The sequence below is a fragment of the Histophilus somni 2336 genome (assembly GCF_000019405.1).
Taxonomy (GTDB): Bacteria; Pseudomonadota; Gammaproteobacteria; order Enterobacterales; family Pasteurellaceae; genus Histophilus; species Histophilus somni.
Genome location: NC_010519.1, coordinates 692060 through 806425 on the forward strand (window position 1 = coordinate 692060; position 114366 = coordinate 806425).

At 39.8% G+C, this 114366-nt stretch carries 127 protein-coding genes and 5 pseudogenes (2 of these 132 only partly in view); 106 read left to right on the forward strand and 26 right to left on the reverse strand.

The genetic code is table 11. The annotated features are described in order from the left end of the window. Positions 1–38 carry the 3' end of an MgtC/SapB family protein gene (locus tag HSM_RS03025; RefSeq protein ID WP_011609592.1) on the forward strand. 685 nt of this gene lie to the left of the window's left edge, so the window shows 38 of its 723 coding nt (coding positions 686–723); its start codon lies off the left edge, out of view; its stop codon occupies positions 36–38. Between the two features lie 227 nt (positions 39–265). Here HSM_RS03025 and HSM_RS11120 read toward each other — a convergent pair whose 3' ends face one another. From HSM_RS11120 to HSM_RS03040, 3 genes are all read right to left on the reverse strand, one after another. Then, on the reverse strand, positions 266–583 hold the full coding sequence (locus tag HSM_RS11120) for a hypothetical protein (protein ID WP_228487880.1): 318 nt from the start codon (positions 581–583) through the stop codon (positions 266–268). A gap of 107 nt (positions 584–690) precedes the next feature. After that, a complete protein-coding gene (locus HSM_RS03035) occupies positions 691–1104 on the reverse strand; it encodes a hypothetical protein (protein WP_012341422.1) in 414 nt (137 codons plus the stop codon). A gap of 28 nt (positions 1105–1132) precedes the next feature. Beyond that, on the reverse strand, positions 1133–2194 hold the full coding sequence (locus HSM_RS03040) for an IS1595 family transposase (RefSeq protein WP_012341423.1): 1062 nt from the start codon (positions 2192–2194) through the stop codon (positions 1133–1135). 498 nt (positions 2195–2692) lie between these two features. Here HSM_RS03040 and HSM_RS10935 point away from each other — a divergent pair, with 498 nt between their 5' ends. The 4 genes from HSM_RS10935 to HSM_RS03060 are packed head-to-tail and all read left to right on the forward strand — an operon-like array spanning position 2693 to position 7019. Further along, entirely contained in the window at positions 2693–2902 is a 210-nt protein-coding gene (locus HSM_RS10935; RefSeq protein WP_041605011.1) for a hypothetical protein, read from the forward strand. Between the two features lie 59 nt (positions 2903–2961). Continuing rightward, on the forward strand, positions 2962–4080 hold the full coding sequence (locus HSM_RS03050; protein ID WP_012341425.1) for a DNA cytosine methyltransferase: 1119 nt from the start codon (positions 2962–2964) through the stop codon (positions 4078–4080). Beyond that, positions 4080–5129 (forward strand): restriction endonuclease PLD domain-containing protein, encoded by a 1050-nt coding sequence (locus HSM_RS03055; protein ID WP_012341426.1) that lies wholly within the window; start codon positions 4080–4082, stop codon positions 5127–5129. The genes HSM_RS03050 and HSM_RS03055 overlap by 1 nt, the downstream gene beginning before the upstream one ends. Further along, the gene (locus HSM_RS03060) at positions 5130–7019 is read left to right on the forward strand and encodes a Z1 domain-containing protein (RefSeq protein ID WP_012341427.1); all 1890 of its coding nucleotides are present in this window, start codon (positions 5130–5132) and stop codon (positions 7017–7019) included. Positions 7020–7062: 43 nt separating this feature from the next. On the opposite strand, the pseudogene HSM_RS03065 reads toward HSM_RS03060, so the two are convergent. Then, positions 7063–7402 (reverse strand): annotated as a pseudogene (locus tag HSM_RS03065) (helix-turn-helix domain-containing protein). 108 nt (positions 7403–7510) lie between these two features. On the opposite strand from HSM_RS03065, the pseudogene HSM_RS10550 reads away from it, so the two are divergent. Both HSM_RS10550 and HSM_RS03080 read left to right on the forward strand, forming a co-directional pair. Next, positions 7511–8543: pseudogene (locus HSM_RS10550) on the forward strand (IS1595 family transposase). Then, a complete protein-coding gene (locus tag HSM_RS03080; RefSeq protein WP_012341430.1) occupies positions 8543–8983 on the forward strand; it encodes a hypothetical protein in 441 nt (146 codons plus the stop codon). The pseudogene HSM_RS10550 and the gene HSM_RS03080 overlap by 1 nt, the downstream one beginning before the upstream one ends. A 12-nt stretch (positions 8984–8995) precedes the next feature. On the opposite strand, the gene HSM_RS10970 is transcribed toward HSM_RS03080, so the two are convergent. Then, on the reverse strand, positions 8996–9145 hold the full coding sequence (locus tag HSM_RS10970; protein WP_006251201.1) for a hypothetical protein: 150 nt from the start codon (positions 9143–9145) through the stop codon (positions 8996–8998). Between the two features lie 532 nt (positions 9146–9677). On the opposite strand from HSM_RS10970, the gene rpsF reads away from it, so the two are divergent. The 33 genes from rpsF (at position 9678) to HSM_RS03235 (ending at position 45811) form a co-directional block, all read left to right on the forward strand. Continuing rightward, complete coding sequence (gene rpsF, locus HSM_RS03085) at positions 9678–10055, forward strand: 30S ribosomal protein S6 (protein ID WP_012341431.1); 378 nt, start codon at positions 9678–9680, stop codon at positions 10053–10055. After that, the gene (gene priB, locus HSM_RS03090; RefSeq protein WP_012341432.1) at positions 10042–10368 is read left to right on the forward strand and encodes a primosomal replication protein N; all 327 of its coding nucleotides are present in this window, start codon (positions 10042–10044) and stop codon (positions 10366–10368) included. Before rpsF ends, priB begins: the two co-directional genes overlap by 14 nt. A gap of 12 nt (positions 10369–10380) precedes the next feature. Then, positions 10381–10608 carry a 30S ribosomal protein S18 gene (gene rpsR, locus HSM_RS03095; protein WP_005759927.1) on the forward strand — a complete coding sequence of 76 codons (228 nt, stop codon included), beginning with the start codon at positions 10381–10383 and terminating at the stop codon, positions 10606–10608. An 18-nt stretch (positions 10609–10626) separates the two neighbouring features. Next, complete coding sequence (gene rplI, locus HSM_RS03100) at positions 10627–11076, forward strand: 50S ribosomal protein L9 (protein WP_011609589.1); 450 nt, start codon at positions 10627–10629, stop codon at positions 11074–11076. A 393-nt stretch (positions 11077–11469) separates the two neighbouring features. Beyond that, positions 11470–11598, forward strand: a complete 129-nt coding sequence (locus tag HSM_RS11125) for a hypothetical protein (protein WP_265468973.1) — start codon at positions 11470–11472, stop codon at positions 11596–11598. Between the two features lie 10 nt (positions 11599–11608). After that, positions 11609–12796, forward strand: coding sequence for a M20 metallopeptidase family protein (locus HSM_RS03105; protein WP_012341433.1), 1188 nt, complete (start codon positions 11609–11611; stop codon positions 12794–12796). Between the two features lie 263 nt (positions 12797–13059). Continuing rightward, on the forward strand, positions 13060–13968 hold the full coding sequence (locus HSM_RS03110) for a COG2958 family protein (protein ID WP_012341434.1): 909 nt from the start codon (positions 13060–13062) through the stop codon (positions 13966–13968). Positions 13969–13971: 3 nt separating this feature from the next. After that, positions 13972–17304 carry an N-6 DNA methylase gene (locus HSM_RS03115; protein WP_012341436.1) on the forward strand — a complete coding sequence of 1111 codons (3333 nt, stop codon included), beginning with the start codon at positions 13972–13974 and terminating at the stop codon, positions 17302–17304. A gap of 50 nt (positions 17305–17354) precedes the next feature. Then, entirely contained in the window at positions 17355–17882 is a 528-nt protein-coding gene (locus tag HSM_RS03120; RefSeq protein WP_232451444.1) for a restriction endonuclease subunit S, read from the forward strand. A 568-nt stretch (positions 17883–18450) separates the two neighbouring features. Then, a complete protein-coding gene (locus tag HSM_RS03125; protein ID WP_012341438.1) occupies positions 18451–19608 on the forward strand; it encodes a calcium:proton antiporter in 1158 nt (385 codons plus the stop codon). A gap of 71 nt (positions 19609–19679) precedes the next feature. After that, a complete protein-coding gene (locus HSM_RS03130; protein ID WP_012341439.1) occupies positions 19680–20684 on the forward strand; it encodes a YeiH family putative sulfate export transporter in 1005 nt (334 codons plus the stop codon). Positions 20685–20700: 16 nt separating this feature from the next. Continuing rightward, a complete protein-coding gene (locus tag HSM_RS03135; protein WP_012341440.1) occupies positions 20701–21813 on the forward strand; it encodes a PhoH family protein in 1113 nt (370 codons plus the stop codon). A gap of 21 nt (positions 21814–21834) precedes the next feature. Beyond that, complete coding sequence (gene ybeY, locus HSM_RS03140) at positions 21835–22299, forward strand: rRNA maturation RNase YbeY (RefSeq protein WP_012341441.1); 465 nt, start codon at positions 21835–21837, stop codon at positions 22297–22299. Positions 22300–22309: 10 nt separating this feature from the next. Further along, positions 22310–24241, forward strand: coding sequence for a tRNA(Met) cytidine acetyltransferase TmcA (locus HSM_RS03145; protein WP_012341442.1), 1932 nt, complete (start codon positions 22310–22312; stop codon positions 24239–24241). Between the two features lie 32 nt (positions 24242–24273). Further along, on the forward strand, positions 24274–24447 hold the full coding sequence (locus HSM_RS10770) for a DUF5363 domain-containing protein (protein WP_011608503.1): 174 nt from the start codon (positions 24274–24276) through the stop codon (positions 24445–24447). Between the two features lie 144 nt (positions 24448–24591). Further along, positions 24592–26175, forward strand: coding sequence for a carbon starvation CstA family protein (locus HSM_RS03150; protein ID WP_012341443.1), 1584 nt, complete (start codon positions 24592–24594; stop codon positions 26173–26175). A gap of 222 nt (positions 26176–26397) precedes the next feature. Then, positions 26398–26856, forward strand: a complete 459-nt coding sequence (gene mraZ / locus HSM_RS03155; protein ID WP_012341444.1) for a division/cell wall cluster transcriptional repressor MraZ — start codon at positions 26398–26400, stop codon at positions 26854–26856. Positions 26857–26967: 111 nt separating this feature from the next. Further along, complete coding sequence (gene rsmH, locus HSM_RS03160) at positions 26968–27933, forward strand: 16S rRNA (cytosine(1402)-N(4))-methyltransferase RsmH (protein WP_012341446.1); 966 nt, start codon at positions 26968–26970, stop codon at positions 27931–27933. Continuing rightward, positions 27933–28253, forward strand: coding sequence for a cell division protein FtsL (gene ftsL, locus HSM_RS03165; RefSeq protein WP_012341447.1), 321 nt, complete (start codon positions 27933–27935; stop codon positions 28251–28253). Before rsmH ends, ftsL begins: the two co-directional genes overlap by 1 nt. A 24-nt stretch (positions 28254–28277) precedes the next feature. Next, complete coding sequence (gene ftsI, locus HSM_RS03170) at positions 28278–30077, forward strand: peptidoglycan glycosyltransferase FtsI (RefSeq protein ID WP_012341448.1); 1800 nt, start codon at positions 28278–28280, stop codon at positions 30075–30077. Positions 30078–30092: 15 nt separating this feature from the next. Then, entirely contained in the window at positions 30093–31580 is a 1488-nt protein-coding gene (gene murE / locus HSM_RS03175; RefSeq protein WP_012341449.1) for a UDP-N-acetylmuramoyl-L-alanyl-D-glutamate--2,6-diaminopimelate ligase, read from the forward strand. An 80-nt stretch (positions 31581–31660) separates the two neighbouring features. Beyond that, positions 31661–33052, forward strand: a complete 1392-nt coding sequence (gene murF / locus HSM_RS03180) for a UDP-N-acetylmuramoyl-tripeptide--D-alanyl-D-alanine ligase (protein ID WP_012341450.1) — start codon at positions 31661–31663, stop codon at positions 33050–33052. After that, positions 33046–34131 (forward strand): phospho-N-acetylmuramoyl-pentapeptide-transferase, encoded by a 1086-nt coding sequence (mraY, locus tag HSM_RS03185; RefSeq protein WP_011608511.1) that lies wholly within the window; start codon positions 33046–33048, stop codon positions 34129–34131. Before murF ends, mraY begins: the two co-directional genes overlap by 7 nt. An 8-nt stretch (positions 34132–34139) precedes the next feature. Next, complete coding sequence (murD, locus tag HSM_RS03190; RefSeq protein WP_012341451.1) at positions 34140–35450, forward strand: UDP-N-acetylmuramoyl-L-alanine--D-glutamate ligase; 1311 nt, start codon at positions 34140–34142, stop codon at positions 35448–35450. A 13-nt stretch (positions 35451–35463) separates the two neighbouring features. Next, complete coding sequence (ftsW, locus tag HSM_RS03195) at positions 35464–36648, forward strand: putative lipid II flippase FtsW (RefSeq protein ID WP_012341452.1); 1185 nt, start codon at positions 35464–35466, stop codon at positions 36646–36648. Between the two features lie 15 nt (positions 36649–36663). Next, the gene (gene murG, locus HSM_RS03200) at positions 36664–37737 is read left to right on the forward strand and encodes an undecaprenyldiphospho-muramoylpentapeptide beta-N-acetylglucosaminyltransferase (protein ID WP_012341453.1); all 1074 of its coding nucleotides are present in this window, start codon (positions 36664–36666) and stop codon (positions 37735–37737) included. Positions 37738–37790: 53 nt separating this feature from the next. Then, complete coding sequence (gene murC, locus HSM_RS03205; protein WP_012341454.1) at positions 37791–39221, forward strand: UDP-N-acetylmuramate--L-alanine ligase; 1431 nt, start codon at positions 37791–37793, stop codon at positions 39219–39221. Positions 39222–39265: 44 nt separating this feature from the next. Beyond that, positions 39266–40192: a D-alanine--D-alanine ligase gene (locus HSM_RS03210; RefSeq protein WP_012341455.1), complete on the forward strand. Its 927-nt coding sequence runs from the start codon at positions 39266–39268 to the stop codon at positions 40190–40192. Then, a complete protein-coding gene (locus HSM_RS03215) occupies positions 40193–40966 on the forward strand; it encodes a cell division protein FtsQ/DivIB (RefSeq protein WP_012341456.1) in 774 nt (257 codons plus the stop codon). 30 nt (positions 40967–40996) lie between these two features. After that, positions 40997–42271 (forward strand): cell division protein FtsA, encoded by a 1275-nt coding sequence (gene ftsA, locus HSM_RS03220; protein ID WP_011608518.1) that lies wholly within the window; start codon positions 40997–40999, stop codon positions 42269–42271. A gap of 86 nt (positions 42272–42357) precedes the next feature. Then, positions 42358–43572: a cell division protein FtsZ gene (gene ftsZ / locus HSM_RS03225; protein WP_012341457.1), complete on the forward strand. Its 1215-nt coding sequence runs from the start codon at positions 42358–42360 to the stop codon at positions 43570–43572. Positions 43573–43612: 40 nt separating this feature from the next. Then, complete coding sequence (gene lpxC / locus HSM_RS03230; RefSeq protein WP_012341458.1) at positions 43613–44530, forward strand: UDP-3-O-acyl-N-acetylglucosamine deacetylase; 918 nt, start codon at positions 43613–43615, stop codon at positions 44528–44530. A 123-nt stretch (positions 44531–44653) separates the two neighbouring features. Beyond that, positions 44654–45811: a chorismate mutase gene (locus HSM_RS03235; RefSeq protein ID WP_012341459.1), complete on the forward strand. Its 1158-nt coding sequence runs from the start codon at positions 44654–44656 to the stop codon at positions 45809–45811. Between the two features lie 61 nt (positions 45812–45872). Here HSM_RS03235 and HSM_RS03240 read toward each other — a convergent pair whose 3' ends face one another. Continuing rightward, positions 45873–46661: an outer membrane protein assembly factor BamD gene (locus HSM_RS03240; RefSeq protein ID WP_012341460.1), complete on the reverse strand. Its 789-nt coding sequence runs from the start codon at positions 46659–46661 to the stop codon at positions 45873–45875. A gap of 100 nt (positions 46662–46761) precedes the next feature. Here HSM_RS03240 and rluD point away from each other — a divergent pair, with 100 nt between their 5' ends. After that, positions 46762–47736, forward strand: a complete 975-nt coding sequence (rluD, locus tag HSM_RS03245; RefSeq protein ID WP_012341461.1) for a 23S rRNA pseudouridine(1911/1915/1917) synthase RluD — start codon at positions 46762–46764, stop codon at positions 47734–47736. Position 47737: 1 nt separating this feature from the next. Then, positions 47738–48478 carry a peptidoglycan editing factor PgeF gene (gene pgeF, locus HSM_RS03250; protein WP_012341462.1) on the forward strand — a complete coding sequence of 247 codons (741 nt, stop codon included), beginning with the start codon at positions 47738–47740 and terminating at the stop codon, positions 48476–48478. A gap of 52 nt (positions 48479–48530) precedes the next feature. On the opposite strand, the gene cysK is transcribed toward pgeF, so the two are convergent. After that, positions 48531–49481, reverse strand: a complete 951-nt coding sequence (cysK, locus tag HSM_RS03255; protein WP_012341463.1) for a cysteine synthase A — start codon at positions 49479–49481, stop codon at positions 48531–48533. A gap of 118 nt (positions 49482–49599) precedes the next feature. Beyond that, positions 49600–50373, reverse strand: a complete 774-nt coding sequence (gene cysZ / locus HSM_RS03260; protein WP_012341465.1) for a sulfate transporter CysZ — start codon at positions 50371–50373, stop codon at positions 49600–49602. Between the two features lie 159 nt (positions 50374–50532). Here cysZ and zipA point away from each other — a divergent pair, with 159 nt between their 5' ends. The 3 genes from zipA to HSM_RS03275 all read left to right on the forward strand — a co-directional run bounded on the left by zipA (position 50533) and on the right by HSM_RS03275 (position 54289). After that, positions 50533–51540: a cell division protein ZipA gene (gene zipA, locus HSM_RS03265; protein ID WP_012341466.1), complete on the forward strand. Its 1008-nt coding sequence runs from the start codon at positions 50533–50535 to the stop codon at positions 51538–51540. A gap of 512 nt (positions 51541–52052) precedes the next feature. After that, complete coding sequence (gene ettA / locus HSM_RS03270; protein WP_011608528.1) at positions 52053–53723, forward strand: energy-dependent translational throttle protein EttA; 1671 nt, start codon at positions 52053–52055, stop codon at positions 53721–53723. A gap of 23 nt (positions 53724–53746) precedes the next feature. Further along, positions 53747–54289: a hypothetical protein gene (locus tag HSM_RS03275; protein ID WP_012341467.1), complete on the forward strand. Its 543-nt coding sequence runs from the start codon at positions 53747–53749 to the stop codon at positions 54287–54289. Between the two features lie 5 nt (positions 54290–54294). On the opposite strand, the gene HSM_RS10775 is transcribed toward HSM_RS03275, so the two are convergent. From HSM_RS10775 to HSM_RS03290, 4 genes and pseudogenes are all read right to left on the reverse strand, one after another. Then, positions 54295–54438, reverse strand: a complete 144-nt coding sequence (locus HSM_RS10775) for a hypothetical protein (protein WP_157665524.1) — start codon at positions 54436–54438, stop codon at positions 54295–54297. Positions 54439–54697: 259 nt separating this feature from the next. Further along, a pseudogene (locus HSM_RS03280) lies at positions 54698–55195 on the reverse strand (ATP-binding cassette domain-containing protein); the annotation flags it as partial. Between the two features lie 308 nt (positions 55196–55503). After that, on the reverse strand, positions 55504–55749 hold the full coding sequence (locus HSM_RS03285) for a S24 family peptidase (RefSeq protein WP_012341469.1): 246 nt from the start codon (positions 55747–55749) through the stop codon (positions 55504–55506). A gap of 191 nt (positions 55750–55940) precedes the next feature. Continuing rightward, positions 55941–56468: a helix-turn-helix domain-containing protein gene (locus tag HSM_RS03290; RefSeq protein WP_012341470.1), complete on the reverse strand. Its 528-nt coding sequence runs from the start codon at positions 56466–56468 to the stop codon at positions 55941–55943. Between the two features lie 136 nt (positions 56469–56604). Between HSM_RS03290 and HSM_RS03295 the strand changes: the two genes are divergently transcribed. The 31 genes from HSM_RS03295 (at position 56605) to HSM_RS03420 (ending at position 72630) form a co-directional block, all read left to right on the forward strand. Next, positions 56605–56793, forward strand: coding sequence for a helix-turn-helix domain-containing protein (locus HSM_RS03295; protein ID WP_041605240.1), 189 nt, complete (start codon positions 56605–56607; stop codon positions 56791–56793). 8 nt (positions 56794–56801) lie between these two features. Beyond that, complete coding sequence (locus HSM_RS03300) at positions 56802–58790, forward strand: Mu transposase C-terminal domain-containing protein (RefSeq protein WP_012341471.1); 1989 nt, start codon at positions 56802–56804, stop codon at positions 58788–58790. Between the two features lie 3 nt (positions 58791–58793). After that, a complete protein-coding gene (locus HSM_RS03305) occupies positions 58794–59669 on the forward strand; it encodes an AAA family ATPase (protein ID WP_012341472.1) in 876 nt (291 codons plus the stop codon). Between the two features lie 9 nt (positions 59670–59678). After that, positions 59679–59873, forward strand: coding sequence for a hypothetical protein (locus tag HSM_RS03310; protein ID WP_041605015.1), 195 nt, complete (start codon positions 59679–59681; stop codon positions 59871–59873). 18 nt (positions 59874–59891) lie between these two features. Then, positions 59892–60107: a hypothetical protein gene (locus tag HSM_RS03315; RefSeq protein ID WP_012341473.1), complete on the forward strand. Its 216-nt coding sequence runs from the start codon at positions 59892–59894 to the stop codon at positions 60105–60107. Positions 60108–60115: 8 nt separating this feature from the next. Next, a complete protein-coding gene (locus tag HSM_RS03320) occupies positions 60116–60310 on the forward strand; it encodes a helix-turn-helix domain-containing protein (protein ID WP_012341475.1) in 195 nt (64 codons plus the stop codon). Continuing rightward, positions 60307–60537 carry a hypothetical protein gene (locus tag HSM_RS03325; protein WP_041605016.1) on the forward strand — a complete coding sequence of 77 codons (231 nt, stop codon included), beginning with the start codon at positions 60307–60309 and terminating at the stop codon, positions 60535–60537. Before HSM_RS03320 ends, HSM_RS03325 begins: the two co-directional genes overlap by 4 nt. A gap of 9 nt (positions 60538–60546) precedes the next feature. Next, positions 60547–61164 carry a DUF3164 family protein gene (locus tag HSM_RS03330; RefSeq protein ID WP_012341476.1) on the forward strand — a complete coding sequence of 206 codons (618 nt, stop codon included), beginning with the start codon at positions 60547–60549 and terminating at the stop codon, positions 61162–61164. Between the two features lie 2 nt (positions 61165–61166). Beyond that, positions 61167–61328 (forward strand): hypothetical protein, encoded by a 162-nt coding sequence (locus HSM_RS10975; protein WP_165942799.1) that lies wholly within the window; start codon positions 61167–61169, stop codon positions 61326–61328. Positions 61329–61330: 2 nt separating this feature from the next. After that, positions 61331–61651 (forward strand): hypothetical protein, encoded by a 321-nt coding sequence (locus HSM_RS03335; RefSeq protein ID WP_012341477.1) that lies wholly within the window; start codon positions 61331–61333, stop codon positions 61649–61651. A 196-nt stretch (positions 61652–61847) separates the two neighbouring features. Beyond that, entirely contained in the window at positions 61848–62021 is a 174-nt protein-coding gene (locus HSM_RS10980; RefSeq protein ID WP_165942800.1) for a hypothetical protein, read from the forward strand. After that, positions 62011–62178 carry a hypothetical protein gene (locus HSM_RS10985; protein ID WP_012341478.1) on the forward strand — a complete coding sequence of 56 codons (168 nt, stop codon included), beginning with the start codon at positions 62011–62013 and terminating at the stop codon, positions 62176–62178. Before HSM_RS10980 ends, HSM_RS10985 begins: the two co-directional genes overlap by 11 nt. Beyond that, complete coding sequence (locus HSM_RS10990; RefSeq protein ID WP_165942801.1) at positions 62175–62342, forward strand: hypothetical protein; 168 nt, start codon at positions 62175–62177, stop codon at positions 62340–62342. The genes HSM_RS10985 and HSM_RS10990 overlap by 4 nt, the downstream gene beginning before the upstream one ends. A gap of 2 nt (positions 62343–62344) precedes the next feature. Beyond that, positions 62345–62737 (forward strand): hypothetical protein, encoded by a 393-nt coding sequence (locus HSM_RS03340; protein ID WP_012341479.1) that lies wholly within the window; start codon positions 62345–62347, stop codon positions 62735–62737. Between the two features lie 107 nt (positions 62738–62844). Next, entirely contained in the window at positions 62845–63195 is a 351-nt protein-coding gene (locus tag HSM_RS03345) for a hypothetical protein (RefSeq protein ID WP_012341480.1), read from the forward strand. Then, entirely contained in the window at positions 63195–63329 is a 135-nt protein-coding gene (locus HSM_RS11130) for a hypothetical protein (RefSeq protein ID WP_256692750.1), read from the forward strand. The genes HSM_RS03345 and HSM_RS11130 overlap by 1 nt, the downstream gene beginning before the upstream one ends. Next, complete coding sequence (locus HSM_RS03350) at positions 63322–63696, forward strand: hypothetical protein (protein ID WP_012341481.1); 375 nt, start codon at positions 63322–63324, stop codon at positions 63694–63696. Before HSM_RS11130 ends, HSM_RS03350 begins: the two co-directional genes overlap by 8 nt. After that, the gene (locus tag HSM_RS03355) at positions 63683–64093 is read left to right on the forward strand and encodes a gp16 family protein (protein WP_012341482.1); all 411 of its coding nucleotides are present in this window, start codon (positions 63683–63685) and stop codon (positions 64091–64093) included. The genes HSM_RS03350 and HSM_RS03355 overlap by 14 nt, the downstream gene beginning before the upstream one ends. Before the next feature lie 59 nt (positions 64094–64152). Further along, positions 64153–64647 (forward strand): hypothetical protein, encoded by a 495-nt coding sequence (locus HSM_RS03360; RefSeq protein WP_012341483.1) that lies wholly within the window; start codon positions 64153–64155, stop codon positions 64645–64647. Positions 64648–64831: 184 nt separating this feature from the next. Beyond that, positions 64832–65260, forward strand: a complete 429-nt coding sequence (locus HSM_RS03365; protein ID WP_012341484.1) for a Mor transcription activator family protein — start codon at positions 64832–64834, stop codon at positions 65258–65260. A gap of 82 nt (positions 65261–65342) precedes the next feature. Then, positions 65343–65879: an N-acetylmuramoyl-L-alanine amidase gene (locus HSM_RS03370; RefSeq protein WP_012341486.1), complete on the forward strand. Its 537-nt coding sequence runs from the start codon at positions 65343–65345 to the stop codon at positions 65877–65879. Positions 65880–65881: 2 nt separating this feature from the next. Continuing rightward, positions 65882–66025 carry a hypothetical protein gene (locus tag HSM_RS10780; protein WP_157857762.1) on the forward strand — a complete coding sequence of 48 codons (144 nt, stop codon included), beginning with the start codon at positions 65882–65884 and terminating at the stop codon, positions 66023–66025. Continuing rightward, positions 66022–66264, forward strand: a complete 243-nt coding sequence (locus HSM_RS03375; RefSeq protein ID WP_012341487.1) for a DUF2644 domain-containing protein — start codon at positions 66022–66024, stop codon at positions 66262–66264. The genes HSM_RS10780 and HSM_RS03375 overlap by 4 nt, the downstream gene beginning before the upstream one ends. Beyond that, a complete protein-coding gene (locus tag HSM_RS03380; protein WP_012341488.1) occupies positions 66261–66515 on the forward strand; it encodes a DUF2681 domain-containing protein in 255 nt (84 codons plus the stop codon). Before HSM_RS03375 ends, HSM_RS03380 begins: the two co-directional genes overlap by 4 nt. 110 nt (positions 66516–66625) lie before the next feature. After that, on the forward strand, positions 66626–66880 hold the full coding sequence (locus HSM_RS03390) for a hypothetical protein (RefSeq protein ID WP_012341489.1): 255 nt from the start codon (positions 66626–66628) through the stop codon (positions 66878–66880). Beyond that, a complete protein-coding gene (locus tag HSM_RS03395; RefSeq protein ID WP_012341490.1) occupies positions 66880–67134 on the forward strand; it encodes a hypothetical protein in 255 nt (84 codons plus the stop codon). The genes HSM_RS03390 and HSM_RS03395 overlap by 1 nt, the downstream gene beginning before the upstream one ends. Then, positions 67135–67638, forward strand: coding sequence for a DUF1804 family protein (locus HSM_RS03400; protein ID WP_012341491.1), 504 nt, complete (start codon positions 67135–67137; stop codon positions 67636–67638). A gap of 102 nt (positions 67639–67740) precedes the next feature. Further along, the gene (terL, locus tag HSM_RS03405; RefSeq protein WP_012341492.1) at positions 67741–69384 is read left to right on the forward strand and encodes a phage terminase large subunit; all 1644 of its coding nucleotides are present in this window, start codon (positions 67741–67743) and stop codon (positions 69382–69384) included. 3 nt (positions 69385–69387) lie between these two features. Further along, entirely contained in the window at positions 69388–71046 is a 1659-nt protein-coding gene (locus tag HSM_RS03410) for a DUF935 domain-containing protein (RefSeq protein ID WP_012341493.1), read from the forward strand. Further along, positions 71033–72307: a phage minor head protein gene (locus tag HSM_RS03415; protein WP_012341494.1), complete on the forward strand. Its 1275-nt coding sequence runs from the start codon at positions 71033–71035 to the stop codon at positions 72305–72307. The genes HSM_RS03410 and HSM_RS03415 overlap by 14 nt, the downstream gene beginning before the upstream one ends. A 134-nt stretch (positions 72308–72441) precedes the next feature. Then, positions 72442–72630, forward strand: coding sequence for a hypothetical protein (locus HSM_RS03420; RefSeq protein WP_041605020.1), 189 nt, complete (start codon positions 72442–72444; stop codon positions 72628–72630). A gap of 4 nt (positions 72631–72634) precedes the next feature. Here HSM_RS03420 and HSM_RS03425 read toward each other — a convergent pair whose 3' ends face one another. Then, positions 72635–72820 carry a hypothetical protein gene (locus HSM_RS03425; RefSeq protein ID WP_041605022.1) on the reverse strand — a complete coding sequence of 62 codons (186 nt, stop codon included), beginning with the start codon at positions 72818–72820 and terminating at the stop codon, positions 72635–72637. Positions 72821–72880: 60 nt separating this feature from the next. Between HSM_RS03425 and HSM_RS03430 the strand changes: the two genes are divergently transcribed. The 24 genes from HSM_RS03430 to HSM_RS03540 all read left to right on the forward strand — a co-directional run bounded on the left by HSM_RS03430 (position 72881) and on the right by HSM_RS03540 (position 92424). Beyond that, positions 72881–73366, forward strand: a complete 486-nt coding sequence (locus HSM_RS03430; RefSeq protein WP_012341495.1) for a phage virion morphogenesis protein — start codon at positions 72881–72883, stop codon at positions 73364–73366. A 260-nt stretch (positions 73367–73626) separates the two neighbouring features. Next, positions 73627–74667 carry a phage protease gene (locus tag HSM_RS03435; RefSeq protein ID WP_012341497.1) on the forward strand — a complete coding sequence of 347 codons (1041 nt, stop codon included), beginning with the start codon at positions 73627–73629 and terminating at the stop codon, positions 74665–74667. A 4-nt stretch (positions 74668–74671) separates the two neighbouring features. Beyond that, the gene (locus tag HSM_RS03440) at positions 74672–75598 is read left to right on the forward strand and encodes a Mu-like prophage major head subunit gpT family protein (protein ID WP_012341498.1); all 927 of its coding nucleotides are present in this window, start codon (positions 74672–74674) and stop codon (positions 75596–75598) included. A 43-nt stretch (positions 75599–75641) separates the two neighbouring features. Beyond that, on the forward strand, positions 75642–76112 hold the full coding sequence (locus HSM_RS11215) for a hypothetical protein (protein WP_012341499.1): 471 nt from the start codon (positions 75642–75644) through the stop codon (positions 76110–76112). A gap of 2 nt (positions 76113–76114) precedes the next feature. Then, positions 76115–76549 carry a gp436 family protein gene (locus HSM_RS03450; protein ID WP_012341500.1) on the forward strand — a complete coding sequence of 145 codons (435 nt, stop codon included), beginning with the start codon at positions 76115–76117 and terminating at the stop codon, positions 76547–76549. Then, the gene (locus HSM_RS03455) at positions 76533–77174 is read left to right on the forward strand and encodes a DUF1834 family protein (protein ID WP_041605024.1); all 642 of its coding nucleotides are present in this window, start codon (positions 76533–76535) and stop codon (positions 77172–77174) included. The genes HSM_RS03450 and HSM_RS03455 overlap by 17 nt, the downstream gene beginning before the upstream one ends. After that, the gene (locus HSM_RS03460) at positions 77171–77353 is read left to right on the forward strand and encodes a DUF2635 domain-containing protein (RefSeq protein WP_012341502.1); all 183 of its coding nucleotides are present in this window, start codon (positions 77171–77173) and stop codon (positions 77351–77353) included. The genes HSM_RS03455 and HSM_RS03460 overlap by 4 nt, the downstream gene beginning before the upstream one ends. Next, positions 77346–78761 (forward strand): phage tail sheath subtilisin-like domain-containing protein, encoded by a 1416-nt coding sequence (locus HSM_RS03465; protein ID WP_012341503.1) that lies wholly within the window; start codon positions 77346–77348, stop codon positions 78759–78761. Before HSM_RS03460 ends, HSM_RS03465 begins: the two co-directional genes overlap by 8 nt. A gap of 9 nt (positions 78762–78770) precedes the next feature. Further along, positions 78771–79145: a hypothetical protein gene (locus tag HSM_RS03470; RefSeq protein ID WP_012341504.1), complete on the forward strand. Its 375-nt coding sequence runs from the start codon at positions 78771–78773 to the stop codon at positions 79143–79145. Continuing rightward, positions 79145–79516 (forward strand): phage tail assembly protein, encoded by a 372-nt coding sequence (locus tag HSM_RS03475; protein WP_012341505.1) that lies wholly within the window; start codon positions 79145–79147, stop codon positions 79514–79516. The genes HSM_RS03470 and HSM_RS03475 overlap by 1 nt, the downstream gene beginning before the upstream one ends. 77 nt (positions 79517–79593) lie before the next feature. Continuing rightward, entirely contained in the window at positions 79594–79731 is a 138-nt protein-coding gene (locus HSM_RS03480; protein ID WP_240731011.1) for a hypothetical protein, read from the forward strand. Positions 79732–79778: 47 nt separating this feature from the next. Then, on the forward strand, positions 79779–82196 hold the full coding sequence (locus HSM_RS03485) for a phage tail tape measure protein (protein WP_012341506.1): 2418 nt from the start codon (positions 79779–79781) through the stop codon (positions 82194–82196). A gap of 2 nt (positions 82197–82198) precedes the next feature. Next, the gene (locus HSM_RS03490; RefSeq protein ID WP_012341508.1) at positions 82199–83530 is read left to right on the forward strand and encodes a DNA circularization protein; all 1332 of its coding nucleotides are present in this window, start codon (positions 82199–82201) and stop codon (positions 83528–83530) included. After that, entirely contained in the window at positions 83520–84665 is a 1146-nt protein-coding gene (locus tag HSM_RS03495) for a phage baseplate assembly protein (protein WP_012341509.1), read from the forward strand. The genes HSM_RS03490 and HSM_RS03495 overlap by 11 nt, the downstream gene beginning before the upstream one ends. Then, positions 84665–85321, forward strand: coding sequence for a phage baseplate assembly protein V (locus HSM_RS03500; protein ID WP_012341510.1), 657 nt, complete (start codon positions 84665–84667; stop codon positions 85319–85321). Before HSM_RS03495 ends, HSM_RS03500 begins: the two co-directional genes overlap by 1 nt. A 78-nt stretch (positions 85322–85399) precedes the next feature. Continuing rightward, entirely contained in the window at positions 85400–85750 is a 351-nt protein-coding gene (locus HSM_RS03505; protein WP_012341511.1) for a phage GP46 family protein, read from the forward strand. Positions 85751–85763: 13 nt separating this feature from the next. Further along, the gene (locus HSM_RS03510; protein ID WP_012341512.1) at positions 85764–86828 is read left to right on the forward strand and encodes a baseplate J/gp47 family protein; all 1065 of its coding nucleotides are present in this window, start codon (positions 85764–85766) and stop codon (positions 86826–86828) included. Next, positions 86828–87415, forward strand: coding sequence for a YmfQ family protein (locus HSM_RS03515; protein WP_012341513.1), 588 nt, complete (start codon positions 86828–86830; stop codon positions 87413–87415). Before HSM_RS03510 ends, HSM_RS03515 begins: the two co-directional genes overlap by 1 nt. Positions 87416–87418: 3 nt before the next feature. Then, positions 87419–89377, forward strand: a complete 1959-nt coding sequence (locus tag HSM_RS03520) for a tail fiber protein (RefSeq protein WP_012341514.1) — start codon at positions 87419–87421, stop codon at positions 89375–89377. After that, positions 89374–89988 (forward strand): DUF4376 domain-containing protein, encoded by a 615-nt coding sequence (locus tag HSM_RS11140; protein ID WP_012341515.1) that lies wholly within the window; start codon positions 89374–89376, stop codon positions 89986–89988. The genes HSM_RS03520 and HSM_RS11140 overlap by 4 nt, the downstream gene beginning before the upstream one ends. After that, complete coding sequence (locus HSM_RS03530; RefSeq protein WP_012341516.1) at positions 89981–90475, forward strand: enoyl-CoA hydratase; 495 nt, start codon at positions 89981–89983, stop codon at positions 90473–90475. Before HSM_RS11140 ends, HSM_RS03530 begins: the two co-directional genes overlap by 8 nt. A 177-nt stretch (positions 90476–90652) precedes the next feature. Beyond that, entirely contained in the window at positions 90653–90784 is a 132-nt protein-coding gene (locus HSM_RS11255) for a Com family DNA-binding transcriptional regulator (protein ID WP_075290756.1), read from the forward strand. Positions 90785–90842: 58 nt separating this feature from the next. Beyond that, entirely contained in the window at positions 90843–91601 is a 759-nt protein-coding gene (locus HSM_RS03535) for a class I SAM-dependent methyltransferase (protein ID WP_012341517.1), read from the forward strand. Continuing rightward, positions 91588–92424, forward strand: a complete 837-nt coding sequence (locus HSM_RS03540; protein ID WP_012341519.1) for a hypothetical protein — start codon at positions 91588–91590, stop codon at positions 92422–92424. Before HSM_RS03535 ends, HSM_RS03540 begins: the two co-directional genes overlap by 14 nt. A gap of 20 nt (positions 92425–92444) precedes the next feature. Here HSM_RS03540 and HSM_RS03545 read toward each other — a convergent pair whose 3' ends face one another. The 8 genes and pseudogenes from HSM_RS03545 to HSM_RS03575 all read right to left on the reverse strand — a co-directional run bounded on the left by HSM_RS03545 (position 92445) and on the right by HSM_RS03575 (position 99714). Further along, positions 92445–92633: a DUF6900 domain-containing protein gene (locus tag HSM_RS03545; protein WP_012341520.1), complete on the reverse strand. Its 189-nt coding sequence runs from the start codon at positions 92631–92633 to the stop codon at positions 92445–92447. Between the two features lie 3 nt (positions 92634–92636). Then, positions 92637–92915, reverse strand: a complete 279-nt coding sequence (locus HSM_RS03550) for a hypothetical protein (protein WP_041605028.1) — start codon at positions 92913–92915, stop codon at positions 92637–92639. A gap of 185 nt (positions 92916–93100) precedes the next feature. Then, positions 93101–93388: pseudogene (locus HSM_RS11335) on the reverse strand (ATP-binding cassette domain-containing protein); the annotation flags it as partial. A 354-nt stretch (positions 93389–93742) separates the two neighbouring features. After that, a pseudogene (locus HSM_RS11340) lies at positions 93743–94294 on the reverse strand (ATP-binding cassette domain-containing protein); the annotation flags it as partial. Between the two features lie 2 nt (positions 94295–94296). Then, entirely contained in the window at positions 94297–95217 is a 921-nt protein-coding gene (gene oppC / locus HSM_RS03560) for an oligopeptide ABC transporter permease OppC (RefSeq protein WP_012341523.1), read from the reverse strand. A 9-nt stretch (positions 95218–95226) separates the two neighbouring features. After that, a complete protein-coding gene (gene oppB / locus HSM_RS03565) occupies positions 95227–96150 on the reverse strand; it encodes an oligopeptide ABC transporter permease OppB (RefSeq protein WP_012341524.1) in 924 nt (307 codons plus the stop codon). 112 nt (positions 96151–96262) lie between these two features. Then, positions 96263–97900 carry an ABC transporter substrate-binding protein gene (locus HSM_RS03570; protein WP_012341525.1) on the reverse strand — a complete coding sequence of 546 codons (1638 nt, stop codon included), beginning with the start codon at positions 97898–97900 and terminating at the stop codon, positions 96263–96265. A 158-nt stretch (positions 97901–98058) separates the two neighbouring features. Continuing rightward, positions 98059–99714 carry an ABC transporter substrate-binding protein gene (locus tag HSM_RS03575; protein WP_012341526.1) on the reverse strand — a complete coding sequence of 552 codons (1656 nt, stop codon included), beginning with the start codon at positions 99712–99714 and terminating at the stop codon, positions 98059–98061. A 236-nt stretch (positions 99715–99950) separates the two neighbouring features. Here HSM_RS03575 and HSM_RS03580 point away from each other — a divergent pair, with 236 nt between their 5' ends. Together HSM_RS03580 and HSM_RS03585 are read left to right on the forward strand one after the other, a co-directional pair. Continuing rightward, complete coding sequence (locus tag HSM_RS03580; RefSeq protein ID WP_012341527.1) at positions 99951–100613, forward strand: potassium channel family protein; 663 nt, start codon at positions 99951–99953, stop codon at positions 100611–100613. After that, a complete protein-coding gene (locus tag HSM_RS03585; protein WP_012341528.1) occupies positions 100603–101922 on the forward strand; it encodes a TrkH family potassium uptake protein in 1320 nt (439 codons plus the stop codon). The genes HSM_RS03580 and HSM_RS03585 overlap by 11 nt, the downstream gene beginning before the upstream one ends. 117 nt (positions 101923–102039) lie before the next feature. On the opposite strand, the gene ligA is transcribed toward HSM_RS03585, so the two are convergent. The 4 genes from ligA to idnD all read right to left on the reverse strand — a co-directional run bounded on the left by ligA (position 102040) and on the right by idnD (position 107359). After that, complete coding sequence (gene ligA / locus HSM_RS03590; protein WP_012341530.1) at positions 102040–104043, reverse strand: NAD-dependent DNA ligase LigA; 2004 nt, start codon at positions 104041–104043, stop codon at positions 102040–102042. 126 nt (positions 104044–104169) lie between these two features. Then, positions 104170–105519 carry a GntP family permease gene (locus HSM_RS03595; RefSeq protein WP_012341531.1) on the reverse strand — a complete coding sequence of 450 codons (1350 nt, stop codon included), beginning with the start codon at positions 105517–105519 and terminating at the stop codon, positions 104170–104172. A gap of 21 nt (positions 105520–105540) precedes the next feature. Beyond that, complete coding sequence (gene idnO / locus HSM_RS03600) at positions 105541–106305, reverse strand: gluconate 5-dehydrogenase (protein WP_012341532.1); 765 nt, start codon at positions 106303–106305, stop codon at positions 105541–105543. A gap of 10 nt (positions 106306–106315) precedes the next feature. Next, on the reverse strand, positions 106316–107359 hold the full coding sequence (idnD, locus tag HSM_RS03605; RefSeq protein WP_012341533.1) for an L-idonate 5-dehydrogenase: 1044 nt from the start codon (positions 107357–107359) through the stop codon (positions 106316–106318). 244 nt (positions 107360–107603) lie between these two features. On the opposite strand from idnD, the gene HSM_RS03610 reads away from it, so the two are divergent. From HSM_RS03610 to HSM_RS03625, 4 genes are all read left to right on the forward strand, one after another. After that, complete coding sequence (locus HSM_RS03610) at positions 107604–108122, forward strand: gluconokinase (RefSeq protein ID WP_011608535.1); 519 nt, start codon at positions 107604–107606, stop codon at positions 108120–108122. A gap of 489 nt (positions 108123–108611) precedes the next feature. Then, positions 108612–109640, forward strand: coding sequence for a TAXI family TRAP transporter solute-binding subunit (locus HSM_RS03615; protein ID WP_012341534.1), 1029 nt, complete (start codon positions 108612–108614; stop codon positions 109638–109640). A gap of 21 nt (positions 109641–109661) precedes the next feature. After that, positions 109662–110135: a DUF1850 domain-containing protein gene (locus HSM_RS03620; RefSeq protein WP_012341535.1), complete on the forward strand. Its 474-nt coding sequence runs from the start codon at positions 109662–109664 to the stop codon at positions 110133–110135. Further along, positions 110128–112104 carry a TRAP transporter permease gene (locus HSM_RS03625; RefSeq protein ID WP_012341536.1) on the forward strand — a complete coding sequence of 659 codons (1977 nt, stop codon included), beginning with the start codon at positions 110128–110130 and terminating at the stop codon, positions 112102–112104. The genes HSM_RS03620 and HSM_RS03625 overlap by 8 nt, the downstream gene beginning before the upstream one ends. Before the next feature lie 231 nt (positions 112105–112335). Here HSM_RS03625 and HSM_RS03630 read toward each other — a convergent pair whose 3' ends face one another. Next, positions 112336–114366, reverse strand: the 3' end of a protein-coding gene (locus tag HSM_RS03630; RefSeq protein ID WP_012341537.1) for a YadA-like family protein. 8994 nt of this gene lie beyond the right edge of the window; only the last 2031 of its 11025 coding nucleotides appear in the window; its start codon lies beyond the right edge, outside the window; the stop codon is at positions 112336–112338.

Below are 114366 nucleotides of genomic sequence, written 5' to 3' on the forward strand. Positions count from 1 at the left end.
ATGAAGAAGGCGTTGTCAGTATTGATTTGGCTAATTAAAAGAAAAATCCAGATATTTAATTGATTTGCTCCAAAAGTTGTACTACATACGCCATCAACAAATTAAGGGGTAGATTTTTTATGATCAAAGGGAATAGCTCCTTAAAATTTTTACGGTATTATGTAGCAGTTGCACAAAGACCTAAATTCATTAAAAAAAACCGCTTAGAAATGAAATGCCCTAAACTGATTTTTCAGCCTAGGGCATTTGTTATGACATATTGTGGCTAATACGGAAAACTCACATCATTGTTATGCTGGTGATATTTTTGCCAAAATGCGTGATATTGTTTTTTCACCGATGTGTTTAATAAAAACGGGATTATCAATACATAGGTCGGGCAATTCCATAGCATTGCACGTTGTGTATCCGTGCCGATTTTGGTGCGTAAGTAACCAAACTGATACATTAGACCCAATCCAATCGTTATCCACTCTAATAGCATAATAAATAAAGTCGCATCAGTGAGTGAAACCAGTATCTTATGGTGTGGTAGCCATTGATAAAGTAGCACGCCCACTACTAGCATTATTACGGATAGCATAAAAGTATGCCTCACCTTTAACTGGTGACACTGGCAGCAGACAGCACAAAAAGCTAGAGCATATAACATCATCAAAGAATAAAATAAAATCATTGTTAACCCCCCCTTTAATGTGTGTTCATCATCGCTTTTTGACCTATAAAAGCCCTATCTAACCAATACTTATCGACTTCATTAGAGATGATAGGACTCTCAAATACTTCCATTACTGAATCAATATCCTGAATCTTTTTCTGTACCTGAAAGTGAGCGTAAGCCAAACTAAAGTAAGGGGTTGGCTCAATTTCTTTATTCTCGCCCTTTTCATCGTAAGGCTGATGTAACAACATATCATTTGAATCATCTTGGGATTCAAGTGATTGAGGTAATGTATCCCACGAAATGCCCTCTTCATTCATTACTTTCAACGCTATCCTATCGGCTAAGGTAGGTTGATTTTCTAATAAGCAGGTAATCGGGTCATTGGTATCATAATCAAAACGAATGCCATGAACATCAATCGGTGTGATGGTTTTCATCATTATAAGATTTCCTTTGTGTTGAGGGTGATTAAACAGCAATGTGATAGTCTGCTGCATTTTCGCTTAAACTGGCTATTCCAAAGGTAGCAGGCGGTCTTTTATTGCCTTGCCAATAACCGACAAAATGCCGTGAGGGCGGACAGCTTAGGCGTTTGTTGAGTAATTGGGTAAATTTTTCTTTCTCGCTTTTACGGCGTTCATCTTCCCGCCAAGCGGTTTCATTCGCATAGTGCATCATATAGCGGTTGCTGATTCGGTGATGAACCCCTGTCATCATTCGCCTAAATCGAGCGAAAAACGATTCGACAAGGTTGTTGGTGATGCCGTCTATTGAGCAGTATTCTTGTGAGTGATTCACTCGTTCTAACCGATAATGAATGTTGAGCAGGCCATAGGCGGCATTTTCATCTGCACAAATTACGCTGTTGGCTTTCACTAAGTGATGCGTGAGAGCAAGAATATCATTGCCATTTTCTTCCTTAATCATTGCCACAATACTTTTATCTGCACCTTTCATTATGGATTGATTGGTGGCTCGTTGACGGAAAACGATTACACACGCCTTGTCTTTACGTTGATTGCGTTTGGCTCGTCTATCTATCCGTCTATGTTTAAAATTCTTTGGGCGAATGTAGTAATTCACATAGCAGCCATCTGAATGTATCTCACCTGATAAGGGAGTTAAATCTTTAGTGAGATTGAACGACTCTCGCAATTTATGTAGCAATACCCAAGCCGTTTTATATTGCACATTGAGTTTGTGAGAAAGCGAAATAGCCGATAAGCCTGTGCTTTCTGTGGCAAACAAATACAGAGCTATCAAAATCTGACGTAATGAGAGTTTATGAAATTGGAAAATTGTGCCTGTCGTAATCGAAAAACGAGTGTGGCAATGCTTACATTGCCATTGTTGGCGAGTGTTAGTGAAGTAGGCGGAATGACGGACACCGCAATGAGGACAAACTTGTTCATCTTCCGTTCCCCAGCGGGCTTTTTTGAGTAGAGCCTGTATTTCTGCATCAGCAAGCCCAACCACTTGTGTCAGTGACAAGTGGCGAGCGTTCGCAGATAACAGGAAATGCTGTGCCATAAAAACAAAAATCCCTTTATTGCCACTCTCAATTTTCCAAGCCTTTTTAGACTTAAAAACAATCAAAAGTTGTAATAAAGGGACTATTATTCGTGCCAAAAATGATAATAGTAACAGGGGTATTGTCAAGTGATACTTTCAAGCAAAAATTCAAAAGTCTGTCAAGTTATTTTTGATGGAATATAAAAAATAAATTTAAATTATTGATATTAAATTACTATTTTGTGAAAAATAATAGAGATTTGGGGATTTTTGTGTGTTTAATTGATGATTTTTTGTTCAATCTGATTTTCAAAGGTTGTATGATTATTGAGCTATTTTGAGTGATTAGGTGGCTAATTCTGAGGGGTATCTTGCTAAATATTTAAGGACAACGATAGTACCGTTTACCATCAATAACAAGCAGATTTTGGTTTACTAAATCTTTGGTATAGAAATGATAGTAAGCGAAATGATTCTGCGGCATAATTCGAGATTCATTTATTTTAAGGATTTAAAATGTTCTTGACACTATTTGCTTTACAATTAACATTGTTGCGTTGCGTTGCGTTGCGTTGCGTTGCGTTGCGTTGCGTTGCGTTGCGTTGCGTTGCGTTGCGTTGCGTTGCGTTGCGTTGCGTTGCGTTGCGTTGCGTTGCGTTGCGTTGCGTTGCGTTGCGTTGCGTTGCGTTGCGTTGCGTTGCGTTGCGTTGCGTTGCAACAGAATAGATCTTTACAAAAATTCGTTCAAAGAATTTTTTCAACTTTTTGTATGGGAGTAAAATCCTATGCAGTCTAATCAACTCTCTTTATTTGGTACGCAACCAAAACCAAAAATCCTTTCTCTTTTTTCAGGCTGTGGAGGTTTGGATCTTGGCTTTCACCAAGCTGGTTACGAAACAGTTTGGGCGAACGACTTTTCTCATTGGGCATGCGAAAGTTTCCGTAAAAATATCGGTGATGTAATTGTAGAAGGTGATATTGAACAGATTAACCCAAATGATCCTACGATTCCCGACTGCGATATTATTCTTGGTGGTTTTCCGTGCCAAGACTTTTCGATGATTTGGAAACAGCCTGGCCTAGATGGCGAGCGAGGCAATCTTTACAAGAGCTTTTTACGCTTTGTGAATGCCAAAAAACCGAAAGTGTTTGTAGCAGAAAATGTGAAAGGTTTGCTGACAGCAAATAAGAAAAAAGCCATTCAACAAATTATTACTGATTTTGAAAGCTGCGGTTATTACGTTCAAGCTAAGTTGTATAACTTTGCCGAATTTGGCGTACCACAATTTCGTGAACGTGTGCTGATTGTCGGCGTACGTTTAGATACTGGCTTTAATTTTCAACACCCAATGCCAACTCATAATGCAAGAGGTGAAAATGGGCTAAAACCTTACGTTACCGCAGGTCAAGCTGTTTCTAATATTCCAAACGATGCGATGAACAATGAGCTGATGAAAATTAGCGATAAAACTCGTCAAATGCTGTCACTTATTCCCGAGGGGGGTAATTTTACCGATATTCCGAAAGATCATCCTTTGTATGTGAAAGGAATGATTAGCCACGTTTACCGCCGTATGCATAGAGATGAACCATCAAAAACCATTATTGCAGCTGGCGGTGGTGGCACTTGGGGCTATCATTTTCCTGAGCCTCGAGCCTTTACTAATCGTGAACGTGCCAGATTGCAAAGTTTCCCTGATGATTTTGAATTTATTGGCTCAGCTACTGAAGTTCGCCGTCAAATTGGCAATGCTGTTCCACCGCAAGGCGTAGTAGAGCTTGCAAAAGCAATTTTGCCTATTTTCTCGGATAATTATGAAAAAGTAGATTTACACGAAAAATTGGAAATAGAAAAAACAGAAGTCTTCCAAAACCGTTTAAATAAAATTCGTGGAGGAAAATAATGAACACCGTTTTTTCTAATATCGCCAATGCACGTATTACCCCAAAATCTTTAAATAAAGTTTGGACAGATTTATTTATGTCGTCTGATGAAGTCCTGATGACGACTGGTTATGTTTCAAATGATGCAGTAAAAGAATTACACAAAATTTTGGAACATAATCAATCTATTCAAACTGTTAAGCTATTGGTTGGAATGCACTATTTAGAAGGTTTTAGTCAGCTTCAATATGATAGCTTGTGTGAACTTAATCAATTTTTGCAGCAAGAACAGCGTGGTGCGGTTTATGTTTCTCCTTTTGTTAAATTTCACGGCAAAATGTATTCATTCAAAAATAGAAATGAAATACAAGGTTTAATTGGTTCAGCAAATTTAACGTGTTTTTGGGATAAAACAGAAAGAACCTATGAAACTATGTTTCATCTTGAAAAACTACCTGCGATCTCATTAAGAACAGATATTCAAACGACAATTTCTAAATTGGGGAAACACTTAGAAGAAGCTAAACGCCCCGATCATTTTAGAGATCATAATATTAATTTAGCTCAATGTTTAGGTGTACAAAAGGTCTCGCCTGAACATTTGGTTTCTTATTTTGAAAAAACATCTCAATATAAATTTGAAATTCCTGCAAAAACTGAACCTAAAAGTAATTTAAATGTATTCTTTGGCGATCCAAGAGTGGGTAGAAAAGTTTTGCCAAGACCCTGGTATGAAGTAGAACTTATTATTCCTGCGACAATTGTTCGGCAAGAGGGTTATCCAACGAACAGAAAAATTCAAGTGATTACCGATGACGGTTGGTTATTTCCTTGTTATTCAAAACCAAAAAATAAAGGTGAAAAATTATCAACGGAAAACTTCCGTTCCGAAAACGATCTAAAAACCTTAGGAAAATGGATTAAAGGAAGATTAGAAAGTGCCAACTGTTTAAAAACAGGCGAAAAGATCACTGAAGAAACTCTACGAAAATACGGTAATGATCATTTTGAATTTCGTTCAACGGATAATCCCGATATTTGGTTACTTTCATTTAAGGGGAAAAACTAAATGCTGCAAACCTATTTAAATCAACTTACACCACCTGAATTAGCTGATTCTATAAAAAACACCGTTTCCGGATTTATGGATAAATTGGCTCAAATTGAGCTAAAGAAAGCCCAAAATGTTTTATTATTAGGCAATGTACAAAGTGGTAAAACAGCCCAAGTTTTAGGTGTATTAAGTGCATTGGCTGACGATGGCGATCATAAAATTTTCCTTTATCTGACTACTGATAGTGTCGATTTACAGCAGCAAACCGTAAAACGAGCTAAAGCAAGTTTGGATAAATTTATCGTCTTATCAGAAGATGATGACAAAAGTTTTACTCAAGTAATGAAAGCAGATAATCCGATTTTAGTAGTTATCAAGAAAAATGCTAGTGTGTTAAGACGTTGGCGAAACTTATTTAAAAGCCAAGAAAATTTAAAAGGCTACCCTCTAGTGATTGTGGACGACGAAGCTGATGCGGCAAGCCTCAATACTAATGTAAATAAACATGACAAAGATGCTAGTACAGTCAATAAATTATTAAATGAAATCAAAAATAGCTGTTGTCAAAGTTTATTTATTCAATTAACGGCAACGCCACAATCCTTATTGTTGCAGCACTTGGAGTCTAATTGGCAGCCTGATTTTATTCATTTCTTTGAACCAGGTGAGAAATATATTGGCGGAAATTTTGTTTTTTCCGATCCACCAAGTTATATTTTCCGAGCGATTGACAGCGAATTAGATGAGATTAAAGATGATAGTAGCGATATTCCTTATGGTGTTAAACAGGCGTTACAATCATTTATGATTACTTGTGCAGAATTTGATTTATGCAATAAAACTAACTGTAATTTTGCATTACACCCAAGTTATAAAATCCAAGATCATAAAGCATTTGCAGATAAAATTAAATCTTGTTTAAATGAGTTAGTATACGCCGTAAATAATGATGAAAATTTTGCAAATAGTTTTAAAGAAAGCTATCAAGATTTACAGAAAACTAAACCCAATATTCATCACTTTGAAGAAATCTACGAAAACCTGACCGCACTTTTGCAAAATAAACGAATTAATGTTGTTGTGCTAAATTCTAAAACTGAATCTGATTTTGATTTAGAAAAAGAGTTTAATATCGTGATTGGCGGTAATGTGATTGGGCGTGGTTTAACTATTCCAAAACTGCAAACAGTTTATTATAGTCGTACAGCCAAAAAGCCAAATGCAGATACTTTTTGGCAGCATTCTCGCATTTTTGGTTATGATCGTGATACATCTCTGTTAAGGCTTTATATGCCAACGGATGTATATAAATTTTTTGTATCGCTTAATCAAGCAAATAATTTAATTATTGAACAAGCCAAGCAATTAAACGGCAATGTACAAATTATTTATCCGAAAAATATCAACCCAACACGTAAAAATGTGTTGAAATCAGATGCAATCAATCAACTTGTTGGCGGTGTAAATTATTTTCCATTTAAGCCAAATGAAAAAAATTTAGCCCAAATCAACGGATTACTTTCTGCTATTGAGCAAAATCCAATTAAGGAAGATTTATATCAAATTGACAGTGAAACCTTATTTTTAATTTTAGAAAACCTAGGTAATTATCAATCTGATGATTGGGATAAAGAAAAATTTATTACCAGTATTCAAGCCTTAAAAACTCAACGCCCAAGTTTTAATAATTATGTTTTAATCAAAAAGGGAAGAAAAATTGGTAGAGCTACTGGTACAATGCTTTCTGAAGATGATCGTAAATTAGGTGATAAATATCCAAACGATTTGTTTTTAACACTTTACCTTGTAGTTGGTGATGAAAATAAAGGTTGGAAAGGCAAAGATTTTTGGTTGCCTAACATCAAATTGCCACATAAAGGTTTAGTTTATTGGGGATTAAAATAACATTATGCCATCTGAATGCAAATTCAGATGGCTTTTTACTATATTAAACATTATCGATTTTTGAAATTTCTTTAAAAGAAATCGAAAAAGCTTCTTTGAGGTTTTCAGGCATTGCACGGTAGGTATGCGATGAGCTTTTCCTCTTGATTAGACATATTTTCTTGGGAGATGGTTTGGAACATCGTCCCATTCCCAGTCAGTAACCAAGTAATACTTATTCCGAATGCTTGACGAATTTTCAACAATGCTTCAACATTCGGATCTCGTCCCTCATTAAGATAATTCATTGCAGAGCGATACGAGATTCCCGTCACATTTGAGAACTCCGTCACAGTCATATTTTTAGCTTCAAGAACCTGCTTTAAACGATTTGATATGCACATTATTTCACATTTCTCTTGTTAAAAGTGAATGATTGTGATACTTTGTGCACAATCAATATGAATGATGTTTCATATTCTAGTTTAATCAAGGTTTAACTGCAATCTCTTATGTCTCAACATTTTCTTCTTTCCAGCAAAGCCCGCACGCTTCGTCATTACAGATAGCCCGCCTATCTGATGACGAAGGGTTTGCGATGCTGTGTGAAATTCATTGGGGAAGTCAGGAAAATGTGTGCTGCCCGAAATGTGGCGTACAACATAAAGCCTATTTTATTGCCAGCCGTAAGCAGTGGCGATGCAAGCATTGTAACCATACATTCAGCATTACATCAGGCACGATTTTTGCTAATCGCAAGAAGTCGTTACAAACCTATCTCTACATCATTGCCAAATTCGTTAATGTCGCCAAAGGCATTTCTTCATTACAACTGGCCCGTGATGCGGGAGTCAATTACCGCACGGCGTTTGTTTTGTCGCATAAAATCCGCAAAGCCTTATTAGATACACGTGATTTACAGCCCATATCAGGGGGAAGTCGATATGGACAGCTCTTATGTTTACCCCGCTCCTCGTAAAGAAAATAAGAAATCTGACCGCTTGGATTATCGTTTGAAAGCCAATCAACACCCTGATAAACGTTGTGTGATTGTCGCTCGTGAGCATTATTCGGTAAAAGTGTGAGAGTGTACTGCATTGCGGAGCAAAACGTTCACTGGTAATGGTGGCAAAATCCGAAACGGAGCCTGTCGTCAATACGTTTGCGAACCGCTTTATTCAAGCCAATAGCCGTATCAATACCGATGAAAGCTCTGCCTACGATGTGTTATTGCCACGTTACGATTTACGCACGGTCAATCACAAGGAAGAATACCGTAGCGATTTAGGGATAACAAATAACCAAGCGGAAAGCCTGTTCAGTCGCTTTAAGCGAATGTATTACGGACAAGTGCATAAAATGAGTAATGCTTATCTGCTCAATTATGCGAATGAAGTGGCTTACCGTGAGGATAACCGCAGAAAGCCGAATGGTTGGCAGTTTAATGATATCTTAGATAAATGTTTACATACCACTAATGAAAACAATGAGTGGTGTGGTTGTTGGCAACGCAAAATCGTGCATCAAGAGGTATTGTGGCAATAATGGCAAAATCGGTCTGCATTAATCAAATTGAACGTAAAATCCGCTTATTCGAGCGTGAACGTGAGCAAGTTGTAAAGCATTTAGCCCTTGTGGACGATAAGCTACAAAAGCTCCGACACGCCCTTGAGGTATTAGAACATCGCCATTCCGCCGATAAATACAATACCGCCTATTTTACCTATAAATTACATCAACGCCATTTCAAAGGTAAGCTGCGGAAGATGTTAATCGAAGTATTAAGGCAAGAACCAAACCGCTATTTTACCGTGAGCGAATTGATTAGCTTAGTGCTAATTAAGGACGGTCAAGCAGATACCCCTATCACAGCTCAACATACCGTATCAATGCGTGGGGCGTTAAAGCATTGGTTGGATAAAGGCGTTGTAGAACGCCTTGAAAAGAATGTGGTAGAAGTACGTTGGAAGCTGAAACAAGAATAGCGACATCTGTCTCTATTTTGCTTTTAACCGCCAATGGCATTTTTCCTCAATCCAACCTTTCTCAACCAATCCTTTCTCCATTAAATACCGCAATACCGTATAAACCGTTTGGGTTTGTGGGTTTGGCAAGGTGTGTCCTATCTTTTGTCCGTCTAATTTCATCGCTCGGTGGGTAATCTCATTCGTGTTGAGCCATTTATCAGGCTGTGATTTCAGTATATTGGCAACTAATTTTTGTGGGGAAGTAATAAAACGAGCATTTCTCTCTTTCTTACCAGTGGAAAATGGCGTATTTTTGGTATGGTTAAGGGCGGTACGATAATCAGCGAGTTTTTGGTAAATATCTTTTAACTGCTGTTCAAGTAAGGCGATTTTCTTTTCAAGCTCTTCACCCTCTTGTTCTCATTCAGCAATCGCTGCTATCAAGGTTTTTGATAAAATAGCCTGAGAGTGTTTCATTGCGTTTTCCTTACCTTTAGGTTATAACAGATAAGAAAAATGTAGCAGAAACAAAAAGGAAAATCTTTGTGCAACTGCTACATAATACCGAAATTTTATCCTTTTCACTTGAGCTTTATTTTTAATCTCTGTATAATCGCCAACCTTACAGCCATAGTTAATTTTCGTTCCTTGCTTCCGCAAGATTGGTGGCTGGTCTTATAATCGGAGGCTGATTAACCCGTAAGGAGCAGTAATGCGTCACTACGAAATCGTATTTATGGTTCATCCGGACCAAAGCGAACAAGTACCCGGTATGATTGAACGTTATACAGGTTCTGTTAAAGAAGCTGGCGGTCAAATCCATCGCCTAGAAGATTGGGGTCGTCGCCAATTAGCTTACCCAATCAATAAATTACACAAAGCACATTATGTGCTAATGAATGTAGAAGCGCCTCAAGAAGTCATCGACGAGCTAGAAACAACTTTCCGTTACAACGACGCAGTTCTTCGTAACGTAATTATTCGTACTAAGCACGCCGTAACAGAAGCGTCCCCAATGGTTAAAGCACGTGAAGAGCGTAAGCCTTTAACTGAAGTTGAAAACAACGATTTTGAGGATGCTGAAGAGTAATTTAGAGGTTGATAATCGTTTTTCGTTAATTGGCAAAGTTGCTGATTTTCCAAAACGAAACAAAAGCCCAAGTGGAATTGATCATTGCCTTTTCTATTTGGAACATCGTTCAAATAAAAAAGAAGCAGGTTTTACCCGTCAAGCATGGTGTAAAATAGCCATCCAAATTAGTGGCAATCAATTAATAGAGAAAACTCAAAGCATTACGGTCGGTCAGCAATTATTAGTTGTAGGTTTTGTTACTTCGCATAGAAGTTCAAATGGTTTAAATCAATTAATATTGCATGCCGAGCAAATCGAATTTATAGAGTAGGAGACTAGCCAAATGGCACGTTATTTCCGTCGTCGTAAGTTCTGCCGTTTTACAGCGGAAAATGTAGTAGAAATCGATTATAAAGATATTGCTACATTGAAGAACTATATCACAGAGAGCGGCAAAATTGTTCCAAGCCGTATTACCGGTACTCGTGCGAAGTATCAACGTCAATTAGCTCGTGCTATCAAACGTGCTCGCTATTTAGCGTTACTTCCATACACTGACAATCATCAGTAATTTAAGGAGAATACGGTAATGCAAGTAATTCTTTTAGATAAAATTGCTCATCTCGGTAACGTAGGTGATCAAGTTAGCGTTAAAGCAGGTTTTGCTCGTAACTTCTTAATTCCACAAGGTAAAGCAGTTATGGCAACTCAAGCTAATATTGAATATTTTGAAAGTCGTCGTGCTGAATTAGAACGTAAAGCAGCAGAAGTTCTAGCTACAGCACAAGCTCGTGCTAATCAGTTAGCAGAATTGGCAACTGTTACTATTACATCTAAAGCCGGTGATGAAGGTCGTTTATTCGGTTCTATCACCGCACGTGATGTGGCTGAAGCAGTAACTGCGGCAGGTGTTGAAATCGCTAAAAGTGAAGTTCGCCTTTCAACAGGACCACTTCGCACAACCGGCGAACACCAAGTCCGTTTCCAATTACACGGCGAAGTATTTGCAACATTAAATGTTGTTATTGTTGCAGAGTAATCATTAAAATTATAATGACAGAACCCAACTTTTATGTTGGGTTTTTTTATATCTTTGTTGCCCCAAGTAATCTTATAGCTAAATTCTTTAACTCATACATTAATCCACGTATTTTTCTAACATAACATTATTCATTTCTATTTTTTATCCTTTATCCTTTATCCTTTATCCTTTGACAACCTTAGTAGCTTTAATTCAATTATAATAACGCGCTGTTTTCTTACTAACTCTTTGAGAAATAGTAATCTCCGATAATTCCTGTAATGATCATGGGCTTATTGTAATCTCTGCTGTTGTGTATGGGATATTTTAAAATCTAAATAATCCGATACGGTGTGCCGTTTCTTTTTTGAGTATAATCTGTCAATCTTCTTTTACTAAAGGAGATTATTGATGAGTAAATCAAAAGTAGTATTAATCCGATATATATGGTGCTACAATAAGTGCGGTGCATGGTGCATGGTGCATGGTGCATGGTGCATGGTGCATGGTGCATGCTTTGATATAATATATTTTGAGTGAGGAATTTGCGATGTCCTATTTAGAACGTGCAAGAGAGCTTTTTGATGAAGCAAAAGCAGTGAGAAGACAAATCCATCAACACCCTGAAGTGGGTTTTGAGTTGCCCGATACCATGGCGTTGATTAAGAAAAAATTGGACGAACATAATATTCAGTATCGTCAATTGGACGATGCCTATGCTCTAGTGGGGACGTTGGGCGATCCGAGCAAGGGTAAGACGTTGTTGTTGCGTGCGGATATGGACGGCTTGCCGATGGTCGAAGAAGCAAATTTGGAATTTGCCGCCAAAAATCAATGTGCACATTTGTGCGGTCATGATATTCATGCGACAAGTTTATTGGTTGCCCTGATCATGCTCAAAGAAGATGAAGATAAGTTGCAAGGGCAAATCAAATTTTTATTCCAACCTGCCGAAGAAACGCTGAATGGTGGTAAGTTGATGATCGAAAAAGGGGTGTTGGAAAACCCAAAACCGGATGCTGGTCTAGCACTCCATATGTGGCCTAATGGTGAAAAACCAGGGATTTTGATAAATAAAGAAGCTGCATTGGCATCTGCATTGAATTTTAAAATCGAGATTAAGGGCAAAGGGGCACACGGTGCGATGCCTTATAACGGTGTCGATCCTGTGTTTGTGGCTTCGCAAATTATTAACGGCGCCAACGGTATTTTGGCACGTGAGTTGCCGTCCAGCAAAGGGGCTTCTTTATCCATAGGATCGATCAGTGCACCGGGCGGGGCAATCAATATTGTGCCTCCTAATGCGTATTTGGAAGGAACTTCCCGCTCGTTATACGATGATTCGGCTAAACACATGGCAAAACGATTGCCTGAAATTGTCGAGCATATCGGTAAGGCATTCAGAGCCGAGACAGTCTATGAGGAAGTAGCGAATGTGCCTGCGTTGGTCAATACGCCTACCATGTCTGAGTTGGTCAAGGCGTCGGCAGAAGAAGCATTAGGTTCTGAATATACGGTGAAATATATTGATCCTATTTTAGCGTCCGAAGACTATGCCCATATCGCCAGTCAATTGCCTGAATCCTGCTATTTCTTTGTGTCTTGCCCGCAACCGGATGCGGACGGCAATGTCTATGCGGTACACCACCCTAAAGTGGTCTTCAATGAAGAGGCATTGATTATCGGCCCTGCAACTATGGCACAAGCTGCGGTGAACTGGTTAGCAAGTCATCGTTAAGGGGGTGACTCAATGAGCCAGTGTGGTGTGTATTGAAATATCAATCCCATTGGCTTTTTTGTTTTTGAATTAAAAATATTTCATTCAAAGTTTTCCGTCAATATCCGCTTTGGGATCCCTTGCCATTTAAAAAATTAACCCAAGCGGTTTTTTTTGCATAAACAGAAAAAAGTTGTAGCAATTATTACATCAATATAGACTTGTTCCGATTTTAACTCATTGATATTTTAGTTAATCTAAAAATTTATGGAAATAAAATAGCCATGAAAACACTCAGTCAAGCCGCTAAAGTAGTCACTTTTTTACGGCAAAATCCACAACAAAAATTCACCGCTCGCCAAATTGCCAAAGCGATTACTGCGCAATATCCGCACGATTATCAAGAGAAAAAAGCCAACTTTACGGATGAAGGGAAATTTATGCAACAAATTGTGGCGGAAATTGGTTCACAAAAAGATGCCATTTTAAAACGTTGCCCCGACATTCAAATGCAGGATAAACCGCGTCCGCGCTTATTTTGGTATGAAACAGGAAATTCAACAAAAGGTGCTTTTTCTGAAAACACTTTTGTTCAAGTCAACGATAAAAAAATCTCTGAACATGATGTGTATCCTCAACTCATGCAATTTTTATCACAAGAATTGAACTTGTACTGTTTACGGATTGATGAAAAACGCTCTAAAAACAATCGTGGCCACAAAGGTAATCAATGGCTACACCCTGATATTGTCGCTATGCAAGCCTTGGATAAACAATGGACACAAGATATTCAAGATTGTGCTAAATTGGGTTCAGGGAAAAATGTGGTATTGTGGTCGTTTGAAGTAAAATGCGAATTAAACGGTGGAAATGTGCGTGAAAGTTTTTTCCAAGCGGTCAGCAATTCCAGTTGGGCAAATGAAGGCTATTTGGTGACCACCGCCATTGTTGGTGAACACACCGAGGAAGAATTGCGGATTTTGTCGGCATTACACGGCATTGGTGTGATAATTTTGAATTTAGACGATTTAAACGAAAGCGAAATTTTATTGCCTGCCAAACGCAAAACCGAAATAGATTGGCAATCTGCTAATCGCATTGTGGAACAAAATACGGATTTTAACAAGTTTATTGAATACGTTGCCATTTATTATAAAACAGGCAAAATTGTTAAAGAGAGTTGGAATAAATAAAACATGATTACCAAACACAACCTTCCCGAATTATTAAACCATCTCGGTTTTACCGAACAGAATCAAATCTACCGCAAAGTTTTTCATGGGCAATATGAATTAAGCGTGGATTTCAAAGCAGAAAAAATCCATTATCCCAATGGTTTAACCGCCGAACGCGACACCACGCTCAATTTCAGCCAGCCTGAAAATTTCGTGGTGTTGGAATGCGTGTGCCACTTATTGCAAACGAGTTACACGCCCAATCAAATCGTTTTAGAGCCGAAAATGACAGGCGGACGCGAAGACACCAGTTTTTATTGCGATATTTTATTGCGCGATAACGACCACACGCCCTATATGTTGATTGAATGCAAAACCACCGACAACAGCAACAGCGAATTTGAAAAAGCATGGCGCAAAATGCAAAAAGACGGTGGTCAATTGTTCAATTATTTCAACAGCTACCGCAAAGCACAATATTTATGCTTGTATGCTTCTGACTGGAATGGCGAAAACGTAGAACATAGCTACCGCCTTGTTTCCATGAAAGACAACACCGAATATTTAAAAAGCGATGAAAAATTGATTGGTTATGAGCAAATTCACGCAGAAAGTGGCAGCAAAAGCGATTTCTTTGAAGTTTGGAAAAACACTTACCAACTGGACGCAACAGAACATCAATTATTTGAATCTGCACCATTTAATATCGGCACACGCCCCTTTTCAGCCAGCGATTTGAAAGTGGTGGATAACACCAGCATTCAGAAAAAATACCACCAATTCGCCACCATTATGCGCCAACACAATGTTTCGGGGCGCGAAAATGCGTTTGATAAATTGGTGAATTTGTTTCTCGCCAAAATCAAAGACGAAAGCGAAAACCCAAATGAATTAAAAGTTTATTGGAAAGGCGCGGCACAAGATAATTATTTTGACCTGCAAGACCGCCTGCAAGCACTTTACAAAAAAGGCATGGACGAATTTTTGGGCGAAGAAATTACCCACGTTACCAAAGAAGAAATTGAAGCCGCCTTTATCTTATTCAAAAACAAAAAAGACGAAACCAAGAAAACCATTTTGGACAAATTCACCGAAATCAAATATTACACCAACAACGATTTCGCCTTTTTGGACGTACATAATAAAAAACTGTTTTTCCAAAACGGTGCAATTTTAAAAGAAGTGGTACAGATGCTACAGGACATTCGCCTAAAAACCGACAATGGCGGCGAAAATCAATTTTTGGGCGATTTGTTTGAAGGTTTCCTAGACCAAGGCGTGAAGCAGTCGGAAGGGCAATTTTTCACGCCTTTGCCGATTGTGCGTTTTTTGGTGTCGTCTTTGCCTTTGGCAGATTTGATTTCAGGCAGCGATGCACCGCCGAAAATGATTGACTATGCTTGCGGTGCGGGGCATTTCTTGAATGAATACGCCAGCCAAATTCGCCCATTGGTTCAAGCATTTAAACAAGCGGACACCGCACCTTATTATCAAGCCATCGTCGGCATTGAAAAAGAATACCGCCTCTCCAAAGTGGCGAAAGTTTCCGCGTTTATGTATGGGCAAGACGGCATTCAGATTGTCTATGGCGATGGTTTGACTGCACACAACGATAAAGTGAAAGTGGAAAATGGTGCGTTTTCGGTGCTGGTCGCCAATCCGCCGTACAGCGTGAAAGGTTTTTTGGACACGCTTTCAGACGATGAGTGCAAATCTTTTTCGCTTTACAAACATGTGGATAAAACCGATACCTTTAATTCCATTGAAACTTTTTTCATTGAACGCACCGCACAATTGCTCCAACAAAATGGCGTGGCGGCGATTATTTTGCCGTCTTCTGTGTTGAGCAATGGCAACATTTACATCAAAGCACGCGAAATTTTATTGCAACACTTTGATATTGTGGCGATTGCCGAATTTGGTTCAGGCACATTCGGCAAAACAGGCACCAATACCGTAACCCTGTTTTTGCGTCGCAAATCAGACGCACCCAGCTTGTCCGCACATTACCAAAACCGCGTGGATTTTTGGTTTAGCAATGACAAGTCCGCCGATGAATTGTTCCAAGACGCACATTTATTGCAGCAATATTGCCAACATTGCGGTTTAAATTGGCAAGATTATCAAGACTTTTTGACTTTCAGGCTGCCTGAAAGCGGTATTTTCGCCGATTACCGCGAAACTTATCGCCAAAGCACTGATTGGAAACAACGTCAAGCCAAACGCGATTACAAAGCACTTTCCGATACGGAAAAAGCAGATTTGTTTGAACAAAGCGCGTGGGCGTTTGCGCGTGAAATGGAAAAAGACAAATTGCATTATTTTTTATTGGCTTATGCCAATCCGCAGCCTGTACTCATCATCAAAAGCCCCGCCGACAACAAAGAAGCGAAAAAATTCTTGGGCTATGAATGGAGCACACGCAAAGGCAGCGAAGGCATCAAATACATCGGCAGTAGCGAAGCGGAAAACGAAGAAAACCCCAACCGCAATCAAGGCATTTTCAAAATGCACACGCCACTTTTCAATCCGAATGATTTGCATGACTCTAGCAAACTCAATCACTTAATCCGCCAAAATTTTCAGGCCGCCTGCACGCAAACGCAGCCTGAAATCAGCGAAGATTTGCGCCCATTTGCCAGCTTGCGTCCTTTGCATGAAATGCTGGATTTTTCGCGCACGGTGTTTGATAAAGCCATTCAGACGGCATTGGTGGAGAAGGTGGAAATTCGGAGTAAGTATCCATTGGAAATCATTGGTAAAATTGCGCCACATATTGAAAGCGGAAAACGTCCTAGTGGTGGCGTAGGCTTTATTTCATCGGGCGCATATTCACTGGGTGGAGAACACATTCATAAAGACAATGGACATTTGGAATTAAAAAATATCAAATTTGTACCATTGACTTTTTTCCATGAAGCAGAAAAAGGAAAAATCCAAAAAGGTGATATTTTATTGTGTAAAGATGGTGCTTTAACTGGAAAAGTGGCATTGGTACGCGATGAATTGAATGATATTTTTGCAATGGTTAATGAACATGTTTTCGTTATTCGTTGCAGCCAGCCTGAAACCCAACAATATTTATTCCATGTTTTACATTCGGCAATGGGGCAAAAATTATTAAAAGCCAATACAACAGGTGCAGCACAAGGCGGACTTAATTCAAGTAATTTGAAAAATATCCGTATTCCCCTACCACCATTAGCCATTCAGCAACAAATCATTGCCGAATGCCAAAAAATTGACCAAGAATACGAAACCAGCCGTATGGCGATTGAAACCTATCGTGCCAAAATTGCCCAAATATTCAGCGATTTAGAAGTGCTGGCACAAAATTCATCTAGGGGGGGGTAAAACTGTTTAAAATCAAAGATTTATGCAAAACAAATCCTTCAAAAAATATTTTGAGGGATTTGCCTGATGACTTGATTGTTTCTTTTGTGGAAATGGCATCGGTCAGCAATGATGGTTACATTCAACAAAAAATTAACCGTCCATTGGGCGAATTGCGTAAAAGCAGCTACACCTATTTCCAAGAAAATGACATCATTATTGCCAAAATAACGCCTTGCATGGAAAACGGTAAATGTGCATTAGCAACAGAATTGAGCAATCACATTGGCATGGGTAGCTCAGAATTTCATGTTATCCGCTCCCAATCACCAACATTGAATAATGCTTTTTTATTCCATTTTTTAAATCGGAATGAAATTCGTCAATCAGCAGAACAACATATGACTGGGGCTAGCGGTCATCGCCGTGTACCAATCGGGTTTTATGAAAGTTTGCCAGTTCCCGTGCCAAGTATTGAGAAACAAACTGAAATCCTCGCCCAAATCGCGCAATACGAAGCCCAAATCGCCACTTGCGAGCAAAAAATCCAATCTTTGCCCGCTCAAAAACAGGCAATTTTGGTGCAGTATTTGCAGTGATGTAACTTTCAGACAACCTGAAAAATAAAGGCAGGTAAATATCCGAAAACGACTTAATTCTTTACACGACCACAGACATTCAAGCCCAATTTTTGTTATACGAATTGGGCGGGTAATTGTGGCTAACGCAAGCAGAAATTGCCGAACTGGTCAAATTAAGAAAAAAACGGCAACCCTACCTCATTTCTTCCTGAAAGTGCGGTGTTTTTTAGCGATAAAAATCATTTCGTTGATTAAAAACTTTTCATGAAGACAAAATATGTGATTTTTTAAATGAAAAAATCGCTATTTGCAATGCCGTTTATTGAATCAAATGGTTACATATCAATGCTATCGTTTTTTTTGTTTTTGAATGTGAAATAATGAAGCGATAATTTGATTTAATTTATGTATTGTTATTTAATATGCCTATCCGTTGGTAACGGCGATTATTTTATTAAGCATGACATTACGCTTGCTGTCTACACTGTCAATAAAACACGTTTATGTGATGGTCTGGGGAGTATTTTATGTCTTGTTTTTGTGTGTTGTTGTAATCTGTATATGAGTTTTTTTTGGAGTATCTATAATGGAACCATCCTACCAGGAACAAAACAATTGTACTGAAACGATTAAAATCAATGAAGTCAAAAAACTTTGGTTGGACAGTAAATTTTCCCTTAATTTACCTGTATGGACATTGTTGTTGCCTTTATTTGCATTATTAGTATTGGCATTTCATTTGCTGACTTACCCAACAGGCTGGTTGATTAATACTGTTACTACGGTTTTGCTTATCGGTTCGGTATTTGCTGCAGTGCATTATGCTGAAGTGATTGCTCATAAGGTGGGGGAGCCGTTTGGTACGTTGGTGCTTGCAATAGCGGTAACCGTTATTGAAGTGGCATTAATTGTGATCCTGATGAGTAACAGCACGCAGGAAAATTCTTTGGTGTTGGCAAGAGATACAGTTTATGCGGCATTAATGTTGATTTGTAATGGGATCGTGGGTATCGGGCTGCTGATAGGCGGTATGAAAAATTATGTCCAATTATTTAGCTTGCACGGTATTAAGGCTGCTGTCAGTGTTTTACTGGCAATTTCATTAATTGTTTTTGTGTTGCCTAATTTTACGCTTTCTGCCGAGGGTGGTGGAATGGTCAATTCACAGCTGTTGTTTGTGGCAATGTGCTGTTTGGTACTTTACGGCTCTTTCATTTTTACGCAAACTATTCGCCATCGTAATTATTTTGTTGATGAGGATGAAAATGAAAGCCATCACAACGACAATTGGTTAACAATTGGTGTGAGTATTGTGTTTTTATTGATAAGTTTAGTTTCTGTGGTAGGACTGGCTAAAATGCTATCGCCTACTATTGAGTCTGCACTAGTTAGTTTCGGGTTGCCTAAAATAATGTTGGGGATTATCGTTGCCGGTTTGGTATTGTTGCCGGAATCAATTGCTTCAATTAAGGCTGCCTATAATAACCAGTTGCAAAACAGTCTGAATCTTGGTTTGGGTTCGGCATTAGCGTCTATCGCTTTAACTGTGCCTGTGATTGCGATTATTTCTGTTATCTCCGGCCAGCCTATTGTGTTTGGTTTAACAGCCAAAGAAAGTTTGATGCTGATTATTACACTTTTATTGACAATGAATACTTTAAGCACAGGACGTAGCAACTTTTTGTTGGGAGTTATTCATTTGGTAATGTTGGCAACTTTTATTTTCTTTTCCATCATTCCTTGATTTTGAAATGAATGATTTACATCAGTAAGTACGAAGAGAAAATCAATCACATTATTATCGGGTAGAAATATATGAAAAATAGAAATTTTTATTTTGGATTGGGTTTTATTGCTTTGCTTACCATTATCGTGAGTTGGTTGGCAAATACTCAATTTGCACATCAAGCGAAAATCAGTGCTTTGACTATCGCAATTTTGTTAGGCATTTTAATTGGTAATACCTTTTATCCCGCACTTTCATCAAAACTGGACAAAGGCGTGTTATTTGCCAAGGGAACATTGCTACGTATTGGAATTATATTATATGGCTTCCGTTTGACTTTGCAGGACATTAGCCATGTGGGAATCAATGCCATTGTTACAGACAGTGTTATGTTGCTTTCCACTTTTTTCCTTGCCATTGGGATAGGAATTTATTGGCTTAAAATGGACAAGCAGACGGTGTATTTGACGGCTGGAGGCTGTAGCATTTGTGGGGCGGCGGCTGTGATGGCAATGGAACCTGTTACCAAAGCCGAATCTCATAAAGTATCCGTTGCTGTTGCGGTCGTTGTTATTTTTGGCACGATTGCCATGTTTCTATATCCGTTTGCCTATTCTTATTTACAACATTGGCTAACAGATCATCAATTTGGGATTTATATTGGTTCAACGGTACATGAAGTAGCACAAGTTTATGCTGCCGGCGGTAATATTGGTCCTACGGTTGCTGATACAGCAGTAATCACCAAAATGATTAGAGTAATGATGTTAGCACCATTTTTATTAGTTTTATCTTGGGCATTATCAAAACAGAAATCAGATAAAAGTAAAATTAATATTCCTTGGTTTGCTTTCTTATTTATTCTCATGGCAATCTTTAATTCCTTTGATATTTTGCCAAAAAGTGCGGTTAAATTTATTGTAAAATTAGACGATTTACTGTTAATTGCCGCAATGATAGCTTTAGGATTAACCACTCATATTAGTGCTATCAAGAAAGCGGGTGTAAAACCTTTATTATTAGGGATGTTACTCTTTATTTGGTTGGTTTTAGGAGGATTAGCAGTGAATTTGTTAATGCAAGGATTTTTATAAAGATAAGGATATTATTTTGAACAATCTTACTGAAACGTTTACTCTCGAACCTCAAGATAATGCACGCTTACAATCCCTTTGTGGCACATTTGATGAGCATTTGCAATTAATTGAAAGCAGTTTTAATTTGGTTGTTTCACGCCGTAATTTTACTTTTACTGTACAATCCGCAGACGGAGAAGAAAAAAACACGTATCATCCAACTTTGCTAAAAAGTGCGGTGAAATTAATTAAAAATTTATATGCTGACACTGCAAAAATTCGTGGCAAAGTGAAAGAGCTGGATTTGGAAGATATACATTTGGCAATTCAAGAGAGCCGAATGTTATTACAAGATAATACTCAAACAAAGCGGGAAGATAGTAAAGTTTATAGCACAACAATTAAAACTAAACGTGGCTTAATCAAACCTCGTGGTAAAAACCAAATTGAATATTTACATAATATTCTCACACACGATATTAGTTTTGGTATTGGACCGGCTGGAACAGGGAAAACTTTTTTAGCCGTTGCCGCAGCGGTTGAAGCATTAGAGCGTCAAGAAGTGCGTCGTATTTTGCTTACACGTCCTGCTGTTGAAGCCGGTGAAAAATTGGGTTTTTTACCCGGTGATTTAGGACAGAAAATTGAACCTTATTTACGTCCGCTTTATGATGCTTTATTTGAAATGTTAGGGTTTGAGCGTGTGCAAAAATTAATAGAACGTAATGTAATTGAAATTGCACCGTTAGCTTATATGCGGGGACGAACGTTAAACGACAGTTTTATTATTTTAGATGAAAGTCAAAACACAACGGTTGAACAAATGAAAATGTTTTTAACCCGAATTGGATTTAATTCTAAGGTTGTTGTAACCGGTGATGTTACGCAAATTGACTTACCTCGTAGTCAAAAATCCGGTCTTCGCCATGCGATTGAAGTATTAGAAAATGTGCCAGAATTAAGTTTTAACTATTTTGACAGCAAAGATATTGTACGTCATCCTGTTGTGGCAAAAGTTGTTCAAGCTTATGAGGTTTGGGAAATTAAAGATGAGTTTCGTCGCCAACAATTAGCCGAGCAAAAACAACAAGAGCGGTTAGAAAAAGAGCAGTTTACCGAAGAACGGGTAAAAGCGTTACAAGAATAATTTTATACAAAGGTTCAATTCATGAAAAATGTCATTATTGACCTACAGATAGCGAGCGAAGATGCGACCAATTTACCAAGTGTGGAACAAATTCAACTATGGGCAAATGCGGCAATTCGAGCGGAAAACTCACAACCTGAAATGACAGTACGCATTGTTGATGAAGAAGAAAGTCACCATTTGAATTTAACCTATCGTGGTAAAGATAAGCCGACTAATGTGCTTTCTTTTCCTTTTGAATGTCCTGATGAAATTGAATTACCATTAATTGGTGATCTAGTGATTTGTCGTCAAGTAGTAGAACGAGAGGCGACAGAGCAAGAAAAACCACTAATGGCACATTGGGCACATATGATCGTACATGGTAGTTTACATTTGTTAGGCTATGATCATATTGAAGATGATGAGGCGGAAGAAATGGAAAGGTTAGAAACGGAAATTATGCTTTCGTTAGGTTTTACTGATCCTTATATTATTGAGAAATAACCAACCTGAAATGATATCTTCTCGCCATGTGCAAATTAGTATTGCACCCAATCTGCAAGGTTTTGGACCGCACTTTTTATCACATTTTGATGTTTTGTGGTTAGGGTGGGAAAAACCCGATTTTAATGTGCATTTTTGCCATGTGCAAAAAGCAAAAAAGTTACTTGGGCAAGAGTTTTTAAATGTGATTTTTGATGCTCGTCAGGGATTTCATTTAGAAAGTTTGGCGATTGTGGCGGGAACGATAAAAGCAGGTGGAACATTAAATATTCTACTTAATCATTGGGATCTTTTAGAACAACAGGCTGATGTTGATAGCTTGCGTTGGAGCGGTGTAGAAGAAATGATTGCAACACCGCACTTTATTCGGCATTTTCAACGGATTGTTAATCAATTTCAGTTTCCTGTTAATCATTTCGCTATTCCAGCGATTACTCAAAATAACCTATCTGATTTATTTTGTTCAGTTCAATTGAGTGCAACTAAAGCACAGCAAAAAGTTATTGACAGTATTTTACAGCAACAGGCAGATATTTATTTTTTAACAGCAAAACGTGGACGAGGCAAATCAGCATTATTGGGTTTGTTATCTCAACAAGTAAAACAGAAAGTTTATTTGACGGCACCGAATAAAAGTGCGGTGAATATTTTGCAAAAGTTCGCCGGTCAATCAGTTATTTTTATTGCACCTGATGAGTTTGTTCACCGTTTGGTAGAAAATCCGCAAGAATATCAACATGCTTGGCTATTTGTAGATGAAGCAGCCATGCTACCTGTCAGTACCTTAAATTTTTTTAGTGCTTATTTTAAACATATTGTTTTTAGTACAACCATTCATAGTTACGAAGGTACGGGGCGTGGTTTTGGCTTAAAATTTAAGCAACGAATTTTACAACAACGGCGAAAATGTCTTGAATTTGAATTAAAGGAGCCATTGCGTTGGCGTGAGGATGACAAGTTAGAACCTTTTATTGATGTGCTTTTATTGCTTAATAGCGAAGATGATTTTCGGCAATATCATTACAAATCCAATTTGGACGTTCACATAAAATCGCTAAATCAACAGGCGTTATTGACACAAATAGCAGATTTTTACGGTCTATTATCTTTAGCACATTACCGCACTTCTCCTATTGATTTACGTCGTTTATTGGATGCTCCAAAACAACGATTTTATTTGGCACAGACAGAAGGACATTTGCTCGGTGGAATATGGGCATTAGAGGAGGGGGGATTGACAGATCGAGGATTGATTGCGGCGATTTGTCGAGGAGAACGCCGACCGAAAGGGAATTTAGCAGCACAATTATTGGCTTTTCAATATCTTAATTCACAGGCTTGTGAATTACGTTCTTTACGAATTTCTCGCATTGCACTTCAACCTAATTGGCAGAGAAGGGGAGTAGGGCGAGATTTGATAGCTGCTTTGAAAGTAGAAAGTAACATTGATTTTTTATCAGTGAGCTTTGGTTACAGCTCGGAGTTGGTTTCTTTTTGGCATAAGTGCGGTTTTAATTTAGTGTATTTGAGTGAGTATAAAGAAAGTAGCAGTGGCACATATAATGCAATGGCTATTTGTCCTTTGACTTTGCGAGGCAAAGAATTTTCACAACAATGTATGAGTCAATTTAGACGAGATTTTGTTTTATCGGATCATCCTTTATTGAATGAGATTATAAATAATCAAACTATTGAGGTAGAGTTAAATGCCTTTGATGTATACTCATTGCAAAATTTTGCATTTTATTACCGCACTTTATCGGCTGCTCGTCCTGCCTTATGGAGACTATTGAAGATGATAGCTCCCTCTGATTGTCCTGTCTTGAGGAAATATTTTTGTGGTGAAAAAGATTTCTTGTCTTATGGCGGTTATCGACAAGGAGTGATAATTTGCCGCAACGAAGTAAAAGAAGTGTTGCAAAAATATAAAAACTTTCTATGATGGAGTGATTTTTATACAGGAAGGAGAATGTGATGCCGGATCAATCAGAAAAGAAAGGTTTTTTCCGCCGTATGCTGGATGCGTACAATCAATTTTGTAATGAAATGGAGGTGGATAAAGGGACTTGTCGAGGCTGTGTACCTATAGTCAAATTTGATGAAAATGCAAAACAAGAAACAGATAATGAGGCTGGTAAAGCATCATAATTGTGAAGTACTTCACATAATGGAAAAGATTTAGCCAACCAATGTATCCATCTTAGTTTACTTAACTATAACAACTCTCTAAAATACGCACGCTTTACTTCAGTGAAGTTGGCGTATTTTTATTATTATTTTTAGGTGATTATTATGTTATGGTTTTTCTTTTGTGTTGCCCTATTGATTTTAGGCTATTTCACATACGGTAAATTTGTTGAGAAAGTATTTGTTATCAATCCGAACAAGAAAACGCCCGCTTATTCTATGACAGATGGTGTTGACTATGTTCCGATGTCTAAAAAGAAAATTTGGCTAATTCAATTATTGAATATCGCAGGCACAGGTCCGATTTTCGGACCGATTATGGGGGCATTATATGGACCGGTGGCGATGTTATGGATTGTACTGGGTTGTGTATTTGCCGGTGCAGTACATGATTATTTCTGTGGTATGTTGAGCGTTCGTAATGGTGGTGCTTCAATGCCTACTCTTGCCGGACGCTATTTAGGTACTCCCGTTAAAGTATTTATTAACGTACTTGCCGTTGTTTTATTATTCCTTGTCGGGATTGTGTTTGTAACCAGTCCTGCTCAGTTATTAAGTACTATTACTTTAGATATGTTTGGTAGTGCAAGTATGGCTACAACCAATGCACATGAGGTGGTAAGTGCGGTACAAAACGCTGGTGAGATCCGTGTTTGGGGAATGGATAAACCGACAGTTGTGGCGGTTTGGACTGGAATTATTTTCCTTTACTATATTGTGGCGACATTGTTACCGATTGATAAGATTATTGGACGTATTTATCCATTATTTGGTGGATTATTATTATTCATGTCTGCCGGTATGGTATATGGCTTAGTATCCAGCCATTTAAATGGTGCTGATCCAATTGAATTTTTCCGTTCCGTTGATGGTATGAGTTTTGAAAAATTCTTACAAAACTTTGAAACTCGTAAAGAGCTACCATTATGGCCATTATTATTCTTAACCATTTCTTGTGGTGCACTTTCCGGTTTCCATGCAACTCAATCTCCATTGATGGCACGTTGTGCTGAAAATGAGAAAGAAGGTCGTTTTATTTTCTACGGAGCCATGATTGCAGAAGGTGTTATTGCTTTAGTTTGGTGTACTGTTGGTTTAAGTTTCTATGAAAATTTGGGTGAACTATTAGCTGCAACCCAACAAGGTTCACCTTCCAAAGTAGTGTATGATTCTTCTATTTATTTCTTAGGGACTATTGGTGGTGTTTTTGCTGTATTAGGGGTAGTTGTGCTACCTATTACTTCCGGAGATACAGCATTCCGTTCCGCTCGTTTGATTATTGCGGAGTTCTTAAAAATTGAACAACGCACTTTGGTGAAACGGTTACTTATTGCAGTTCCGTTATTTGCAGTCGGTTTTTGGATTATTGCATCAAAAATTGACTTTGGTGTGTTGTGGCGTTATTTCACTTGGGCAAACCAAGCAACAGCAATGGTGATGCTATGGACAGCTGCGGCTTATCTATATCGTTACAATAAATTCCATTGGGTGTGTACTATTCCGGCAGCATTTATTAGTGCGGTATGTTTTACATACTTAGCCTATAACAAAATTGGTTTTGGTTTAGATTATCAACTTTCCGTTTATATTGGTATTGGATTAACTATTTTGTGTTTAGTGGCTTTCTTTATTTTATTGAAACCGTTAGGTTCGAAAGATCCGGATGCCTTTATAAATGATGTAGCATAATTTATAAACAATAGATAAAAAACCGTTTAAGGCAACTTGAACGGTTTTTTTATAAAAAATTTACTTTATTTATATGTTTTCAAGATAAAAAACTTGCAACCTAACTTGACAGATAATACACTTATTAAGTGGTAAAAAGTGGAATTTTGTGGAGAAATTTGTCATAATCTTCCTAATTTATCTGCGATGAATAATTTTTTGTGATTAAAGTAAGGAAACAATATGTTTCGAGGTGCATCAGCGGTTAATCTTGATTCTAAGGGGAGGATTGCAATTCCTACTCGCTATCGTCCGGAAATCCTCGAAATAAATCAGGGGCAGATGGTTTGTACCGTTGATATTCGCCAGCCTTGCTTATTACTTTACCCTTTAAACCAATGGGAAATTATTGAGCAGAAATTATCGAAATTGTCGAATTTCAATCCGGAAGAGCGTAGTTTGCAACGTGTAATGCTAGGTTATGCAACTGAATGTGAACTTGACAGTGCCGGACGAATTCTTATTAGTGCTCCTTTACGTCAACATGCAAAATTAGAAAAATCCATTATGTTGGTGGGGCAATTAAATAAATTTGAAATTTGGAGCGAGTCAGAGTGGCAAGCTCAAATTGAAAAAGATATGACATTAGGTGCGAGTGGACAATTTGCCATGTCTGAAGCATTAAGTATGTTATCCCTATAATAAAAAAGATACGTTACAGTCAGTAACGGTACTAGCAAAGGTAAAAAGGTACGTTTTTTGTTGTACCTTTTATCCCTTTTGATTTTATTGATTTTTCCTAGGTTATTGCAAATGAGTATGCAAGATACATTTTCTTCACCTGAGCATTTCACTGTTTTATTAAGAGAAGCAGTTGGCGGTTTAGCCTTAAAAGAAAATGGTATCTATATTGATGGGACTTTCGGTCGAGGCGGTCATTCTCGTTTTATCCTTTCTCAACTGTCAAAAAAGGGTCAATTAATTGCGATTGATCGTGATCCCCAAGCAATTCAGGTTGCACAAAATATTCAAGATCCACGTTTTCGTATTGTGCATGACAGCTTTTCAGCTATTCCGGATATTTGTGAAAAATTAGGATTGACGGGCAAAATTGACGGGATTTTACTTGATCTTGGCGTGTCATCTCCACAACTTGATAATGCGGAAAGGGGATTCAGTTTCATGAAAGATGGTCCTTTGGATATGCGTATGGATACGACACAAGGATTATCGGCAACGGAATGGTTGAGGCAGGTTTCTGAACAGGATTTAGCATGGGTATTGAAAACTTTCGGTGAAGAACGCTTTGCCAAACGTATAGCTCAGGCGATTGTAGGATATAACAAAAGTGCGGTGCAAAGTGGAGCAGAACCTTTAAACAGAACTTTACAATTAGCTGAACTGATTGCTCAGTCTGTACCTTTTAAAGATAAGTATAAGCATCCTGCAACGAGAAGTTTCCAAGCTATTCGTATTTTTATTAATTCCGAATTAGATGAATTAGAAAAAGTATTGAATGGAGCTTTAAATGTTCTCGCTCCTCAAGGACGTCTGTCGATTATCAGCTTTCATTCTCTAGAAGATCGTATGGTAAAGCATTTTATACGTAAGCAAAGTAAAGGTGATGATTTGCCCAAAGGATTGCCATTGCGTGAAGAGCAAATTCAACATAATCAAAAATTAAAACCTGTTGGTAAAGCGATTATGCCGACAGAACAAGAAATGGCTGCTAATGTCCGTTCAAGAAGTGCGGTCTTACGCATTGCGGAGAGAATATAATGGTAAGAGATTTCGAACGCTACCCATTGTATAAAGTTATTTTTGAGGACTTGGTTTCTGCAAATAAATTATTAATTGTTTTAACGATTTTGGTTGTATTGAGTGCGTTAAGTACAGTTTGGATTACTCATCAAACTCGTATTTTAGTTGCTAAAAAAAGTAATTTAGTTGTTGAAAATCAATCACTTGAGCAAGAATATTTAAATTTAAGATTAGAGGAAAAGGCCCATAGTCTTCATTCCGATATAGAGTCTTTTGCCTCTCAAAAGTTGAAGATGAAATCCGTTCCGGCTGAACAAGAGGTTGTTATCATTGAATAGATAATAGATATTAGGCGGTTATTAATGACACATAATAAGATAAATCGAAAAAACAAACGAGCATTTGAAAATGGTGCAAAGCGTAATCAACCTAAAAAGATCTATGAAAATAGTTTCTTGAAATGGCGTTTTATGGTTGTTGTTGGTCTTATTATTTTATCACTCACAGCTTTAGTGGGACGTGCTACTTATGTACAGATGATTAAATCCGATGTGCTATCTAATGAGGCGGATGAACGATCCTTGCGTAAAGAAAAAATTTTGTCTATGCGAGGTACCATTGTTGATCGCAATGGGCAACTTTTATCAGTGAGTGTTCCTATGTTTTCAATTTCAGCTGAACCAAAAAAAATTTTTAGTAAAAATGGTTTACAAGATGAGGAACGCTGGCGTGCATTAGCTAAAGCATTAGGTATGTCTTACAAGGACTTACGAAAAATTCTAGAAAAAAATCCTAAATCTGGTTTTGTCTATTTAGCTCGTCAGGTGTCACCAACCATTGCGGAGTATGTTAAAGAATTAAATCTATATGGAGTTAACTTAAAAACTGAACCTCGTCGTTTTTATCCTAAGACAGAGGAAACTGCACATTTACTCGGCTATACCAATATAGACGGGGAAGGTATTGAGGGGATAGAGAAAAGTTTTAATTCATTTTTAGTTGGTAAACCTGGATCAAGAACAGTTCGCAAGGATAGGTATGGTAGGATTATTGAGAATATATCAGATCTTAAGAAATACGATCCGCAAAATGTCATTTTAAGTATTGATGAAAAATTACAGTCCGTAGCTTATCGTGAAATAAAGAAAGCTGTTGAAAAATACAAAGCGGAATCAGGAACGGCAGTACTTGTTGATATTCATACGGGAGAGGTGTTGGCTATGGCTAATGCACCTTCTTATAATCCAAATATACGCACAAGTTTTAAGACTGAAGTGATGCGTAATAGAGCTATTACAGATACTTTCGAGCCAGGTTCGACTATTAAACCTTTTGTTATTTTGACCGCACTTGAAAAAAAAGTAGTGCGAAGAGATGAGATAATCGACACTGGTCGTTTAGTTTTAGATGGGTATGAAGTTAAAGATGTTGCAGTCAGAGATCGCCAAACGCTTGATCAAATTTTAGAAAATTCGAGTAATAGAGGGGTGAGCCGTTTGGCTTTGCGTATGCCTGCAAATGCACTAATAGATACATATAAAAAAGCAGGTTTAGGGCAACGAACAGAATTAGGTTTAGTTGGGGAACAGGCAGGTTTCTTGAATGCCGATCGTAAGAAATGGTCAGATATTGATAGAGCCAGTGTTTCCTTTGGTTATGGCATCAGCACTACGCCGTTACAACTTGCTCGTGCCTATGTTACCTTGGGCAGTTTCGGTATTTATAGACCTCTTTCAATTACAAAAGTAGATCCTCCTGTTATTGGGCAGCGAGTGTTTTCTGAAAAAATGACTCGTGAAGTGGTTAATATGATGGAGAAAGTTGCGATAAAAAATAAAAGAGCAATGGTAGAGGGTTATCGAGTGGGAATAAAAACAGGAACAGCAAAGAAAATTGAAAATGGGAAATATGTTAACAAATATATTGCTTATACAGCCGGACTTGCTCCAATCAGCAACCCTCGCTATGCCTTAGTGGTATTAATTAATGATCCTAAAGGTAGAGAATATTATGGTGGGGTTGTTTCTGCCCCTGTATTTTCCAATATTATGAGTTATGCTTTGAAAGCAAATAATATTCCTCCTGATAGTAGTAACTATACAAAAACTGTTAGACGTACAGTTTATCTCAATAGTCAAGAGAATAAAGCGAAAGCCAATTAATCATTCAGGTAATCTATGAAAAAATTAACCGCACTTTGGGATATTGATGAACAATTAGATAGCGTTCATAGAGATATTGAACTTCAAGAAATGATTTTAGACAGCCGTTTAGCTAAGACCGGCTGTCTTTTTGTTGCGATTAAAGGACATCGTGTTGACGGTCGAGAATTTATTATGCAAGCCATTCAAAATGGAGCAAGTGCGGTGCTGTTTGAAACTGATCTAGTGGAGCAGCATTTGACAGTAAGCTTTGAGCAAAATATTCCGCTTATTGCGTATTATGAACTGTCAAAACATCTTTCTCATATTGCAGATAGATTTTATTCATCTCCTTCACAACGTTTAACCCTTGTTGGTGTAACGGGAACCAATGGTAAAACAACCATAGCTCAGTTACTTGCACAGTGGACACAAATTTTAGGGCATACAAGTGCGGTCATGGGGACGATTGGTAATGGTTTATTTGGGCAAATAAAAGAAGCTTCAAATACAACGGGATCGGCAATAGAAATACAATCCTCGTTAGATAAATTTATTCGGCAAGGTGCTGATTTTGCTGCGATTGAAGTGTCTTCTCACGGGTTAGTGCAGCATAGAGTTGAGGCACTGACTTTTCGTGCAGGCATTTTTACCAACCTAAGCCGTGATCATCTTGATTATCATCATACCATGGAAAATTACGCACAAGCGAAGAAACGTTTGTTTAGTGAACTGAATTGTCAACATAAAATTTTAAATGTTGATGATGAAATCGGGGCAACATGGTTGATTGAATTAAGTAAAGATGATCCTGATGTGGTTGCAGTAAGTTGCCGTGCGGATTATCAGCCCGATACAAAAAATTGGCTAAAAGCAACCGCACTTAGTTTTCACAGCAAAGGCACAACGATTGAATTTGCCTCAAGCTGGGGAAATGGGATCTTAAGTAGTCCATTAATTGGGGGCTTCAATGTGAGTAATTTATTACTTGTTTTAGCCACACTCTTATCGCTTGGGTATGACATAGATAAATTACTTGCTACAGTACGGCAATTAACCGGTGTTTGCGGGCGAATGGAAATGTTGAGTGCAAAACATAAGGCTACCGTGATTGTTGATTATGCACATACACCGGACGCTTTAGAGAACGCTTTGCAATCTGCTGCAGTTCATTGTCAGGGAAAACTTTGGTGTATTTTCGGTTGTGGCGGTGATCGTGATAGAGGTAAACGTCCATTAATGGCAGCTATTGCCGAAAAATTTGCTGATAGTGTGATTGTTACTGATGATAATCCTCGAACAGAGAATCCTGAACAAATTATGCAAGATATTTTGACAGGTTTTCAGCAATCAAGTGCGGTGCAGATTATTCATCAGCGTGAGCAAGCAATTAAAACAGCGTTACAAAGTGCGGTAGAAAATGATGTTGTTTTGATTGCTGGAAAAGGTCATGAGAATTATCAAATTATTGGAACAACTAAATACCATTTTTCGGATCAGGAAATTGTAAAAAAGTATTTTTAAGTTTAGTAAAATTTGAAGTCATTGATGAGTAAAATACAGAAATAATTCATTGTATTGAATGATGAGAAGTAAGAAATAACATGATTAAGTTATCGACAAAAGAACTGGCTGACATTTTTTCCGCACGATTAATTGGAGCGAAGGATATTTGTGTGGAAAAGGTTAGTACCGACACAAGAAAGCCTTGTTTAAGAAGTTTGTTCTTTGCTTTGAAAGGTGAAAATTTTGATGCTCATGATTATCTGACACAGGCAGTAGAACAAGGTTGTTCAGCTGTTGTAGTTGAGCGTGAGTGTGATGTTGATGTACCACAGTTAATTGTACCTGATACTCGTCTTGCTTTAGGGCAATTAGCTAAATGGCTAAGAGTAAAAATTAATCCAAAAACAATCGCAATAACGGGATCTTCAGGCAAAACAACGGTCAAAGAAATGACAGCTTCTATTTTGCAAAAAGTAGTGCAAGATCCTGATGCGGTGTTATTTACTCAAGGCAATTTCAATAATGATATCGGTGTTCCTTTGACTTTATTGCGTTTTGAACCGAAACATCAATTTGCTGTCATTGAGTTAGGGGCAAATCATCAAGGCGAAATTGCTTATACTGTGGATTTAGTCCAACCGGACGTAGCGTTGGTTAATAATGTTGCTGCTGCCCACTTAGAAGGATTTGGGAGTATCGAAGGAGTAGCACAGGCAAAAGGTGAAATTTATCAAGGGTTGAATGGCAAAGGAATTGCCATAATGGAATATGAGCATTCTGTACTCTGGAAAAAATATTGGCATGAACAGATAGGTGATGCAGAAACTCGATTATTTTCCACTCAGGGGAAGAAATCAGACTACTATGCGCAAGAGATCCGATTAACGGAAACGGGATCTCAGTTTAAATTGTGTTGTACCGAGCATGGGGAAATAGAGATTAATTTACCTTATTTAGGTTTGCATAATGTCAGTAATGCCGTAGCGGCAGCCTCATTAGCTTTATGCTTAGGTGTGAGTTTAGAACAAATCAAAGCAGGCTTAGAAAAAAAATCGTATGTAAAAGGGCGTTTATTTCCCATTGAGCCTTGTCCAAATCTATTGTTATTAGATGATACTTATAATGCTAATGTAAGTTCATTGAAATCCGCTATTGATGTATTGCGACAATATGATAAATTTTTCCGTATTTTTGCTGTCGGTGATATGGCGGAATTGGGGGGAAATTCAGTGAGTTGTCACAAACAAGTAGCGGATTTTGCTCAGATGGCGAACTTAGATTTAGTGGTCAGTTTTGGTACACAAAGTGCGGTCATTTCCGATGCTTGTGATGGCGTTCATTTTAGTGATAAAACCGAGTTGGTGAATTATATAATCCCCATTATTCAGCAAAAATTAGCCAGTCAAAAAGTTGTTTTATTAGTCAAAGGAGCGAGATGTATGCAAATGGAAGACGTGATTAATTTAGTAAAGGATAAATTTCAATGTTAGTGTGGTTAGCTGAATATTTACACCAATATCAAAGTGTATTTAATGTTTTTTCTTACTTGACAGTGCGTGCAATTCTTGCACTTTTCACCGCACTTTTACTCTCGCTATGGATTGGTCCTAAAGTGATTCGTCGTTTACAAATTTTGAAATTTGGGCAAGAGATACGTAATGATGGTCCTGATAGTCACTTAAGCAAAAAAGGCACCCCAACGATGGGAGGTATTATGATTTTATTTGCTATAGGGGTCAGTACGTTATTATGGGCAAATTTAGCCAATCCTTATGTTTGGTTTTGCTTGTTTGTATTATTTGGCTATGGAGCGGTCGGTTTTGTTGATGATTATCGTAAAATTACACGCAAAAATACTGCCGGTTTAGTTGCTCGTTGGAAATATTTTTGGCTTTCTGTTATCGCTTTAATCTCTGCTTTCGGTATGTATGCGATAGGTAAAGATACGGATGCGACACGTTTGGTTGTGCCTTTTTTTAAAGATGTCATGCCTCAGTTAGGTTTGTTTTATATTGTATTGGCATATTTTGTTATTGTGGGCACCGGCAATGCGGTTAATTTGACCGATGGGCTGGATGGCTTGGCCATTATGCCGACAGTTTTTGTTGCTGCTGCATTTGCATTGATTGCATGGGCGACCGGAAATATTGAATGGTCAAAATATTTATATATTCCCTATATTAAACATACCTCTGAATTGGTTATATTTTGTACTGCAATTGTGGGTGCCGGTTTGGGTTTTTTATGGTTCAATACGTATCCTGCACAGCTTTTTATGGGGGATGTTGGTTCATTAGCATTGGGTGGAGTATTAGGTACTATTGCCGTTTTAGTTCGACAAGAATTTTTATTGGTGATTATGGGCGGTGTATTTGTCGTTGAAACTTTATCGGTTATTTTGCAAGTAGGATCTTATAAGTTACGCAATGGTAAACGTATTTTCCGAATGGCACCGATCCATCACCATTATGAGCTGAAAGGTTGGCCGGAACCACGAGTAATTATCCGCTTTTGGATTATTTCGCTGATGTTAGTGTTACTCGGATTAATTACCTTGAAATTACGTTAAGGCAAGCTATGACTAATCAATATCAAAACAAAAATATCTGCGTAGTCGGATTAGGTAAAACAGGATTGTCTTGCGTTGATTTCTTGTTACGGCAGCAAGCAAATGTGCGTGTCATTGATACTCGTCAACAACCGACGGGAGCAGAAAAATTACCTGAAAATGTCCCCTTACATACAGGAAGCTTAAACCAACAATGGCTACTTGAAGCTGATCTCATTGTGATTAGCCCTGGGCTTTCTGTTAAAACACTTGAAATTCAGACCGCACTTCAGGCCGGTGTAGAGGTTGTCGGTGATATTGAATTATTTTGTCGTTACGCCAATAAGCCAATTATTGCTATTACAGGCTCAAATGGTAAGAGTACCGTGACTACATTGGTCAGTGAAATGGCGAAAGAGGATGGCTTAAAAGTTGGAATAGGGGGAAATATTGGTATTCCTGCCCTTGAGTTATTGCAACAAGATTATGATCTCTATGTTTTAGAGCTATCAAGTTTTCAACTGGAGACGACTTATAGTTTGAAAGCGACAGCCGCAACGATTTTAAATATTAGTGAAGATCATATGGATCGTTATCTCGATATTGAAGATTATCGCCAAGCCAAATTGAGAATTTATGAAAATTGTCAACGTGCGGTAATAAATGCCGAAGATGTATTAACAACAACGGAAGATTTAAAGTCTCCAATTACTTTTGGAGAAAGTCAGGCTGATTATTGGCTAAAAACGGAAAATGGCAAGCAATATTTAATGGCAAAAGAGCGGTTAATTTTACCTTGTGATGAAATGAAATTGGTAGGTCGTCATAATTATATGAATGCGTTGGCGGCCAGTGCGTTGGTTCAGGCTGTCGACATAAGTTTTACTGCAATTCGGACCGCACTTCGTAAATTTACCGGTTTAGCTCATCGCTTTCAGTTAGCATATCAGAAAGATGATGTACGTTGGATTAATGATTCGAAGGCAACCAATGTTGGAAGTACAGTTGCTGCACTGACCGGTTTGTATGTAGCTAATAAATTACATTTATTGTTGGGGGGGGATGGTAAATCCGCAGATTTTTCGGAATTGGCAACATTAATTAATCAACCCCATATTTATTGCTATTGTTTTGGGCAAGATGGTAAAGAACTTGCCGCACTATCAGTGCAAAGTCAGTTATTTGATACGATGGAACAGGCAATAGAAGCTATTCGTCCGAATTTACAGCAAGGTGATATGGTGCTTTTATCACCGGCTTGTGCAAGTTTGGATCAATTTAAATCCTTTGAACATCGAGGTGATGTTTTTAGTGATTTAGCGAAGTTGGCACAGGGTTAAAGATAGAGACAAAATGGGACAAAATAACGTAAAACAACATATTGATCGTTGGTTGCGTATTACACCAACAACAGCATTATATGATCGAGCATTGCTATGGTTGTTTATTATTCTATTGTGCTTGGGATTAATTAGTGTATCTTCCGCATCTATTCCAATCAGTACAAGATTATTTAATGAACCTTTTTACTTTATAAAACGTGATATAGGATATATTTTTATCTCGTTAATTGCTTTTGCGTTTGCTGTTCTCATACCAATGAGAATGTGGCAAAAATATAACGTTATATTATTTTGGATTGCTGTGATTTTATTATTGCTGGTGCTTACTGGAATCGGAAAAGATGCAAACGGTGCAAAACGTTGGATTCCGTTACAACTATTTAATTTTCAACCGGCTGAATTTGCCAAATTAGCACTAACGTGTTATTTGGCAGATTATTTCACACGCCGTTATAATGATGTACGTAGCAAAAAATTAAGTGCATTTAAGCCATTTTTTGTCATGGCTATATTGGGTGGATTATTATTGTTACAGCCTGATTTAGGGAGTGCGGTTGTTTTATTTGTTATAACTTTTGGCTTGCTTTTTATTGTTGGTGCAAATTTTTGGCAGTTTGTAGGGCTGGGAGGAATCGCTTTTTTCTTATTCCTATGGTTAGTCGCATCTGCCTCTTATCGTTTAAAACGCTTTACAGGTTTTCTTGAGCCTTTTAAAGATCCTCTAGGAGCAGGTTATCAATTAACAAACTCTTTAATGGCTTTTGGGCGAGGTGAGTTATGGGGCGAAGGATTGGGAAACTCTGTACAAAAATTGGAATATTTGCCTGAGGCACATACCGATTTTGTCATGGCGATTGTCGGTGAGGAATTTGGGCTTGTGGGCATTATTGTGGTGGTGTTCTTACTTGCGTTACTCGTTTTTAGAGTAATGAAAATAGGGAGAGAGTCATTATTATTAGAAGAACGCTTTAAAGGGTTTTTGGCTTTTGGTATAGGTTTTTGGATATTTTTTCAAGGATTTGTAAATCTCGGTATGGCATTAGGCATGTTACCGACCAAAGGATTAACCTTTCCATTAGTGAGTTATGGCGGTTCAAGCTTGCTGATTATGTCAGTCAGTATTGCAATTTTGTTGCGGATAGATTACGAAAATAGAGTTGTTCGAGTTGGAAGTGCTCGACTAAGAGATGATTAAAATAAGGAAAATACCGTGTCAAAAAGAAAAAAATTATTGGTTATGGCTGGCGGAACCGGAGGTCATGTTTTCCCTGCTATTGCTGTTGCACAATATTTACAAAAGCAAGATTGGGATATTTGTTGGTTAGGCACTCGGGACCGTATGGAAGCAAAGTTGGTGCCAAAGCACGGGATTCCAATTGAGTTTATTCAGATTTCCGGTTTAAGAGGCAAGGGATTAATAACTTTATTGAAAGCACCTTTTGTCATTTTAAGAGCGGTTCTACAAGCGAGAAAAATCATAAAGAAATATCAACCGGATGTAGTACTCGGCATGGGAGGATATGTCTCTGGACCTGGTGGAGTTGCCGCAAAACTTTGTAACATACCTGTAGTTGTGCATGAACAAAATGCTGTATTAGGTTTAACGAATTCATTGCTGGCTAAAATTGCGACACGGGTATTACAAGCATTTCCAAATACATTTCCTAACGCAGAAGTCGTTGGTAATCCGGTGCGTGAGGCGTTTTTTTCTGTGCCTATGCCACAAGAACGTTTTGACACTGCTTGTGAGATACTCAAAGTTTTAGTGGTTGGAGGAAGTCAAGGGGCTCATATATTGAATACAATATTACCGGAAGTATTAGCTCAATTGCCTAATCGTCTGGAAATTGTTCACCAAGTCGGGGCTGGTTCGGTGGAAAACGTCACCGCACTTTATCATGATAAAGTTAATCTTACGCGAGAATCAGTACAAATTACCGAATTTATTGATGATATAGCTCAGGCTTATGCTTGGGCGGATATCGTCATCTGCCGTTCCGGAGCATTGACTGTCTGTGAACTTGCAGCTGTTGGTACACCGGCTATTTTTGTACCCTTTCAACATAAAGATAAACAACAATATTTAAATGCAAAATATTTAGCTGATGTTGGAGCTGCCTATATTGTTGAACAACATGAATTGGATGCAGAAAAAATAGCTCAATTATTAAAAAATGTAGATAAAGAAAAATTACTGGAAATGGCGGAAAAAGCAAAAAATATGTCGACGCCGTTATCCACTCAACGTGTTGCTGAAGTTATAATGGATACTGTTAAAACTTAGCCAATTAAAATGAAAAGAACATTTTGCTATGTAAATGAATAAAGGAATGATGAATGCAAGCATTTAGACAACGAATTAGACAAACTGTACCTGAAATGCGTCGAGTAAAACAAATTCATTTTGTTGGGATTGGCGGAGCCGGTATGGGAGGAATAGCGGAAGTGTTATTAAATGAAGGTTATCAAGTAACCGGTTCAGATATTGCGGAAAATGCGGTAACCAGTCGCTTAATTTCTTTGGGAGCTAAAATTTCTTTCTCTCATCATGCAGCAAATATTGAGGGTGCTAGCGTTGTCGTTGTTTCCAGTGCGATTAAGGGAGATAACATTGAAGTTATTACAGCACATGAAAAACGTATACCGGTTATTCAACGTGCACAAATGCTGGCAGAAATTATGCGTTTTCGTCACGGAATTGCTATTGCGGGAACGCATGGTAAAACGACTACTACAGCAATGGTTGCAATGATTTATGCACAAGCCGGTTTAGATCCTACTTTTGTTAACGGCGGGTTGGTTAAGTCTGCTGGAACAAATGCGTATTTAGGATGCAGTCGTTATTTAATTGCAGAAGCAGATGAAAGCGATGCGTCCTTTTTACATTTGCAGCCAATGGTGTCGGTAGTGACCAATATTGAGCCTGAACATATGGAAACTTATCATGGCGATTTTGAAGAAATGAAACAAACTTATGTGAATTTCTTGCGTAATTTGCCGTTTTATGGGTTATCTGTGATGTGTGCTGATGATCCCGTTTTAATGGAATTATCCTCTCAAGTAGGACGCCAAGTGGTTACTTACGGGTTCAGTGATGAGGCGGACTATCGCATAGAAGATTATCAACAAACGGGTTTTCAGGGGCATTATACGGTTGTAGCACCGAATGGGGAGCGTATTGATGTGTTGTTAAATGTGCCAGGTAAACATAATGCTTTAAATGCAACCGCCGCATTAACCGTTGCTAAAGAAGAAGGGATCGAAAATGAGGCGATTCTGACCGCACTTGCCGAGTTTCAAGGTGCCGGTCGTCGTTTTGATCAATTAGGGCAATTTATTCGTCCAAATGGGAAAGTGATGTTAGTTGATGATTATGGTCATCATCCTACTGAAGTTAACGTAACCATTCAGGCAGCTCGCCAAGGTTGGGAGAATAAACGTATTGTGATGATTTTCCAACCTCATCGTTATTCTCGTACTCGAGATTTATTTGATGATTTTGTACAGGTTTTATCGCAAGTTGATGTGTTAATTATGCTGGATGTTTATGCGGCGGGTGAACAGGCTATCGCCGGTGCTGATAGTCGCTCTTTGTGTCGTTCAATCCGTAATTTAGGTAAAGTAGATCCGATTTTAGTCTCCGATCATAAGCAATTAGCTGAAATTGTTGATCAGGTTATTCAAGATGGTGATTTAATTTTGGCACAAGGTGCGGGTAATGTGAGCAAACTTTCTCGTGAATTAGCGTTGGCTTGGGGTAAAGAATAGTTATTAGCTCTTCGGAGTTACAATGTAAAAAAGTAGGATATAAAATGGCTAAACCATTAAAACAACAAAAGATCGCTGTCTTATTAGGGGGGACTTCAGCTGAACGTGAAGTGTCGTTAAACTCAGGAAATGCGGTCTTAACAGCGTTACGTAATCAGGGTTTTGATGCTCACCCAATCGATCCAAAAGAATATCCGGTTGCTATGTTGAAAGAACAGGGCTTTGATCGAGTTTTCAATATTTTACATGGGCGTGGCGGTGAAGATGGTACGATACAAGGATTATTAGAGCAAATAGGCTTACCCTATACGGGTTGTGGCGTAATGGCATCTGCTTTAACAATGGATAAAATGCGGACTAAAATGTTGTGGAAAGCATTCGGGTTACCTGTTGCAGATATGGAAGTCGTTACTCGCACTAGTTTTTCGCAGTTAAATCCGCAAGTAGTTGTAGAAAAATTGGGCTTGCCTTTAATGGTTAAACCTTCTTTGGAAGGTTCAAGTGTCGGATTGACAAAAGTTAACGCTATTGATGATCTAAAAAGTGCGGTGGAATTTGCACTTCAATATGATGAAACCGTACTGATTGAAGAATGGCTTTCCGGTGATGAATTAACGGTTCCGGTATTAGGTAACGAAGTTTTACCTTCGATTAAAATTGTACCCCAAGGGGAATTTTATGATTATGAAGCAAAATATATTGCCGATAATACGCAGTATTTTTGCCCCTCAGGATTAACGGAAGAGCGTGAACAAGAGCTTCGTCAATTAGTCAAACAAGCTTATGATGTTGTGGGTTGCAGGGGATGGAGCCGTATTGATGTCATGCTGGACGGCGAGGGTAAATTCCGCTTAGTGGAAGTCAATACAAATCCGGGAATGACAAGTCATAGCTTATTTCCAAAATCAGCTGCAACTGTTGGTTATTCTTTCGAGCAATTGGTCGTCAAAATTTTGGAGCTAAGTCTTTAAATGAGAACAACGCATAAAGTAACTGAAAATTTGAAAGTGACAAAACGGAAGTCCTACCGATTTGTCAACATTAAATTTATTGTTATGTTGTTATTGGTTGCAATACTGATTTTTATTGTTAGTAATCGTCAGTCGATTTTAGAAAAGTTAGATGATAGCTCAATTAATTCATTTGCTATTGCAGGTATAACAAATTTTACTGATGACAATGATGTTCGTGAAGTTTTGTCTCGAATATCGGACAGCGGTGAGTTAAAAGGTTTTTTTGGACAAGATATTGATTTGGTTAAACAGCAAATTGAAATGATACCTTGGGTTAAATCTGTGGCAGTACGTAAAATTTGGCCCAATCGCTTAAGTATTTGGGTAACGGAGCATTTACCCATTGCACGTTGGAATGAAACAGAATTTTTGTCATCAGAGGGAATAATATTTCAATTACCAATTAGTAAATTAAAAATACAAGGATTACCTCATTTGTCAGGACCTGATCATAAAAGTGCTGAGGTACTGGAAGCTTGGAATAAAATTTATCTTGATTTGAAGAGAAAAAATTTGTTGTTAAAAAAAATTGCTATCAATGAGCGTGGTTCATGGCAAATTGTGTTAGAGAACGATGTTGTATTAAAATTAGGACGTGGAGAATGGAAAGATAAATTGGATCGTTTTTTCACAATTTATCCACAGATTGAAATACCTGAAAATAAAAAGTTATCTTATGTTGATTTAAGATATGGTGTTGGTGCTGCTATCGGTGTAGTAGATTCTGACTAAATTTAATTTTAAATATGTGAAGTGACTAAAATGGCTAGAATTGTAGAAGATAAGATATTTGTAGGTTTAGAAGTAGGAACCTCAAAAGTTGTTGCTGTAGTAGGGGAATTATTACCCGATGGCGTTGTCAATGTATTAGGTGCCGGAAGCTGTCCTTCTAAAGGTATTGATAAGGGGAGCATTACAGATTTAAATGCGGTCGTAACTTCTATTCAACGAGCAATTGATTCAACCGAAGCGGTTGCAGATAGTCAGATATTTAGTGTGACATTGGCTATTACCGGTGAGCATATTCAAAGTTTGAATGAAAATGGATTTGTGCCTATTGCTGAGGAAGAGGTGACTCAAGAGGAAGTTGAAGCGGCGTTGCATACAGCGAGTTCAGTCCGTATTGGAGATGGGCTGGCATTATTACATATAATTCCCCAAGAATTTGCAGTGGATAAGCAAGTAAATATAAAAGATCCACTAGGATTGCAAGGTGTGCGTTTAAGTGCTCAAGCACATTTAATCGCTTGTCATCAAGATTGGCTAAATAATCTGAAAAAAGCGGTTGAACGTTGTAAATTAAAAGTGAACAAAGTTGTTTATTCCGGATATGCTTCATCTCAAGCGGTGTTGACTGAAGATGAAAAAGAATTAGGTGTTTGCTTAATTGATTTTGGTGCCGGTACGATGGATATTGTGGTTTATACCAATGGTTTTATTCGCTTTAGTAAGGTTATTCCTTATGCGGGTAATCGAGTGACTGACGATATTGCTTATGCTTGTGCGACTTCTAGGACAGAGGCGGAAAGTATTAAAGTTGCTTATGGAAGTGCGGTCAGCCCTCCATTAGATCCTTTAGATAAAAAAATTGAAGTTGCCAGTATCGGTGGGAGAGCACCTCGAGTCATCAGCAAAGAACAACTTTCAATTATTACTTCTGCTAGGTATGCGGAATTACTTGGTGTAGTTAAATCTGAATTGGATCAATTGAAATATCAATTAGAAAATAAACAGATAAAATTTGAACTTATTGCTGGAATTGTTATTACTGGTGGCGGAGCTCAAATTGAAGGATTAAGAGAATGTGCAACGCAAGTATTCGGTTCTCAAGTGAGGATTGGTGTCCCACTTAATATTACCGGGTTAACTGATTATGTAAATAAACCACAATATTCAACCGTAGTTGGTTTATTACATCATCATAATAATGATTTTGAGGATATTTTATCTGAAAGTGATACAGAAACTGACGGTGTCGGCAAAAAATTTTGGAATATTTGTAAGAAAGTTGTCAATAAAGTGCGGTCAGAGTTTTGAAAATTTGATTTTTTAATCTACAATAGGCAGAATTTAGGTTTTAATTTTGTGCTAAAGTCGGGAATTAGCATTTACGGAGAAGAAATATGATTGAACCGGTTGATTACGATTACGATGATATTAGCGGAGGTGCACTCATCAAAGTCGTTGGCGTTGGTGGCGGTGGCGGTAATGCTGTTAACCATATGGTGGCTAATATGATTCAAAACGATATTGGCGGGACGCTACTTGGCGTTGATGAATTGGCTTATCCAATGTCAGATGATAATCATGGCAAAATTATTTTCTATGCTGTGAACACTGATGCTCAGGCTTTGCGTAAAAGTAATGTACAAAAAACAGTTCAAATCGGTGGTGAAACAACAAAAGGCTTAGGTGCGGGAGCTAATCCTAATGTAGGACGTAAGGCAGCCGAGGACGATCAGGATGCTATTCGTGCTATGTTAGAAGGTGCAGATATGGTTTTTATTGCAGCCGGCATGGGTGGCGGAACAGGAACAGGTGCAGCACCTATTGTTGCACAAATTGCAAAAGAGCTAGGTATTCTTACGGTTGCTGTTGTCACAAAACCTTTCTCTTTTGAAGGTAAAAAGCGTATGCATTTTGCCGAATTAGGAATCAAAGAATTATCTAAACATGTAGATTCCCTGATTATTATTCCTAATGAAAAATTATTAAAAGTACTTGGCAAAAATATCAGTTTAATTAATGCTTTTGCTGCCGCAAATGATATATTGCGTAATGCGGTCACTGGAATATCCGATATGATTACTTCTCCGGGACTAATTAACGTGGACTTTGCTGATGTGCGTACTGTTATGTCTGAGATGGGGCGTGCAATGATGGGTTCCGGTGTTGTTCAAGGCACAGCAGCTGATGGTCGTGCAGAAAAAGCAGCACAAGAGGCTGTTGCCAGTCCGTTGTTAGAAGATGTTGATTTATCCGGTGCTAGAGGTGTTTTAGTTAATGTTACTGCGGGATTCGATTTAACTTTAGATGAGTTTTCAACAGTAGGTGAGACTATCCGTTCATTTGCATCTGAAGAGGCTACCGTGGTGGTTGGTACAACGTTGGTTCCTGAAATGTCAGATGAAATTAGGGTAACTATTGTTGCAACAGGAATTGGGGACATTGAAAGACAAGATGTTCAGATTATGTCAACATCTCCACTGAATGAGCCCGTAAAACCTGTTGAACAGCAGCATATTCGTCCAGAACCTAGACATGATTTAGATACACCGATTACAGAGAGATTAAAAGCATTTAGACCCGTAGACCCAACAAGTTTCTCTCGTGACTAACAGAGTTCATCTTGTTGTTTAGCAATAAGGTTAAAGAAAGATGATTAAACAAAGAACATTAAAACAAAGTATAAAAGTTACCGGAGTTGGCTTACATAGTGGGAATAAAGTGACATTAACTTTACGCCCTGCGATGCCAAATACAGGCGTAATATATTGTCGAACCGATATGAACCCGCCGGTTACTTTTCCGGCAAATGCAAATGCGGTACGTGATACTATGCTTTGTACATGCTTAATCAACGAGGATGGGGTTCGGATCTCTACGGTTGAGCATTTGAACGCTGCTTTAGCTGGATTAGGTATTGATAATATTATTATTGAGGTTGATGCGCCTGAAATTCCGATTATGGATGGAAGTGCGAGTCCATTTATTTATTTGTTATTAGATGCTGGTATTGAAGAACAAAATGTAGCGAAGAAATTTATTCGTGTTAAGAAGCCAATTCGTATAGAAGACGGTGATAAATGGGCTGAATTTAAACCTTATGATGGCTTCCGTTTAGATTTCACAATTGATTTTGAACATCCTGCAATTGGTAAAGATGTACGTAATTATGTGATGGATTTTTCTGCCCAAGCTTTTGTACAACAAATTAGTCGTGCAAGAACTTTTGGTTTTATGAAAGATATTGAATACTTACAATCCCAAGGTCTTGCTTTAGGTGGAAGTTTAGATAACGCTATCGTTTTAGATGATTATCGAATTTTAAATGAAGACGGTTTACGCTTTAAAGATGAGTTGGTTCGCCACAAAATGCTTGATGCGATTGGTGATCTTTATATGTGCGGTTATAATATTATCGGTGATTTTAAAGCCTACAAGTCCGGTCATGGATTGAATAATAAGCTTTTGAGAGCATTACTTGAAAATCAAGAAGCGTGGGAATTAGTAAGCTTTGAAGATAAAGAAGAAATCCCGCAAGGTTATGTTTCTCCTGCACAGGTTTTTATCTAAATTAGTGTTGTAAGATAAAAGCTATATTTCCAGCGAAGTATAGCTTTTTTTATAGCTATAGTTTTTGCTTTTACCTATTACTTGCTGGTATGGAAAAATATTCAATTCATCGTAGGATTTTATATGTCATTAGATTTAAATGAAATTCGTCAACAAATTACACAAATTGACCGCAGTTTATTAAAGCTGCTCTCAGAGCGTCATCGTTTAGCATTTGATGTTGTACGCAGTAAAGAAATTACACAGAAAGCATTGCGTGATGTTCAACGTGAGCAACAATTATTGAAAGAGTTGGTGCAATTTGCGGATAATGAAAATTATCAATTGGAACCACAATATATTACTCAAATTTTCCAAAAAATTATCGAGGACTCCGTATTAACTCAGCAAGTATATTTGCAAAAGAAATTGAATGAGCAAAGAGAGAAGAATATTCATATTGCTTTTTTAGGTAAAAGAGGTTCCTACTCTCATTTAGCCGCTAGAAATTATGCAACTCGTTATCAGGAGCAACTAATTGAGCTAAGTTGTGCTTCTTTTGATGAGGTATTTTCCTCCGTGCAAAATGAAGAGGCAGATTACGGTATTGTACCGTTGGAGAATACAACCTCAGGAGCGATTAATGAAGTGTATGATTTATTACAGCATACAGATCTTTCTTTAGTAGGTGAATTGGCTTATCCAATTAAACATTGTGTTCTGGTAAATGCTCAAGATGATTTGGATAAGATTGATACTTTATACAGTCATCCTCAAGTGATTCAGCAATGTAGCCAATTTATTCGTACTTTAAAGCGAGTTCATATTGAATATTGTGAAAGCAGCTCACATGCAATGCAGCTTGTTGCCAGCTTAAATAAACCTAATATTGCGGCTTTAGGCAATGAAGACGGTGGGAATTTGTATGGTTTAAAAGTACTAAAGTCAGGCATAGCAAACCAAGAAAACAATATTACGCGATTTATTGTTCTTGCTAAGCATCCGATCGCAGTATCACCGCAAATTCATACAAAGACCTTATTGTTAATGAGTACTGCTCAGAAAGTGGGTGCTTTAGTTGATGCTTTATTGGTCTTCAAAAAATATAACATCAATATGACGAAGTTAGAGTCACGTCCAATTTATGGTAAACCATGGGAAGAGATGTTTTATTTAGAAATTGAGGCTAATATTAATAACCCTATCGCTCAGCAAGCTTTTACTGAACTAAAAGCATTCAGTAACTACTTGAAAATCTTAGGTTGTTATCCAAGTGAAATTGTGAAACCTGCCGAAGTCTAATAAAAAGTGCGGTCTAAATCAAAAAAATCCCCTTTATTGAAAAAGGGGATTAGGCGTTGATTTATTTTTTCGGTGCAAGCAATTCAGGTTCTTGAGGTTTCGCTACATTTTCAAAAGATTTATTTTGATTCGCTTGAATAAGGCTGTCTGCTTGTTGAGCCAATTTTGTTAGTCCCATTTTTTCGTAAGCATTTTTCATCAATGGCAACGCATCAAGAGTAGCTTTTGTGTCAGGATATTGTTGTAACATACCCACTACACGATTTGCTACAGCAACATGAGCATTGCGTTTTGCATAGAATTTAGCAATTTCCAATTCATGACGAGCGAGGCTTGCTCTAATATAAGCCATACGTGCTAAAGCATCCGACGCATAAGGGCTATTTGGGAAATGCTGAACTAACGTTTGGAAGTTAGCAAATGCAGTTTTGATAGACGTACTTTCACGTGTCGCACGATCTACACCAAAAAGGTCTTGGAACCAGTTATCACCTAATGCTGAATTGCTTAAACCTGCTATATAAATGACATAATCTAAATGCGAGCTTTGCGGGTATTGTTGAATAAAGCGATCAATTGTTACTAAAGCATTAGTGTAGTCTTGAGATTTATAGTAAGCATAAATTAGATCCAATTGTACTTGTTCATTATATTGGCTTCCGGGGAAGCGTTTTTTGGCCGTGTCTAAATAACGAATTGCTTGGCTATAATCTGCGTCTTGTAGATAGCTGTGTCCTTTTTCATAAAGAGTTTGTGCTGTTCCTTCTTCAATAGCTTTACCTGAGCTTGAACACGCACCAAGAGCAAGGCTTGCAAAAGCGACTAAAGCGAGAGATTTCAATTTATGCATGAGTGAATCCTTATTTTTACAATCAATAATAAATGTTACAATAATTCGTTATTTTATAGCACATTGCTAAATAAGCAAATTATCTGATGGATTTTTTATTATGACACAAGTGATATTGTCAGCCGATATTCAGCCCCAACATATGGGACAACGCTTAGACCAAACGTTAGCAGAATTGTTCCCAGATTATTCCCGTTCTCGTTTGAAAACATGGATTGAGGGTGATTTAGTTAAAGTTAATGGCGAAATTATTAATGTTGCTCGTACAAAAGTTTACGGTGGTGAGTTAGTGGAAATTTGTGTGGAAATTGAAGAAGAAAGCAGGTTTGAACCTGAAAATTTACCACTCAATATTGTTTATGAGGATGAGCATATTTTAGTTATTAATAAACCAAAAGATTTTGTTGTCCATCCCGGTGCAGGGAATCAAAGAGGAACTGTATTAAATGCACTGTTGTATCATTATCCAAAAATAGTAGAAGTGCCAAGAGCGGGCATAGTTCATCGTTTGGATAAAGATACGACGGGTTTAATGGTTGTTGCAAAGACAATTCCGGCACAAACAAAATTGGTACAGGATTTACAAAAACGTAAAATTATACGTGAATACGAAGCAGTTGCTTTTGGTGTGATGACACAAGGTGGAAAAGTAGATCAACCCATGTCCAGACATCCGACAAAACGTACCCAAATGGCGGTTCATCCGTTGGGAAAACCGGCGGTAACTCATTATCGTATAATGGAACGTTTCCGCAATTATACTCGCTTACGCCTTCGTTTGGAAACAGGACGCACTCATCAAATTCGAGTGCATATGGCACATATTTCCCATCCTTTACTAGGCGATCAAACTTATGGAGGTCGTCCTCGTCCACCGAAAAATGCAAGTGAAGAATTTATGCAAGTGATGCGTGATTTTAAACGTCAAGCGTTGCATGCAATTATGCTCTGCTTAACTCATCCCATTACAGGCGAAATAATGGAATGGGAGGCTCCTTTGCCTGATGACTTTGTAACATTAATCAATGCCTTAAAAGCAGATTATCAATTACATAAAGATGAATTAGATTATTAGTATGCAAATAATAAAAGCGAATCTCGGTCAAGTAGCGAATATTCAAGGGCTAATGACAACTCGGCAAGGCGGTGTAAGTGTTCCACCTTATGACAGCTTAAACTTGGGTGATCATGTCGGTGATGATGAAAGTGCGGTTAAAATTAACCGCACTTTGTTAGTGAAAGAATTAGGCTTACCGCAAGATCCTATTTTTCTTAACCAAACGCATAGTACAAAAGTTCTGCGACTTCCTTATCAAGAAGGCATGGATTTAAATGCAGATGCAGTTTATAGTGATCAAGCTAACCAAGTTTGTTTGGTGATGACGGCAGATTGTTTACCGGTACTTTTTACTAATAGACAAGGCAATGAAGTTGCTGCTGCTCATGCCGGTTGGCGAGGATTATGCGACGGTATTTTAGAGGAAACCGTTAAGCAATTTCGTGTTCCCAAAGAAGATATTATAGTTTGGCTAGGTGTTGCTATCGGCCCTAAGTTTTTTCAGGTCGGTAAAGAGGTTGTTGAGCAATTTATAGCAAAAGATCCTCAAGCTAAAAATGCCTTTATGCCGGATCGGGAACAGGAAAATAAATTTCTGGGTAATCTGTATCAAATCGCCAAACAGCGTCTAAATGCTTTGGGAATTACAGAAATTTACGGCGGAGAACATTGTACATATAGCGATAAAGAGCGGTTCTTTTCTTATCGTCGTGATGGTAAGACAGGTCGATTGGCTTCATTGATCTGGTTTTCCAAGTAAAAAAGAGCGGTTAGTTGTATTGAGTATCTAACCGCTTAACAGGGAATAGTTATTATCCTTCGAAGCCGTCAAACAAGGCTGTGCTTAAATATCGTTCTGATGCAGAAGGTAAGATAACAACAATGAGTTTATCGGAAAATTCCGGACGTTGTGCAATTCGATCGGCTACAGCGAGTGCTGCACCGGATGAGATCCCTCCGAGAATACCTTCTTCTGCCATTAGGCGACGAGCCGTTATAATCGCTGTTTCACTACTGACTTTTTCTATTTGATCTACTAAAGATAAATCTAAGTTTTTCGGAATGAACCCCGCACCAATACCTTGAATTTTATGTGGACCCGGTTTGGTTTCTTCACCTGCAAGCGTTTGAGTTATCACTGGTGATTCTTCAGGTTCAACGGCTACGGTAATAATTTTTTTGCCTTGATCTTGCTTAATGTAACGGCTAATTCCACTAATTGTTCCGCCAGTACCAACACCAGCTACCAATACATCAATTTTACCTTCAGTGCCTGACCAAATTTCAGGTCCTGTTGTTTGTTGATGAATGGCTGGATTTGCAGGGTTTTCAAACTGTTTTAGCATTACATAGTGATTTGGATTTGAAGCAACAATTTCTTCTGCTTTAGCAATAGCCCCCTTCATACCGTTGACACCTTCAGTCAACACTAAATTTACCCCTAAACCTCGCAATAAGCGTTTACGTTCGGAACTCATAGTCTCCGGCATAGTTAACGTGATTTTATAGCCACGTGCTGCAGCAACATAAGCTAAAGCAATACCTGTATTACCACTGGTTGCATCAATAATTTCTTTATCTTTGGTTAAAATACCATCTTTTTCTGCTTGCCATACCATATTGGCACCAATGCGGCATTTCACGCTAAAGCTGGGGTTTCTCCCTTCAATTTTCGCTATAATGTTGCCGTTATTACCAAAGTTTTTTAAACGAACTAATGGTGTATTACCAATAGAATAGGAATTATCTGCATAAATTGTCATTATTTTCTCCTAAGAGTTGTGAGTCGTATTTTTTACAGTATTTTTATCATAGCTTTATGAATTTCAAAATAGCAAAACATTCTATTTTATAACTAAACGCTATTTCACAATCGTGGTTTTAATCCGTATGAGGTTTGTTAATGTCGTTCTTACCGGCATAACGATATTGTTCAACCCACATAGCTGTTGCACCACAGACAGCAACAGGAATAATCAGCAAATTAATGAGCGGAATAAATGTACATAAAGTCACCAAAGTACCAAAAGTTAACGTTAATGTATGTTTCTGTCCAAGTTCCGTTTTCATACGTTGAAAAGGCACTTTATGGTTATCAAAAGGATAGTCGCAATATTGAATAGCCATCATCCATACAGTAAACAAAAATGCTAAAATTGGAATAATGCTTTGTCCAATAAATGGAATGAAACTAAGTAGAGATAGAGCAATAATTCGAGGTAAGCTATAAGTCAATTTTTGCAATTCTCGTTTTAGCATTCTTGGAATATCTTTTAGAAAATCTACCGCACTTCCTTCAGTCGGACTTTCTCCCGTTAACATTTTTTCCACTTTTTCAGCGAGCAAGGCATTAAAAGGTGCGGCAATAAATCCAGAGAGTGTTGTAAACATAAAATAAAAAATGCTTAACAACATAAGTACAGCTAAGATGAGCAGAATCATACTTAACCAGCTAAGCCAATCGGGAATAAACGTGATCATGCTCTCGAGCCAAGTGCTGAATCGGTTTATAAATAACCATAACAGCCCCGATAAAAGAAGAATGTTAAGCAAAATCGGCATAACGACAAAACGACGCAAACCACGTTGTCTAATCAAATCCCAACCCATAATAAAGTAATGAAAAGCTTTTTTTATCTCTGTTAGTTTTAACATAAATTTTCCTTAATTGAAAAAACACACTTATCAAACGACATAATACCGCAGAATTCAAGTAGGGTAAAAAATCTGTATTTTCCATATTAATCAACAAGTAAAATATGATAAGCTAGCAAAAATTTGCTGTTCGATGAAGCCAAGTAGGAGAACAAGATAATGGATTTAAATGCTATTTTAATTATTTTAGGTGTAATCGCATTAATAATTTTAGTTGCACATGGCATATGGTCTAATCGCCGCGAAAAATCGCAGTATTTTGAAAATTCAAAAAACTTTACTCGAGAGGCACGTATCCGTGAACCACAAGAAAATCAGCAATATCAAACCGCTGATCAATCTCAGTCGGATTTTCAACGTAATTTGCTTGAAACTGATAATGACTGTTTTTCTAGTGAATCAGCACATAATTCTCACCAACCTCTTTATCATTATAGTGAGCAAAGTGCGGTACAATCTGTTGATCAAATTAAAATTAGGTTGCCTGACAGTGAGCCTAACTATGTAATGCAAGAACAGTTCTCACCGAAGCATACCGACTACGCCTCCATGAGCATTGAAGAACTGGAAAAATCAATTGATCTTGATGAGGGAATTAATTCATCTTCTCAACATTTACGCCAAGAGCTAGCTCAAATTTCAGGGCAATCAATAGCTGATGATAAGGTCAATATAGAAGAGCATATTTTTACTGAAAGCAGCATATCTTTTGTAGAACCACAGACAAACACGGAATTCCAACAGGTTGTTGAAAAAACAAAATCAGGTAATTCTTCTTTTATCATGCTTTATGTGGTTGCCTCTGAAAATCAAGGTTTTAGCGGTTTGCAATTGACTAAAACACTTGATGAGTTGGGATTTATTTTTGGTAAAAAACAGATTTATCATCGCCATGTGGACTTAAGTATTACAAGCCCTGTTTTGTTTAGTGTGGCAAATATTGAACAGCCCGGTACGTTTGATTTAACAAACATTGCAGATTTTTACACGGTTGGAATTGCATTATTTATGCAACTGCCTTCTTATGGTAATGTTACAGCCAATTTACGAATGATGATTAGAGCGGCAAAAACCATCGCTCAAGATTTAGACGGTGTTGTTGTAACAGAGCAACAAGAAATTTTTGATGAACAAGCTGAAAGGGATTATTTGGCTCGTGTTTCTTGAGTGGCAAAATTTGGGAAATATTGACCGCACTTTATGCTTTAAACTTTCAATAGGCTTTTGTTTAAAAATACTGAAAACTATTTGGATGTGGGAATTCTACGTCAAAAATGCTGTATGAATTTGCTATAATCAACGAAAGACGCAAAACAAGTGTGAATTTCAGTTAAATTATTGCCATAAAATATGATTTATATCAATAAAGTATTCAATGTTGGTTGAGTTTGTAGGCTAAAATTTTGTAGTATATGCACCATCAAGTGATTGCTTGATGTTCATAAAGTTCCTAAATAAAATAATCATAATATAGCAAAACTGCTTTGTGACCTCCCTCTTGGGAGGTTTTTTTAATTAATTACAAAGTTGGAAGTTTAACGTTTCTTTGACTGATAAACTGTTCTTTTCCTGTATGTCTATGGCACTAAGTCCTTACTCGCTAAATTTCTACGTTCAATTCGCTAAATCCTATAATTTCAAGTAAAATAACCGCACTTTTTACATCATAGAGAGAATATATGTCATCACAATTTGTTTATACTATGCACAGAGTAGGTAAAGTAGTTCCGCCGAAACGTCATATTTTAAAAGATATTTCTTTAAGTTTCTTTCCCGGTGCAAAAATCGGAGTGCTTGGCTTAAATGGTGCCGGTAAATCTACCTTATTACGTATTATGGCTGGAATTGATAAGGATATTGAGGGAGAAGCTCGCCCACAACCCGGTATTAAAATTGGTTATTTGCCACAAGAACCTAAGCTTGAACCTCAACAAACCGTTCGAGAGACCATTGAGGAAGCTGTCGCTGAGGTAAAAAATGCGTTAGTTCGCTTAGATGAGGTTTACGCATTATATGCAGATCCTGAAGCAGACTTTGATAAATTAGCAACCGAACAGGCAAATCTTGAGGCGATTATTCAAGCTCATGATGGACATAATTTAGAAAATCAATTAGAACGTGCGGCAGACGCCTTACGTTTACCGGATTGGAATGCCAAGATAGAACATCTGTCAGGCGGTGAGCGTCGTCGTGTAGCACTTTGCCGTCTATTACTTGAAAAACCGGATATGTTGTTACTTGATGAACCCACTAACCACTTAGATGCGGAATCCGTGGCTTGGCTAGAACGTTTCTTACATGATTATGAGGGGACCGTTGTGGCAATCACCCATGATAGATACTTCTTAGATAACGTGGCAGGCTGGATTTTAGAGCTTGACCGAGGAGAGGGTATTCCTTGGGAAGGCAATTACTCCTCTTGGTTAGAACAGAAAGAGAAACGTTTAGCTCAAGAGCAAGCTACAGAGTCCGCTCGTCAAAAATCTATTGAAAAGGAATTGGAATGGGTTCGGCAAAATCCTAAAGGTCGTCAAGCTAAAAGCAAAGCTCGCATGGCACGCTTTGAAGAGCTTAACTCAAGCGAATATCAAAAACGCAACGAAACTAACGAACTCTTCATTCCACCCGGTCCACGTTTGGGTGATAAAGTTATTGAAGTGCAGAATCTTACCAAATCTTATGGCGACCGCACTTTAATTGATAATCTTTCTTTCAGTATTCCAAAAGGGGCGATTGTGGGGATTATCGGAGCAAATGGTGCTGGGAAATCCACTTTATTCCGTATGCTTTCAGGACAGGAACAGGCAGATTCTGGCTCTATTACTTTAGGTGAAACCGTGGTAATGGCATCGGTTGATCAATTTCGTGATGCGATGGATGACAAAAAAACGGTTTGGGAAGAAGTTTCCGGCGGCTTGGATATTATGAAAATCGGTAATTTTGAAATCCCAAGCCGTGCTTACGTTGGACGTTTCAACTTCAAAGGCGTTGATCAACAAAAACGTGTCGGTGAATTATCCGGTGGTGAGCGTGGGCGTTTACATTTAGCCAAACTTCTACAAGTGGGCGGAAACGTATTACTATTGGATGAACCAACCAATGACTTAGATGTAGAAACGTTACGTGCATTAGAAAATGCGATATTGGAATTTCCGGGTTGTGCCATGGTTATATCCCATGACCGTTGGTTCTTAGATCGTATTGCTACCCACATTCTCGATTATGGTGATGAAGGTAAAGTTACTTTCTACGAAGGTAACTTTACCGACTATGAAGAATGGAAGAAGAAAACTTTCGGTGCAGAAGCAACTCAGCCACATCGTATTAAGTATAAACGTATTGCAAAATAATTCTTTGTATAAAGGGAAATATTATGAAAAAAATCATTACCGTATTATCAGTTTTAGCTGTATCTGCTTGTGTTTCAACAGAGCTATCGACACAAAATAAGGCATATAACAATTTACAAGATGCACGTATCCGTTTATATGGGCAAAATCGTCGTCCCTCATCAATGGAAATTGAAATTAATGGCAAGACTGAAAAAATCACCGTTGGAGGTGGGTTGGGACAGGCTTTTGGTTCAATGCTTGGAGTTAAAGGGAATGAAAGCATTGGTATGCCTGAAACTGAACTTAGCAAAGATCCTTCTGCTCATTCAAAACTACTTTCGAGTATCTTCTTTAAAGAATTCGTTATACCGGCAGGTAAAGAAGTAAAAGTTACTAACAGTATTCATGACGTAACGAATATGGGAGAATATTATACCTCAACACATAGAATAACCACCACTACAACATTTAAAGGGTGTAACGGTGATGTCATTACTTTTATTGCAGAAGCAGGAAAAGATTATGAAGTGGCTCCTATTAGCTCTAATAGAGAATGTGGTGTAACTGTTTACGAGATCAAATAATTTTATCAGAAGCCCATTATAAACTGTCTATAAAGTAACCGCACTTTAAGTGCGGTTCTTTTATGTTGCGTGATTATGGCAGGCTCAATATCAGCAATAGGATATTCACTTTTACCGGAAAAATCATTGAAAATTAACAATGACAACATAAAGCTTTCTAGATGAAATCAGCACAGAAGAGTTGCCCCGAAGGCACTAAAAAGATTAGCGACCGTATTTGTTGAACAAGAACCTTGCCGAGCTTTTATCTGGGAAAGTCAAAAAGTTCGTCGTACTGTGCTGTTTGTTGCTAAAAGTGTTGGTTTTATTGGAAACCTAACCTGGTCATAAAACTCTGTAAAACTGTTTGCGGATCTAAATATATTGAAGAAAACAACCGCACTTATTGGATTAAAGTGCGGTAAGTATTTAGCTCAAATTGGACGCTGTGATAAGACGTTGCGTATAAGCATTTTTAGGTTGGGTAAATACCTGCTCGGTTGTACCCGTTTCGACAACCTCACCTTTACTCATAACAATAACATTATCGCTTAGTGCTTTTACTACAGATAAGTCATGACTAATAAAAATATAGCTCAAGCCATATTTTCGTTGTAGTTTATTGAGTAATTCGATGACGGTAATTTGTGTTGAACGATCGAGTGCAGAAGTCGGTTCGTCCAGCAGAACAAATTTCGGTTCAAGAATAATCGCACGGGCAATAGCAATGCGTTGTCGCTGTCCGCCTGAAAACTCATGAGGGTAACGATTAATCATAGAGGGAGAAAGATTAACTTCCTCCAACATATTCATGACTTTTTGTCGCCGCTCTTGTTTACTCATGTGCGGGCAATGTACAGTAAGACCTTCTGCAATAATTTTATGGGGTAGTAACAATATTTGCATAAAGTAAAAGAAAAATTTGGGTCGGAAAAAGTTAGGTGAGGGCTTGTGGTTATTGGGTTTGTTGAGGTTGGGGCGTTGGTTTTATGCAAAATAGGGAAATGAGCAGGAATGGTAAAAAATGGGTAAAAATTGGATTATTTTTTGCATAAAAGTGATCAGGGTTTAGATGGTTTTTAAAAGATTTTTAAAACAGGTTTAAAACTCTAAAAATGGTAGTAAAAACTAGGCAAGGCGATTTCAGGTGAAATCGCCTTTATTTTTTTGGGGGGAAATCTTGTGGTTTTGGTGCGTTTAGGTGAAATCTGACTTATTTTTGTGAGGGATTATGCCTAAAAATCACGATAGCCACGCACTACTTGCCCAATAACGATAAGGCTATTTGCTTCTTCAGCTTCTAGCTTTAATGGGCGGTATGTTGGGTTATCGCTAATTAACTCTACCCCATCATAGGTTAACTGCACTTTTTTCACTAGCATTGACCCATCATTATTTAAAACAAATATTTTCCCATCAACTAAATTACGTTTAGAGCGATCCACAATGATTTCTTCACCATCTTTTAAGGTTGGATACATACTTTCACCGCTCACCAAAAAACATTGCACAGTTTTCAGCCTTTAAGTGCTTTGTTTGTAGCCAAACAAGTTCTACTTTTATCATCTGTGAGAACTACACAGTAAATTTATTTAACTGTGTAGTTAGTACCAATTTTTTATAAAGTAAACAGAATACATAAAAGAACAATATAATCAATGTGTTATAAATTTTAGGCGTTTTTTTTCGGATTTCTTTTTGTGTAGTCTAATAACTCTTTTTCTGTGTATTCAGCTAAACGCATATTAGCGATTGAATGCTTACAACACATTTTGGCTGTTTCGGAGATTAACTGCTTACCTTGAGTATCACTTCTTCTAAAATTTGCCAGTAACTTTATTTCATCCATATTCAGTAAAACTGGATTTATTGCATCAGAAGGCGTGATTAGTGAAGGGTTAATTGTGGCAGAATAATCATCCATATCTATTTCAGTTGCTTTATCTTTAATGGCGTTCACAAGATCCTCATTATTAGCATTATTTGGTTCTCTAATCCCAGATAGAATGTAATTGATATCCAGTTTTAAATCTGGACGCTCAAGCTCTAATAGTCTTAAGGCATTTTCAGGAAATACACCTCTACGCTTTCTTTCAGCAAAGGCACTTTTTGACATTTTTAAAAGTTCAGCCACCTCTTTATCCATCGTTAATGATAGTTCAGTTTTTAATCGATTGGCGATGTCTGTGAAATTTTTCATAAAAAACCTCTTGAAATTCATAAAAATCATATTTAATATGAACTCAGTAAACAATAATGAACTTTATGATTTCATATTAATTCGTATTGTTCTTATTCTAGTTCAAAATATGTTTTTAGTCCATAGAGGAGTTTATATGAAAAAAAGAACGAGAGATGAAGCTAAAAATTGGTTCAGAGAAATGAATGTAACGCAATCTGAATGGGGGCGAAGAAATGGTTATAGCTCTAATGAAATTAGCCGAGTATTGACGGGAAAATCAAAATGCCTTTATGGAAGAGAACGAGAAATTGCTATTAAACTCAATATAGCTTTAGAAAGTTAGAGGTTCATATGTGTGAACTAAAGCCATACTATTCTGCTCAAGAGTTAATAGGTTTACAGCTAGTAATCTTACCAACGACCAAAAAAGCAGTAATAGACAAAGCCAAACGCGAAAATTGGCAATCTCGTAAACGTGTTGGTCGTGGCGGTGGTGTTGAATACGCCCTTTCCTCTCTCCCTCAAGAGGTGCAAGAGGAAATCAGAGATAAATTTGCGACCTCGGTTGTGGCGGGCAAGCCTAAAAAGTTGCCAGTGTTGAAATCGGTCGTGTTGGAAGACCTCACCGAAAAACAACGCCAAGCGGCAGATGCAAGAATGACGTTAGTGGCTTATATCTTGCAGTTGGAGCAAGCACAACCTCGTTATAAAGCGGTGAAGTTTTTTTGCCAGCAGGCGAAACAAAATTTGTTATCACCTGAATTAATGGCATTAGTGGCTAAGGCGAATAACAAAAAAGGTGAAAGCCGTGTGATTGGTGAACGCACCTTAAATCAATGGGTGTTGGATTATGAAAAAGCGAGCACCCCAGAAGAACGTTTAAAAGCTCTTGCCCCTATGCAACGGGTGGCAAAAAAGGCAGAAGACATTTCGTGGTTGCCTGATTTTCTAGCGGAATACCGCCAAACCAATGGCATTAATGTGGCAGAAGCCTATGGGTATTTTGCTCAACATTGGCGAGAGCGTTTTGAGGATCAACCCTTAATGCTTGAGATGTTGCCAAGTCTTAATCGTGTCAGAAGAGCGTTAGCCAAATTGCCTCGCCATATTAAAGAAATTGGGCGTAAAACGGGGTCAGAGCTTCGGGCATTAAACACTTATGTGAAGCGGGATTGGTCGAAATTGTTGGTAAATGACATCTGGGTAGGCGATGGACACAGTATGAAAATGAAAGTGGCTCACCCTGAACACGGTAGCCCTTTTATCCCTGAAATCACGCTGATTATGGACGCCCCTTGTCGTTACATTGTGGGTTGGTCGGCAAGTCTGTCAGAAAACGCCCTTGCGGTGGCAGATGCGTTACGCAATGGGATCGAACAGCACGGTATCCCTGCGATTTATTACTCCGATAACGGGGGCGGTGAGAAAAACTGGCTACTTGATGGGGATATTACAGGGATGTTGCCCCGTTTAGGCATCAATCACCAAACAGGGATACCGGGCAACCCACAAGGGCGTGGGATTATTGAGCGGGTACACCAAACGATTTTATACCGCATTGCACGCCAATTTGAAACCTATCACGGCAGCGGTGCTGATAGGGAAACGGTGAGAAAGGTTAGCACTGGCGTGGTATCCCTTGAAAAAGCCTTGCGAAAAGGCACTGCACTTGAAGATTTAACCCCGAAACAACGCGGGGCTATGGGTAAGTTACCCAGTTGGAATCAGTTTTTAGATGCGGTGCAAGCGGGCATAGATTGGTACAACAACGAGCATAAACACAGTGAAATCGGCAATGTTACCCCCGCAGCCAAACGCCGTGAATTAATGGCAAAAACGAATGAAGAAAACTTGGTTTACCTCACCCAAGTTGAAGCACGGGATCTGTTCCGCCCAGCGGTAGAGCGTACACCAGAGCGAGGTTGGGTGCGGTTGTTTAATAACTTTTACTTTAGTGCGAAGTTGTTAGAGGTAGATAGAGAAAAAGTGCAGGTGGCATTTGATATTCACGACCCAAGCCGTGTGATTATTCGCAGGCTAGATGGGGTGTTTGTCTGTTATGCAGAGCTTGATGGCAATAAGCGTGATGCGTTCCCGATGAGTTTTGTGGAGAAAACGAGAAAAGAGCGTCATCAACGCCGAATGAAGCTAAAACAAGAGCAACTTGATGAAATTAATGCGGAACTCAACCCCGTGCTTACCATTGAACACAAAGAAAGTGCGGATTGGTTACATCAGTTACGCATAAATAAACAAAATGAATGGGAGGAAGACGCGGAAGAAATTGCGGTTTTCCCAAGTGAAATGAAATGTCAATTATTAAAAAGAAAGACAGGTTAAACAATGAAAGAGCAATTACAACACTATATGCAGACACAGGGGCTAACGCAGGGGCAAATTGCTAAGGCGATTGGTAAATCCATCACCACTGTGAGCCAGTATTTAAAAGGCAATTACAACGGGAAAACCGATGAAATTGATGATGCCGTTGCCCGCTTGTTGCAACGTGAAAAAGATAAGGTGGTGGAACGCCGTTTTAACAGCGAATTTGTGGAAACTTACGCGGCACAGCGTTGTTTAGATGCTATCTACATTGCCCACGCAGAAAGTGATATTGCAGTGATCACAGGGGCGGCAGGTTTAGGCAAAACCCAAGCACTAAAACACTACATGGAACGCAACCCTGAAACCATTTTTGTGGAAGTTGAACCAAGTTACAGCCCGAAAGTGTTACTTAAAAATCTGTGTCAGCAGTTGGGACTAAACGAAAACGGACTAAATCACGAGCTCTTTACCCGTATCACCGAAAAACTTGGCGAAAACCGCTTAATTATTGTGGACGAAGCGGAACTATTAAGCACGAAAAGTTTGGAATATTTACGCCGTATCCACGATTTAACCAAGTGCGGTGTGGTGTTGGCAGGAATGCCGAGATTAATCGTTAATTTAAAAGGTAAATATGGTGAGTTAGCCCAGTTATACAGCCGTGCGGGCGTACATTGCGATTTACAAAACGCCCTAGATAAGGAAGACATCGCCTTACTTGCCCAGCAAGGCTTAGGTACGGACGAATTTAACGACCTGCTTTACAAAGTAAGCAAAGGCAACGCAAGACGATTGAACAAGTTAATGCGTGGCGTGATCCGCGTGGCGGAAATGCACGGAAAACCGATTAGCGAGGCACTGATTAACCGTTATGCGGAAATGTTGATTAATTAAGGAGGAAATATGGGCTTTAAAACAAAAGAGTTTGATAACTGGATAGGAAAAAATGGTGACATTTTGATTTCTAAAAATTCAAAAGATAAATGGATTGCTGCAGGGGGATGGAGCGAAGAAGAGGACGACTTTACTTTGTACAGCGTATTAAAGAATAGAAAGGCATGGCTGAATTTTTACCGTCAAACGAGAGTGACTAAATAAGGATTAAGGAGAAAGAAAATGGCAAGAGCAGACATTATTGACACAGCTTATGCGTTACGTCGTGAGGGTGTGGAGATTGTGAAATCAAAAGATGGGCGTTTTCCGAGTTTTTTAATTTTACGCCCAAGCCAACGCTTAATAGCAAATGCAACGCAGATTGTGGAACGCATTAACGGGCAACGCCGTGAGCGGTTTATCACTCAAGTGGGAAATTGTACGGTGTACTGGTTTTGAGGTGAGCAATGGCAAAGTCTCTGGATATTTACGCCGTCTATGAGGGTGAGGATAACTTAGGTGACGGCACAGCGGAACAGTTAGCAAAGCAATTTAACTTAAGTAAAACAACGATTTACCGTTATGCTAAGTTAGGCGATAAAGGAAGTAAGAAAAAACGGTTAATCATCATCAAAATTGATAAAGAGGAAAAAGAAAAATGAAAAAAATTGCCGTAATTTGCACCGCACTTTTGTTGGCGGGGTGCATTGAAAAAGCGCCACTTAATGATATACAGCCAATAAAAAGGTATCAGGTAAGCACATACGGCGAACTTAAAGAGGTATGTATTGATGGTGTGGTGTATCTACTACTCATAAAGGGTGGTATTACCCCAAAAATCAACGCCAATTATGACGTTTATATCTGTAACCAATCAACTAACCCATAGGAGAAAACAATGAAAACTGTAATCGAAGGCAAAACCTACTGGAAAGATGCAAAAGGCAACCTTACCCCAGAAGAATTAGTGAAAGACATCGACAAAGAACGCGATGCACTGGTGCAAGAATGGGTAGAAAAAGCCAAAGCCTTAAACGCGGAAATGAGCCGTTTTAAAGGCGGGATTTTTGGCGATATTCAGGCGTTTGTGGAACTTTCCGCCGAAAAATACGGCACAAAACTGGGTGGCAATAAAGGCAACGTAACGCTATTTAGCTATGACGGTAAATACAAAATCGTGCGAGCGATTAGCGATCATTTGCAATTTGATGAACGCATTCAGGCGGCTAAGGCGTTAATTGATGAGTGCCTTAGCGAATGGTCGGAAGGCTCTCGCCCAGAGCTAAAAACCTTGATTGAGCGAGCGTTTGATGTGGATAAAGAAGGCAATATCAACACAGGGAGAATTTTAGGCTTACGCCGTGTGGAAATCACCGACCCACGTTGGCTAAATGCAATGCAAGCCATTAGCGAAAGTGTGCAAATCGTAAGCAGTAAAGCCTATGTGCGAATTTATGAGCGGGTGGGTGATAGCGATCAATATCAGCCGATTAGTTTGGATATGGCGGGGATGTAAAAATGTTTGAAGATGTTAGTGATTTAAAAGAAGCCTATGATTTTTATAAAGCAGTTAAGAAAGATAAAGATGCTATTAGGTGTGGTTGTTTAAGTGACGCAGAAGATTGGATATGGAGAGAGCCGCATGCGTTATTTGCAGAAGACGATGAGCAGGAGGTATAGCAATGTTAGAGAAAGTTGCAAAATACAGTCGAATTTTTTCGGGAGCAGTGGCGATTACCATATTGCTGATTGCAGTGCCTGTGTTTTTTATCCACGAAGCCGTAGCGATAAAGTTGATGGCGTCAGCGTGTAATTTTTTTGCCATTTTTGTCTTTTTTGAGGTTTTAAACCTTAAAAGTTGGGTACAACAAAATATCGCAACATTGATAAAAAGTGCAGAAATTGCATCAAAAGCCGCTTATAGCTTAAAGCAGCATAAAGGGCTAAATCTTGTGGTCAATGGCAACACAGTTACACCTGATAGTAGTGAACGGGAGGTATAAATGGAAATGTTACTTTATATCGCTGTTGGCGCATTTTTATTCCCTTTTTGTTTTGGTTTAGGTTGTATATGCGTCTATAAAATGATGGAGAAATTGGTCAAGTTAAATATGGATTAAAGCCCTTTTCAACACGCTTTAAAGCCCATTTAAGGCGTGTTTATAAAGTGTTTTAAATCAAAAAATAGGAGCAATGACAATGAATTATCACGCTGAAATAGACGTTAAATTGACTTTGGGTATTGAAGCTGAAACCAAAGACGAGGCGATATGTTATATCGACCAACTACTGGAAGAAATCCATGAAGGCTACGCTATTGGTCTGAAGTATCGAATTAATTTTGTAAATGAGGAATGCGACGATGAAGAATAAATATCTTGTCAGAGTGTACGGAATGGTTGAAATCACCATGGAAGCCGAAAGTATTGAGCAGGCAATGGCACAATGTGATTTGAATACCTTAGATTTAAATAAATTGCCACATCAAATCACTGAAATTGATGATGTAGTTGAAGTGGAGGAAGTATGACAAAGCAAAAACAAAGCGAACTCCAGCTCAAGCTGGATATGATGATCGGACAGCTTCAACAGGCGGTTAGAGCGATTAATACGGGCAACTATATTGCGGCGGGGGTGTATATGGAAATGGTGCAAAACCAACTGCCAAAGGCGAGATGGCAGGTAAGGGGGTAAAGATGAAATCTTTTACATTAATTTTAACAGCAACTTTTGATTTTCGCGATGATGAATTTAATGATATCGGTTTTAAATGGTCTAGTATAGACGGAAAGGCATTATTAGATGCGCCAAGAGAACTGGATTTTACAATTTATAAATTGATGAAAGATTGTACTTACGCATTGCCTATTTTATCCCATTTTTTTAAGGAGTTTAGTCAAGAGAAGCAACCCGTCATGGCAACTGCAAGCGTGCAGTTTGAAGGGGAAAATGAGGATTGGCAGCTAGCTTTTTCTGCACTAGAAAAAAACGAAGTAAACGAATATATCCAAGGATTGCTTTTTGGGTTGCTAACACAGAGAAATGAACTTTTGCGGAAGGTGAAGTTATTGGAAAAGGAATTGTATTAAAACCCATTTACCGCCCTTTTAAATCTCCCCTAGCCCCTCTTTACCAAAGAGGGGAACTGAAAGGGCGGAATAATGTGTTTTAACCCCGTTTTAAAAGGAGTTTAAAAATGAAATGTAAATGCCCTGCGTGCGGGGCGGTGTTGTCGTTAGATGTGTTGTTGCAACACGAGCAAGCGAGCCTTGCGGTGATGAATGCCTTATCGCTCAATGGCGAGTTTGGGCGGTTGGCGGTGCAGTATTTAGCTCTATTCCGCCCTGAAAAATCCGCACTCACAATGGATCGCTTAGCGAAACTACTCAGTGAATTGGTTGATGAGGTGCAACGCGGGCAGTTTTGCCGTAATGGGCAGGTTTATTCAGCCCCCATTGAATGTTGGATTGATGGCTTAACCATTGTGTTAAATAGTCGCCACCATATCAAACGCCCCTCGCCTCACACGGCTATTTGTATGAGGTGATGACCAAATGGCAAGGCAGAAATAGCCATCATAATATGATGAACGGACAAAGTAATCCGCCTGCCACTGCCCCACAATTCGGCAGCAAAACGGGCAAAGCTCTGCAAAATTTAGCGGAGTTTGCCAATGGCTGACGAAAAATGGCTAAAACGAACCGTAGCTCAAGGGTTGGGAAAATTGGTGGTGTTACGCCTTGCCAACCAACCGCCCGAAGAGATGATCAAGGCTACGGCAGAAGTGTGGGTGCAGGTGATTTTAAGCCAACGCATTTATGGCGGCTGGCAAGAGAAAGAAGATAAATGGCGAATTGAACAGGCGTTTATGCGGTTATGTGCAGAATGTGAGCGTTTCCCCGCCCCGAAAATGCTGTTAGACCGCTTACCCAAACGTAAAACCCTTGAACTACCACCACCTCAACCAAAACCATTAACCCCAGAACAACAAGCGCACGTCAGTAAAATGTTAAACGAATGGCGAGGAGTATTAAATGCAAAACGATAGTTACCGAAAAAATCTCATTGCTAAAGTGCATATTGGTAAAAGTCAGTTAAAAATGGACGAAGAAACCTACCGCACTTTTTTAATGAACGCCGTAAATAAAACCAGTTGCAAAGCAATGAGTAACACCGAGCTTAATCAAGTGTTGGATTTAATGGCACAACGTGGGGCAAAAGTGTGGTCGAATTTTTGGGGAAATCGCCCAAGTCCAGCTAAAGCGAAAAAGCCGTACCTTGCCAAAATCACCGCATTACTTGCTAAGCATAATCTTACACCGCAATATGCTGACGCGATTGGCAAAAAAGCCTTTGGTATTGAATTTATTGACTGGCTTGCTGTGTGGCAATTAAAAAAAGTGATTCAAATGTTGTCGGTGTATGATAATAAGAAGAAGTTGTAAAATATTTTGCATAAGTATAAATTAAAGGTTCGTTTTGAGCCTTTTTTAATGGAGCAAATATGAGAAAACTGATAAATCTCTTAATATTTACAATAATACTTATTCCAGTATCACTGCAATTATTATCTAATCCTGCTTGGGGAAAGGGTCGTTATCTGCCAAAATGCAATGAAGTAGATGATCTTTTAAGCCAAATTTTAAATCAGCAAACTAAAGAAACAAATATTGACTTAACGCTCAAAAACATTACTGCTGTTAGAGAGGTAAAAAAGATAGAACAAGATAAAAATATACGTCTTTGCTACGCAATTTTACAAACGGCAACCTACAATAAACTAGAAGCATTATATTCGGTTTCTCCTGATGGTAATGATTTTTGGGTGCAAATAGAAGAAGTAAACCCTATTATTGATGCCAAGACATTAAGTAAAACGGGTGATATGTTAAATAATCAAATGGGAGAAGATAGATTACAGGCTTTTGAAATGGCGAAAAAATTTGGTGATATGAAAGAGGCTTGTCTATCCTTGAGTGTCGCCAAAAATTTTTCTTAAGTGCAAAAAATGAGGTTAAATATATACAAACCAATAAACTATTAGAAGAGTTCTGCAAAAAGTAAGTATAGGCTATCTAAAATCCCGCCAAGTGCGGGATTTTTTTCAAAAAATTCTCCAGTTAAGTGATCGTTTGAAAAATCCCGTGTGATAATGGCGAAAAAATCAATACGGGAGATTAAAAATGAGTCATCTTGAAGATGTTGCAGACTGCTTACCCCCTGTTGTACTGGAAATGGTGGATTTGGTGGGCTTTGAGGTAACCGAAAAAATCATTCGTCATTTTGGCGGGGTATGTTTTTTATTTAGTGATGGTGCGATGTATTTCCCGAAACTAAAATCGCTGGTTGGATTAGAACATGCCACCGCACTACGCCAGTATTTTAAAAGTGAAGAAGTCTATATTCCTCGCTGTGAAGTGGCATTAAGAACCTTACGTAATATTCGCTTGGTGAATGACTTTTTAATTAAAACCCAAGTGGAGGGAAAAAGCGGGCGTGCAGCAATGTTGGAACTTTGCACCAAATATGCCCTTTCTGATCGCCAAGCGTGGGAAATTGTGCGTAATGCCCAACGTAACTCACCGCTTGCAACCAAATCATCCCTATTTTAACTGTGGAAGTGCTTTGTCTATTAGGCTAACCACACAAATCTGATAATCACCTCAATAATGTCTTTGATTATTGAGGTTTTTTATGCCCTTTCCAATTACAAAAATTGTGGTGCATTGTAGTGCCACGCAGAACGGTAAATCCTTACGCAATGAAAGGCTAACCGCAGCCCAACGGATTGATCTTTGGCACGCTAAGCGAGGTTTTTTGCGGAAAAATCACCAATTTAACCCGTACTTACGCCATATCGGCTATCACTTTGTGATTGATACCGACGGCACTGTAGAAACAGGACGTGCAGAAGGAGAAATCGGCGCACACGTTAAAGGGCATAACGCCCATAGTTTAGGCATTTGTCTTGTAGGTGGCATTAGCATCACAGGCAAAAACTACGGACGCTACACTGTCAAACAATGGCAAGCCTTGTATCAACTCTTACAAAAGTTAGAAGCCAAATACCCAGAAGCACGCATTTGCGGGCATCGGGATTTATCGCCTGATTTAAACGGTGATGGCACGATTACCCCAAACGAATGGGTAAAAGACTGCCCGTGCTTTGATGTTTGGGAGTGGCTGGATAGCGAGCAAGTGATTAATCAATCACACTTATTTAAGGAGTAATTATGCCAACGACTATTTTAGGTATTATCGCCGTAACAATGGTAATCGGTTGTTTTTTCAAGGTCGGGGAAGCTATCGGAGCTTGTATCGGCGATCAGATTAAATATCGCTATGTACTTTGGCGAGATAAACGAGGGGAAAAATGAAACTCAGTGAATTAATTACCAACGATAACGGCAGGCTTAGCACCACCGCCTTTATCCAATTTTTCGGAGCGGTTTTAATGGCGATCATTTTGGCGTATAGCGTCTATTTAGACCGTGCAAATGTAAGCGAACTGTTTACCACCTTTGCTTTATTTTGTGGCGGCGGTGTGGCCACCAAAGGCTTTGCCAATGCCCTTAATCGCCGTAAATCTTCACTAGCACAAGGAGAAGAACAATGATGTGGCAGATGTATGCCCTTGCGGGGCTAGGTGCAGTGTTTGTGGCGATTTATGCTCGGTTACATTGGCAAAGTAAAAAACTCAGTGAAAAGCAAAAAGAAATCGAAATGGTGAAAGCCGAAGCCAGAGCCATCGCGGAGGAAATGGAAAATGCAGAAAAACGTCAGCAAATTGAAGCAGCTCATCGCCGTCTTAACGCTCACGGCGTTGATGACCAGTTGCAGTCAAAAGGTTACTTCCGTGAGGATTAGCGGTTGCAGTGCGTTTGGGCTGATTTACCCCAGTCGTCAAGATACATTAGAAACCAAACGGCAGGTGCTGAACCATAATTTAGCCTATGAGCAGATTTGCGGGGTGAAACGTGGATCTACAAATTAGCGGTGAGTGGGTGTTTAACGGGGTGGTATCCATTGCCGTTACCTTTGTCGGGTTTTGGTTGCGATCGGTCAAGGAAGAGCTGAAAGAACTCAAACAAGAATGCAAAGACATCCGCAATAACTATCAAACTAAAGAGCTTGCCAAGGTGCATAGCACACACACGGACAATATTTTGGCGGAAATTCGGGACGAATTAAAAGCAATGAATCATAAATTAGACAGCAAGGTGGATAAATAATGTCAGCCAGAGAACAAAAGCGTTTGAACCAACGCAACACCAACGAAAAACTCGATGAACTGTTGGATTTAAGCAAAGAAGCGAATCGCAAAATCGACCGTATTGGGGAGCGGGTCAATGATATTGATCATCGTTTGTCATCGCTCGAAACCCAAGTGGGCAAAGTGACCACCAAAGCCTTTGTGGCTGGCGGTTTAGGTGGTGCAATGGTTGCGGTGGGCATTGAGTTAATCAAAGCAAAATTTGGGGGCTAAATGGCTCACGATGAGAAAGTGCGGGCATTAGTACGCCGTTATTATGTGTTTGACCGCTTTACCCTTGAGCAATCTGCACAAAAAGCCGACGTGTCTTTTGGTACAGCGCGCCGTTGGAAAGCGCAAGCCCTAAATAAAGGGGACGATTGGGATAAGGCGCGCGATGTGCATATTATGGCAGGCGGTGAAGTGAATATGATTTCGCAAGGTTTATTGGCGGGATTTATTTTGCAGTATCGCACCACAATGGACGAATTACAGCAAAACACTGAATTGAGTGCCAAGGATAAGGTGATGTTACTTGCCGCCCTTGCGGATAGCTTTACCAAAATGACGGCAGCAAGTAAGCGGATTTTGCCAGAAGTATCTGAATTGGCGGTGGCAATGCGTACCGTTGAGTTATTTGGTGAGTATATCCATCAACATCATTCTTCCCTAATGGAGCCTTTTATTGATGCATTGAATGGATTTGGGCAAACACTCAATGAGGAATTTAAAAAATGAACCTATTGAGTTTTCTTTTTGTGATTGCGGCTTGCCTTTCTGCCCGTGATGGTGGGGCGTGGGGCTGGTGGGTATTTTTAGCATTATTAGTGAGTGATTAAAATGAAAAGCAAAGATTTTTTGAAAGAATTAAGTGCTTATGCTGATAGCCTACGGCAAAAGTTAGAAGCCTCTTTTGAGGGCTGGAATGATAGCCCTGAAGCCGTGGTTGAACGCCGTAAAAAAGTGTTTGATACGATTTCGGGTTATGAATATTTTGTCAATCATTACTTTCCGCATTACACCCGCTCAAGCTCAAAATCCAAATTGCATCATTATCTATTTGAACGCTTGCCCGCCATTTTACAGCAAGAGAAAGGTTGCCTAGATGCCATTGCTGCACCCCGTGGTGAAGCTAAATCTACCTTGGTTTCGCAGCTTTATACTCTTTATTGCTTGGTGACCCAACAGAAAAAATATTGCCTCATTGTCATGGACAGTATCGACCAAGCCTACCCAATGTTGGAAGCCATTAAAGTGGAGTTGGAATTTAATCAACGGCTACGCATTGATTTTCCCGAAGTGGCAGGACAAGGGCGTGTGTGGCAAGCAGCAACGATTGTTACCCACGCTAATCAAAAGGTGCAAGTGGCAGGTTCGGGCAAAAAATTGCGTGGTTTACGCCACGGGGCATTTCGTCCTGATTTGGTGGTGCTGGATGATATTGAAAATGACGAACAAGTCAGAAGTCCAGAACAGCGGGATAAATTGCATAACTGGTTAAAAAAGACCGTGTTACCGCTTGGCTCTGCGGGGGATAAATTTGACATTGTGTATATCGGGACAATCCTGCATTACGACAGTGTACTCAATCGCACCTTGCACAATAAAGCGTGGCATACGGCAAAATTTAAAGCACTCACAAAAATGCCCGACAATATGGCGTTATGGGATAAGTGGGAAGATTTTTACCTAAACGAGGGCGAAGCGGTTGCCGATGCCTTTTATCAGCAAAATAAAGCCGAAATGGACGCAGGAGCGGAAATCTCTTGGGCAGCTCGTCCACTCTTGGCGTTAATGAAAATCCGAGCACGAGATGGACACGCCACCTTTGATAGCGAATACCAAAACGACCCGGTTAGCGGTGATGATGCCATTTTTGCCAACAGTATCCAATATTGGACATCACTCCCTGATAACCTGATTTATTTTGGTGCGCTTGACCCTTCAATGGGTAAGGCGGGAGCTAGTCGCGACCCGTCCGCAATTTTAGTGGGTGGCTATCATCGCGAAACAGGCAAGCTCTATGTGATTGAGGCGCAGATTAAAAAGCGTCTGCCCGATTTAATTATCGAAGATGTGATTAGGCTCAATAGCCAATACCAATGCCACCGTTGGTTTGTGGAAACGGTGCAATTTCAGGAATTTTTGCAAACAGAACTTGTTAAGCGTTCCGCCCAACGGGGCAAGCCTGTGCCAGCCACGGCGATTAAACCGAATACCGATAAAATGCTACGTATTGAGAGCTTACAACCGCATATCGTCAATGGCTTAATTTTGTTGCATCACAGTCAATCCACCTTAATTTCACAGCTACGTCATTTCCCAAAAGCCGACCACGATGATGGTCCCGATGCCTTAGAAATGCTATGGAAAAATGCGGTGCTCAACTCTGCCTCCATTGAGTGGACAAGCCTGAATGAAGCAGAGTTAGATAACGATTGGCGTGATGAAGATGATGATATTTATAGCATTTGGAAAGGATAAACAATGGCAAAGAAAAAACGCAATAAGCACAAACAAGCACAAAATAAAAGTGCGGTTAAAATTGGGCAAGATTTTCAAACCAACGAAGCTCGTATTACGGAGAATGGGCGGATTATTTCCGACCACCCAAGCAATAAAATCACGCCTGCCAAGTTAAAAAGTATTTTTGAGGATGCTGAGGCGGGCAATATCCAAACCCAGCACGAACTCTTTATGGATATTGAAGAGCGGGACGGCGATATTGCGGCAAATATGGCAACCCGCAAACGGGCGATTTTAACGCTGGATTGGCGAATCGCCGAACCTCGCAATGCCACGACCGCCGAGCAGGGCTATCAACAAGAGGTGGACGAATATTTTTATCAATTTTCCGAGCTGGAAAACCTGCTGATGGATTTAATGGATGCAGTGGGCCACGGCTTTTCGGCGTTAGAAATTGATTGGCATTTTATTAACGGAAAATGGCAACCAAAAACCTTTATACACCGTCCGCAATCGTGGTTTAAGATTGATAAAGACGACAATTTATTACTCAAAACCCCTGATAATTACGAAGGTGAGCCACTACGCCCATTGGGCTGGGTGGTGCATACGCATAAAACTCGCTCAATTCAGTTAGCTCGCCTTGGTTTGTATCGTACACTTGCGTGGCATTATATGTTTAAGCATTACGCCGTCCACGACTTTGCCGAGTTTTTGGAGCTGTATGGTATGCCTATTCGCATTGGAAAATACGGTGCGGGGGCAACCAATGAGGAAAAACGTACCCTTTTGCGTGCTTTGGCTCAAATTGGACATAACGCGGCGGGCATTATGCCTGAAAGTATGGAAATTGAGCTACATAATGCGGCGAATGGCTCAAGCGTTAATAACCCATTTTTGCAAATGATTGAGTGGTGTCGTACCGAGATTGCTCGCCTGATTTTGGGGCAAACGCTCACATCAGGAGCGGACGGTAAAAGCTCAACCAATGCACTTGGCAAGGTGCATAACGAAGTACGCCGTGATTTGCTGATTGCCGATGCCAAACAAATTGCACAGACCATTACCAAGCAAATTATTTTGCCTTATTTACAGCTCAATGTTGATCCGAGCATTGATGAAAGCCGCTGCCCTCGCTTTGAGTTTGACACCGCAGAATATGAGGATTTAGAAAAATTCGCCAAAGCCTTGCCTGATTTAGTCAATATCGGCGTGGCTGTGCCTGAAAGTTGGGTGCGGGAAAAATTGGGTATTCCCGAACCGCAAGAGGGCGAAGCGATTTTAAAAACCGTTCAAAGCGACTTTAAAGAAGAGTTAAATGATGATGAAAAAGAAGAAAAAACCGAGCAAAAACGCACCGCACTTACTTTCAGCCCTCACACTGACTGTGGTTGCGGCTGCCGCCAAACCGCCTTGTCCACCGAAAACCAAAGCACGGACGAACAGCAGATTTTAGATAATGTGCTAGATGAGGGCTTGCAACAGGTGGATTTTAACGCCCAACTTGATCCTATGGTACAAAAAGCCGTGGCGTTGATGTTGAGTTGCGAAAGTTATGAGGAAGCGGGCGAGAAACTGGCCGAGGCTTACCCAGATTTAGAAAGTGACGAACATCACGCTTATTTAAGTCGTGCGTTATTTTTAAGCGAATTATTAGGGGGCAGCAATGCCCGCCGTTAATTTTGCTTTGGGGCTTGAGCCAAAAGAAGCCATTGCGTTTTTGAAAGGCAAAAAAGCTTTACTTGACCATTTGGACGAGAAAGGCTTGCTGGAAAGTGCCAGAGCCAAAGCCACACGCATTGCGAACATCACCAGCCTTGAAATGACCAAAGATATTTATCAATCGCTGATCATCGCTCAAGAGCAAGGGCAATCTTTCGGCGAGTGGAAAAAAGGCATTTTTGAACACTTCAAAAAGAAAGGTTGGATTGCGGGCTATGACAAAGGCTATTTATTGGCTGATCCAAAAACAGGTGAGTTTTTTGGCACACCAAGACGGCTTGAAACCATTTACCGCACCAATATGCAGGCGGCTTACTCGGCACAGCGTTATCAGCAAATGCGAGATAATGTAGATAGTCGCCCTTATTGGCAATATAGTGCGGTCAATGATGACCGCACTCGCCCAAGCCACAGTGCAATGAATGGGTTGGTGTATGCCTATGATGATCCATTCTGGCATACCTTTTATCCGCCCAATGGCTTTAACTGCCGTTGCACGGTGATTGCGTTAGCGGAAAGAGATATTAAACGGCGTAACCTCATCGTTAGCCAAAGCGAGGGGCGATTGGTGGAATATGAACGCAAAATCAATCAGCGAGAAACCGAGAAAACCACGGCGTTTAAGGTGAGTGAAGATCGTTGGGTGATCACCGACCGAGGGTTTGATTACAACGTGGGGCGAACGAGCTATAAACCCAACTTAGACCTTTACCCTGAAAAACTCGCTCACCAATTTGCCAAACGGGAAATGAGCGGGGCGGGCTTTCAATGGGATTTTCACCAATTTGAAAAGGAATTTAAGGCAGCTAAACAAGCCTTAAAGTTAGGCGATAAACCGAATAGTACGCAACTGACCGCCATCCGTAACCAACTACGGCGGGAATATAAATTTACCGCAGGCGTATTAAATGCGGCAGATAAAGCCAAGCTCGGTAGCCAAACTGCGACCGTGTGGCTGTCTGATGATACGTTAATTAAGCAGTTTAGTAGTCGAGAGGGGCAAAATTTCGGGGCTGAGGAGTATGCGGTATTGCCTGAGTTGATTTATGAACCTGATATGCTTTTACCTACAAGAGAAAAGCATTTCCAGTTTTTTAAACAAATTAAAGGTCATAGATATACTGTGGTTTTGAAAGTATTGGAAAATGAGGTCTTTGTGCAATCATTCAGAAAAATGAGTGAGAAACAGTGGGATAAGGCATTGAAAGGTAGCCACTAGGCAGGGCTCGAACCCACTGCACACAATCCCCGGTACTCTTTCAACCGCTCGTCCGCGATCTTCGAGATTCATCGCTTTTCTAGTGGCTGTGTTGAATATACCCTTTTTTATTTTTAATGACAATAGGAGATGCAATGGAAACATTACTTAACGACAAAAATTGGCAGGCTTACTTACCCTTAGCTTTGAGCCTACAGGAAAAAGATGAGATTAAAGCCGCATTGCTGAAAAACATAGCGCAAACCCCTGACAGTTTTACTGCGCTATGTGAATACTTAAGATGCTTACGCATTATTGAAGAATATCCGTTAAAAACGGAATAAGTAATTATCTATGCTGGATTTGCTCTTGGTATAGCCGTTTAGAAATAGCCAAGATTAATTGAGTTAAATGCTCGGCGGTTTGCTCAACCTCTTTTGTATCATTAGGCAGAGTATAATTGGGGTGGGTAATGAGATCACGAGCTAACTCAATAGCGAGTTTATCTGTATTAGTAGTTCTTTCTATTTTCATCGTTATTTCCTTATTTAAAATGGGCGATATTACCCATTCTTAGGGTAGCAGAGGCATATTATGATTGAAATAAAAATCAATAATGAAAAAGAGGTCTTTGCGTTATTGGAACGCTTAAGCCAAGGTGTGCGTTATAACGCCCCTTTAATGCGTACCATTGCAGGGACAATGCAATCAGCGGTCGATCAAAACTTTCAGGCAGGTGGTCGTCCTAAATGGCTGGGGGTAAAATCTCGCTCCAATGGTTCGCCCTTGATTGATAGTGGGGCGTTACGCAATAGCATTCGTGCCAGTTGGGATAATGATGAAGCCCTTGTTGGCACAAATTTAGCCTATGCGGCAATTCATCAATTTGGTGGCAAAACCAAACCGCATAAGATTAAACCTGTAATGAAAAAAGCCTTGAGCTTTGGGGGTATTGTGCGAAAATCTGTTAATCACCCAGGAAGCAATATTCCCGCCCGTCCATTTTTGACCCTAACTCCACAAGATGAGGCAGATATTTTAGAGGACGTGCAAGACTATTTTAAACAGATAATTAAATAATGCTATTTAGCCCCTAAATCGCACGCTGTGCGATTTTTTCTTTTAGGGGGTACGATTTATCATTCAAAAATTTTTAAAATAAATTAAAACGATTTAAAACGGTTTTAAAATGGGTTGTGTTTTAAATCAGTCAGCTTCTTTCTATTTTTCAGCTATCTCTCTTTTCCCTCTCCTTTCTGTTGTGTGGAAGCCTATTCACAGTTTTAGCACATCGCAAATCGCTATGCTATGTCAAGATTAAGCAATAAAGGATTTTTTTGATGAAACTTGCAGCCTGTAGTTTTGAGTTGAGCCAAGCCAAAAATGGGCGTATCCAGTTGTTGCCTTACGGTGCATTTCGAGCCACAGACGGACGACCTTTTGACGTGGAGGCTTGGTATGTAACAGACACAAACGGTAACGATGTGGTGGCATTGGCAAATAGCCAACGCAACCCACTCCCAATTGATTACGAACATCAGATTTTGCACTCACAACAAAATGGCAAAGAAGCACCAAGTGCGGGGTGGATGGATTACCTCTATTTTACCCCGCAAGGTATTTTTGCCGATGTGCGTTGGACGGACAAAGCCGCCGACTATATCAAAAACGGGGAATATCGCTATATCTCTGCGGTGTTTAGTTATGACACGCAAGGCTATGTACGCAAAATCTTTCACGCCGCCTTAACCAATACACCTGCTTTAGATGGGATGGATGAGGTGATGGTGGCTGCCAGCCAACAATTTTTAACCAACCAAGAGGAAACACCAACAATGGATAAAGCCTTACTTGCGGCATTGTGTGCGTTATTTAACACGCCGAATGCCACCGAAGCTGAAATCAGCCAAAAAATCACCGCACTTGCACAGTCCAAAGGAGATAGCCAAGTGGCGTTATCAGAGGTTTACATCAAGCTCGCTGAAAAAGAGCAATCTGTTGTGGCATTGACCGCACAAATTGCCAACCCTGACCCTGCTAAATTTGTGCCAGTGGAGCAAGTCGCTGCCTTAACGGCCGAGTTCACGCAATTTAAGCAAGGCATTGAGCAAAAAGAAAAAAACGCATTAATTACCACCGCACTTTCGCAAGGCAAGCTCGCTCCTGCATTAAAAGACTGGGCAGAAAGTTTAAACCTTGCAGCATTAACGGATTATTTAGCCAAAGCCCCAGCGATTGCCGCATTAAGTGGCGAACCACAAGCCAAAACTGACCCGAACGAAAATCAAGTGGCAGCCTTAAGTGCGGAAGATAAGCACGTTGCAAAAATGCTGGGCTTAACGGACGCGGAATATCGTAAAAATTTAGAAACAGGAGCTTAACCCTATGAGCGTTGAATTTAAAAAATCAGAAATCTTAAAAAAATTAGATACCCAATTTCGGGCGGAATTTAGCAAAGGAATTGCCCATATTCAACCACAATACCCGAAAATTGCGATGACTGTGCCGTCTAACACCGCAACCAATACCTACGGCTTTATGCGTGCGTTCCCGAAAATGACGGAATGGGCAGGCAAGCGTACGATTAAAAATATGTCAGCGGTGGGAATGACCCTTGATAACAAAAAATACGAAAGCACGGTTGGCGTACCACGTGAAGCCATTGAAGATGACCAAGTGGGCTTATTCCGCAATATGATGGCTCAAGCAGGGCAATCGGCAGCGGAATTGCCTGATGAGTTGATCTTTAAATTGTTGCTTGCGGGTGAAAGTACGCTCTGTTATGACGGGCAAAACTTCTTCGACACCGATCACCCATACTATCAAGATGTCGATGGCACGAATGCGGGAACAGCACAAAGTAACATTACCACAGGTTCTGATAGCGGTGCGAAATCTTGGTATGTGCTAGATACCAACAACGTGATCAAACCGTTTATTTTCCAAGAGCGCACCAAGCCAGAGTTTGAGGGCAAATTTGATCCGTCTAAGTCAGATACCGTGTTTATGGAAGATGTGTATTTATGGGGCGTGCGTTATCGCTGTAATGCGGGCTTTGGTTTTTGGCAACTCGCTCACAAGGCGAAACAGCTTAACTTAACTGCGGATAATGTGATGGCGGTTATTACCAAAATGACCACCTTAAAAGCCGATGGCGGGGTGTTTATCAATGTGCGACCAACCACGCTTTTAGTGCCACCAAGTTTAGAAAAAGCGGCGTTAGATATTTGTAACGCTGATGTGATTGGCGGCACAACCAACACCTTAAAAGGTCGCTTACAGGTAATGGTATCCCCTTACATTATCGAATAATCATTTTTCCCCGCCTGCGGGCGGGGCGTTAAGGAGAAGGATTATGGCAAGAAAAACCAAAGCCCAGAAAGAAAAAACGGAAGCGGAAAAAGAAAACTTAGAAGCTAACGTGAAAGATGACGCATTAAAAAACGATGCTGAAACCGACCGCAACCTAGAAGATAGCACGACAGCCAAGGCAGAAGATGAGACGGTAAAAAACGCTGACGAAACTGACCGCACTTTAGAAGAGGGTGCAACAGCCGAGGCGGGCGATGAAGCATTGAAAAACACCGCTGAAACTAACTGCACTTTAGAAGATGACAAGGTGGTTGAAGGTGGGCAAGTGATTAACCCGATTGCTTATGCTGTCAAGTTGCGTGCCATTCACCCGCACGACAGCTACGGGCGTTGTGGTTACCGTTTTTACAAAGACAAAGAAACGGAAATCCCAGCGAACGACTTAACGGGAGAGCAGGTTTTAACCCTTGCGGAAGATCCGTGGTTAGAACTTGTGCCAGTGTGTGAGGAATAGCGATGGCTTATGCAACCGTTGCCGATTTTGTCTTGCGTGTGGGTGAGTTACAAGCCATTGAGCTGACCGACCGCGATGGCGTGGGGGAAATTAATGAGCAGGTGTTAGAACTTGGACTAGCGGATAGCTCAAGCCAGATGGACGGTTATTTGTCAGCTCGTTATGCCCTGCCCTTGCTCTCCGTCCCACAAAACTTAGTGCGGTTGTGTTGTGATTTAACCCGCTACCGCCTTGCCAGTATGTCGGGAGTGGATATTACTGATGAGATTATTGAGCGTTACAAGCTCAGCCTAAAAGAGCTGGAACAGCTAGCTAAAGGAGCTATCTCATTAGGGTTGCCAGAGCTTAATGCAGACAGTGAGGACAGCGAGTTTTCAGGGGCGATATTTTTTAGCAACAATAAAAACAGGGTATTTAGCCGTGATAACAAAGATTGAACAAGCCTTAACTGACCGCTTGCAACGAGGATTAGGCAAACTGGTTAATACGGTGAAAAGTTATGGCGGTGAATTTGATGATGAGAGCTTTAGCACAGCTCGGCTACCTATGTGTTTAATCACTTATGGTGGCTCTCGCATTGAACGAAAAGCCACTAGTGCAAAGCGTTATCAATCCACCGATACCTTTGTGATTATGCTTGCCGTGCGTTCTTTGCGGAGCAATCAAGCCGCCCGTCAAGGTGGCGTGGATAAACGCGAGGTGGGGGTTAATCAGCTCATTAGTGCGGTTCGCCGTTTGTTAGATAGCCAAACCTTAGGGGGATTGGTCAAACCGCTTAAGCCTACGGCAGTGCGTACCATTTTTAACAATGCCAAGTTTAACGCGAGTTCAATTACTGCTTATGCGTTGGAATATGAAGTGGTGTATGACGATGTTAGCCCGTTAGAAGATGGGTTATATCCCGAACCTACCACCGATGAAACCAGCCCTGATTATGTGTTTAGCGTTTATCAGGGGGAGCAATCCGATCCTGCACCGACATTGGAACATATTAATTTTAATCTTTACAACCCAGATACTAACGCCGATCACCCTTTTGTGGTGGCGATGGAGGAAAAATGAAAGTAAAAGCCGCAGTTGGCATTAAAGTGCCAATGGAAAATCAACCTTACCGCTATATTGAGCAAGAGCCAGTGGAGGTTGAAGACAGTATCTATTATCAACGTCGCATTAATGACGGGGATTTAATCGTGGTCAATGAACCGCGTAACCGAAGAAATCGGGAGGCAAATAATGACTGATACTAATATCGAATTTGAGCATATTCCAACAAGCCTTAGAATGCCGGGTGTATATAGCGAATATAACGCTCAAAATGCTGTGAGTACCTTACCAACTAATGAGCAAAATGTATTGATTATTGCTCCAATGGTCGGGGGCGATACGGCTTATTCTGCCCCTGTGCCGATTTATTCCGATATTGATGCGAAAAATGCTTTTGGGGCAGGTTCTTGGGGGCATTTAATGGCTCGTATTGCCATTCAAAACAACCCGATGATCCGTTTAACGGCAATTGGCTTAAAAGATAATAGCTCAGGCGTTGCGGCAACAGGAAGCTTGACCTTAAACGGCACAGCAACAGGTGCGGGCGTAATTAAAGCGATGATTGGCGGGGTGGAATATGCCATTTCAGTGGCAAAATCGGAAACCGCCAGCGACTTAGCCACCCGATTAAGTGCGGTGATCAACGCGGGTGAATATTGCCCTGTTACGGCATCGGTGAGTACGGCAACCTTAACTTTGACAGCAAAATGTAAAGGGGAAATTGGCAATGAGATTGAACTTAGCGTACAAAGTACTGCACAAGGCATTTCAGCGGAAGCCAGTGCCTTTGCGTCGGGTTCGCAAAATGCCGATCTTGCCTCTGCACTTGCCAGTGTGGCAGGCTCGCATTATCACATTATCATCTCGCCGTTTGCTGATGATAAAAATGCCACCGCACTTCGCAATCATCTTGAGCTTGTTGCAAGTCCAACGGAGAAAAAGCCTGCGATTGGGGTGCTGGGTTGGCGTAGCACGATGGCAGCCGGCACAACCTATGCGAGCAAAATTAATGCCAACCGTATCACTTGTGCGTGGTACAAAGGGGCGCTTGAAGCAAATGCTTTACTTGCAGCGGGTTATGGTGCAGTCATTGCCAGTGAGGAAGACCCCGCACGTCCGCTCAACACCTTAGAGTTGAAAGGCTTAACCCCTGTTGATGCCACGCAAACGCCATTAAAAACCGAGATTAATCAAGCCTTATTTAATGGGCTAACACCGATTACGGTGGTAAATCATCGGGTGCAAATTATGCGGGCGATTACCACTTACACCAAAAATCCTGCCAATGTGGACGACCCCGCGTGGCTTGATTTAACTACCATTCGCACGATGGACTATGTGCGTAAAGCGGTTGAACAGCGTGTTGCCTTGCGTTTTCCGCGTTCAAAACTGTCTAAACGCACACCGCCAAAAGTGCGGTCAGAAATTTTAGATGTGTTGTATCGCTTGGAAAACCAGGAAATTATCGAAAATGTGGACGCACATAAAGGCAAATTATTAGTGGTGCGTAATGGACAAGACCCAAACCGCTTGGATACGCAAATTCCAACGGATGTGGTGAATGGCTTGCACGTGGTGGCAAATCGTATTGATTTAATTTTATAGGAGTAAGTAATGGCTGAAAAATATGCAGGCTCTGCGGTGTTAGAAGTGGACGGCGTAGAGATTGAGATTGCCGATCTAAACGTAACCAAACAAACAGGGCGTAAATTGGTGAAGACAATGAACTCCGAAGGGCGTGCTAGAGGCTTTGCCAAAGGGATTGCCACTTGGGAAATCAGTTTAACCGCAGCCCTCCCAATTGATGGTTCTGAAATTGATTGGGCGGAAATTAGTGATGCCAAAATCACTATCTATCCCCTTAATCAAGAAGATAAACGTACCTCTTATTTGGGCTGTTTCACTACGCAGGTGGGGGAAAAATACACCGTAGATAATGAAGCTGTGATTGATATTCAGATGAATGCACTTAAAGAGGTGAGCGAATAATGGACGGACATTTACTTTTAGGCTTGCCCGTTGATGGTAAGCGATATTTTGATTTTAAGGTGCATTTGCTCACATTGGGCGATGAGTGCAATGCCCTTGAGATGATTGCGAATCTTGGTATTGCTACAGGTGAGGCTAAGCCATTAAGCCAAGCAGAAAAAATGCTGATGGATTTAGCCTATTTATGCCAACAAGTGGAATTTGTTGGGGTGGATAAACAATATATTACCCCTGAATACTTGCTAAAGCGCCTGGCAACAGATGATTATCTCCTGATTGCTGAGACTATTTTGGCATTGCGAAAAAAGCATATCGCCGCTGGGGAGAGCCAACACCAAGAAAACAGCCACGCCCCAACTGCTATGACTTAAAGGCGGCAGAGCAACATTATCGAAGTGCGGTGGTTTTTTTAGCGAAATTAGGCTTTACGCCCCAGCAGGTGCGAGAAATGAGCCATTTAGAGGTGTCGGCTTGGGTGGAAAGTCTGTTGCAATCTCAAGGGGCAAAATCACAAGCGAATGGCATAAGCAAAGGCGATACAGTGCATTACAACCTTGTACGCCGCAGGCAACAACAAGAGGCGTAAGCCTCTTTTTTTTATGGGTTTAAAACAAATTTAATAAGGGTTTAAAAATGGCAAATCTAAAAATGTCTTTATGGCTTAAAGCTAAAGATTTTGCAAGTGGCGTTGTCGATAAAATGCGTAGCAATGTCAATAAAGCGAATAAAGATATTGAAAATCAAGCGGTGCGAAGCGGGCAAAAACAGCAAGAAACCGTAAAGCGTACGGCTCAAATTACCGAGCAATCTTATCGCCAAATACAGCAAGCTGCTCGAGCAAGGCAAAGTTTGGGAATGCGGAGTGAAAATGCTATCCAGCGTGAAATTAATCAAACCATTGCCGCTTATCAACGTTTAAAAACCAGTGGTGTCGCCTCAAGCCGAGAAATTGCCCGTGCGGCGGTAATAGCTAAGCAAAAAATTGCCCAGCTTAATGCGGAAATGGGCAAAGTGTCGACAGGGCAACGGTTGGGGAATGTTGTTGGAAAAACCATGGCTATTGGCGGAGCGGTTTATGGCGTAGCCAGTACATTAAAGCCCGCAATGGATAATAAAAAGCAATGGGATCAGAATGTTGCTCAAGTTGCATTAACCGCCTTCAATGATCAAGATGCGGATTATATCAAAACAACAGGTATCGCACGCGTAAATAAAGCAGCATATGAAACAACCAAAGCCGTTGGTGCGGGAACCACGGATATGGCGTTATCCGCATTAGATGGAATGATTAAAAATGGTTTATCTTTTGACCAAGCCGAAGCAACATTGCCTACAGCAATGAAAATGATGGTTGCGGGACAAACAGACGGTAATCAAGTGGGTGCACTTCTTCAGGTCTTGAAAAATTATGGCTTTAAGGGAGAGGATTTACAAAAAGCCTTAGAGGTTACTTTGCAATCTGGTTTTGATGGTAAGTTTGAGGTGTCAGATATGATCCAACACCTACCTAATTTGCTTTCTATTTCTAAAAATGCGGGCTTTCACGGTTTAGAAGATTACAAATATTTACTTTCAATGACACAGGTGGCAGCTAATCAAGCGGGGTCAAATGATATTGCTGCTAATAATGTTGCCAACTATTTGAATAAATTAAATAGTGTCGATACCGCACAACGGTTAAAAAAAGTGGATATTTCCAATAAAAAAGGTTTGCAAGGCATTGATTTAGAAAAATCCTATCAGCGTGGTTTAGCCAGTGGGAAAAATGCTTCACAGGTAATGGTAAGTATTGCTGAAACGTTGCTTAAAAACGATCAGGAATATGTGAAGTTACAGCAAAAACTGTTGCAAACCAAAGATGAACAGAAAAAAGAGCTTATCAAAGCCCAAATGGATTTAAAAAAAGGGGCGGTGCTTGGTAAGTTGTTGCCTGATGTACAAGCAAAAGCAGGGTTTAATGCGGTAACAACCCAGCAAGAAATGGATAAGTATCAAGCCAATCTTGAGGACGGCAAAATTGGCAAAAATATGGATAAATCTGTCAAGGTGCTTGCTGGAACGGATCTAGCTAAAGAAGAGCTAGCCAATTCCTTAAATAAATTTAGTCAAGGCGAAGTCACCGGCTGGTTAAATAGTATTGAACGTAAAATTAATGACGAAGTGATTTCTGCACATCAAAACGGCAACGGGCAAATGGTGGGTAATTTAGGCTTAGCAATGGATGTGGGAAAATCAGCAGTGGGCTATGGTTTTGGTGGCTGGGCGTTAGGAAAAGGATTATCTGGCGGTTTGGGGCGAGCAGGCGTTGGTGCGGCGACGGGAGCAGGTTTAGGTGTTGTACCCGTTTTAAAAGCGGTAGGTAAAGTGGGCGTTGTTGGCACAATCGCAAGCTTAACTACATCACCTGAATTAGATAGTAAATCTCAACAACTTCTTGATTTACAACATAAAGTACGTTCAGGAACAGCCACAGAGGAAGAAAAACAAGCGTTAATGCAACAAATTAACCAATCTAGAGAAGAAGCAAAATTACAAGACGCACTTTATAACACAGGTAATTCACTTGGTGCGTATTTTACCCGTAAAAGTGTAGAAAAGTCTTATATGGCTTATCTCAATAGCCGTTTGGAAAAAGGTGATATTTCGGAAGAGGTTCGGGCTCAAATTGAAGAACGAAATGCCTATTATCAGAAAGAGCAGGCAAATTCATTTCGTTTTCGTAAAGGATCACCTTATGTTGCTTCTTCTCATTTTAGTGAGCAAGCTGATCAAAGTGCGACTCGCATTGCAGGCCTTAGCTCGCCTATCGGTTTGACAATGCCAACCGCGGAGGGAGGAACACTTGCAAAACTTGAGCCCGCCTTGTCGAACTTAGCCAATTACCGAGCTGACTTTGAGCAATTTGGGCAAACCTTGAGTGATGCCTTAAAACAAGCCATTGAGAGCCAAAATTTTGTGATCCAAAATCAAATTAAGGTGGATTTAGATGGACGAATTGTGGCTGAACAAACTTCAGAATATCACTATCAAGATTTAAAACGTTGGGGGTAAAAATGAAAGGTTGGACAATGCCTATTCAACGCGCCAGTTATCGTGGTGTGCGTTTTGAGGTGATTTCGGTAGATGATGAATTAAACCGTGCCACCATTGATCACGCCTACCCTTTTGTTAATGGGGCGGATATTGAGGATTTGGGTTTAAACCCTCTTACGGTACGAATGCAAGCAGTGTTTTATGGCGAGGGCTATTACACGGATTTCAAGCAGTTTTTAAGTGCGTTACAAAAACAAGGGGCAGATGTGCTAGTCCACCCTATTCGGGGTCGGTTGCCGAATATGCTTTGCACTTCGGCAAATTTTCGCCACGATGCGGAAATGATTGATTATGTGGCGTTAGATTTAACTTTTGTAGAAAGTACACCTGCCAAGCCGATTTTTGTTTTTGAGTTTTCTTTTTTGGCTAAAATTGATGAACTTTTAACACAATTGGAAGATTTTATTGATGAGGTATTAGCGTTTTTTGCTCAAATCATGGAGGTGGTTGCCTTTGCGATGAATGTAAAATCACGTTTATTAGGGGCTTTTGGTGCATTACAAGGTTGTTTTGAACAGCTTTGTGGTTTATTTGATATGGGCAAAACTTTTTTTTCATTGCCTTCTACATTTGGTGCAATGGATTTTAAAGCAAAATCTTCTCATACCGCTAAAGCAATTACACATATTATAGAGCAAGGGCTAACCCAAGTTGCTCAGCGTTCTGATCTCACAACTAAAGCAAAATTTGATGAAACAATAAGAACGGTAAAGCAAATTCAAGCCATTCCTCAAAATTTACTTTCAGGTAAAAATATGAATTTATCGCAACAACAGGGGATAAAATCATTAACAATGTCATTGTCAACTGAAAGTATTGAACCAGTGCATTTGTTGATGCAATTAACTTGTACAGCGACGTTAATTCATTTGGCAACGGGGTTTATTGAAGACGAAACATTATTGCCGCAAGAGATTGACTATATTACAACCCTTATAAGGACTCATATTGTGTCAACCTTGCAATTATTGCGTCATCAAGCCCAAAAAGAGCAAGCAAATTCTGCACTAAATTCAACCGCACCTAATACTGGGGTTTATACCGCTACTCAGCAAATTGCGGAGAGATTACGAACTTTATCCCATCATTTTACCCAGCTTGCAATTTCGGCGATTAATCGTAAACCACCATTAACGGTTAGGGTTGTACCATTTAATGGCACGATTCAACAGATCGCCCATGCGTTTTATGGAGATTATCGCCGTTCCGATGAACTGCTACGCTTAAACCCACAAGTTAGGTTTCCGAATTTTATTGCTCAGGGGGAGTTATTAAATAGTTATGTCAATTAATTATCCTTATGAAAATGATGTGGTGGTTGAAATTGCGGGACAGCAGCATAACCACTGGAAAAGCTATGACATTGACAGTGATTTTTTAATCCCTGCGGATGCCTTTCGTTTTGAAATCGGCGTGGCTTCAGAGCATACCCACTTACCCGATTTTTCGGGGCAAGAAGTAAAAGTGCGGATCAATGGCGAGGTGGTGCTGACGGGCATTGTGGACACCACCCAGCACGGGATTAGCAAAACGAACCGCACTTTTAGCCTAAATGGGCGAGATAAAGCCAGCATTTTAGTGGATTGCTCTGCCCCGATAACCAATGTGAAAGGGCTAACGGTGCTTGAGGCGGTGCAAAAAATTGTGAATCCGTTGGGTATCACAAAGGTTGAGCTTAACGCCGAAAATAATCCCACTTTAGATAAAGTCGATATTGAAGTGGGCGAAACCGCGTGGCAGGCTGCTATCCGTTGTGCTAATTCTGCGGGGCTACATTTATGGTTTGATGCCCAAGGTACGCTAATTGTGGGCGGTGCGGATTACTCCACACCACCTGTGGCAACGCTATGCTGCCTAAAAGATGGTAAACGCAATAATTTTGAGCAAGCAGAGTTGACCTATGATGTATCACAGCAATTTAGTGAGATCACCTTTTTAGCTCAACGCCACGGGCGAGCTGGGGACGATAATAAAAACGATTTAAAATGGGTGTACAAAAACGAGGCGATGACCACTTATAAGCCGAAAACGGTGGTTGTGCCTGATGTGGAAAATTTGGCAGCGTTGCAAAAATGGGCGAAAAAATATCTCTCAGACAGCATTTTAGAAGGCTTTACGCTAACTATCATTGTACCAGACCATAAAACCCAAACGGGGCAATTATGGCAACCGGGTCAGCGTGTTCACGTGATTTGTGAAGAATATGATATTGATGCCATCTTTTTCTTGATAGGACGACGTTTTACCCTTTCCCGTTCAGGCGGTACACAAACCGAATTACGCTTAAAACAAGATGGAGTTTGGACACCCGATGCTTATGTTGGCAAAGCGGAAAAAGCCCGCAAACGGAAAGGTAAAAAAGGTAAAAATGGGCCGTTAATGGCAACAACAGGTGATGGTAAATGGGAGATAGTTAGGGGTAAATAATGCGTCGATTTAGTCAAGCAATACAACAAACCGCACAAACGACATTAAATGGCGTGCGTCAGGCTTTTCGTGGCGTGCTAAATTTAGTAAACAGTGCGGATAATATTCAAAAAACGCAAGTATCAGGGCTAGCTGACGAGACCTTGCAAGATGTGGAGCTAATGCAGCATTTTGGGTTTACCTCCGTTCCCCCAGCTGGTACGCAAGCGGTGATTATTCCCATCGGTGGGCAAACCTCGCATGGGATTGTGGTTGCAACCGAAAATGGGGCGTTTCGGGTCAAAAACTTGCAAGGCGGTGAGGTGGCTATCTACGACCAAAGTGGCTCAACCATCGTGCTTAAGCAGGGGCGGTTAATTGAGGTGGATTGTGATGATTTTGTACTTAATTGCAAAACCTATCAAGTTAATGCGACAACGGGGGCAAATTTTGATACGCCAAAGTTAGAGACCACGCAAGTTTTAACCGCTCAAGGGAAAATTAATGGCAACGGTGGTATGGCGGTGCAAGGTGGCAGCGGGGCAACCTTTAACGGTGATGTGACGCAAATCGGTGGTAACATTACGACTGATGGCGATGTTAACGCAAGCGGCAAGTCTTTGGTTAATCATACTCACAGAGGGGACAGTGGTGGCAATACCGGCTCACCACAATAAATCTATTTACAACAATAAAAAGCGGTGTGGAACTCCATCACCGCTTTTTTTGTATCTGTTTTACGTATATTTGTCAGTATGGACAGAGAGTTAAGCCCGCTTACTGGGGACTATACAAGTAAGACAATCAGTACGCTCGCTAATGCGGCGTATATCAGATTAACCACACCTTTAGGCTCTTGGTGGGCAGATGGGCGTGTAGGCTCTCTGCTCCACTTAATTCAGCGTGAAAAAGACTTAACCCGTGTTGGACTTATCGCCCAACAATACGCCGAAGAAGCCTTACAGCCCTTGCTTGATGATGGGCGAGCAAGTCAAATCCAAGTAACGCACCAGCAACCACATAATGGCTGGTTAATTTTACATATTGAAATCATTGATAATCGGGGTGAAACATATCGCTTTAAACACCCTGTAAAAGTCATTTAACGGGAGTTTAAAAATGTTTGTTGTACCCACCTTAGATGAGATAAGAGCAAGCATTTTACGCGATATGCAAGCCCTTGATCCTCAAGCCGATGTGAGCGTAGACAGTGATAATTACGCCCGTGCCTCAAGTTTAGCAGCGGTGGCTGAAGGTATTTATGCACATCAAAAATGGCTGATTAAACAGTTTTTTCCAGATACCGCCGATACGGAATTTTTAGAGAAACACACGGGATTGCGAGGCATTCGCCGCCGTAATGCCACCTATGCCAGCGGACGAGGGGCAACCATTACGGGGCAAGAAAATGCCGAGATCCCTGCAGGATTGCAAATAAAAACGGAAGATAACCGCTTTTTTGAGACCCTAGAAAGTGCGGTCATTTCTAGCACGGGTTTTGTGGTTGTGCCTGTTCGCTCCCTTGCTACAGGAGCGGGACAAAATATTAAAACCCAAACCAAAGGCAGTTTTATGGCTGCCCCAGTTGGTGTGCAAAGTGAAGTGATACTCAATGAAGTCATTGGTGCGACGGACGCAGAAAGTGATGCTTCACTGCTTGAGCGTTTGCTTGAGTTGATCCGCCGTCCTCCTGCAGGAGGCAATAAATATGATTATCGCAATTGGGCGTTATCCGTTGATGGCGTAACGGCGGCTTATGTGTATCCCTTGCGGAGAGGATTAGGCACGGTGGATATTGCCATTACGGCAGACAATGATGTACCCAATGAAGAAACCATTCGCCGAACACAAGCCTATATTGATGATGTCCGTCCTGTTACAGCGAAAGAAAGCAAAGTGGTAAAGCCTGATGTAACGAAAATCCATTTTGATATTCAGGTCAAAATCAGCGGCATTACGCTTCAAGAGATAACGTCAGCAATACAAGCCGCATTGGCTGATTATTTTAATACGCTAATCCCCGGTGATAGCTTGATTGTGTCGCAATGCGAGGCAGTGGTGAATAATTTAGTGGGTGTTGTGGATCGCAAATTTATTACCCCAACTGCGAATCGTACCGCTGACGTTACCCACAAAATTGAGTGGTTTAGATTGGGGAACGTGAATGTGTCGGAGATGCACTAATGGCTAATGATTACAAACACGCCCTTGCTCAGCTCTATCCGCCTGTTTCCTACAATATTAACGGTAAACAATTTTTAGCCCAATGTGAGGTTGATGGAAAGGTTTTTCAACGTTTAGAACAGCGTGCAACGGAAGTGTTAAATGTGATTAACCCTGAAACTTCGGGGCAAATGCTCGCTGATTGGGAACGGATTTGTGGAATAAAAACCGATACCCAAAAGACCTACACTGAGCGAGTGAAACGGGTCATTTTGCAGCTTAATGCCATTGGTGGGTTGTCTATCCCCTATTTTATGCAACTGGCTCAAAGCATTGGCTATCAAATTGAGATTAAAGAATTTTCACCATTGCAACAGGATTTGCCTGTTCCCGGTGACATTGTGCAATTTAGAGACGAACCGCAAGAAAGCCTGATTTTTATGTGGCGAGTTTCTGTTTTAAATGGTGATGACAATATTGTGTATTTTCGAGCGGGGCAGTCTTTAGCGGGTGAGCGACTAGTTGAGTTTGGCGATCCCATTATTGAAGCCTTTTTTAAAGAGTTAAAACCCGCTCATACTTACTGTTATTTTGCATACAAAGGTTAAAAAATGAAAGATTTACTCCCTAAAATTGATAGCCAAGATGGCGAATTTCAAAATGGCGACCCAGCCAGTGGCACACAAGGCACGCGGGTAACTGCCGAATGGTTGAATAGCGTGCAGGCTCATTTGCGAGATGTAGGCGAAGAGGTGAAATATTTGTTATTACAAGCAGGGCTTACACCTATCCCAAGCAAAACCACACAAATTTATGAAGCGATTATGGCGGTTATTAATGCCAACCGCAGAAATGGCAACACAACCCAAAAAGGGGAAATCCAACTTACCGACAGCATCAATATGGCATCAAGTGTGTTTGGGGCAAGTGCGTTGGCAGTAAAAAATGCCTATGACAAAGCGGTTGAGGCGGATAATCACGCCGAAAGGGCTTGCCATTTGGCTGAAAGCAAGCAATCCCCTGCCACAACATTAGCCGGCTATGGGATTGGTGATTTTAAGGTGGGGACATCCACCGGTGATGCCAATGATTGCAAGATTGACGGCAATTATTATTTTGCCAGCGGGCAAAATTTACCGAGTGCGGGGGCGTGGCATATTGCGGTGATGAGTGGCGGACAAACTAACGCTATCCGACAAATTGCCCGCAAAGCCAATGAGAGCAAGGTTCAAACCCGTTATTTTAACGGCACGTCTTGGAGCGCGTGGAAAGATGTAGGCGGTGATGGCTTGCCCGTTGGCTCAGTGTTGGCATTTCCTGTAGCCGTGCAAAATCCACAAGGTTTTTTGAAATGTGATGGCTCAACCTTTGGGAGAACAACCTATCCCGATTTATACCGCGCGTTAGGCAATAGCAACAAACTGCCTGATTTACGCCGCTCTAATGTGGGAATGACGGCGTATTTTGCGACAGATAAGATTCCTGAGGGCTGGATTGCGTTTGATGAAATCAAGGAAAAGGTAAAAAAAGAGACCTACCCTGAGTTGTATAAATACCTGATTGAAAAATATACCAGTATAGACAATGTCCCTAAAGCGGAAGACCGTTTTTTGCGTAATGCTCATAATGGGTTAAAGGTTGGAGATGTACAACTCGGTTCCTTAATCGGTACGGATTCGATAGACGGAAACGGGGCATTTTCGCCTTATGTGAAAGCTATTAAAAACACTTACCAAGAAACCGTTGACCAAGTAGGGTTCGATCCGTTGCTGATAGGGGACATTGGAAACGGAAGAACCGCTGTCAATAACGAACATTCTCCGGACAGCGGACAACCTGAAACCAAAAAACAATATAACGCCGGGCTTTCGTGGTCGGTAGGAGCGGGCAGAAATGAAGACCTTAATCAACCAATCCAAAATAACAAAAGTGGCAACGGTCATTTTGTCGGCGTTACTCGCCCGAAATCTCTTGTTTTAAAACTGTGTATCAAGGCGAAAAGCAGTTTTGATGAGGTGGTATTTTGGATTAAAGCATTCGGTGCGGTGGAAAATCAAGGTGTTTTGGACGCCTCTGCTATCGTTCAAGAAATGCAGGATTTTAAACAGCAAGCCGAGGAAAAAATACAATCCATTACCTTGCAGAAAGAAGAGATTATGCACGCTATACAAGAGGAGATGGGAAAATCAGATTATTCCCTTGTTAAGGTTTGGGAGGGGAAGAATATATATACAGAGGGTTCAATAAATTTAAGTGAACCTTGTTTTGGCTCTACTGTTTTTCTGTTTGCTTACGCTGATAGAGACTATCCAAGGGAATTAGTTGTTTTTAGTTTTGATGTTCCTGATAAACATATTGATTTAAAAAGAAAAAATTCAGATCAATACACATTCTATGGTATTGCTCATTACACAAGAAGCGGTGGTCATGATGCATCTCTTACACATGCTAAGATTAACATTAACCGAAAAACAGGAGATCAAATCAAATTTGAGGATTTTTATGCGGGATATAATATTTACTTAAGAGAAATCTATATCAAAAAACCAAACAACAGGAAAGCACGATGAACATTTACTTTCAAAAACAACAATTAAGCAATTATCAAATTTTTCCAATCCCTCAGGATATAGAGAATTGGATTGAAAAAGACGTTGACGAAAAGGAACTGGAAACGCATGTTTTGGTGGAATTTAACGGCGAGTATCAATGGGTCGAGAAATCCGCCGACCCGATGACGAAATGGAACGGGAAAACATGGGTCGTTGATGAAGAGAAAATGACCGCACATTTAACCCAAGTGCGGGCGGAAATGCGAGAGAAAATCAATGCGTTGCGAGATGAAAAAATCAATGGCGGGGTATTTGTGGAAGCGGTGGGCAAGTGGATTGATACGGACGCTACGGCGGAGCGGAATATCTTATCCGTCAAAGCCAGTTATGATTTATTCGGTGATATGGAGATTGCGTGGACTTGTGCGGATAACTCGGTTTTGATGATAAATAAGGAAAAATTAATGCTGATTTGGCAGGCGTTAATGAATGCTAAAACAGGTAATCATGCTAATGCCTTGAAGCATAAAACCGCCATGGAGCAATCGGACAATCCGGCGGAATATGATTATTCCAGCGGGTGGACAAAATGTTATAACGATTATTTAGCGGAACAAGGCAATGAGTAAAGTCTATTTAGCACTGTATAAGGGCAACGGTGGCAGTTTGTATGACCGAGTCATAGACTGGCTGATCCGAAAAATCACTAAGGGGCAATATAGCCATTGTGAAATTGCCATTGAGCAAACGGCGTTTTTAAGTGGCGATTATTATCCGTATATCACCTACGATTGCTACAGTTCAAGTCCTCGTGATGGTGGTGTGCGACACAAAGTGATTGACCTTAAAGACGGCAAATGGGACTTGATTGAACTGCCAAACATCACGGCAGAGCAGGTCAAACGCTACTATACCCAAACCCAAGGCAGAGGTTACGATTGGTGGGGGATGTTGGGGATTGCCTTTGGTATCCAGCAAAAACGCTCACGCTACTTTTGCTCTGAGTGGTGTTTTAACCTAATCAAAAATGGTGACGAGGGCTGGCGGTTTAGTCCAAATCATTTAGCGGCGATTTTTAGACGGGGAGCAAAATCAGATTATTCCGCACGAAGTTGATATTATTTGGGAGGGGCAAAATGAAGTAACCGTTTAGAGCAAAAGAAGAAGCGGCGATGTGGTAGGCTCTGACCTCTACCACATCAGCCTAAGCAGATAGTGCCTGCATAGACCCGAGACCGCTTTGTCTGACCAGACGGGCGGATTGTAACAAAACCGCGTAAAGTGAGAAAGTCTATGCAAAAAGATTTGCAAGAAATACGGTGCAAGTGCTGTAAAAAGCTTCTTGCACGCACAAAAGATAATCAATATTTAGAAATTAAATGTGTGCGGTGTAAAACCTTAAACACATTTAAACCTACTCGTTAAACAACTCAGAGTGTCCGAATGCCTTGAGCGTCAGAACGCCATAATTTAAGGATAAATTATGGCAAACAAGAAAATCATTGTTTGGGCGTTATTTGATAGCGGCAATGGCTGCTATACCCAAGCCGCCCAACCATTCCCTAACATTGAAATCTATCCTATCGGCATTGATATTGAGCGTAAAAATCGGCATTTTTTACCGCTGAATTTAGCGGATTTTGGTCGGTTGTTTGGTGATAATACGCTGTTTAATCAGCTAGATAGCCTCCCTAAACCCGATGTCATTTTAGCCAGTCCGCCTTGTGAGAGTTTTTCCGTTGCCAACTCTATTAAGGGCGGGAATGTCTGTTGGCAATGGCAGGGAAATACACGCTTTGCTATTCGCCGTCGCAAAGATTTTGACGCGGCAGCGGTTAAAAAGCGACGTTATCGTTATGAGACCTCTTTTTTGAATCGAATTAATGGTGAGCTTTGCATTTATAACACCATTGAGATTATTAAACGGTATCAGCCGAAAATTTATGTGATTGAAAACCCTTATGCGAGCCGCCTTTGGCACTATCTTGATGAGATTTTAGCCTTTCCTCTTCCTTATGCGAACCCTACCTATTATGGGAATTATGGCTGGCCCTGCAAAAAGGCGACTAAGTTTAAAAGCAATATTCCGCTAAATTTGCGTTATCAGCATTATATTTCGGGCAAAACGATGTTTGACTGTTTACACAGTTATAACGCCCGTTCAGCCATTCCGTTGCCACTTATCCACGATATTTATCGTCGTATTATTGAGGTGTTAGGAGGTAACGATGCGTCATTTTAGTCAAGCACCGTTGCCGTTTGTCGGGCAAAAACGGCTGTTTTTAAACGCCTTTAAACAGGTTTTAAATGACAATATTCAAAATGATGGCGAAGGCTGGACGATTGTCGATGCCTTTGGCGGGAGTGGGCTATTAAGCCACGTAGCAAAGCGAATAAAACCCAAAGCACGGGTGATTTACAATGATTTTGATGGATACGCAGACAGACTAAAACACATAAGCGATACAAATCGTTTACGAGCTGAACTGATTCAAATTGTTGGCGATATTGTACCAAAAAACAAGCGATTAGACGACAATAAAAAGCAAGAAATCATTAATAAAATCAATGATTTTAATGGGTTTAAAGACCTCAACACCATTGCAAGTTGGTTGCTTTTCAGTGGGCAACAAGTCAGCTCATTTGAGGAGCTATTTAGCAAGACATTTTGGAATGGAATAAAGCTGGCTGATTATCCTAGTGCAGAGGATTATCTTGATGGGCTTGAGATAGTCAGCGAGCCATTTCAACAGTTTCTGCCTAAGTTTGCCGACAACCCTAAAGCCTTGTTTGTGTTAGACCCACCTTATCTTTGCACCAAGCAAAACAGCTATAAAATGGCAAATTATTTTGATTTAGTAGATTTTTTGCAACTTATTGACCTAACACGACCGCCTTATGTGTTTTTTAGCTCCACTAAGTCAGAGTTTGTGCGGTTTATTGCGTATATGGTGCAGGCGAAAAAGGATAACTGGCAAGCCTTTGATGGAGCTGAGCGGATAGTCCTTCAAACATCGTTAAACTATCAGGTTAGCTATGAGGATAATTTGGTGTTTAAATTCTAAAAATTAAGGGGCGAACGCCCCTATTTTTCAATGCCCGCCTTATAGCCTGCCTCATAAGCCGCACGCATGAGGCGTTTGATATTCCACACGCCCATATCATAAAAATCTAAATGGTCACTCATTCGGGTCTCTAATGTTTCAATATCCCCCACCTCTTTTGCAATGGTTTCTAATATTTTTGCGATGGTTTTTTCAGTTGTTTTTTTCATTGCTTATTCTCCTCTTAAAATGTTTACGATTTTGTCAGCGATTTGCTGGGCGGCAATGTCAAAGTTAGTCTCGATTGAAACGCGTTGGCGACAATGTTCAGAGTGTTCAACCAGCGTGCCTTGTGGCATATAAAGTAAATAAATTGTTGGCTCATTTTGATAACTATCTTGACAGACTTGAAAGCGGCGTTTCCCTTGCACAAATTCCCCATTTTTAAAGCCGTGATGGTTTTCAAGTCTGGTGGTTAAGTGTTGAATAAATGCTCGTGTATTAAATTTCATTTTTATGCCCCTGTTGTTTTGTGTTGGGGACATCATTGCTCGTTGGGGACGAGGAGTAAAGGGGAAATAAGCAGTAGTTAAGCTGACTGACTAACAATGTAGCTGGGGAGGTATGGAGGTCTAAATGATAAAAAATTTGAAATAATTTTGCATAATCTGAGACTCAATAGCTATGCAAAATAAATTTAAATTTTATGCGAAATGTTTTGCGATTTTATAATTTCTCCAATTGTTAAACGTGGAGACAGTGAATTGAAAGGATCTTGAAAAACAATCTGCATGTCTTTTTTCAATGCTTGAGCTTTTTCTTTCGATAAAGTGGCGATATTTTTTCCGTTAAATTGTAATATCCCCTGATAATCAAGAATTTGCATAATAGCACGTCCCAACGTTGATTTACCTGAACCGGACTCACCAACAATACCGAGGGTTTCACCGACTTTTAACTCAAAAGAAATATCTTTAACAGCATGGAAAACATTTTTCGGTTTACCGAACAATGTGCGTTTTAGCACATAATCAATATGAATATTTTGTCCATTGAGGAGGACAGGTGCATTTTCAGCCAACGGATGTTTTAAATCCGTAGGGATAGGCGTCAGTAATTCTTGTGTATAGGGATGATGAGGTTGGTTAAATACTTGTTCTGTATTACCTCGCTCCACAATTTCACCGTTTTGCATCACACAAACGTAATCACTGTAACGACGAACTAAACGCAGATCGTGTGAGATCAAAATGATCGCCATTCCTATATCTCGTTGTAATTCAAGCATTAAATCAAGAATTTCCGCTTGCGTTGTGACATCAAGTGCGGTCGTTGGTTCGTCCGCTATTAATAAATCCGGTTTATTAATAATTGCCATCGCAATCATGATACGTTGTAATTGACCGCCTGAAAATTCGTGTGGATAACATGCCATTTTCTTTTCCGCTTCGGGAATTTTCACTTTTTTCAGCATATCCAATGCGTGCTTATAAGCCTCCGCTTTACTCATTTTCGGATGGTGAATGGCAGTCGCTTCCGCAACTTGTTCACCAATCGGCAAATAAGGGTTGAGTGAAGTCATGGGTTCTTGAAAAATCATCGCCATACGATCACCACGAATTAATCGCAACTCTTTTTCTGATAAAGATAATATTTCTTTGTTTTCAAATAAGATTTTTGAGTCTTCACTGTAACTGATGATTTTTTGCGGCAACAATTGCATAATTGCCATAGAAGTTACAGATTTACCGGATCCTGATTCGCCTACAATAGCGAGAGTTTGTCCTTTTTCTACCTCAAAAGAAATATTACGAACGGCGTGTACGACTTCTTCATCTGTTTTTAGATAAACATTTAAATTTTTTACATCAAGTAATTTCATTCTATTCATTCCTATTTATCTTTTGGATCGAGGGCGTCACGCAAGCCGTCACCAATAAAGTTAAAGCAAAATAATGTCAGACAAAGGAAAAAAGCAGGAAATGCAATCAACCAAGGCGATGTTTCCATTTGTGCAGCTCCATCGCTCAGTAAGGCTCCCCAACTGCTCATCGGTTCTTGTGTGCCTAAACCTAAGAAACTGAGAAAAGATTCAAATAAAATGAGCGAAGGTACTTCCAACGAGGCATAAACAACGACAATTCCCAAAACATTCGGAATAATATGTTTCCAAATAATTTGACGACGGGAAACACCACAAACAATAGCAGCCTCAACAAATTCTTTGTTTTTTAAACTGAGTGTTTGCCCACGTACAATTCGAGCAAGGTTTAACCAAGCAATCATACCGATAGCAACAAAAATTAAGAAAATATTCTGGCCGAAAAATGTTACCAACAATATAACGAAAAACATAAAAGGAAAAGAACTGAGAATTTCTAATGTCCGCATCATGACAACATCTACTTTTCCTCCCACATAACCTGAGATAGCACCGTAAATAGTTCCGATCATCACAGCGATAAAAGCTCCGGCAATGCCAACCATCAGCGAAATTCGCCCACCTATAGCAATACGCACCAATAAATCACGTCCGGAGGCATCTGTCCCAAGATAATGTCCGGAAACAAAATCAGGGGCGACACTCATCATATTCCAATCAGTGTCATCATAGCTAAAAGGAATTAACGTTGGTACGAAAGTGATAAACAGCAACATGCAACAAATGATAATTAAACTGATAACTGCTGCTTTATTACGAAAGAAACGACGGCGTGCATTTTGCCATAAACTGCGTCCTTCAATGATAGTCTCACAAGCGTTTTGCATGATATTTTCTTCCGATTTTGAGCGGTTTTGACGATTAGACAACATGAGATCTCCTTATGAATAGCGAATTTTCGGATCGATAACCGCATATAGAATATCAACTAATGCATTAAAAAAGATGGTAAGCGTCCCCACTAATATGGTGAGGCTAAGTACTAGAGAATAATCTCGGTTTAAAGCTCCATTGACAAACAGCTGCCCCAATCCCGGCAACCCGAATACACTTTCAATGACCATTGAACCGGTAATAATTCCCACAAATGCCGGTGCTAGGTAACTGATAACAGGAAGAAGAGCCGGACGCAAAGCATGTTTGAAAATAATTTTTTTCAATGGCAATCCTTTTGCTTTCGCTGTACGAATAAAATTGGAATGCAATACTTCAATCATGGAACCTCGTGTAATCCGAGCGATACCGGCAACGTAACCGATAGTAAGAGAAAGAACGGGTAAAACCATATAATAAAGTTGACCGTCGTTCCAACCGCCGGCAGGTAACCACTTTAACCAAATGGCAAAAAATAACACTAAAAGCGGTGCAAAAACAAAGCTGGGCATGATCACCCCCGTCATCGCAAACCCCATCACAATATAATCCCAGCGACTGTTTTGTTTGAGAGCGGCAAATGTGCCTGCAACTAAGCCGATAATGACTGAGAAAATAAATGCGACAATACCCAATTTCAGTGACACGGGAAACGCAGAAGCGATTAAATTATTTACGCTTTGATCTTTGTATTTGAAAGAAGGTCCGAAATCACCTTGCGAGAGATTTTTCAAGTAAAGCAAATATTGTTTAAAGAGCGGTTCATTTAAGTGATATTTCGCTTCGATATTCGCCATGACTTCTGGAGGATAAGTCCGTTCGGAAGTAAAAGGACTACCCGGAGCCAATCGCATCAGAAAGAATGAAAATGTAATTAAAATAAACAATGTTGGAAGTGCTTCCATTATTCGTTTTACAATAAATTTCAACATCAAGAACTCCAAACAGATTAAATGAGAAAAAGTAAATGTTATTTAAAAATAAATCGTCAAATTCCCCTAACCTAATGTTATCAATTAGGGAAATTTGACGGGATAAATAAGTTTAATGTTTAATAATATAAAGATTTCTCAATAAAATAATATCTTGAGGATCTTTACCTTCATAGCCCTTAACATAAGGTTTCACCAAACGCGGGTTAACATAGTTATATATCGGTATGATAGGAGCATCCGCTGCCAAAATCGCTTCGGCTTTAGCATAAGCTTTCATACGATCTGTCGCCTCGGAGAATTGATAAGACTCATTCACCGCTTGGTCGTAGGCCGAGCTTTTGTAAAACGCTAAATTGTTACTTGAGTTGGAGAGAAAATAATTGATAAACGTTGTAGCCTGATTGTAGTCAGCTGACCAACCGGCACGTGCAACATCAAATTGTTTGTTGTGACGACTTTCAATATACGTTTTCCATTCTTGATTTTCCAGTTTAACATCAACTAAACCACCCGTATTATTTTTCCAAACTGATGCCGCGGCAATAGCAACTTTTTTATGGTTTTCATTGGTGTTATATAAAATGGTAAATTTCAATGGATTCGATTTACTGAAACCGGCTTCTTTCAATAATTGAACGGCTTGCTGATTACGCTCTTTCATTGATAATTTAGTATATTCAGGTTGCTGAATTGCACCACCTTCCGCAATATAGGTCGGTGTAAACACGTATGTAGGTATTTGCCCCTGTCCTAATACCTTATCTGTAATGATATTACGATCCAACGCTAAATTCAGTGCTTTACGTACCCGTAAATCATTAAATGGTGCTTTCGTATTATTGATCTCATAGAAATAAGTACCCAATGTACGTGAAGTAAACACTTGATCCGGCATTTCAGCTTTTAATTTTGGGAATTGCTCCGGTGGCAAGGCATGATCTGTTATCTCCACTTCTCCCGCACGATAACGTTGCACATCCGTACTTGGATTTTGAATCGCTAAGAATGTCGCTTTATCAATCACGGTTTCTTTATCATTCCAATAAAGCGGATTGCGGACAAATTCAATTTTTTCGTTGATAACGTGTTTCGTCAATTTATAAGCACCGTTACCTACGTAATTTTCTACTTTGACCCAAGCATCACCGAATTTCTCTATAACATGTTTAGGCAAAGGTAAGACAGAGTGATGTGTGGTCATACCAGGTAAATAAGGCACTGAATTGCTTAACGTTACCACAAAAGTATAATCGTCAACGGCTTTTACACCGAGAGAATCTACTTTTTTCTTCCCTTCAATAACATCTTGTGCATTTTCAATTTGCATGTACGTCAAATAAGAAGAATAAGGAGAAGCCGTTTTCGGATCAACAAGACGTTGCCATGCAAAGACAAAATCATGGGCTGTAACAGGCGTGCCGTCAGACCATTTTGCATCATGACGTAATTTAAATGTCCATTGCTTAAAGTCCGGCGTACTTTCCCACGAAGTGGCAACACCAGGCTGAGGATTACCGTCAGAATCCACCGTAATAAGTCCTTCTAAAACCTGTAAAACAACCTCTGCTTCAGGTATTCCTTCTGATTTATGCGGGTCGAAACTTTGAGGTTCAGCTCCATTATTGATGACAATTTCTTGCTTTTTAGCCAACACGGTACCAGCCGGAACACTGGCTGCAAAAGCAGATATTGAAAAACCTAATGCCACGGTTGTGGCAACAAGAGTGCGGGTTAATATTGTGTGCATTGTTATTCTCCATTGTGATTGTTGTTTGCTCTGCTATTAATACATGAAAAGATTGCTTTTGTAAATAATTCATACTAGTTAGATAGTAAGCTAATTAGAGTGAATTATTCTAGAGGGCAATGTTACATGAATTAAATTCTTATCATAATAAAGTGCGGTCATTTCTCTAAGTAAAGATCGCTGAGTAAATAGCCACCTTGCGGTCTTTTCCCTTCATAACCTTTTAATTTCGGATTTTTAATAAATAATCCGGCGTAATGATAAATCGCGATAAAAGGATGATGTTTGCCTAATTCTTCTTCAGCTTGTGCATAAATTTCCGCTCGTTTGTTTTCATCACTTTCGTTGTAAGATGCTTCAATTAATTGATCAAACTTTTCGCTTTTAAAGCCGATTTTATTTTGCGAACTATTGGAAAGAAAATATGTCAAAAACGTGCTTGCTTCGTTGTAATCCGCAGACCATGCTGCAAATGCCAAGTGGTAATTTTTCTGATTTTTTGTATCTAAAAATGTTTTCCACTCCATATTTTTCAGCGAAATATCAACCAGACCGTCTAAATTTTTCTTCCACATAGAAGTAACCGCAATAGCAATATTTTTTAGTCCTTCGTTAGTGTTATACAGTAATTCGCTTTTCAACGGATTTGCTTTACTGTAACCGGCTTCACGTAACAGCTTTTTAGCTTCTTCGTTTCGTTGTGCTTGCGTCCAATTAGCATATTCCGGTTGGGTGATTTTTTCTCCTGCATGAATATAGAACGGTGTGAAACGGAAAGTAGGTGTTTGTCCAAAGCCTAATACTTTCTCTGTAATAATGTTGCGATCGACGGCTAAATCTAATGCTTTACGTACTTTAATATTATCAAAAGGCGGTTTTGCCATATTCATTTCATACATAAACGTACCTAATTTACGAGAGCTATAGATTTGCGAATCGTATTGAGCACGAAATTTAGGATCATGATAAAGTGATTGAGGAATATAAGCTATATCCAATTCGCCGGAACGATAACGAGCTCCCCCTGCACTTTCCGTTAAAATATAAAAAGTAGCCTTATTAATAACGGAATGGGCGTTATCCCAATAGGCTGGATTACGTTCCAAAGTGATTTTTTCATTTAACACTCGTTGTGAAATTTTATAAGCACCGTTTACTACAAAATTTTCCGGTTTTGTCCAATCATCACCGTATTTTTCAACAACAGCACGATTTACTGGATAAAGAGAAGTATGCTGCGTAAGAAGGACAGCATAAGGTACGGGTGCATCAAGGGTGAGTTGTAGTGTATTATCATCTAATGCGGTAACTCCCAAAAATTCCGGTGATTTCTTTCCAGCAATAATATCATCTACATTTTTCATTTTCATGAAGCCAAGGTAACTTGCATAAGGTGATGCGGTTTTCGGATCAACAAGACGACGCCAAGCATAGACAAAATCATGTGCGGTAAGAGAATCACCATTAGACCACTTAATATTTGGGCGTAGATAAAAAGTAACGGTTTTACCGTCAGACGAGGTATCCCAGCGATAAGCGGCACCGGGAATAATATTACCGAGTTCATCGGTTTTCACCAATCCTTCAAATAATTGTTCAGCTATTAAACCTTCCCCCGATCCTTCTATTTTTTGTGGATCAAGGGTAGCAACTTCAGCAGTAATTTGAATACTGATTTCCTGTTTATCCGCCAATTTTGTACCTTGAGGAACTTGTGCCGAAAATGCGACTGAAGAACCGACAAGTAGAAATAAGCCTAAAAGTGCGGTTCTATAGTTTTTATATTTTAACTTTGTCCATATATTGTGTTGCATAAATTTTATCCTTTTAAGTAAGATTAAAATAATAAGATTTTCATTAGTAAAATATTTATGCGATGAAGTAAAGTATTTTTACAAATTTTTTGTAATTTTTAATTAGCAACCTAATTACTATTTTTGCATTTTCAAAAATGTAGGAGTAGAATTCCGACATCTTCAATAATTCATCATAGGCGGTATTTATGCAATTGAGACGTAAATACATCGCCTCGTATTGATAGGAGCAGTATATGCAATTTGCGATTATCGGATTAGGTAAATTCGGAAAATCAGTTGCACGAGAGCTGTATAAGCTGGGTAATCAAGTTGTGGGCATGGATATTAACGAAAAAAAAGTGGAGCAATGTAGCCATTTTCTTAGTGCAAGTTTAATCCTTGATGCCACGGATAAAACAGCCTTGCGAGAACTTAACATTCAAGAGTTTGATGCAGTGTTGGTCAGTATCGGTGAAAGTCTAGAAAGCAATTTACTCTGCACACTTAATTTAATTGATCTCAAAGCAAATCAAATTTGGGCAAAAGCTAAAAATGCGGCACATCACGCTATACTTTCCAGTTTAGGGATTCAACATATAGTAAGACCCGAAAATGATATGGGTATTTTAGTCGGTCAATCTATGAATTGCCCTAGTGTAACCCACTGTATTCCGCTAGGCTCGGATCTCTTTTTAATTCATTTCCTTGTTCAATTTCAAACTACTATTACCCTCGGTATGCTGAAAAAACGCTATAAAGATATTGTTATTACCGCTATTCAACGAGGAGAACAACTTATTAGCAATCCGGATGATGAAACTGAAATACATCGTCAAGACCATTTGCTGATCATTGGCTATTTAAATAATCTTCGCACTTTAACCGGCGAATTAAATAAAATCCAAAATGAAATTTGAACATATCAACACAAAGCCACCCTATGTATTAGCGGGCGGTTTTCTCTTTATCATTTTAATTGGCACATTATTATTGGAATTACCCTTTGCTCACCATAAAAGTATTTCATGGCTACATGCCTTATTTACTTCAACATCAGCGGTAACGGTAACGGGGCTAAGTGTCGAAGATACAGCAAATTTCACCCTATTCGGACAAGTTGTTTTAATGTGCTTAATTCAAATTGGCGGATTGGGATTTATGACGTTTGCTATTTACATAGCAAGACGAATGGGTGCCAGAATTGGCTTATTCGGCAATGCAATTGCTCAAGAAGCACTGGGTGATGTGCCTTTTAATTTACTTCTACATACTGCCAAAAACGTTCTAAAATTTGCACTGACTTTTGAACTTATCGCAATGATTATTCTTACTGTTCATTTTTATGGTGATGTTTCTTTTTTTCAAGCACTGTATCAAAGTCTGTTTTACAGTATTTCCGCTTTTAACAATGCCGGTTTTGCACTGAGTTCAGAAAGTTTAATGCCTTATGTGGATGACATTGTTGTCAATATAGTCATCACCGTATTGATTATTATTGGCGGGTTGGGATTTGTGGTACTCATGGATATCAAAAATCAACGCCAATATAAAAAATTCTCACTAAATACGAAGGTAGTACTTTGGGCAACCTGTATTTTAAATATCGTTTCCTTTCTAATATTTTATATTTTAGAACGACAAAACCCGTTAACATTTGGACCGCTAAGCGAAACAGGTAAGTTGTTTGCCGCTTGGTTTCAAGCGATAACACCAAGAACTGCAGGGTTTAATACTGTTGATACGGCAGGATTAACTGATGCCAGTAGTCTGCTGACTATGTTCTTAATGTTTATTGGCGGAGGTTCCTTATCCACTGCAAGCGGTATAAAAATCGGCACATTCTGTATTATAGTGGTAGCGACATTCGCCTATTTACACAAAGAATCCCATGTCAATTTGTTTAAACATAATTTGCCTGATGAACTAATCAAAAAGTCCTTTGCTTTATTTTTTACCAGCCTTAGTTGTATTGGTATTAGTAGCTTTTTACTCTTGGCAGTTGAACCGCAATTTCATTTCCTTGATGTTTTATTTGAAGTTGTTTCGGCTTTAGGTACAGTCGGACTTTCACGAGGAATTACTGCTGAACTTTCACCGTTCGGAGAGTCAATTTTAATTATCTTAATGTTTATCGGTCGAGTAGGATTGCTCACTATGATTTATCTCATTATGCAACCGCACTCCAGTAAAATTAAATATCCAAAAGAATATATACAAATAGGCTAAAAAATAAAGGGAATAATTTATTCCCTTATTTTCCTAAATTTAATCTGTTTTGCACCGCACTTTGCTCAAGTTTAACGACAAATATACAAAGTAATTTTCCTCTAAGAATGAAAAAATTTATGCTAACAAAGCCAAAAACTCATTTTCACTCAGAATGTTAATACCAAGCTCAGTGGCTTTAGTTAATTTTGAACCCGCACTTTCCCCTGCAATAACAAAATCCGTTTTACTCGAAACACTGCCGCTAACTTTACAGCCTAATTGCAACAAGTATTCTTTTGCCTCTGAACGCCCCATTTTCGTTAACGTACCGGTTAATACGACGGTTTTTCCTTTCAAAGGATTGTCCCGCACCTCTTTAACCTCAACGTTGTCCCAATGAATGCCTTGTGCAATTAAATCTTTTACCACAGCAACATTATGAGGCTCAGACCAGAATGAACGAATACGTTTAGCCACTACCTCACCAACATCTTGTACCTTTTGCAATTGCTCAAACGTTGCATTTTCAAAAGCCTCTAGTGTCTTAAAATGAGTTGCTAAATTTAATGCAGTAGTTTCCCCAACTTCACGGATGCCAAGTGCAAAAATAAAACGAGCCAATGTGGTTTTTTTCGCTTTAGCTAAACTTGCTAAGGCATTTTCTGCCGATTTCGCCCCCATACGCTCCAAACGCATTAAAGTAACCTGATCTAATTTAAATAAGTCAGCCGGTGTATGTACTAACTCCCTTTCAACCAACTGTTCAATTAATTTTGCACCAATGCCGTCAATATCCATCGCTTTGCGTGAAACAAAATGTTTAAGTGCCTCTTTGCGTTGAGCAGCACAAATTAAGCCTCCCGTACAACGAGCAACTGCCTCTCCCTCAATTTTGCTAATAACGGAATCACACACAGGACAATTTGTTGGAAAAATAATAGATTTTGCATTTTCCGGACGACGTTCATGTAACACGCCGATAATTTGCGGAATCACATCTCCGGCACGACGCACAATCACGGTATCACCAATCGCAATATCCAAACGTGCTATTTCATCACCATTATGTAAAGTCGCATTACTCACAGTGACTCCTGCGACAAAAACAGGTTCTAATTTTGCTACCGGTGTAATGGCACCGGTTCGCCCAACCTGAAACTCCACATTATTCAAAATTGTCAGCTCTTCTTGTGCCGGAAATTTATAAGCAATTGCCCAGCGAGGTGCTTTAGAAATAAAACCAAGTTGTTGTTGCAAGTCAATATCATTAATTTTTAATACCGTGCCATCAATGTCATAACCTAAGGAACTGCGTTTTTGCTTAATAGTGCGGTAGAAATCCAACACTTTTTCAATCCCATGACATAATTGAATTTCATTATTTACCGGTATGCCAATAGATTTTAGCCATTGTAAACGAGCAAAATGTGTATCCGGTAATTCCACTCCTTCTGCAATACCAATACCATAAGCGTTTAACATCAAAGGACGTTGACCGGTAATTTTGGGATCAAGTTGACGCAAAGAACCTGCAGCCGCATTACGTGGATTAGCAAATGTTTTTTCTCCTTTCGCTAAAGCTGTTTTGTTCAGTTTTTCAAAACCTGCTTGCGACATAAAAACTTCCCCACGCACCTCCAAACGAGTCGGTGGATTATCCGTTAATAATTGCAATGGAATATTACGAATAGTACGAATATTTGCCGTAATATCTTCACCGGTCGTCCCATCGCCCCGAGTTGCAGCCTGTACCAGCTGACCGTTTATATACAAAATACTGACTGCCAAACCGTCTAATTTAGGTTCGCAACAAAATGTTAAAGAATGATGAACATGTATCAAACGATCTTGAATACGTTTGACAAAAGCAAAGAAATCTTCATCAGAAAAAGCATTATCTAAGGATAGCATTGGAATATCATGTTTAACTTGAGCAAAATTACTTAACGGTTTCGCCCCTACTCTCTGTGTTGGCGAATTTTCACTGGCATATTCAGGATATTGTTGTTCCAACGCTTTTAATTGATGAAATAAGCGATCGTATTCACTATCCGGAATTTGCGGATTGTCTAACACATGATACTGATATTCATGATGGCGTAATAGTTGTCGTAATTCTTCAATTTGTTGCTTGATCATAAAAATTCCTTGCTTCAAGACCGCACTTTAAATAGTGGCTCATTATACACAATCATACTATTTTACGTAAAAAATTGCCCCTGAAAATCCAGAGGCAATAAATCAATAGAAAAGTGCGGTCTATTTTTACAAAATAATACTACCGATCAACGCCAGAGCAAAACCGACTAAACCGATTAATGTTTCCATCACAGTCCAAGTTTTTAACGTGGTTTTGGTATCCATTTCCAAGAAACGACTTACCAACCAAAAGCCACTATCATTTACATGAGAAAGTACGGTTGCACCTGAAGCGATAGCAATCACGATAAAACATAAATCAAATTGACTTAAGCCTGTGGCTGATGACACCATTGGTGCGATGAGAGCAGAAGTTGTGGTCAGAGCAACAGTTGCAGAACCTTGAGCTATACGAAGTGCGGTAGAAATTAAGAATGCCGCAACGATAATTGGCATACCCGTATCCGAAAACATTTTTGCTAATACATCACCGATACCGCTTGCACGTAATACACCGCCGAACATACCGCCTGCACCGGTTACCAATACGATTGCACAAATCGGACCTAAGGCGTTATCGCAGATTTTTTCGATTTGTTCAAAACTGTGTTGTTCTTTGAGTAAAATGATAGTCATTAATAGGCTAATTAATAAGGCAATAGGTGTTTTGCCGATTAAGCGTAAACTTTGTACCCATAATGTAGAACCATCAATTACTTTTGCTACTGCTAAAGTGTTTAGGACCGTGTCTAACATAATTAAACAAAGCGGCAACAGCAAAATAAATAATACTTTTTTGAAACTTGGGGGATTTTGAACCGCAGTTTCGTTAATTGGAGCTGCATTTAAGAAAGTTTTCGGTAGCGGTAAATCGAATTTTTTACCTAAGTAAAGCCCATATAAATAAGTAGCAAAATACCAAGTCGGTACAGCTAAAATGAAGCCGACAATGGTGAGCAAACCGATATTTGCACCTAAAATATCACCGGAAGCGACCGGACCGGGATGCGGAGGAAGAAATACGTGGGTGACAGCAAATGCACCGGCAGCAGGGAACGCATAGCGGAATAATGAACCACCGAATTGTTTTGCAACACTGAAAATAATCGGCAACATTACCACTAAACCTGTATCAAAGAAAATCGGGAATCCGAATAGGAATGAGGCGACACCTAAAGCGAAAGGTGCTTTTTTCTCGCCGAATTTATTGATTAAGGTATCGGCAAGTACTTTTGCACCACCGGTAATTTCCAATAATCGACCGATCATTGCACCTAAGCCGACTAATAAAGCTACTGAGGCAAGGGTATTACCGAAACCGCCTAATAAGGTCGGCAGGATTTTATCTACTGACATACCGGTAGCAAGTGCGGTTAATAAACTCACTAAAACTAAGGCAACGAAAGCATGAACCTTAAATTTAATAATGAGAAGAAGAAGTAATGCTATGGAAGCAATCAAAATAAAGATCAACATAAAATTTCCCTATTAATAAAATTAAACAGCAGCAAGCATACCACCATCAACGAATAACAAATGCCCATTAACAAAATCAGATGCTTTAGATGAAAGAAAAACAGTCGCACCGATTAGTTCTTCAGGATTTCCCCAACGGGCTGCTGGAGTACGTTTGCACAACCAGTCGGAAAATTCTTTGTTTTCTACTAACGGACGGGTTAATTCAGTTTTGAAATAACCGGGAGCAATACCATTGACTTGAATATTATGACGAGCCAATTCTACGCACATTCCTCTTGTTAGCATTTTCACCGCACCTTTAGATGCCGCATAAGGTGTAATAGTGTCTCGCCCTAATTCACTTTGCATTGAACCAATATTGATGATTTTTCCTGCTTGCCGTTTCACCATATAGCGAGCCACTGTTTGGGAAACAATAAATACAGATTTTTGGTTGACATTAATGACATCATCATAATCTTTTTCCGGAAAATCGCAGAATGGGTGGCGACGTTGAATACCGGCATTATTAATTAATACATCAATTGCTCCAATATGTTGTTCGATATGAGCAATGGCCTGATGAACGGCTTGAGTATTTGTCACATCAAAAGCAACAGCGTGAGCCTTATAGTCTTTAGCAGTTAATTCATCAGCAACCAATTGACATTTTTCTTGATTAGTACCATTTATAATAACTTCAGCACCTTGTTCAGCAACACCCTCTGCCAATAAACGACCGATGCCACGAGCAGATCCTGTAATTAAAATTCGTTTATTTTGTAAAGAAAATAAATCACACATCTTCTTATCCTTATGCAAAGTTAAGTTGGATTTTTGAAATTTCATTTTTATTGCCAGCACGTTGAAGAGCGGTTTCTAATTGTTCAAATGGATAAATTTCAGAAAGTAAGGGAAGCGGATTGATTTTACCTAAACTTAACCACTTCACGGCGGTATTAAATTCCTCTACAAAACGGAAAGAACCTTTCCAGTTAATTTCTTTTGAAATGAGAGGCATCATATTAAATTGTGGAATTGAGCCTCCCATCCCAATTTGTACGATAGTACCTTTCGCTTTTGTGACAGCTAAACAACGTTCAATGGAGGAAATATGACCTGAAGCCTCAAATGAAACATCAAATTCGCCTTTGTTTTGTAAATATTCGGAAAAATTTCCTTCAGTGGCATGTAATACTTTTGTAGCACCCATTTCTAATGCTAAATCTAAACAACGCTGACTAATATCTGAACAGATGATTTCTGCTGCACCCAATGCTTTTACTGCCGCAACAGCTAAACAACCGATAGGACCGACACCGGAAATAAACACTTTTTTCCCCTGCAAATCACCGCCTTGTTTTGCTGCGTGAATAGTTACTGCTAAAGGCTCAGCAAATACCATAACCTCATCGGAAACTTCTTGCGAATAAGGAATACATTGGTTGTTATCTACAATTTTATATTGAGTAAAACCACCATCAACGTGCGGATTGTACATTGCACTACCAAAAAAACGCATTGTTTCACATTGATTGCTATAGCCACTTAAACAATATGCACAACTTAAGCAAGGTTTGCTTGGATTAATTGCAACCTTTTGTCCTTCAAATAAATTGGGAGCGTTGGTCTTTACAATTTTACCAATTATTTCATGACCTAAAATCATGGGGTGTTTGATTGCAAAATTACCCACTTTGCCATGTTCGTAATAATGTAAATCTGAACCGCAGATACTGCCACGAGTAATTTGAATTAAGGTTTGATCTTGGCTTTGTTCATCAAATTCAATTTCTTGAGAAATGACATCAACAGATTTTGCTCCTTTAACTACGCAAGATAACGTGTTTATTTTCATAAAATATCCTCCAATATTTCTGTTACTGGTAACATATTTATTTTTCTAGATTGGGTAAAGTTTTTGTGTTTGATTTTGTGATTTACGTCACATTTTTTCTTTATTTTTAATGATTTTTAAAAAAAGTGCGGTTATAAAAATAAAAATTTAAAACAATAAATATAGATTTAAGTGTTATTGGTAACTTTTTAAAATTTTTTCAGGTACACTAAGCTCAATAGCGTATTTATTAGAGGAACAAAAAATGTCAAAAGGAAAAAGTATTATTTTAATGGGGGTATCTGGTACAGGTAAAACATCAGTAGGAACTGAAGTAGCGTACCGCCTAGGATTGAAATTAATTGATGGGGATGATTTACACCCAAGAGCCAACATTATCAAAATGAGACAGGGACAACCGCTCAATGATGAAGATCGTATGCCTTGGTTGGAGCGTATTCGTGATGCGGCATTTAGTTTGGAGCAAAAAAGTGAAAAGGGCATTATTATTTGTTCAGCACTGAAAAAACAATATCGAGATCAAATTCGTGATGGAAACCAAAACATTAAATTTATTTATCTATCCGGCAGTTTTGAATTAGTGCTTTCCCGTCTGCAAAAACGGCAAGGGCATTATATGAAAACTGAAATGTTGCGAAGTCAGTTTGCTACGTTGGAAGTTCCCCAAGCTGATGAAACTGATATTTATCACATTGATATTGACGCAACTTTTGAGGAAGTAGTGCAGCGTTGTGTTGAAGCTATCAAGCCTCTTTTAGATTGATGACAAGAAATGCTTGGGCGTAGAGGTGTTATCTAAGACGTAGATTACAGACAATATTTTTGCCATAAAAGATAGTTTTTGAGCTAATGCTACGAAAAAATACTCAAACCCCACCGCACTTTGCAAGTACAGTGGGGTTATAAATAGAAAAAGCGTAGTCGATTTTTACCAGTATGCATTGTTATTCCTATGTTTTGTTTTAAAAATAAAATTCTGCGTGGTGTATTATTGACAAGGCGTTGCACAAAACAATTCCAGCGAAATTCCCACCTTTGCAGTAAAAATTTAATTCTCTTGGTGTTATTCTTGTACGATCTATTCTCTCTATATTTGCATTTTTCCTAAAGCAAAACTCGATCTATCTCACAAAAATATTAACAAATAATTTACAATTCAAACCGAGCATGCTAAAAAGCAATCGTTTGCAATAAAAATATTGCATACATTGCATACAATACAACATCAATGACATCACACAGGAGCAACTCTATGAAAAAAATGAAAGTCGTATTGACCAGTGCAACAGTTCTACTTGCTACATTGCTTGCCGCTTGTGGTGATAATAACAAAGCGTCGAAAGATGTTACTGCGAGCAACGTTGCGGCAAACAGCAGCAGTGCTGAAAGTGCGGTACCAGCCACAGTGCAAAGCAAATTTGTGACCATTGCTACTGGCGGTGCTTCCGGTCCTTACAATATTATTGCGACGACACTGACAGGTATTTATAGTAAAAATCTAAAAACTAATTCCAAAACACAAACTACTGGTGCATCGGTAGAAAATTTAAACTTGATGGCACAGAAAAAAGTGGAAATGGCGTTTGTGATGAGTGATGCGTTAAATCATGCGTTAAATGGTACAGGCAGTTTCAAAAATAAAATTGAGAATGTGGAACAAATAGCAGCACTTTATCCTAACTATGTACAAATTGTCACCTCTAAACGTTCCGGCATTAAAACCATTACCGATTTAAAAGGGAAACGGGTAGCGACCGGCGATCAAAATTCCGGAGTCGAAGTCAATGCACGTAACTTACTTGCCGGTTTTGGCATTTCCTATGCGGATATTAAGGTTGATTATCTCGGTTATGCTGCAGCGGCAGATGCTCTAAAAGCGGGAACCATTGATGCGGCGTTCTTAACCAGTGGCTTGCCAAATTCTGCCTTAATGGAATTGCAACAAAGTTTTGATCTGCAATTGGTCTCTATCCCGGCTGACGGAATTAAAAAATTAGCCGCAGATAAACCGTATTTTAATGCGATGGATATTCCAGCGAACACCTATGGCAATCCTGAACCGATTCCGACAGCGGCAATTAAAAATGCCTTGGTGATCCGTAAAGAGCTCAGCGAAGCAGATGGGTATTTATTAACCAAAACCTTCTTTGAAAGTTTGCCACAATTGCAAACCGCACACCAAGCGGCGAAAGGCATTAACGTGAAAGAAGCACAGGAAGGTGCAGTTGCACCATTACATCCGGGTGCAAAAAAATATTATGACGAAGTTAATGCGAAATAATTCGTTATTAAGTTGGTAAGCATGAAGATAATGCCTCGTAACGGTTGGTTTGTGCTGGTGCCACTAGCTGTTATTGGGCTTTATCCTGTTCATTTTATATCAGTTACCACAAAACAAGGCGAATGCATCATTGGTGATGATCATTTTGCACTACGTTGGCGTCACTCCGTCGAGCATCAATTGTGGTATGAACATTATCAACGACAAGGTGATAACCTCCACCTTTATCAAACATGGTTACAAACATTTGGTGCTGGAACACCTTCTCAAGGTGAAGTTGTCACCCATGTGCCAGTGGGCTATGTCGGTTTTAAACAAGATGTTGTTTTACCCGAAATAAATTGGATTGTTTCGCATCGTATGGAAGGGACTATTTTGCTTGATGATAAACAATTTCCCGTTTATCAAACACTTCCTAATTATTCTGCGGTAACAATCAAACCAGCTAAATCTGTAATTGCAACGTTGTGGTTAAGGAAATCATGTTATGACTGATTCTGTAAAAATTGACACCGCACTTGGTGCCAAGGAACAAGAGATTTTGGAAAAATATGACCGTGAATCGGTCACTCGTCAATCCAGTAGCCAATTTAATAAAGGGTTAATTACGCTGGTTTCGGTTTTATATTCCCTTTTTCATTTATACACCACCTTTTACCCCCTACCGACGTTAATCCAGCGTGCAGTACACGTGGGCGTTGGAGCGATATTAATCCTATTAATTTATCCGGCATCGAAAAAACGTCGCCAAGGTTCTGTTGCATGGTATGACTGGTTATGGGTTATTGCCGGTATGAGCGGTATGCTGTATCTCATCAACCAATACAATGACATTATGACCGTCCGAGGTGGTATTCCAAATAGTACAGATATTGTGATGGCAATCATCACTGTGCTAGTGGTGCTTGAGGTAACGCGTCGCGTCACCGGTTGGATTTTGGTGATTTTTTCCTTGCTCTTCTTAATCTATCCATTCATCAGCTCAATGGATTTTATGCCGGACAGCCTCCTCACTCGCCCTTATGACGTCGGTGATATTTTTGGTCAGCTTTATTTAAAAACGGAGGGGTTATATTCCTCTGCTGTGGGGGCTTCCGTTTCCTTTATTTTCTTATTTATTTTATTTGGTGCTTTTCTAAGTAAATCGGGAATGGGGCAATTATTTAATGATTTAGCCTTAGCGATCGCTGGTGATAAACAAGGGGGACCGGCGAAAGTAGCGGTAATTTCCAGTGGCTTTATGGGCAGTATTAACGGGGCAGCGGTTGCCAACGTGGTGAGTACTGGAGCGTTTACTATTCCATTAATGAAAAAAATCGGTTATCACAAAAACTTTGCCGGTGCGGTAGAAGCCAGTGCATCTGTTGGTGGGCAAATTCTCCCGCCGATCATGGGAGCAAGTGCATTCATTATGGCGGAAACGACAGGCGTAAGCTACGGAACTATTGCACTTGCAGCCTTACTTCCTGCCTTACTTTACTATCTCGGCGTCATTGCACAAGTCCACTTTCGTGCTGGTAAACAAAACCTAAAAGGCGTCCCTAAAGATCAATTGCCAAGGGTAAAAGCAGTGATGAAAGCACGTGGTCATATGCTATTGCCGATCTTAGCCCTTATCATCTTTTTGGCACAATCCGTACCAGTAGGATATGCTGCCTCTTATACTATTGTGCTTACCATTTTAGTCAGTCAATTGCGTCAAGAAACCCGTATGGGCATTAAAGATGTAATTGAGGCATTGGCTGACGGGGCAAAACAGTCGCTTTCCGTTATGTCAGCTTGTGCGACGGTAGGAATTGTGATTGGCGTGATGAACCTTACCAGTTTTGGTACAGTGATTACCTCTTCTATCGTTACATTAGGTGCAGGATCGCTCTTTTTAACCTTATTTTTAACGATGATTGCCTCCATGATCCTTGGCATGGGACTACCTTCTATTCCAGCATATATCATTACCGCCACCATGGCAGCTCCGGCATTGGCAACCTTTGATGTCCCGGTATTAGTGGCACATATGTTCGTCTTTTATTTTGGTATTTTCGCTAATATCACACCACCGGTCGCTCTTGCTGCTTTTGCTGGTGCGGGAATTGCACAAGGTGACCCAATGAAAACCGGCTGGCAATCCTTGCGTCTAGCCCTAGCGGGTTTTATTGTACCGTTCATATTCGTTTATAATCCGAATATGCTGATGATTGATGTTACCAATGCTGCGGTTATTGCCAAAACTTTCCCTCTACCAAGTGCATTCGAAATTATTAATGTTATCGTATCCTCTGTTATTGGCGTTTTGGGATTATCTGCTGCGGTAGAGGGGTATCTGAAAAATACTATACCAATATGGCAACGTATTATTTTAGCAATCGGTTCGCTTATGTTGATTATTCCGGAATGGAGCACGGATATTATCGGCATTGCTGTTGTTGTAGTCATAGCACTACTTAATGTTCGCAAATGTGACTAACAATTGTTCTGTGCATACGATAAATGACATAACTAAATGTCTAATTAACTTTTTTAGATTTGAACCAATCATTACCCCTTGATTTTGCATAGCTTCACAACCGGTTGTGGCGGTTTGGGTGTTAGAATGTAATGAAAAAGGTTATTTCCCTTAACACCCAAAATACTCAAACCCCACCGCACTTTGCAAGTACAGTGGGGTTTTTTGTTGTGTTTCAGCAAGTTTGACAAATTACCACTGATAACCTACCGACACGGCACCGGATACTTTGCCTTGGGAATTGCTATTACCTTGCAGTTTCAGCATAACCTTACCGTTATCGCTGATGCGAGAATAACCAATCGCCAACGCACTTTCGCCATCATGTCCTGCCGCCGCAATCGCAACCATGGACTTACCCGGCATAGAGACTGATGCCAATGCTGCTGCCGCATTCGCTCCGGCAATACCGGCACGCAATCGGCGATCGGCATGATGTATTTGTGTACGTAACGCATTATTTTGACTGTCCACATAGTTTTTATTGACTGCAACAAATCCACTTGCATCAGGTTTGACATCCGGAATTAAAATTTCCCCACGGTTACCATTGATGACGATATTACCGTTATTGCCTGATACCATCAACCCTGCATGGGTTGCCATCAATGACGGTTCAGCGGCTTTGCCTTGTAGCTTAATGCCATCGAGGGTGTAACTTGCTGATTGACCGGCATGATTTCCTTTGCCCGTAATACGGGTACCCTGTGCATTTACAAAAGTTTCGCTGTCTGGACTGCTCGCTTGTAAACCGTTGCTGTTCAACACCGATTTTTTGCCATTGATTTCACGTGTCTCAAAAGAAGTCATGTTTTTCAACTGGTCGGACAGTTTGACGACTAAGCCCTTGCCGTCTGTTTCCACCTTGATATTGCCGGCGGCGGTGAGGTTGCTGTTAAACGTATCACCTTCACCTTTAATTGCTAAGGTTTCGCTGAGTTGTTTACGCACTTCAACACCATCATTGCCCTTAAACTTCAAGCCGGATTTCGCTACCGCCTGCACGTCAGCAATGGTGGCTACGTTGGTTAAATCCGCTTGGCTATCAGGTTTCACTAAGTCAGCAACTTTTTCATAACCCTTGTAGTTGGCTTCATAGTCAGCATTGGCTTTTGTTAATTCTGTCTGAGCCTCGGTTAAAGCAGTTTTTGCTTTCCCTAGATCTTCTTTAGCTTTTTCAAGCTGTTTCTTGTTTTCCTCCAATTGAGTTTGAAGTTTCTTTTTATCCTCACCCTCAGGCATGGCACTCATCGCCATTTCTAAACCGCTCACGGCTAAAGTTAAATCGGTTACTTTTTGGGCTGTAGTTGAAAGTTCTTTCGCTTTATCGCCTATTGCTTTCACTTTTTCCTCAACAGCTTCGGTGAGTGCAGTCGCTTTCTCTTGAGCCGCTTTTGCTTTAACCGGGTCAGTTTCAGGGGCAGGTAGTCCTAAACCACTCGCCACGTTATTCATCCCGATAGGTGTGGCAGTCGGTTCGGCACGAATAATGACTTTATCCGATTCCGGTGTAACTTCTTGTCCATCTTGAGAAGTATATTTTTTACTTTTTGCATCATACTTCGCCCCCTCTAAATCTTTAGGATCATAGAACTTACCATCACGTCCTTTGACAACTTTGGTATAGTCATCGCCCTCTTGGATATAGAAGTCAAACGGACGATTGCTGTCTAAGTCGGATACTTTTTCATCCACATAGTTTTTATTCGCCGCACTTGAACCGTCAGCCGTGGCATCTAGGTCTTTCAAGCCCATGATTACGCCTGTACCCGATTTACCGTCAGTGCCTTTAGCAAACGCCAGCGTAGCTCCCTTGCCATCTTGACCGTCCTCACCGTCAGCCACTTTCAAGCTCACGACATCTTTACCAGCCTTGTCCTTAATAGCAACCTCACCGGCTTTTACCTCGGTTGTGTGCTTGCCATTGCTTAAAACATTCGCTTCCGCCGTCTGATCATTGACCAAAACCTGATCATCGCTGACCACAGACATTGTCACGCCCTCAGCCGTTGTCACAACCGCTTTTTCCTTATCAGGATCTGTATTATCCGTGATGATTTGCGATGTCGCCGTTTGTGTATGAGCGTTACCTGCCTGATCTTTCAACACAATTTCATTGCCGGTAATGTTAGTAGTGTTACCGCTTTCGCCGTTAAACTCAGCAGATTTCAAACCTGTCAAGTCCTCAGTCGTACCAATCGTCACCACCGCTGTAGTGTTCGA

Bases quoted from the DNA above. Each gene is read 5' to 3' on its own strand.
- HSM_RS11120 (WP_228487880.1), bottom strand. From the start codon at position 583: ATGCTATCCGTAATAATGCTAGTAGTGGGCGTGCTACTTTATCAATGG.
- HSM_RS03035 (WP_012341422.1), bottom strand. From the start codon at position 1,104: ATGATGAAAACCATCACACCGATTGATGTTCATGGCATTCGTTTTGAT.
- HSM_RS03040 (WP_012341423.1), bottom strand. From the start codon at position 2,194: ATGGCACAGCATTTCCTGTTATCTGCGAACGCTCGCCACTTGTCACTG.
- HSM_RS10935 (WP_041605011.1), top strand. From the start codon at position 2,693: ATGTTCTTGACACTATTTGCTTTACAATTAACATTGTTGCGTTGCGTT.
- HSM_RS03050 (WP_012341425.1), top strand. From the start codon at position 2,962: ATGCAGTCTAATCAACTCTCTTTATTTGGTACGCAACCAAAACCAAAA.
- HSM_RS03055 (WP_012341426.1), top strand. From the start codon at position 4,080: ATGAACACCGTTTTTTCTAATATCGCCAATGCACGTATTACCCCAAAA.
- HSM_RS03060 (WP_012341427.1), top strand. From the start codon at position 5,130: ATGCTGCAAACCTATTTAAATCAACTTACACCACCTGAATTAGCTGAT.
- HSM_RS03080 (WP_012341430.1), top strand. From the start codon at position 8,543: ATGGCAAAATCGGTCTGCATTAATCAAATTGAACGTAAAATCCGCTTA.
- HSM_RS10970 (WP_006251201.1), bottom strand. From the start codon at position 9,145: ATGAAATTAGACGGACAAAAGATAGGACACACCTTGCCAAACCCACAA.
- rpsF (WP_012341431.1), top strand. From the start codon at position 9,678: ATGCGTCACTACGAAATCGTATTTATGGTTCATCCGGACCAAAGCGAA.
- priB (WP_012341432.1), top strand. From the start codon at position 10,042: ATGCTGAAGAGTAATTTAGAGGTTGATAATCGTTTTTCGTTAATTGGC.
- rpsR (WP_005759927.1), top strand. From the start codon at position 10,381: ATGGCACGTTATTTCCGTCGTCGTAAGTTCTGCCGTTTTACAGCGGAA.
- rplI (WP_011609589.1), top strand. From the start codon at position 10,627: ATGCAAGTAATTCTTTTAGATAAAATTGCTCATCTCGGTAACGTAGGT.
- HSM_RS11125 (WP_265468973.1), top strand. From the start codon at position 11,470: ATGAGTAAATCAAAAGTAGTATTAATCCGATATATATGGTGCTACAAT.
- HSM_RS03105 (WP_012341433.1), top strand. From the start codon at position 11,609: ATGTCCTATTTAGAACGTGCAAGAGAGCTTTTTGATGAAGCAAAAGCA.
- HSM_RS03110 (WP_012341434.1), top strand. From the start codon at position 13,060: ATGAAAACACTCAGTCAAGCCGCTAAAGTAGTCACTTTTTTACGGCAA.
- HSM_RS03115 (WP_012341436.1), top strand. From the start codon at position 13,972: ATGATTACCAAACACAACCTTCCCGAATTATTAAACCATCTCGGTTTT.
- HSM_RS03125 (WP_012341438.1), top strand. From the start codon at position 18,451: ATGGAACCATCCTACCAGGAACAAAACAATTGTACTGAAACGATTAAA.
- HSM_RS03130 (WP_012341439.1), top strand. From the start codon at position 19,680: ATGAAAAATAGAAATTTTTATTTTGGATTGGGTTTTATTGCTTTGCTT.
- ybeY (WP_012341441.1), top strand. From the start codon at position 21,835: ATGAAAAATGTCATTATTGACCTACAGATAGCGAGCGAAGATGCGACC.
- HSM_RS03145 (WP_012341442.1), top strand. From the start codon at position 22,310: ATGATATCTTCTCGCCATGTGCAAATTAGTATTGCACCCAATCTGCAA.
- HSM_RS10770 (WP_011608503.1), top strand. From the start codon at position 24,274: ATGCCGGATCAATCAGAAAAGAAAGGTTTTTTCCGCCGTATGCTGGAT.
- HSM_RS03150 (WP_012341443.1), top strand. From the start codon at position 24,592: ATGTTATGGTTTTTCTTTTGTGTTGCCCTATTGATTTTAGGCTATTTC.
- mraZ (WP_012341444.1), top strand. From the start codon at position 26,398: ATGTTTCGAGGTGCATCAGCGGTTAATCTTGATTCTAAGGGGAGGATT.
- rsmH (WP_012341446.1), top strand. From the start codon at position 26,968: ATGAGTATGCAAGATACATTTTCTTCACCTGAGCATTTCACTGTTTTA.
- ftsL (WP_012341447.1), top strand. From the start codon at position 27,933: ATGGTAAGAGATTTCGAACGCTACCCATTGTATAAAGTTATTTTTGAG.
- ftsI (WP_012341448.1), top strand. From the start codon at position 28,278: ATGACACATAATAAGATAAATCGAAAAAACAAACGAGCATTTGAAAAT.
- murE (WP_012341449.1), top strand. From the start codon at position 30,093: ATGAAAAAATTAACCGCACTTTGGGATATTGATGAACAATTAGATAGC.
- murF (WP_012341450.1), top strand. From the start codon at position 31,661: ATGATTAAGTTATCGACAAAAGAACTGGCTGACATTTTTTCCGCACGA.
- mraY (WP_011608511.1), top strand. From the start codon at position 33,046: ATGTTAGTGTGGTTAGCTGAATATTTACACCAATATCAAAGTGTATTT.
- murD (WP_012341451.1), top strand. From the start codon at position 34,140: ATGACTAATCAATATCAAAACAAAAATATCTGCGTAGTCGGATTAGGT.
- ftsW (WP_012341452.1), top strand. From the start codon at position 35,464: ATGGGACAAAATAACGTAAAACAACATATTGATCGTTGGTTGCGTATT.
- murC (WP_012341454.1), top strand. From the start codon at position 37,791: ATGCAAGCATTTAGACAACGAATTAGACAAACTGTACCTGAAATGCGT.
- HSM_RS03210 (WP_012341455.1), top strand. From the start codon at position 39,266: ATGGCTAAACCATTAAAACAACAAAAGATCGCTGTCTTATTAGGGGGG.
- HSM_RS03215 (WP_012341456.1), top strand. From the start codon at position 40,193: ATGAGAACAACGCATAAAGTAACTGAAAATTTGAAAGTGACAAAACGG.
- ftsA (WP_011608518.1), top strand. From the start codon at position 40,997: ATGGCTAGAATTGTAGAAGATAAGATATTTGTAGGTTTAGAAGTAGGA.
- ftsZ (WP_012341457.1), top strand. From the start codon at position 42,358: ATGATTGAACCGGTTGATTACGATTACGATGATATTAGCGGAGGTGCA.
- lpxC (WP_012341458.1), top strand. From the start codon at position 43,613: ATGATTAAACAAAGAACATTAAAACAAAGTATAAAAGTTACCGGAGTT.
- HSM_RS03235 (WP_012341459.1), top strand. From the start codon at position 44,654: ATGTCATTAGATTTAAATGAAATTCGTCAACAAATTACACAAATTGAC.
- HSM_RS03240 (WP_012341460.1), bottom strand. From the start codon at position 46,661: ATGCATAAATTGAAATCTCTCGCTTTAGTCGCTTTTGCAAGCCTTGCT.
- rluD (WP_012341461.1), top strand. From the start codon at position 46,762: ATGACACAAGTGATATTGTCAGCCGATATTCAGCCCCAACATATGGGA.
- pgeF (WP_012341462.1), top strand. From the start codon at position 47,738: ATGCAAATAATAAAAGCGAATCTCGGTCAAGTAGCGAATATTCAAGGG.
- cysK (WP_012341463.1), bottom strand. From the start codon at position 49,481: ATGACAATTTATGCAGATAATTCCTATTCTATTGGTAATACACCATTA.
- cysZ (WP_012341465.1), bottom strand. From the start codon at position 50,373: ATGTTAAAACTAACAGAGATAAAAAAAGCTTTTCATTACTTTATTATG.
- zipA (WP_012341466.1), top strand. From the start codon at position 50,533: ATGGATTTAAATGCTATTTTAATTATTTTAGGTGTAATCGCATTAATA.
- ettA (WP_011608528.1), top strand. From the start codon at position 52,053: ATGTCATCACAATTTGTTTATACTATGCACAGAGTAGGTAAAGTAGTT.
- HSM_RS03275 (WP_012341467.1), top strand. From the start codon at position 53,747: ATGAAAAAAATCATTACCGTATTATCAGTTTTAGCTGTATCTGCTTGT.
- HSM_RS10775 (WP_157665524.1), bottom strand. From the start codon at position 54,438: ATGTTGTCATTGTTAATTTTCAATGATTTTTCCGGTAAAAGTGAATAT.
- HSM_RS03285 (WP_012341469.1), bottom strand. From the start codon at position 55,749: ATGTATCCAACCTTAAAAGATGGTGAAGAAATCATTGTGGATCGCTCT.
- HSM_RS03290 (WP_012341470.1), bottom strand. From the start codon at position 56,468: ATGAAAAATTTCACAGACATCGCCAATCGATTAAAAACTGAACTATCA.
- HSM_RS03295 (WP_041605240.1), top strand. From the start codon at position 56,605: ATGAAAAAAAGAACGAGAGATGAAGCTAAAAATTGGTTCAGAGAAATG.
- HSM_RS03300 (WP_012341471.1), top strand. From the start codon at position 56,802: ATGTGTGAACTAAAGCCATACTATTCTGCTCAAGAGTTAATAGGTTTA.
- HSM_RS03305 (WP_012341472.1), top strand. From the start codon at position 58,794: ATGAAAGAGCAATTACAACACTATATGCAGACACAGGGGCTAACGCAG.
- HSM_RS03310 (WP_041605015.1), top strand. From the start codon at position 59,679: ATGGGCTTTAAAACAAAAGAGTTTGATAACTGGATAGGAAAAAATGGT.
- HSM_RS03315 (WP_012341473.1), top strand. From the start codon at position 59,892: ATGGCAAGAGCAGACATTATTGACACAGCTTATGCGTTACGTCGTGAG.
- HSM_RS03320 (WP_012341475.1), top strand. From the start codon at position 60,116: ATGGCAAAGTCTCTGGATATTTACGCCGTCTATGAGGGTGAGGATAAC.
- HSM_RS03325 (WP_041605016.1), top strand. From the start codon at position 60,307: ATGAAAAAAATTGCCGTAATTTGCACCGCACTTTTGTTGGCGGGGTGC.
- HSM_RS03330 (WP_012341476.1), top strand. From the start codon at position 60,547: ATGAAAACTGTAATCGAAGGCAAAACCTACTGGAAAGATGCAAAAGGC.
- HSM_RS10975 (WP_165942799.1), top strand. From the start codon at position 61,167: ATGTTTGAAGATGTTAGTGATTTAAAAGAAGCCTATGATTTTTATAAA.
- HSM_RS03335 (WP_012341477.1), top strand. From the start codon at position 61,331: ATGTTAGAGAAAGTTGCAAAATACAGTCGAATTTTTTCGGGAGCAGTG.
- HSM_RS10980 (WP_165942800.1), top strand. From the start codon at position 61,848: ATGAATTATCACGCTGAAATAGACGTTAAATTGACTTTGGGTATTGAA.
- HSM_RS10985 (WP_012341478.1), top strand. From the start codon at position 62,011: ATGAAGAATAAATATCTTGTCAGAGTGTACGGAATGGTTGAAATCACC.
- HSM_RS10990 (WP_165942801.1), top strand. From the start codon at position 62,175: ATGACAAAGCAAAAACAAAGCGAACTCCAGCTCAAGCTGGATATGATG.
- HSM_RS03340 (WP_012341479.1), top strand. From the start codon at position 62,345: ATGAAATCTTTTACATTAATTTTAACAGCAACTTTTGATTTTCGCGAT.
- HSM_RS03345 (WP_012341480.1), top strand. From the start codon at position 62,845: ATGAAATGTAAATGCCCTGCGTGCGGGGCGGTGTTGTCGTTAGATGTG.
- HSM_RS11130 (WP_256692750.1), top strand. From the start codon at position 63,195: ATGACCAAATGGCAAGGCAGAAATAGCCATCATAATATGATGAACGGA.
- HSM_RS03350 (WP_012341481.1), top strand. From the start codon at position 63,322: ATGGCTGACGAAAAATGGCTAAAACGAACCGTAGCTCAAGGGTTGGGA.
- HSM_RS03355 (WP_012341482.1), top strand. From the start codon at position 63,683: ATGCAAAACGATAGTTACCGAAAAAATCTCATTGCTAAAGTGCATATT.
- HSM_RS03360 (WP_012341483.1), top strand. From the start codon at position 64,153: ATGAGAAAACTGATAAATCTCTTAATATTTACAATAATACTTATTCCA.
- HSM_RS03365 (WP_012341484.1), top strand. From the start codon at position 64,832: ATGAGTCATCTTGAAGATGTTGCAGACTGCTTACCCCCTGTTGTACTG.
- HSM_RS03370 (WP_012341486.1), top strand. From the start codon at position 65,343: ATGCCCTTTCCAATTACAAAAATTGTGGTGCATTGTAGTGCCACGCAG.
- HSM_RS10780 (WP_157857762.1), top strand. From the start codon at position 65,882: ATGCCAACGACTATTTTAGGTATTATCGCCGTAACAATGGTAATCGGT.
- HSM_RS03375 (WP_012341487.1), top strand. From the start codon at position 66,022: ATGAAACTCAGTGAATTAATTACCAACGATAACGGCAGGCTTAGCACC.
- HSM_RS03380 (WP_012341488.1), top strand. From the start codon at position 66,261: ATGATGTGGCAGATGTATGCCCTTGCGGGGCTAGGTGCAGTGTTTGTG.
- HSM_RS03395 (WP_012341490.1), top strand. From the start codon at position 66,880: ATGTCAGCCAGAGAACAAAAGCGTTTGAACCAACGCAACACCAACGAA.
- HSM_RS03400 (WP_012341491.1), top strand. From the start codon at position 67,135: ATGGCTCACGATGAGAAAGTGCGGGCATTAGTACGCCGTTATTATGTG.
- terL (WP_012341492.1), top strand. From the start codon at position 67,741: ATGAAAAGCAAAGATTTTTTGAAAGAATTAAGTGCTTATGCTGATAGC.
- HSM_RS03410 (WP_012341493.1), top strand. From the start codon at position 69,388: ATGGCAAAGAAAAAACGCAATAAGCACAAACAAGCACAAAATAAAAGT.
- HSM_RS03415 (WP_012341494.1), top strand. From the start codon at position 71,033: ATGCCCGCCGTTAATTTTGCTTTGGGGCTTGAGCCAAAAGAAGCCATT.
- HSM_RS03420 (WP_041605020.1), top strand. From the start codon at position 72,442: ATGGAAACATTACTTAACGACAAAAATTGGCAGGCTTACTTACCCTTA.
- HSM_RS03425 (WP_041605022.1), bottom strand. From the start codon at position 72,820: ATGAAAATAGAAAGAACTACTAATACAGATAAACTCGCTATTGAGTTA.
- HSM_RS03430 (WP_012341495.1), top strand. From the start codon at position 72,881: ATGATTGAAATAAAAATCAATAATGAAAAAGAGGTCTTTGCGTTATTG.
- HSM_RS03435 (WP_012341497.1), top strand. From the start codon at position 73,627: ATGAAACTTGCAGCCTGTAGTTTTGAGTTGAGCCAAGCCAAAAATGGG.
- HSM_RS03440 (WP_012341498.1), top strand. From the start codon at position 74,672: ATGAGCGTTGAATTTAAAAAATCAGAAATCTTAAAAAAATTAGATACC.
- HSM_RS11215 (WP_012341499.1), top strand. From the start codon at position 75,642: ATGGCAAGAAAAACCAAAGCCCAGAAAGAAAAAACGGAAGCGGAAAAA.
- HSM_RS03450 (WP_012341500.1), top strand. From the start codon at position 76,115: ATGGCTTATGCAACCGTTGCCGATTTTGTCTTGCGTGTGGGTGAGTTA.
- HSM_RS03460 (WP_012341502.1), top strand. From the start codon at position 77,171: ATGAAAGTAAAAGCCGCAGTTGGCATTAAAGTGCCAATGGAAAATCAA.
- HSM_RS03465 (WP_012341503.1), top strand. From the start codon at position 77,346: ATGACTGATACTAATATCGAATTTGAGCATATTCCAACAAGCCTTAGA.
- HSM_RS03470 (WP_012341504.1), top strand. From the start codon at position 78,771: ATGGCTGAAAAATATGCAGGCTCTGCGGTGTTAGAAGTGGACGGCGTA.
- HSM_RS03475 (WP_012341505.1), top strand. From the start codon at position 79,145: ATGGACGGACATTTACTTTTAGGCTTGCCCGTTGATGGTAAGCGATAT.
- HSM_RS03480 (WP_240731011.1), top strand. From the start codon at position 79,594: ATGAGCCATTTAGAGGTGTCGGCTTGGGTGGAAAGTCTGTTGCAATCT.
- HSM_RS03485 (WP_012341506.1), top strand. From the start codon at position 79,779: ATGGCAAATCTAAAAATGTCTTTATGGCTTAAAGCTAAAGATTTTGCA.
- HSM_RS03490 (WP_012341508.1), top strand. From the start codon at position 82,199: ATGAAAGGTTGGACAATGCCTATTCAACGCGCCAGTTATCGTGGTGTG.
- HSM_RS03495 (WP_012341509.1), top strand. From the start codon at position 83,520: ATGTCAATTAATTATCCTTATGAAAATGATGTGGTGGTTGAAATTGCG.
- HSM_RS03500 (WP_012341510.1), top strand. From the start codon at position 84,665: ATGCGTCGATTTAGTCAAGCAATACAACAAACCGCACAAACGACATTA.
- HSM_RS03505 (WP_012341511.1), top strand. From the start codon at position 85,400: ATGGACAGAGAGTTAAGCCCGCTTACTGGGGACTATACAAGTAAGACA.
- HSM_RS03510 (WP_012341512.1), top strand. From the start codon at position 85,764: ATGTTTGTTGTACCCACCTTAGATGAGATAAGAGCAAGCATTTTACGC.
- HSM_RS03515 (WP_012341513.1), top strand. From the start codon at position 86,828: ATGGCTAATGATTACAAACACGCCCTTGCTCAGCTCTATCCGCCTGTT.
- HSM_RS03520 (WP_012341514.1), top strand. From the start codon at position 87,419: ATGAAAGATTTACTCCCTAAAATTGATAGCCAAGATGGCGAATTTCAA.
- HSM_RS11140 (WP_012341515.1), top strand. From the start codon at position 89,374: ATGAACATTTACTTTCAAAAACAACAATTAAGCAATTATCAAATTTTT.
- HSM_RS03530 (WP_012341516.1), top strand. From the start codon at position 89,981: ATGAGTAAAGTCTATTTAGCACTGTATAAGGGCAACGGTGGCAGTTTG.
- HSM_RS11255 (WP_075290756.1), top strand. From the start codon at position 90,653: ATGCAAAAAGATTTGCAAGAAATACGGTGCAAGTGCTGTAAAAAGCTT.
- HSM_RS03535 (WP_012341517.1), top strand. From the start codon at position 90,843: ATGGCAAACAAGAAAATCATTGTTTGGGCGTTATTTGATAGCGGCAAT.
- HSM_RS03540 (WP_012341519.1), top strand. From the start codon at position 91,588: ATGCGTCATTTTAGTCAAGCACCGTTGCCGTTTGTCGGGCAAAAACGG.
- HSM_RS03545 (WP_012341520.1), bottom strand. From the start codon at position 92,633: ATGAAAAAAACAACTGAAAAAACCATCGCAAAAATATTAGAAACCATT.
- HSM_RS03550 (WP_041605028.1), bottom strand. From the start codon at position 92,915: ATGAAATTTAATACACGAGCATTTATTCAACACTTAACCACCAGACTT.
- oppC (WP_012341523.1), bottom strand. From the start codon at position 95,217: ATGTTGTCTAATCGTCAAAACCGCTCAAAATCGGAAGAAAATATCATG.
- oppB (WP_012341524.1), bottom strand. From the start codon at position 96,150: ATGTTGAAATTTATTGTAAAACGAATAATGGAAGCACTTCCAACATTG.
- HSM_RS03570 (WP_012341525.1), bottom strand. From the start codon at position 97,900: ATGCACACAATATTAACCCGCACTCTTGTTGCCACAACCGTGGCATTA.
- HSM_RS03575 (WP_012341526.1), bottom strand. From the start codon at position 99,714: ATGCAACACAATATATGGACAAAGTTAAAATATAAAAACTATAGAACC.
- HSM_RS03580 (WP_012341527.1), top strand. From the start codon at position 99,951: ATGCAATTTGCGATTATCGGATTAGGTAAATTCGGAAAATCAGTTGCA.
- HSM_RS03585 (WP_012341528.1), top strand. From the start codon at position 100,603: ATGAAATTTGAACATATCAACACAAAGCCACCCTATGTATTAGCGGGC.
- ligA (WP_012341530.1), bottom strand. From the start codon at position 104,043: ATGATCAAGCAACAAATTGAAGAATTACGACAACTATTACGCCATCAT.
- HSM_RS03595 (WP_012341531.1), bottom strand. From the start codon at position 105,519: ATGTTGATCTTTATTTTGATTGCTTCCATAGCATTACTTCTTCTTCTC.
- idnO (WP_012341532.1), bottom strand. From the start codon at position 106,305: ATGTGTGATTTATTTTCTTTACAAAATAAACGAATTTTAATTACAGGA.
- idnD (WP_012341533.1), bottom strand. From the start codon at position 107,359: ATGAAAATAAACACGTTATCTTGCGTAGTTAAAGGAGCAAAATCTGTT.
- HSM_RS03610 (WP_011608535.1), top strand. From the start codon at position 107,604: ATGTCAAAAGGAAAAAGTATTATTTTAATGGGGGTATCTGGTACAGGT.
- HSM_RS03615 (WP_012341534.1), top strand. From the start codon at position 108,612: ATGAAAAAAATGAAAGTCGTATTGACCAGTGCAACAGTTCTACTTGCT.
- HSM_RS03620 (WP_012341535.1), top strand. From the start codon at position 109,662: ATGAAGATAATGCCTCGTAACGGTTGGTTTGTGCTGGTGCCACTAGCT.
- HSM_RS03625 (WP_012341536.1), top strand. From the start codon at position 110,128: ATGACTGATTCTGTAAAAATTGACACCGCACTTGGTGCCAAGGAACAA.